The following is a 100,844-nucleotide window of genomic DNA, read 5'->3' as shown; positions in this document are numbered from 1 at the left end:
TGCTTGCCAGTATATCAGTGAACGTCTTGCTGATTGCGGGTGCAAAAGTAACACCTTTATTCGTTTTTACAATACCTTTTGCTATTTTTATTTCTGCCTTTTTTTTAACAACCTGAAAATATGTTTCTTACATTTTTATCTTTTTTGAAATTGTAGGAGTTTGGAACTACTCAAAGACACAAAACACATCCCCTTATTTATAAAAACACAAAGAACCTAAACAAAAATCCACCAAGAAGACAAGAAAACCCAACAAATCTTTCATCTAGACATTATAATTTCTCCTAACAATTCCACACATACAACTGTATATCCAAACTTTCACACAGCGACAAACCACCATCATCAACCCAAACCTTCTTGAAACCACCTATACCCTAGCCCTGATAGAAGCGGCATCCTTGTGGCGGCGAGCATTTAGGCCGACACAAGATAGAGCGAATAGCAGGAAACAGCTCCTGAAAAAACAATACACCTTATTATATATAGCTAAAACCAGAATACTTGCAAACAATCCTTATATATATATTGTATGTATTTTTGTAATCCTATATATTTGCATTCTCAAAAATAAAACAAACAATGATCAAGATTACTTTACCCGATGGGTCAGTTAGAGAGTACGCACCAAACATAACTCCCATGGATGTAGCTAAAAGTATTAGCGAAGGTTTTGCTAGAAATGTAATTTCAGCAGCATTCAACGGAACAACTATTGAAACCTCTACCCCATTGACTACTGATGGTAGCCTTGTCTTATATACCTGGAGTGATGAAAATGGAAAAAAAGCTTTTTGGCACTCGACTTCTCACGTCATGGCACAGGTACTTGAAGAAATGTATCCAGGAATCAAATTAACATTAGGACCTGCAATAGCAAATGGGTTCTATTACGATGTTGATTTCGAAGAGCATAAAATCACAGAAGCTGACTTTAAAAAAATTGAAGATCGCGTATTAGAAATAGCAAGAGGCAAACACGAATTCAAAATGCGTTCAGTTACCAAGGCCGAAGCCCTAGAAATGTATAAAAACAATGTTTACAAAACAGAATTAATTACAAATCTAGAAGATGGCACAATAACTTTTTGCGATCACGATACTTTTACTGATTTATGTCGTGGAGGACATATCCCAAACACTGGAATCATCAAAGCCATGAAAGTCATGAGTGTCGCAGGCGCATACTGGAGAGGTGATGAAAAAAACAAACAATTAACACGCGTTTATGGAACGTCATTTCCTAAACAAAAAGACCTGACTGAATATTTAGCTCTTCTAGAAGAAGCCAAACGAAGAGACCATAGAAAATTAGGTAAAGAATTAGAACTGTTTTCATTTTCACAAAAAGTAGGTCAAGGCCTACCCTTGTGGCTCCCAAAAGGAGCCGCTCTAAGAGAACGTTTAGAGCAGTTTTTAAAAAAAGCACAGAAAAAAGCGGGTTACGAACAAGTAGCCACTCCACATATTGGTCAAAAAGAACTTTATGTTACTTCTGGCCATTATGCTAAATATGGGGCAGACAGTTTTCAACCTATCAACACACCAGCAGAGGGTGAGGAATTTTTATTAAAACCTATGAACTGTCCACACCATTGTGAAATTTACAATGTTCGCCCTTGGTCTTATAAAGACCTACCAAAACGTTATGCTGAATTCGGAACAGTGTATCGATACGAACAAAGTGGGGAATTACATGGATTAACACGCGTTAGAGGATTTACTCAAGACGATGCTCATATATTTTGTACACCAGAACAATTAGACGAAGAATTTAAAAAGGTAATTGATTTAGTTCTCTATGTTTTTGGCTCATTAGGTTTTGAAGATTTTACAGCTCAAATATCTCTAAGAGACCCAGAAAACAAGGAAAAATACATTGGAACTGATGAAAATTGGAAAAAAGCAGAAAGCGCTATCATCAATGCCGCCGCAGACAAAGGTTTAAAAACGGTAGTCGAGTATGGTGAAGCTGCTTTTTACGGACCTAAATTGGATTTCATGGTAAAAGATGCACTTGGCAGACAATGGCAACTAGGAACCATCCAAGTAGATTACAACTTACCAGAGCGTTTTGATTTAACTTACAAAGGCTCTGATAACGAACTCCACCGACCTGTAATGATTCACCGAGCACCATTTGGCTCAATGGAACGATTCATCGCCATTTTACTAGAACATACCGCAGGAAATTTCCCGCTTTGGCTAATGCCCGAGCAAGCTATTATCTTGTCTTTGAGCGAGAAATATGAAATATATGCTAAAAAAGTTTTAGATTTGCTAGAAAATCACGAAATTCGCGCCCTGATTGATAACCGAAATGAAACTATTGGTAAAAAAATCAGAGATGCCGAAATGCAGAAAATCCCATTCATGTTAATCGTAGGTGAAGATGAAGAAAAAAATGGAACTATTTCTGTACGTCGTCACGGTCAAGAAGGAAAAGGAAATATTACGATAACAATAGACGATTTTGCTACTATTGTTAACGAAGAAATAAAAAAGACATTAAAAGTATTTACAGTTTAACTTAAATTTATAAAGCCATAGCAATAAGAAGCAATAGAGGTTATCAACCTCGCGTAGAAAAGAAAGATGCCCACAGAATAAACAATAATATTCGTGGTATACAAGAAGTAAGACTCGTGGGCGAAAATATTGAGCCAGGGGTTTTTAAACTTGCTGAAGCATTAAGACTAGCCGATCAATTTGAATTGGACTTAGTTGAAATTTCGCCTAATGCAGAACCTCCGGTTTGCAAGATTATGGATTACAAGAAATTTGTTTACGAACAAAAAAAACGTGACAAAATCTTAAAAGCTAAATCGACACAGGTAACTGTAAAAGAAATTCGTTTTGGCCCTCAAACTGATGAGCACGATTATGAATTTAAAAGAAAAAATGCTGAAAAATTCTTAAAAGAAGGAGCTAAATTAAAAGCTTTTGTATTCTTTAAAGGTAGATCAATCATCTATAAAGATCAAGGGCAAATTTTATTGTTACGTTTGGCTCAAGATTTAGAAGAATTTGGCAAAGTTGAAGCGATGCCTGTCTTAGAAGGGAAGCGAATGATTATGTTCATTGCACCTAAAAAGAAAAAATAAGAAATATTCAGTTTACAGTTTTTGGTAATCAGTTTTAAGACCTGAAACTATCAACTTGAAACAAAAAATAAGTAAGTAAGAATAAATTAAAACACTAGGAAAAAATGCCTAAAATGAAAACTAAGTCTAGCGCCAAGAAACGTTTTAAAGTTACTGGTTCTGGAAAAATTAAAAGAAAGCATGCTTTCAAAAGTCACATCTTGACTAAAAAATCTAAAAAACGTAAATTAGCCTTGACTCACTCAGCGCTAGTTCACAAAACAGATGAGAAAAGCATCAAACAACAATTAAGAATCATCTAAATTAGTAATCAGTTGTCAGTATTTAGTAATCAGTTAGTACTGAACACTAAAACCTGAAACCTGAACACTGTTTTAAATTCTTTAGGTTAAAACAATTTAATAACCTTGGAGTATGGCCAATAAGTGCTTTTGATTAAATTCAAGCCGCCTGCTACAAAAAAAAGTAAAAATTATGCCAAGATCGGTAAACTCAGTTGCTAAAAGAGCAAGAAGAAAAAAAATAATGAAGCAAGCCAAAGGTTTCTTTGGTAGACGTAAAAACGTTTGGACAGTTGCTAAAAATGCGGTAGAAAAAGCAATGTGCTATGCATACCGCGATAGAAAAGTGAATAAAAGAAATTTCCGTTCTTTATGGATTCAACGTATCAACGCTGGAGCTAGATTGGAAGGAATGTCTTATTCTCAATTCATGGGTAAAGTAAAAGCTAACGGAATCGAATTGAACAGAAAAGTTCTTGCAGATTTAGCGATGAACCACCCTGAAGCTTTCAAAGCTGTACTTAATAAAGTAAAATAAACGTTTTATCAACTCAATTTAGAATTACTTACTTATACAAAACCATCTCTCCTTTTATAGGTTAGATGGTTTTTCATTTTTAGGCATTGGTTTATCTATACAAAATTCACTTACACCATCAAAGTTCATCACTGGTAAATGTTACAAAGCTTTTCTTCTTATACGGGCGAATAATTAACCGGCTTTCTCGGTCAAAACGAATGTAGTTGTACACCCAACTCAAAAAAACAACTGCTTTATTCTTAAAACCAATAAGAGAAAAAAGATGAACAAACATCCAAACAAACCATGCAAAAACCCCGTGAAAATGGAATTTAGGCAAATCAACAACTGCTTTGTTTCTTCCGATGGTTGCCATTGAACCTTTATCATGATATTCAAAAGCTTCCATTGGTTTCTTATTGATTAGTCGTATTAAATTTTCTCCAAGTACTTCTCCTTGTTGTAAAGCAGGTTGTGCCATCATAGGATGCCCTTGAGGAAAATCCTTTGTTTCCATACACGCAACATCACCTATAGCAAATAGATTTTCATATCCTTTAATTTGATTAAATTCATTAACACGTATGCGTTCAGCTTTTTGAATTAAGCAATCGGCATCTAATCCAGGTACAGTTGCTCCTTGTACACCTGCCGACCAAATTACAGTTGCTGTTTCAAAACTTAAATCAGTATTTGTACTAACAGTACGCCCGTTATAATTTTTGACCCGTACATTTTTCCAAATTTTTACACCTAAACTTTCAAGAAATTTTTCAGCAGCTCTAGAGGAAGCTTCACTCATAGTATTTAGAATCCTATCACCACTCTGAATGAGGTTGATTTGCATCTTAGAGATATCCAAATCAGGATAGTCCTTTTGCAAAATCGCTTTTTTCATTTCAGCTAAAGCACCAGCCAATTCAACACCTGTAGGACCACCTCCTACAAGTACAAAATTGATTAAACTATCTCTTTCAGCAATATCTTGGGTCAAAACTGCCTGCTCAAAATTCTCCAAGATCAAACTCCGTATATTCAAAGCTTGTGGAATATTTTTCATTGCCATGCTGTTGCGTTCTATTTCTTTATTCCCAAAATAATTTACCTTGGCACCTGTTGCTATCACCAAAAAGTCATAGTTTAACTCGCCTATTTCTGTAATTATCTTTTGATTAACAGTATCAATTTCTTGAACATTTGTCAATCTAAAATAAAAATTTTCGTATTCCTGAATGACTTTACGTAAAGGATAAGCAATAGAGCCATCTTCCAAACCTCCTGTTGCTACTTGATACAATAGAGGCTGAAATGTATGATAATTGTTTTTATCCAAAAGTACCACTTGTATTGGTTGTTTTTTTAAAGTTTTTGCCAAAGCGATTCCGGCAAAACCACCACCTATAATTACAATTCTGGGTAAAGATGATTTTGGAATATTCATAGATAATATGGTTAGAAGGTGATTGGTTAGGACTTGTTGTTTGTTACTTAAGATTATGTTTTTTTGTAAATTATTTTATTTCAATTGTTATGGCCAATGCTCATTGCTTAGAAAAAATTCAATTATTTACAATCAACTAAACGATTAACCAGTTCAACTTTTAAACAATAAACAAACTACATCTAAACCTCCCACTCTCTCAATTTATTCAATCGCTCTTGTTCTTCGAGTTCTTCAATTGAAATGACATTTAAGAAAGAAGGATGTTGCTCAATGGCATATTCTACTTTTTCAACAATTTCATCAATAGTTTCATTTTCGTAATCAATTTGGAGCGGTTCTTTGATAATAAACGATTGTAGAATACCTTTCTTTTTTACTCTTAACCCTTTTCTATCAAATGAGCGTCTAAAGCCATCAATAACAATGGGAACTACAATAGGTTTATGTTCTTTAATAATGTGAGCAGTTCCTTTGCGCACTGGTTTAAAAGATTTAGTAGTTCCTTGTGGAAAAGTAATCACCCAACCATCTTGTAGTGCCAATTTAATATTTTCGGTATCATTAGGATTTACTTGCTTTTTCTCGGCCACATCAATCCCTTTGGAACGCCAAGTACGTTCCACAGTTATTGCGCCTGCGTATGCCATAATTCTAGGCAACAAACCAGCTTTCATAGTTTCTTTAGCTGCTACGTAATAAATATTTAATTTAGGTTGCCATAAGTACCCTACATTCTTGATACTGTCAGTTCGACCACTTAAACTTGCATTAAAGACATGAAACATCGCCACTACATCTGCAAAATAAGTTTGATGATTGGATATAAAAAGCACATTTGTTTCTGGTAAGTTTTTGATAATCTCAGAACCTTCAATTTGCAATTCATTAAATCCTCGATAGCGACGGTGAGTCAGTAACCCGAATAGCCGAATTAACCATTTTTTTATAAAAAGAATATGTCCAAAAGGATTTCGTTGAAACAATCCCATAATTAATTATTTTATTTTGAATTGCGAATGTAGTTATTTTTAATTATTTTCAAGGAACTGTCGATTTTGTCATTTTTTAAGTTTTTAATATTTTCAAAGTAAAAGCTACATAACGGATTTCAAAACTTCTTTCAGTTCACTTAATATCATGGCCGTTGCCCCCCAAACCATTTGTCCATCAATTTCAAAAGCAGGCACTTCTATTTCTTGGGCATAAGATGTAGTCATTCGGACTTTTACTATTATTTCATCACTTAAAAATACAGACAATGGCAATTCAATCACTCTATCAACTTCAGAAGGATCTGGAATGAATTGAATTTCATGATAACTAATTCCTAAAAAAGGATATACCATAAAATTACTAGGAGGAATATATATAGGAGAAAAATCCTTTTTAATTTCAACATGTTCAGGTGAAACACCTACTTCCTCATGAGTTTCTCTTAATGCCGTTTGAGCAAAATCAGTGTCTTCAAGTTCGAATTTACCACCAGGAAAAGCGATTTGACCTGAATGCACTCCATCATATAAATTTCGAACGATTAACACCAAATGAGTTACACTTTGCTTCGGATAAAGCAACATCATCACGGCAGCTGTTTTGATTTGTGGACTGTTTAAATCAATATTTTTTAATTGTTCCATGCGTTCAAAAGGAGCCATCTTGGCATGCGCAGTCAAAGCAGGTAACTCCGCTTTTATAATATGAGGAACAATTTCTAAAAAATGACGAAAATCCATAATCAAATCTTATTTTTGCAATCCGTTGCTATTATAAATATAGTCCAGAAATTAACGGTTCGCAAATTTTCGACAATTAAAACACATCAAAATGTACAGTAAAGAAGAGTCACAAAAAATAAAAAGAGAATTTTGGGTCAATTTTGCCGAAAAATACCCTCGTAAATGGGTTTTATATGACACTAAAATAAAGGACTTCTCTTTTAAATTTTTTGTGGACAATAAAAAAGCACAAGTTTTAATTGATATCGAACATCGGAATGCAGAAAAACGTATCGCTTATTTTGAAAAATTAGAAGCGTTAAAAAACATTTTAGAAGATGAATATATTAAAGACTTGGTTTTTGAAAAAGAATATGTACTTGAAAATGGAAAAACAATCAGCCGAATTTGGGTTGAAAAATTAGGCGTAGGGTTTAGCAATCGCAATCATTGGGATATCATTTTTGATTTCTTTTTCGACAAAATGAATGCTCTGGAGTTATTTTATTTAGAATATGATGAGTTTATTAAAGCTATTGAATAAGTTTTAGGCAGTAAAAATATTGTACAAAATTATTCGGTCACCAAAATTGATATACATTTGTTTTCGGTTGTCTTGTTTTTTTCTTGTAACAATTGAAATAGTACACTCTTCGCCGTCAATATTTTTACACACAAAAGAATATACAATATCCGTATCATTTTCTTCTACAGGAACATACGTTAAAATATCATAAACTTGAATAATTCGCGAGTAAACTACTATTCGGTGTTTATTAGTATCCAAATTCACCACCAGATTAACCAATTCTAAATTGGACCATTCACCCCATTTTCCCTTCTCTTTTTTCTCTAAAACACTTACCCCTGACGTGGTAAATTTATAGGATTGACTATACAATCCTTGCATACCAAAACCGAATAAGAGCACTACTAAACTTAATTTAAATTTGGGGAATATCATTATATGCGACTGTTATTTTGTATTTCTATTTTTGTTCTTTGAAATTCTTCCATCATGGAAATTACAATTTCAGCAGCAGGTTTAATCTCATGAATAATTCCAGAAACCTGACCAATCTCTAGCTCACCTTCTACCAAATCACCTTCAAACATCCCTTTTTTAGCTCTAGCTTTACCCAACAAAATCTTTAAATCTTCTGGCGAAGCACACTTCTTGTATAATTCCTGAACATCATTGTAAAATTTATTTTTTATCAGTCGTACAGGAGTAATTTCTTTTAAGGTCAGTTGTGTATCACCCTCCTTAGTAGCCACTATTAAATTTTTGAAATTATCATGTGCCGAAGATTCCTCAGAAGCAGCAAATCTACTACCTACTTGCACACCATCAGCCCCTAATGCCATGGCGGCCAACATTCCTTGACCAGTAGCGATACCACCTGCTGCTATTAATGGAATTGCTATTTTTTCTTTAACCATCGGAATCAAGGTAAAAGTAGTAGTTTCTTCCCTTCCATTATGTCCTCCTGCTTCAAAACCCTCAGCCACTATAGCATCCACACCCGCATCCTGTGCTTTTAGAGCAAAATAAGCACTGCTAACAACATGGACTACAGTAACACCATGTTCTTTTAAAAGAGGTGTCCAAGTTTTAGGATTTCCAGCAGATGTAAATACAATTTTAACCTGTTCCTCAATAACAATCTTAATAATCTCTTCAATATTGGGATATAATAAAGGAATATTCACTCCAAAAGGACGTGAAGTAGCGTTTTTACATTTCTGAATATGTTCTCGTAAAACATCGGGATACATAGAACCCGCTCCTATCAATCCTAAACCACCAGCGTTACTTACAGCACTAGCTAATTTATAACCGCTTACCCACACCATTCCTGCTTGAATAATAGGATATTGAATTTTAAATAATTGGGTAATTTTATTCATCAAAAAAATTATTTATAATTTAATAATTTTTCCGGTTTTGGTCGTACTGTTACATTCTAATTTATAAATGTAAGTTCCACTCGCTAATGATTCTAATGAAATGGGATTATCTGATATAACATTTTTATAATCTAAAACAATATTACCCGTAGCCGAATAAAATTTGACATTCACCCCTTTAATATACTGAGGAAATGTCACCTTAACGGATGTAGCTGTAGGATTGGGATTCAAATGAATCGCATTCATCACATCCTCTTCTTCTACGAGAGGCAACTGCAGCCCAAGAGCTAAACTAAAATTAGGAATTCCATAGCCATATTCAGGCGTGGGAGTGTTCAATTTATCAGCTGAATTTATTATCAATTCTTTGATATCTTTATTCGTTTTATTAGGAAATGCCTGCCATAAACACGCGACCATCCCAGCCATAATAGGCCCCGAAAAAGAAGTACCACTGGCTGCAATTATATTTCCTTTTTCATCTGCTAAAACTGTAGAATGCCCTTGGGCCATCACTTCGGGCTTGACTCTACCGTCATAACTAGGCCCTATTGAACTAAAATTAGCCTTGGTTTTGGTAGCTGTTACTGCTCCCACTGTTAATACTGAAAAAGCATCGGCTGGTGAGCCAATATGAGGTTCCAATTCTGTACCATCATTACCCGCAGAGGCAACCACTACCATACCACGTGAAAAAGCAATATTGGCCCCTCTAGAAATAAAGGTAGCATCACCCGTCATATCTTCATAGGTATGATTGTATCTAGGATTAGTATGATCACCCAAATACCCTAACGAAGTATTTATAATATCCACTCCTAAGCTATCTGCTTTTTCTGCGGCTTCCACCCAATAAGATTCTTCAACAGGGTTTTCCTCACTAGTATCTTCCGTTATAAACAAATAATAAGAAGCGTCCGGAGCCGTACCAACAAGAGCATTTTCTTGAAATCCGCCCATACTGGACAACACATAAGTTCCATGATTATTTCCTGAATAAAAATTGGCATTTCTATTCACAAAATCATATCCTCCTAAAATTTTACTATTATCTCTTAATCGCTTAAAAGGTTGTGCTGTATTTACGCCAGGAAACCCTGCGTCTAATACAGCTATAATCATCCCTTCGCCAGTATAATTTTGCTCATGTAAGACCTGTCCTTGAAGCATTTTAATTTGGTTCTCAGAATTACCGTAAGCAAAATTCACGCGGTTGTTAGTCATTTTTGACTCCACTTTAGACTTTGAGATAGCTACTACCTTAGCTGTTGTGTTCAATGATTTATCAGCAAAATCAACTTTACTCACAAAATCAAATGATTTGAGCGAATTCAGTACCGCTACAGAACCTCTCACGTGCAAAGCATTCAACCATTTAGATTTAGCCATAACTGAAATCCCTGAAACCGCTTTAACCTGATTAATATAAGAAGGATTAATTGGAATGTCTTTAAAATCTAAGGCTATATTTTGCTTGTTTCGTCGTTCTAACGCTCTTTGGGAAAGCATGGTTAAGGGTGACGAATAATATGCTTGCTCATTGGCTTTGGCATTGAAATAGACCCATGCATCTTCCTGTGACCAAGAGGTCACAAACGTCAAAATAAAGAATATAAGAGATAGTTTTTTCAATTTTACCAAAAAATAATAGTGCAGTGTCAAATATAATAAATAAACACTAAATCTTTATTTTTTTGTAACCTCGACTCGCTTCATTTTGACTTATTTTTATTTAAAAGAGTAAATCTTAAGAAATTACTCCTGATCCAAGCAATTCATCCTCGTGGTACCAAGCCACAAATTGACCTTCAGTGATTGCTGATTGAGCTTCCTCAAAATACACATACAACCCTTCTTTTTCTTGGTAAAGAATTGCTTTTTGCAAAGGCTGTCTGTAACGAATACGAGCCATAACTTCGAGAGATGCCCCGCACTGTAATTTCAAATCTTTGCGAATCCAATGTACCTCAGAACTTTCAACAAATAAGGCTTTTCTAAACAATCCTGGATGTTGTGCCCCCATACCAGTATAAATGGTATTGCTATCCACATCTGTGGCAATTACGAACAAAGCTTCTTTGGTTCCACCTACATTTAATCCTTTTCGTTGGCCAACAGTAAAATAATGAGCCCCTTGATGTTTCCCCACTACTTTACCCATGGTAGGTAAATAATTAATTTTTTTAGATTCTTGTTTTATTTCTTCAATTACAGTAGAATACGCTTGATTTTCTATCGAATATATGGAGTCAGCAGCGTCAATTTGCACTATCAAACCTTCTTTAGGCTGTAATTTTTGTTGTAAAAATTCGGGCAAACGAACTTTTCCAATAAAACAAAGTCCTTGAGAATCTTTTTTTTCTGCCGTAACCAATTCCATTTCAGCAGCAATCTCACGCACTTGTGGTTTCGTTAATTCGCCAATAGGAAACAACGCTTTGGCTAATTGTTCTTGAGATAATTGGCACAAAAAATACGATTGATCTTTATTACTGTCTTTACCTGCCTTTAATTGATAAATGGTTTCTCCTGCTACTTCAATAGTTGTTTTACGACAATAGTGTCCTGTAGCCACATAATCTGCCCCAAGACTTAATGCTATTTTCATAAAAACATCAAACTTAATTTCTCGATTACAAAGAACATCAGGATTAGGAGTACGTCCTTTTTCGTATTCATTGAACATGTAATCCACGATTTTCTCCTTATACTCTTCACTCAAGTCCACAGTTTGAAAAGGAATACCAAGTTTTTCAGCAACTAACAACGCATCGTTACTATCCTCTAACCAAGGACAATCATTGGAAATAGTTACTGAATCATCATGCCAATTTTTCATAAACAACCCAATCACCTCATTCCCTTCTTGTTGCAACAAATAAGCAGCGACACTTGAATCAACTCCTCCCGAAAGACCTACAACGACACGTTTCATTCTTTTTTCATTTTTTATAAGGGTGCAAAGGTACAAAGTTTGAATCGAATATCACTTTCAGCTATGCAAATTCAGTGAATCATAAGCAAAACAATTTTCTTATCGTCCAAAACTTCCTTATTCTTAAAAAAATAGCTTTATTTTTTAGTTCTTCTTTTTGCCTTGGGAGGCAAACTCATATTTTCTTCTTTGATTAGTTTCCCATTTTCAAAAAACTTCCAAATTCCCACTTTTTTTCCGTTTTGGTAATTTCCTTGAGATACGATTTGACCATCGGCTTCTTTATAAACTGCAGGGCCATCAAATTCATTTGCTTTATAATTAGCTTCTTCTAATACAATTCCGTTTTCTGAGTACTTTTTATAGACACCCTCTTTCATTCCATTGCGATAGTGGGTTTCTTCCGCTAATTTACCGCTGTTGTAGTACACTGAACGGATTCCTTCTAACTGACCATTTTTATAATTTTCTTTAGTCATGATAACAGGAGAAGCTTGGTGGTAATATTTCCATTCCCCTTCAAATTGCTTATTAACTACTTTGCCTTCACTAACCTTATTTTTAGATTGGTCATAAAAAATAGTATAAGCACTTCCGTCCTTAGCATTAAATTCTCTTGTAGCAATAACATCTCCAGCTTTGGTATCATCAAAAAACTTAAATACTCCTATTTCTTTTCCGTGGGCAAATGTTCCTTCGTATTTGAGTCGTTTGGAATCTTCATAAAAACCTTTCCACAATCCATCCTTCTTTCCTTGAGCATCGAATTGGTTAATAATACTTTGCGATACTATTATTTGGCTCGATAGAATTAAAAAAATAAAACAATAAAATCTCATATAAAACAACTTAAATATTTTCATCTGTTAAAGAACAAAATTACTTCTTTTATCTCACTACCTATTTTCTACATAATTTTTTTTGAAAAAAAACAGAACAAATTATTTAAAACAAAGTCACAAAAAGTGTTTAATCTTAAACAAAATAAAAAAATACCCTCAGACAACAACAAACAAAACAAATATCTGAAAAACAGTTAGTTACAAATGTAAAAATACATTAAACAAAATATAAATAAAACATAAACTTTAATTTTGTTTATTATTTTTTAAAAATAGTTAAACAAAAATTTATAATTTAGTAAAAACAAAAAAAAACAAAATCATGAAACATTTACTTAAAACCAGACTTATAGCTATGATTGCGATTCTAGCTATTACTATTATTTCGTGTTCTGATGACACTAATGACACATCTACAGCAGACAATACAATTACAGGTATTGCATCAAAAACTGCCGATTTCAGTATCCTAGTTCAAGCTTTAAATAAAGCAGAATTAACTGCAACTTTACAAGGCACTACTGAGTACACCGTTTTTGCACCTACTAATGCTGCATTTACCGCATTTTTAGCTACTACCACTTACAAATCAATTGACGAAGTTCCTAAAGACGTTCTAACACAAATCTTATTGAATCATGTTCTTACAGGAACAAAAAAATCAACCGATTTAACTACTGGTTATGTCAAAACATTAGCAAAAGGAAGTGCCTCAACTACAAACACTTTAAGTATGTTTGTCAATACAGCCGATAATAAAGTAAAACTTAATGGAGTTGCCACAGTTACAACCGCAAATGTAATTGCTACCAATGGTGTAATCCATGTAGTAGATAAAGTAATCGGATTACCTACCATCCTAACGCATGCTGAAGCCAATCCAAATTTTTCAACACTAGCCACAATTGTTAAAAGTACTCCACAAGCTGCAGTAGCTACTGCTCTAACTACGAATACCAGTCCTCTAACTGTATTTGCTCCTACAAATACCGCTTTTACAGCAGCTTTAGGAGTAGGTGGATTTGCTAATGGCGCGACAGATGCGCAAGTGACAAAAGTATTACAATACCACGTAACCGCAGCTGGAAATGTATTAGCAGCTACACTCACTAATGGACAAGTAGTACCAATGATTACCAATCCAGTGCAAAATATTACTATTGATTTAACATCTGGAGCCAAGATTACAGACAAATCTAGCACAAAAGCTAATATTGTTGTGACCGATGTACAATGTACAAACGGTGTGATTCATGCAATAGATAAAGTACTACAACCAACCTTATAATACCACAAACACTAATCCTAAGCAAAAAAGCTTCCCAAAAGGAAGCTTTTTTTATTTTAAGGTATTATTTATTTTTTTCTTTGTTGCGCTTTCATCGCCTCTTGCTGTTCCATTACTTCTTGTAATTTTTGTTGGAACTTACTTGGTTTTTTTGGCTCTTTTTTCTTGTTCTCTTGTATTTGAGCATGAATTTTATCCTCATCAACAATATAATTTTTGATGACTAATAATAATCCAATTGAAATAACATTTGAAATAAAATAATACAAACTCAATCCAGAAGCATAACTATTAAAGAAAAACAACATCATTAATGGCGAAACATAAATCATGATTTTCATCATTTTAGCCATATCAGGCATCCCTTCTTGCTGTGGTGCCGCCATTTGTTGGTCACCTGTTGTTAATTTCATATAAAAGAAAATAGCAATAGAAGCTAAAATAGGAAACAAACTTATATGACTTCCATAAGCTGGAATACGGAATGGCAATTCATAAACAGAGTCAAAAGAAGACAAATCGTCTGCCCAAAGGAATGGTTTTTGTCTTAACCCTATAGCGGAGGGGAAAAATTGAAACAGTGCGTAGAAAACAGGCATTTGCAACAAACCTGGAATACAACCCGCCATAGGATTCACCCCAGCTTTGTTGTATAATTTCATTGTTTCTTGTTGCTTTTTCATTGGGTCTTTTTTGAATTTTTCCCCAATTTCATTTATCTCAGGACGTAATACTTTCATTTTGGCTTGAGACAAAAATGATTTATATGTCACGGGAGACATCAGTAATTTGATTAAAATAGTAAACAAAATAATTGCCCAACCATGCTCAATAAAGGAACTCAACAAACCATACAATGGAATAAAAGCATGACGGTTAATCCATCCAAAAATCCCCCAACCTAATGGAACAATCGCTTCAAGATTCTTATCATACGATTGCAACAATGTATAATCAGTAGGTCCAAAATACCAATTCATTTTTTGGTCTATTTCACCATTCTTAAAAGCCAATGGAACCTGAGCTTTAAATTGTTTGGTAAATGTCGTATCAATTTCTTGGTCATTTACTAAATTATCTGAGTACAAATCTGCTTTTGCAAATGGCTCATTAGTTAATAAAATAGAAGAAAAGAAATGTTGCTTGTAAGCGATATAAGAAACTTTTTCAGGTGAGTCGGTTTTTTCTGAACCTTGTCCTAAATAATCTGTTTTATCATCTTCATATTCAAAATACATTTCAGCATAACGATTTTCGTAATTGATACTTTTTTCGTTAGCATAGGTTTTTAAATCCCATTGTAACTGTAATGGTTTTGTAGTAACCAAAGCATTATTTAATCCTTGAGTTTGAATTTCAAAATCAAGCATGTAATCATTTGCTTTCAACACATATTTGTATTCTAAATAGGCATTATCAGCTGCTTTTAAACGCATGGAAAGGATTTGGTCTTCACCACTTTTAGTTAGTGTAGGCTCAAAAAATAAATCTTTGGTATTTAAAGTATGATTATCTTTAGTAGCTAAAGTAATGTTTAAACTTGAATTATTGTCTTTGATTAATTTAACTAATTCACCTGAACCTTTTTTGAATCTTTCAAAATTTTTAAGTGTCGCTTCAGCAATATACCCCCCTTTATTTGCGATTTTCAAGACAATCAAATCATTTTCCAATGTAGTAAAACCATCTTTAGCAGAAGGCAAAGTTGCGGAATAAGCGAAGTTTCCTAATGATTTTTGTAATTGAGCTAATTGTAAGGAATCTCCAGGAGTAGTAGCTACGGCAGTAATCGTTTTAGCTACATCTGCTGCTTTCTTTGTTTCTTTAGCAACCAATTCTTTTTGCGCTTTTTCAGCTGCAATTTGCGCCTCATCAGGTTTATTTTGGTACATTATCCAAATTAATATTCCAAATATCAATAAAAAACCGATTAACGAATTGGGATCAAATTTTTTTTCTTCCATTATATTTTTTAAAAATTGTTTAAAACGTAAAAATTTCCGTTTCAAAATTTAGAAACGGAAATCTCAATAATTATTTCTTTTTAGATTGTACAGCTGCAGCAACAAAGTTTACAAAAAGAGGATGTGGGTTCACCACGGTACTCTTGTATTCTGGGTGGTATTGCACTCCAATAAAGAATGGGTGCTCTTCAATTTCTACAATTTCAACCAAGCCAGTATCAGGATTGACACCTGAAGCTTTTAATCCTGCATTTTGAAGTGCTTCTAAATAGTCGTTATTAAATTCATAACGGTGACGGTGGCGCTCTGAAATCATTGTGTCACCGTATATTTTATAAGCCAATGTATCTGGTTTAATTTCACATTTCCATGCACCCAAACGCATTGTACCTCCTTTATCAGTTACATTTTTTTGACTTTCCATCAAATTCACTACTGGATTAGGAGTATCGCTATTCATTTCAGTTGAATTGGCATCAGCTAATCCCAACACGTTTCTAGAATATTCAATAACCGACATTTGCATTCCTAAACAAATACCAAAAAACGGCATTTTGTTTTCACGTGCATAACGTACTGCGGCAATTTTTCCTTCGATTCCTCTTTCACCAAAACCTGGGGCAACTAAAATCCCATCAAGATTAGCAAACTTCTCAGCAATATTATCATCGTTAATGTATTCCGAGTGAATTGAGATTACATTTACTTTAGTTTCATTAGCAGCACCTGAATGTATAAAAGCCTCTAAAATAGACTTATAACAATCTTGCATTTCTACGTATTTACCAATCAAACCAATGTTTACTGTATGCTTAGGTGTTTTGATTCTTTTTAAGAAAGTATTCCATTGCTTCAAGTCTGGAGCTGCTTTTTTAGGCAAATCCAACTTCTTCAAAGCAACAATATCCAATCCTTCTTCAAGCATTAAATTTGGCACTTCATAGATAGTAGAAGCGTCAATAGATTGAATAACAGCTTCTCTTTTTACATTACAAAACAAAGCTAATTTAGAACGCAAATCATCTGATAATTCATGTTCTGTTCTACAAACTAAAATATCGGCTTTGATTCCGCTTTCCATCAACGTTTTTACAGAGTGTTGAGTTGGTTTGGTTTTCAATTCACCCGCAGCAGCCAAATAAGGCACCAAAGTCAAATGAATAACTATTCCGTTGTTTTCACCCAATTCCCAAACCAATTGACGAACGGATTCAATATAAGGTAAGGATTCAATATCCCCTACAGTACCACCTATTTCAGTAATTACAATATCATAATCACCTGATTTCCCCAATATCTGAATTCTATCTTTGATTTCGTTCGTAATATGAGGTACTACTTGAACTGTCTTACCAAGAAATTCTCCTCTTCTTTCTTTTTCTATCACAGAAAGGTAAACCCTTCCAGTGGTTACATTATTAGCCTGAGAAGTAGGAACATTCAAAAAACGCTCATAGTGACCTAAATCCAAATCGGTTTCAGCACCATCATCCGTTACATAACACTCTCCATGTTCATAAGGATTTAAAGTTCCTGGATCAACATTTATGTATGGATCAAATTTTTGAATAGTAGTTCTGTATCCTCTTGCTTGTAACAATTTTGCCAATGATGCTGCAATAATCCCTTTTCCTAATGAAGACGTCACACCACCAGTAACAAAAATATATTTTGTTTGATTCATTCTGCTTTTGATTTGTATTGAATTGTTTAAAAAACGATGCAAAAATACGATTATAAATTGGGATTATGCTAATTTAAAAAAGAGATAATTCGGAAATTTGACAATTCTACAACAGATTTTTTTTTACCTCAAAAACTCTCATTTCTTTTAAACAATTATCTAGTTTTAGGGTATCTTTTTTTAATATTTCGTATCAATTCCTCTAATCCATTTAATTTTAATTCATAGACCAATTGCAATTGTTGCCCTAATTCCCCTTTTGGGAATCCTTTATTATGATACCACACTACATAATACTCAGGCAAATCTATCAGATAACGCCCTTCGTATTTCCCGAAAGGCATCTTGGTATGCGCTAGTTTAATGAGTTGTTTTTGATTTTCTTCCATTTTTTAAAAGACTTTTTTTCAAATAAAAAGAGTCAAGAAAAAAGACAACAACCCTACTTATTCTTTTCTCTTGACTCTTTGTACTTTTCTCTTTGTACTTTATTTTACCTCCAATTGAAACTGATTTTTTTCTCAATATCAGGATGTAAACTCAAAAAAACAGGACAAGTAAGCGCTGCTCTTTCTAAAATTGTTTTGGTCTTATCATCAACAGCCACATTCATCTCAAATACAATTTCGATAGCACCAATTTTCCGGGGTTGAGCATTCATGATTTTGTTTACAGATGCCGTTGAATCAGTCAGATCCACTTCCAAATCACGAGCTTTAATTCCCATAATGGTAAACATACATGTCGCTAAAGCATTCGCCACTGTGTCTGTTGGAGAAAAAGCTTCACCTTTTCCGTTATTATCCAAGGGCGCATCAGAGATTATCTCAGTACCTGATTGCAAATGAATAGAAGAGGTTCTTAACTCTCCTAAATAAGTTACTTTTGAGGTCATTATTTCGCTTCTTTTATGGATAAATCCGAATCATAATAGAGAATAAAAACTCCTTTATTCGTATATCCTCCATCTGTTTTTCGGTAATATTCAAATTGATTATCAATTTGCTTGGTAGCCACTGAATTCACAGTTTCTTCAAACTTTACATCTTGCACCAAACGCATCATCGTATCAAAGGTAACATCAAATCCACGCGTAGCATATATTCCGGGAAATATATTATTAGTTTTTTTGTATTTTTTATCAAAAATCATGGCTTCTGGACTAACGTTTTCACGAGTTACTGAAGGATACATCAATTTTAATTTGACTAAATTATCAAACTTAATTTCTTCGAAATCTAAAGTATCGTTAGGTTCTAAAATTACCAATTGCACTTGATATTCATTCATCACTCCTAACATCATCGCAATAGTAGTTTTTATCATCCAAGTATTGGCTGTCTCCATCACCACATAATTCATCTTTCCTTTGACCAACAAACTTTTAAAACTTTCTACTGATACGGCTCCTTTATCGGTAAATGCTACAAAAGGAACACCTTTTTGATTTTCCTTAATGTAATTTATAATGGAAACTTTCTTTTTGTCTACAACCGCCATGATATTTCCTCCTTTGGCACGCATAAAATCAAACATGGTGTTCTTAACAGCATCCGTTGAAGGAATGGTTTGATATAAATTACGCATCGGGTTTCCCACATCTTTAGACAAGGGAGAAATAACAGGAGTATTAGTCTCAGCTAATAATTTTGCCGCTACCTCTGCATTGCTTTGATAAAACGGTCCAATAATCGCATTAGCTGTTTCTAATTTATTTTTTTGGATAAGAGCTGCCACATTTGAACCAAATTTGTTTTCTTGAGAATCATAAATTTCTATATCAATTGGCAAACCAAGTACTTTGGCAGAATCAATAGCCATTAATGCTCCTGAATAAAACTCTAATGTCATATTCAAAAACTTATCTTTTTTTAATCTTTCTGGAACTGAATTCAGGGTATCTCCCTGCACATGTGGAATATTAAACGGTAACAACATCACCAATCGTTTGCGTCTTCCTTCTGCTATAATTTTAGAAAGAGAACCATATTCTTTTTTGGGTTGAAATGAAGGGTTTTTATTTGCAGGCACTTTCAAAATCATCCCTGTCGAAAGTCCATTTTTAAGAGAAGGATTTAAGGCTATGAATTCCTCTTGAGTCAAATTAAAATTTTTAGCCAAGCTATACAATGTTTCTTGAGGCTTTACTTCGTAATCTACATAGGTAGCTACTTTTTTCAAATTAGCATCTAGTGTAGTCAATACTTCTTTTTTTTCTACAACTTGCTCAGTTAAATTGGTTGTTTTTGGTAAATTACCTTTAATTAGAAGTTTGTAACCAATTGGTAAATTAGGAACAATTTCAGGATTGCGTTTTTCCAATTCTTCAACAGAAATTCCATATTGTTTAGCAATGGAATATTTGGTCTCCTTAGGCAATACTTCATGACGGATCACCTTTTCACTTTTAACTGAATCAACTGACCTATGTAATCTATTATAGGGAATAACTAAAACTTGCCCTATTTGTAAACCCTCAGTTTCCAAAAAAGGATTCGCTTTTTTTAAAGCTTCTTCTGATACATCATATTTTTTTCCAATACCATATAAAGTTTCTTTTGGCATTACTTCGTGAGAACCCGTTGGTAAAACCATTTTTGGTGCTACAGCAGTGACTTTTCCAGCAGCTTTTCCAGGTATTAACAAAACCATGTTTGACTTTAATCCTCTTTGCGCATCAGGATTGAGCTGGTAAATATCATAAGGAGTCACTTGGTATTTTTGAGCAATTTGTACAATGGTTTCATCCGTTGCCACTTTGTGAGTAATCGTTTTCCCTTGAGAAAATCCAAACTGTACCACTAAAAAAAAGCTTAATAGACTTGCAAAAAAATACTTCATCATTTATTTTTAAAAAAATTATGGTTTCAAAGATAACAAAACGGTACCAAATTTTGTTCCAAAATCTGATACCGTTCTTTATTTATACGACTAAATCAAAGGTTTTATTCCCATTCAATAGTTGCAGGTGGTTTTGAACTAATGTCATACACCACTCTATTTACTCCTTTTACTTTATTGATAATATCATTTGATACTTTCATTAAAAACTCATAAGGCAAGTGTACCCAATCAGCAGTCATTCCATCTGTAGATTCTACTGCACGCAATGCAACCACTTTTTCATAAGTACGCTCATCACCCATTACTCCTACACTGTTTACAGGAAGTAAAATAGCACCTGCTTGCCATACCTTATCGTACAACCCCCATGATTTTAGTCCGTCGATAAATACCTTATCAACATCTTGTAAGATTTGCACTTTTTCAGCGGTAATATCACCTAAAATACGAATTGACAATCCTGGACCTGGAAAAGGGTGTCTTCCTAATAATTCTGGATCAATCCCTAAAGTAGCCCCTACTCTACGTACTTCATCTTTGAAAAGCATACGCAAAGGTTCTACTATTTTAAGCTTCATATAATCTGGCAAACCGCCCACGTTGTGGTGAGATTTTATCGTTGCTGAAGGCCCTTTTACAGAAACTGATTCGATTACATCAGGATAAATCGTTCCTTGAGCTAACCAAGTTACATCTTCAATTTTATGTGATTCATCATCAAACACTTCAATAAAAGCATTCCCTATGGCTTTTCTTTTTAGTTCTGGGTCTGTAACCCCAGCTAAAGCATCATAAAAACGTTGAGAAGCATCCACTCCTTTTACGTTCAATCCCATTCCTTCGTACTGGTCTAAAACGCTTTGGAACTCATTTTTACGAAGTAAACCGTTATTAACAAAAATACAGTATAAGTTTTTACCAATAGCTTTATTTAACAAAACTGCTGCTACTGTTGAATCCACACCTCCTGAAAGACCTAAAACAACTTTATCGTTTCCGATTTTCTCTTTCATTTCAGCGACAATTTCCTCAACGAAAGCATTAGGTGTAAAGTTTTGAGGAACTTCGGCAATTTTTACTAAGAAATTCTCCAACATTTTTGTACCTTCTGTTGAATGAAAAACCTCTGGATGATACTGAATCGCATAAGTCGTTTCGCCTTCAATTTTATAAGCAGCAAACTCCACATCGTGAGTACTAGCCAACTTCACCCCATTGGTTGGTAACGCCTTGATACTGTCACTATGACTCATCCAAACTTGACTGTTTGGAGAAATTCCTTCAAAGAATACTTCATCCTCCTTTATATAAGATAGATTTGCTCTACCATATTCTCTAGTATTAGAAGCAGCTACTTCACCTCCAGAAAAATGTGCCAAATATTGCGCGCCGTAACATACGGCTAGCATAGGCAATTTGCCTCGTATTTGAGACAAATCAGGATGTGGTGCATCTTCTCCACGAACTGAAAAAGGACTACCTCCTAAAATTACTGCTTTATAACTAGACAAATCATCAGGAAAATGATTGTAAGGAAAAATTTCGCAGAATATATTTAATTCGCGAACTCTACGCGCAATCAACTGAGTGTATTGCGAACCGAAATCTAAAATAAGTACGTTGTGTTGCATGGGCGCAAAATTACTTTTTAAATTTGGATTGTAAAAATGGAATTTTACTTTTTTTTCACCCCAAATAAAACGCTAATGTAGCACACGTAATCTTGCATTTGAAATCTATTTCCAATGTAGATCCCAACAAAAAACAACATTTTTTTTGAATATTAATTTTGTAAATCTGTTGAAAAAGTTACTCTTTTACAATGATAAATTTTCCTTTTACACCTGTATCCCAATTTTCCCAAAAATCAGAACGTACTAACCTCCCTTTATCGTCATAAATTTGAAATTCGGCCGTATTTCCTCCTAACGCTCCTCTATTTAAGGCTTCTAATTCAAAAATATTGATCCCTTCGTTGAAATAAATTCGAAATACTTGATAATCATTTTGCAACAACAATCGACTTTTTACGTCCTGATTATTAAGAGTTGCTTTGATTAAATCTCCATCAATTTGTCCAAAATCACGGCATTTAATTTCAAAAAACGCTGATTTTGTTCTAATATCACCAAAATTCACATCGATTTTCACAAGATACCTCGAATCTTCTTTTAATCCTTGATGCACTAGGGTTTTATCTAAATCCTTAGCCATCTTTTGTATCACAACGTCACCTGGGTTAGCAAAATCACTTTGTTTTTCTATCATCGAAATGGGCTCAGGTTTTTTACCATTAGAATAAGTAGGGTCTTCAGTAATAGGAGCAACATTTTCAGGGTTTACTTCTGGAACTACTGCAAAAGGATCTTTCTCATTTAATTTTTCAGGAGTTTCTTGTTTTTTTATAGGAGCAGCAGGCAGCACCTTGGGCGGTATCGCTTTAAATGATTTATTCGACTCAAATTGAGAATATCCCTGTGTGGTTATTCCCAACATTACAATAAAAAAAAGAAACTGCTTCATATATTTAGGTACAAAAGACTTATTCTGTTATTATTTAGCTCAAAAATAAAAACTCTTACGGGATAAACCGTAATCGGGCTTTACTTTAACTTTACTTTATTATCTCATTTAAGTAATTTTTGTTTATAAATGAAGGCATTATAAAAGTTTAAAACGCTATTATACTACTATCTTTAATAAGATTTCAAACAATTCAATACCTCATTATTCCAAAACCAAATACCCCCTTTTTTATTTGACATTTTTTTTTAAATTGCAAAAAATATACCAAACTATTTTTCAACACTTAACACTTTAATAATCAGTTTAAAACAAACAAAATGAAAAGAGAAAACATACTTACTGGTTCTCCTTGGGAAGACAAAATGGGATATTGTCGTGCAGTGCGCATAGGAAACATCATTGAAGTTTCAGGTACTGTAGCTATCGTTGATGGAGAAAAAGTAAAAGCGGATGATGCTCATGCGCAAACACTAAACATCTTAGAAAGAGTTGAAAAAGTATTAGAAGATTTGAATGCCAGCATGAAAGATGTTATTCGTACACGTATTTTTACTACTGATGTAAGTACTTTTGAAGCAGTTGCAACAGCGCACGCTACTTTTTTCAAAGACATCAAACCTACTACTGGTTTCTACGGAATCAACCAATTGGTAGCACCAGAATATTTAGTTGAAATCGAATTAACAGCTGTTCTGTCTGAATAAAACAAAAAACAGACTTATATCCTACTTTAAAAAAAATTAATGTTAGAAAAAGTCAACAATTTCATGCCTATCCTACTCAAATGGTTTTTCATTTGTGCTATGATAGGCTTTTTTTCTGGCTCGGCCTCCGCATTTTTTTTAGTAACTTTAGAGTGGGTAACTCAAATCCGTATTCAAAATTCTTGGATTATATGGTTATTACCCCTCGGTGGGTTACTCATTGGACTGAGCTATCATTATTACGGAGCAACCGTTGTTAAAGGAAATAATTTATTACTAGAAGAATACGACCAACCAAAGAGAGTCATTCCGCTAAAAATGGCGCCCTTTGTCCTTTTAGGAACTTTAATTACTCATTTATTGGGGGGTTCCGCAGGTCGAGAAGGAACGGCGGTGCAAATGGGTGGCGCTATTGCCGACCAATTTAAGGTCATTTTCAAACTCGAAAATCAAGAGCGTCGAAGTCTTATTGTAATGGGAATTAGCGCAGGTTTTGCATCCGTATTTGGAACCCCTTGGGCAGGAGCTATTTTTGCAATTGAAGTTTTGTATTGTAGCAAAATTAATCTCAAAAGTATCATTCTATCGTTTTTAGTTGCTTTTATAGCTCATTTTACTGTAGAATTTTGGGCAGTTAAGCATACACATTATTACATTCCTGAAATTCCTCAATGGAATCCTACTGTTTTTTTAGGAGTAGTTTTGGCTGGTATTCTTTTTGGTTTAGCTGCTATGATTTTTTCAAGAACAACCCATTTTTGGGCAAGAACATTTACCAAGACCATTTCTTATCCTCCACTTCGACCCTTTATTGGCGGTACAATCTTAGCGGTAGCAATTTGTTTTTTGGATGTCCAAAAATTTGTAGGCCTTGGAGTACCTGTTATAATTGAAGCTTTTACACATCCCAGCGGAAATTTTGATTTTCTATTAAAAATACTTTTCACCGGTTTCACGCTAGGTTGTGGTTTTAAAGGTGGTGAAGTAACTCCTTTATTTTTTGTAGGAGCAACGCTAGGAAGTGCGTTATCCATTGTTATTCCGCTTCCAATAGCACTTTTAGCGGGGATGGGATTTGTTGCTGTTTTTTCAGGTGCAACTCACACGCCAATTGCCTGTACCGTGATGGGTATGGAGCTTTTCGGAATGGAAACAGGCTGGTTTCTGTTACTTGCCTGTGGTATTGCTTATTTATCTTCGGGTTCTGTGGGGATTTACAGCGAGCAAAATGCTAAAGGAACCAAATATCATTTATACCAATTATTTAAAAGAAAAAACCTCAAGGACTTTTAATCTTTTGCGGCAAGTAAAATTTATCGATCGTTACAATTAGAAATAAAACTTGCGCAGCAAACAACAATTGGAATACTACTAATTTAAAGCCTATTTATAGCATTTTAAATAATTCCATTTGTTTGCATTTGTATTTCGAAAATCCATCTTTCAGCTAATTTTTAAAATCGTGTTAATTTTACCATCTATTCAACTTTTACATTAAAAAAATGTAAATTCGCACACTATGAAAATACAAGACATTCAAGCGATAAAGCTACTATTAGCGACACCAAAAAAGATTGCTATCATTCCACATCGTGGTCCTGATGGAGATGCTATGGGTTCTACCTTAGCCTTATATCATTTTTTACTAAAACTTCAACACGAGCCTGTTGTAATTGCCCCCAATGAATTCCCTGATTTCTTAGCCTGGCTACCTGGTTCCGAAACAGTAAAAATATTTGAAAAAGAAATTGAAAACTGCGCTCAAATTCTCCAAAAAGCAGATTTAATTTTCACATTGGATTTTAACGCTTTGCATCGTGTAGGAGATGAAATGGAAAAAGTTTTGGCTTCTTTAAATCAACCCTTTATCATGATTGACCATCATCAAAAACCCGATGATTACGCCACTCATGTTTATTCGGACACAGCTTTTGGTTCTACCTGCGAAATGATTTATAACTTTATTTCATTTTTAGACCTAAAAGAAGCTATCGATGTCACCATAGGTACCTGTATTTATACCGGAATACTGACCGATTCAGGCTCTTTTAAATTTCCAGGAACTACAGGCAACACTCATCGCATTGTAGCAGAATTAATAGATTTAGGTGTTCCTAACACACAAATTCCAAGTTTATTATTTGATAATAGTTCTTACAGTCGTTTGCAATTATTGGGTAGAGCACTTCAAAACATGAAGGTTTTAGAAGAGCATAAAACCTCTTACACCACTCTGACACAAGAAGAATTAGACAGCTTTCACTACGTTAAAGGCGATACTGAAGGCATTGTCAATTATGGTTTAAGCATCAAAGGAATTCATTTGACCGCTATTTTTATTGAAAATAAAGATGAAAAAATAATCAAGATTTCTTTCCGTTCTCAAGGTGATTTTGATGTCAATCAATTTGCCCGAGAGCATTTTAATGGCGGAGGACATCGCAATGCCGCAGGAGGAAAATCAACCGATTCAATGGAAAAAACTATCCAAAAATTTGAATCAATCGTAACACAGCTAACATATACCGAACATGAGTCATAAACTATTTCTTGGATTTCTTTTTTCATTATTCTTGATGAGTTGCAAACACAATCAAGAAGTACGGCGCCCTATAAGCCATTCTTCAGGGACTTTTATGAAAAAGTCTATTGATAGAAACAAAAAATTAATCGCAAGTGAGGAAGACCAAATTAAAGCGATTATAAAAAAAGATGCTAAAACGAAATATTTTACCTCTGAAAAAGGATATTGGTACACTTATAAAATCAAGAATGAGCAAGATACCCTTACCCCTAAAAAAGGTGATGTAGCTTTTTTTACCTATGAAATTAAAGACCTCAACGGCAAAGTCATTTACTCAGAATTAGAATTGCGACCACAAACCTATTATGTTGACAAACAAGATGTATTGATAGGATTGAGAGACGGAATCAAATTAATGCGAAGAGGTGAAAAAGTAAATTTTTTATTTCCATCTCACAAAGCCTACGGCTACCGTGGTGATACTAAAAAAATTGGTTCTAACACTCCCTTATTAATTACCGTAAGTCTTCGCGATTTTAAACCCGAAACAGTATATCAAAAAGAAGTAGAAGCCAAACGAGAAGCCAATCAATTAGCCATTCAAAATGCATTAAACGACAGTGCAAAATCTACTAACAAACCAGCAAAAAAAACGATTAACACTCCAAAAGATAGCATATAAAACAACCAAAAAAAATGAAAAAGAACATCTTATTTTTATTACTAATCTGTGTTGCATTTATTTCTTGTAAAGAGGAATACAAAAACCTACCCGATGGTTTATACGCAAACATTGAAACTAATAAGGGCGAAATCATCGTAGAACTAAATTACACTAAAGCCCCTATTACTGTTGCCAATTTCATTACATTGGCCGAAGGCAAAAACAAATTTGTTACGAATGAACACATCAAAAACCGACCCTTTTATGATGGATTAAAATTTCACCGCGTTATCAGTGACTTTATGATTCAAACCGGCGACCCATTAGGAACTGGTTCAGGCGACGCTGGATATAAATTTAAAGACGAAATAACAGATTTGCGTTTCGAAGATGCCGGAGTACTGGGAATGGCTAATAACGGACCTGCTACTAATAGTAGTCAATTTTTCATTACACACCTTCCTACTCCGTGGTTAGACGGAAAACACACCGTTTTTGGGCACGTAGTGGACAAAGGGATGGAGGTCGTTAATAAAATCGAACAAAATGATTACATCAAAAAAGTAACCATCATTCGCAAAGGCGAAGCTGCTAAAAAATTTAATGCAGAAAAAACTTTTTACGATTATTTTTCCATAGAAGCCACTAATCAAAAGAAAAAACAAGCCGAATTATCGGCTTATGATGCTAAGTTCAAAGAAGTAAGACAAGACAAAACTAACTATTTTAACGCGTTAAAAGCCAAAGCTACCAAAACATCAACGGGTTTAAAATATGTTATTACAAAAAAAGCAGCTGGTAAAAAACCTAAAAACGGAACAAATGTTTACATCCATTATGCAGGCTTCTTAGAAGACGGGCATTTATTTGATACTAGTATCGAAAATGTAGCTCAAACATTCGGCAAATTTGACCCAGCCAGAGCCGAAGCCAAGCAGTACCTTCCTATACCTTTTCAAGCAGGTAGAAAAGATGGCATGATTCCTGGTTTTATAGAAGGGCTAGAAAAACTATCGTTTGGTGACAAAGCCGTTTTATTTATCCCATCTCATTTGGCTTACGGAGCAGGTGGTGCCGGAGATGTAATTCCACCCAATGCCAATATTATTTTTGAAATTGAATTATTAGAAAACCAACCTTAACAAAATACTAAAAAAAGTTACCATGAAATTAAAATTTTTATGCCTCTTGTTTTTGGGGATTACCACACTCCAAGGACAAACAACTAAAAAAACCGTTGCAACAAAAAAAACAACCACTACAACCAAGACTGTCGCTAAAAAAACACCTCTTACAGATGGGGTTTATGCCACTATAAACACATCCAAAGGAAACATTGTTCTTGCATTAGAATACCAAAAAACGCCTATAACCGTAGCCAATTTCATTTCATTAGCTGAAGGCAGCAACACCTTTATAAGTAATGAAAAATTAAAAGGAAAACCTTTTTATAATGGTTTAAAATTTCATCGTGTTATCAATGACTTTATGATACAAGGTGGCGACCCAGAAGGAACAGGAGCTGGAAACCCTGGATACGCTTTTAAAGATGAATTTTTACCCGAATTAAAATTTGACAAAGGAGGTATTTTAGCCATGGCAAATGCTGGACCAAAGACAAACGGAAGTCAATTTTTCATCACTCATAAAGAAACTCCTTGGTTAGACGGTAAACATACTGTTTTTGGTCACGTAACTCAAGGAATGGAAGTAGTAAACACCATTACTCAAGGTGACGAAATCATCAAAATTACCATTACTAAAGTAGGCAAAGAAGCAAAGAAATTTGATGCTGCAAAAGTTTTTGCTAACTACTACAATAACAAAGCAGAAGATGACAAAAAACAAGAATTGTTAGAAGAAGAAAATAGAAAAAAAGAAATTGCTTTGTTAGAAGAACAAAAGAAAGCCTATTTTGAAAAATATGCCCCAGTTATTGCTGCCAAAAAGGCCTACATTAACGACATGAAATCAAAAGCAACTACTACCGCTTCTGGCTTGGCCTACTCCCTTATCAACAAAGGGACAGGAGTAAAACCTACTCCAGGCTCAACTATATATTTCCATTATGCTGGCTATTTTGAAGACGGTACTTTATTTGATACAAGTTACGAAGAATTAAGCAAAGCATATGGACAACACAACCCTAATAGAGCAGCACAAAATGGCTACCAACCTTTCCCGTATGAAGTAGGAAAAAAAGACAGCATGATTCCTGGATTTACTGAAGCAATGGAACTACTTACCATAGGAGATAAAGTAATGGCTATAATACCACCTAAATTAGCTTATGGAGAGCAAGGCGCTGGAGGTGTCATCCCTCCAAATGCAACGCTTATTTTTGAAATAGAAGCGTTCCAAAACAAACCTGAAATAAAATAATTTCTTTGTTAAAATAAGAAACTCCCAAGACTAGGTATTTTAGTTCTGGGAGTTTTTTTATACTCAATTGTATCCTATTCGAATTTTTCAAAATACCTGAGAAAAACGACACTGTATTCCACAAAAAAAGCCTTGAATTTCTTCAAGGCTTTTGCATTTTGGGTGGATGATGGGGTTCGAACCCACGACCCTCGGCACCACAAACCGATGCTCTAACCAGCTGAGCTACAACCACCATTTGCTTTGCGGTTGCAAATATACAACTAAACTTCTATTGTACAAGCATTTTTTAGAAAAAAAATTAAATTTTTTACTTTAAATCCCCTAAACTATTGACAGCCAAATACCTTTCAACTGTAAAACCTTCACCATATTCTACACCTGTAAGTCTTCCTAAGTCTCTAGAGCGATAATTAATGCTTTCCAAAAAGGTTTTTGAACTAATTGGGGACTCAGGCTCTTTTGAATTGGGGTCGTAAAATTGAGATTTATAAGCTAAAATAGAAGCTTCTTTCTTTTTTTCGAATCCTGTAATATCTACAACAAAATCAGGCACAATATTTTTCCACTGAATGTAATGATATACCACCTTGGGTCGCCAAGCTTGTTGCTGATTCCCCTCTACAGTGGTCTCAATCATACGCAAACCCGATAGAAAACATGCATCCGACACTAATTTACTTCCTTTTGCATGATCAATATGCCTATCGTCAATTGCATTACATAACACAATTTCCGGTTGGTATTTGCGAATCATTTTTATAACTTCTAATTGGTGTTTTTCGTCATTAACAAAAAATCCATCGCGCATGTCTAAATTCTCCCGTACAGCTACTCCTAAAATAGCCGCAGCATTAGTAGCTTCTTGATTCCTAATTTCAACCGTACCACGCGTTCCTAACTCCCCTCTTGTCAAATCTACTATTCCTACTTTTTTCCCTAGAGAAATCTCTTTTAAAATCGTTCCAGAACACCCCAATTCAACATCATCAGGATGCGCTCCAAAAGCCAATATGTCTAATTTCATTATATTTTGTTTATTCATTTTTGCAATTTTACTTTAATTGCTCTTTGTAATATTCCATTTTGAGGTTTTTGCCAAATGAAAATTATAAAACCTTTTTCATTGTTTGTGCTTTATTGACACTCTCTTTCCACTCTTTTTCAGGATTACTATCTTTGGTAATACCACATCCTATATATAAATGCGCTTCTTGATCCTTTACTTGCATGCAACGTAAATTAACATACAAATCCGACTTTGTCCTGTGTTTATCAAATTCCTTAATATTTAATTCTCCTAAAAAACCTGTATAATAACTTCTATCATACCCTTCGTTACGTAAAATAAAATCCTTAGCTACATTTTTAGGCAAACCACATACAGCAGGTGTAGGATGCAAGACCTCAACCACCTGATTTAAGTTGGAATGATTGTTAATAACCCCTTCAATATCAGTGATAATATGCAACAAACTCCCTGCTTTTAATGTATAAGGACTGGAAATAGCTACCTCTGATGCAATATTTTTTAAGTTTTCTAATATAAAATCGGTTACAATTTGCTGTTCTTCCATTTCTTTTGGATTCCACTCCACATTTTCTGGGTCATCACCAATTTTTGTTCCTGCCAATGCCATGGTATAAAATCGATTTTTATTGGCTTTCAACAACCTTTCGGGAGTAGCGCCCATCCATAAACCAATTTTTGGATGAAACCAACAATAACAAAAAGCACTCGGGTAATTTTCAATTAATTTTTTAAAAACCTTAACCAAATCAAAGTTGGGAAGAGCGACAATTTCTTCTCGTGACAATACTACTTTATTGAAAACACCTTGATGTATGGCATCTATCCCTTTTTGAACCAAAGCTTCAAAATGAGCTTTTTGGGCAAGATCTTCCTCATTTATTTTATCTATCCCTGAATTAAATGAGGCCTCATACAAAGGCATTCTAGTTTCCCATTTAACAGATTCTGCTTTGGGAATCAATATCATCTGACTTCCTTCAAAAGGAGCAAAAACAAATCCTTTTTCTTTAAAATTTTCGGCAAAATACAAATGATCATTTTTTTGAAAAAAACCAACTAACTTTTTCTTATTCGGCTTTTTAAAAATTACAAATGGCAAATGTTGTGCTTCTTGCTGTTTTACTTTTATAAAAAAATCAATCATAAAATAAGCTATTAAATGAAAATTAATAAAGTCTATTACTTACCGTTTGCCTTTTTATCTAAAACGATATTTGATAATTTACATAAGGAAATCAAATTCCCCTGTTCGTCAGTGATTTTTATCTCCCAAAGGTGGATTGTTCTCCCTTTATGAATCAATTTTGCGGTGCCGTACACATAGCCTTCTCGAATACTTTTAAGATGATTTGCTGCTATTTCAATACCTCTGACTTCCTGTTTCTCTCTGTCAACAAACAAATAAGAAGCAGTACTCCCTACACTTTCGGCTAGCGCTACGGATGCTCCTCCATGCAATAATCCCATTGGCTGATGTACTCCTGAATCGACTTTCATTCGAGCTACCAAATACTCTTCGGCTACATCTACATATTCAATTCCTAACGTCTCCATCAAAGTATTTTTGGTTAACGCATTACACTTAGCCAATACTTTTTCTTTATCCAACATCTTAGTTCTATTTTTTAAAATTTGTAAAAATAAACAAAAGTAAACTAGCAAAATACTAAATACATTTGGATTTCGAACCTAATTATTAAAAAACTTACCCTTATAGATTTAGTTTTTTTCTATTTTTACAAAAAAACTAAATCAATGCGTCATTTTTCTTCCCTTGTTGTACTTGGCTTTCTTATTACCCTTTGCTGTTGTCGTTCTGATTTTGAAACTACTGCCAGTAATGGAGATTTGACCTTTTCCAAAGACACTATTTATCTTGATACTGTTTTTTCAGGCATTAGCTCAAGCACTTACACGCTAAAAGTATATAATCGCTCTAAAAAAGATGTTACCATTCCAACAATAAAACTAGGCAAAAGATTAAATTCTAAATACCGAATGACTGTAGATGGAATGGCGGGGAACCAAGGTAAAGAATTTGAAAACATTACACTTTTGGCCAAAGACAGCTTGTATATTTTTATCGAAACTACTGCCAACATTACAGACGCTAGTCCTTCTGATTTTTTATATACAGATGACATCGAATTTGACAGTGGCTCTCGCCAACAAAAGGTAGCTTTGGTAACTCTGATTAAAGATGCTGTTTTTTTATACCCAGAAAAACTCTCCAATGGTAAAAGCGAATCAATCTCCATTGATGGCGAAGACACCTATGGTTTTTTCTTGAATGAAAATGACCCCATAAATGGTAACGAACTCCATTTTACCAATCAAAAACCTTATGTTATCTATGGCTATGCCGCTGTTCCCGAAGGAAAAACTGTAATATTTGATGCAGGAGCTAGGGTCCATTTTCATGCTAATTCAGGTTTGATTGTTTCCAAAGAGGCTAGCTTAAAAATTAACGGAACACTTTCTAATACTGAATTACTAGAAGGAGAGGTAATCTTTGAAGGAGATCGCTTAGAACCATTATACGCTTCGATTCCTGGACAATGGGGTACTGTTTGGCTGCAAAATGAAACCAAAAATAACATCATCAACCATTTAACATTAAAAAACGCAACTATTGGCCTGCTTATCGAAAACAATTTAGGCAACACGATGTCTATTAAAAATACCCAAATTTATGATTGTACGAATTATGGTATTTTAGCCAAAAATGCTAAAATAGAAGGCGAAAACATCGTAATTAATAGAGCGGGACGCGCAAGTCTTGCTTGCAATTACGGAGGCAATTATACATTCACTCATTGTACCTTTAACAACAACTGGAACGGAAATAGCCCTACCTCAGTCTCCTTAAACAATTATGAATTAGGAGCCACTCCAGAGGTAAATGCGCTTACTCAAGCTACTTTTAACAATTGTATCATTTACGGTTCTTATTCCAATCATCTGAGTTTAGACAAAAAAGATGGAGCTAGTTTTGATTATCTTTTCAATAATTGCTTAATCAAATTCTTTGGTGCAACTACAAATCCTTTGTATCAATTCACCACAGATTCTTCACATTACAATGCCATTATTCTTAACAAAGACCCTAAATTTTATAAAGCTGCCGACAATAATTTTGCTATCGATGAGAGTTCAAGTGCTTTTGCAAAAGGAAACCCAGTGTACCTAATCCCTTTGGATATAACGGGAACAACCAGAAGCCTACCTCCAGATTTGGGCGCTTACCAAAGTAAAACATTTCCTAAAAAAGACTGATTTTGTTAAACTCTAATTTAGGTTTTAAAACTTTAAATAGTTCGTAGCTACACATTCATGACAACAAGACTCTGTTTGAGATATGCAAATCTCATAGTCTAATTATCGATGTAATCCTAATAAATTAAAAAAGTACTTGTCATTATTTCCCTTTTTCGCTATCGCTCCTCTAGCAATATTTTTTCTCTTTTAAATTTTAATTTTAAAAGAGAGAATTTGCATTAATGCCACTAAAAGTCGTTTATTTATAATCAAATCCAGCAAGGAAATTAGCGAATTTGCAGTTCTAAAACTTACGAATTTGTTTTAAACTAATAACTGACGGCATATACCATTCTTTAGCTATTGACTACTAATTTCTAGTTCCTAAAAAGTATTTCTTAAAGTCTATTTATCAAACAAAAAAAACACTATTAATTGCATTTGCTGTTACTACTTTTTTAAACTAAATTTGCACCGTAATTCATCAAATACAAGACAATGATTCATTTCTTTGAAAACCAAAGCAAAACCGTTTATGCCGTTCAAACCAATCCCGATACTTCGGGAGAAATTTCGGCTCAAGACATATCAAAACTTAACTGGCTTTTTGCCAACGCAAATAAAATAGAAAAATCCGTATTGACGGATTTTTTTGTTGGTCCTCGTGCAACCATGATTACACCTTGGAGTACCAATGCCGTTGAAATCACACAAAATATGGGAATCTCTGGTATTATCAGAATTGAAGAATTTCATCCCGTTACTGTTGATTTCACAGATTTTGACCCTATGTTATCTCAAAAATATTTTGAGCTAAATCAAGATATTTTTACCATCAACATCGAGCCTGAACCGATTTTAGAAATTGATGATATTGCTGCTTACAACAAGCAAGAAGGATTAGCCTTGAGCGCTGAGGAAGAAGATTATTTGAATAATTTAGCAAAAAAATTAGGACGCAAATTAACCGATTCTGAAATTTTTGCTTTTTCACAAGCTAACTCTGAGCATTGCCGTCATAAAATTTTCAACGGAACATTTGTCATTGATGGAGAAGAAAAAGAAACATCTCTTTTTAAATTAATCAAAAAGACTTCACAAGAAAATCCAAACGATATTGTTTCAGCTTATAAAGACAACGTAGCCTTTGTAAAAGGACCAAAAGTGCAACAATTTGCACCAAAAACTGCTGACAAAGCTGATTTTTATGAAACTAAAGAATTTGATTCTGTTATCTCTTTAAAAGCGGAAACACACAATTTCCCTACTACTGTAGAACCCTTCAATGGTGCTGCTACTGGAGCAGGAGGTGAAATTCGTGACCGTTTAGCAGGAGGACAAGGTTCGTTGCCACTAGCAGGAACTGCAGTTTACATGACTTCGTATTCAAGATTAGAAGAAAATCGTCCATGGGAAAATGCGGTTGAAGAAAGAAAATGGTTGTACCAAACACCTATGGATATCCTAATCAAGGCTTCGAATGGAGCTTCTGACTTTGGAAACAAATTCGGCCAACCTTTGATTACGGGTTCTGTTTTGACTTTCGAACATGAAGAAGACGCTCGCAAACTTGGTTTCGACAAAGTGATTATGCAAGCGGGTGGAATTGGATACGGAAAATTAGATCAAGCAATCAAACACAAACCACAAGAAGGTGACAAAATCGTTATCCTTGGAGGAGAAAATTATAGAATTGGAATGGGAGGAGCAGCAGTTTCATCAGCTGACACAGGTGCTTTTAGTACTGGTATTGAGTTGAATGCGATACAACGTTCCAATCCAGAAATGCAAAAACGTGCCGGAAACGCTATTCGAGGTTTAGTAGAAAGCGACATCAACCCTATTGTATCCATTCACGATCACGGTGCAGGTGGACACTTGAACTGTTTGTCTGAATTAGTCGAAGATACTGGTGGATTGATTGATTTAGATAAATTGCCTGTGGGTGACCCTACCCTTTCTGCAAAAGAAATTATTGGTAACGAATCTCAGGAAAGAATGGGATTGGTTATCGCACAAAAAGACATTGATACCTTACAACGCATTGCTGACCGTGAGCGTTCCCCAATGTACCAAGTAGGTGATGTAACAGGTGACCACCGTTTTACTTTTGAATCAAAAACCACGGGAGCAAAACCAATGGATTATGCCTTGGAAGATTTCTTTGGTAGTTCTCCAAAAACGATTATCACAGACAAAACCATCAACCGAAAATATGACGATGTAAGTTATGATAAAAACAATATTGCTACTTACTTAGAACAAGTATTACAACTTGAAGCGGTAGCATGTAAAGACTGGCTTACGAACAAAGTGGACCGTTGTGTAAGCGGAAGAGTAGCCAAACAACAGTGTGCAGGACCGTTGCAATTGCCGTTAAACAACTGTGGCGTAATGGCTTTAGATTACTTAGGAAAAGACGGTATAGCCACCTCAATTGGACATGCACCTATCGCTGCCTTGATTGACCCTGTCGCTGGTAGTAGAAATGCTATTGCCGAATCATTATCAAATATTGTTTGGGCTCCAATTAAAGAAGGATTGAAAGGAATTTCACTTTCGGCTAACTGGATGTGGGCTTGTAAAAACGAAGGTGAGGATGCACGTTTATACGAAGCCGTAAAAGGGTGTTCAGACTTTGCTATCGAATTAGGAATCAACATTCCTACAGGAAAAGATTCCCTTTCAATGAAACAAAAATATCCAAATGACGAAGTAATCGCACCAGGAACGGTCATTATTTCGGCTGCGGGTCATTGTACGGACATTAAAAAAGTAGTTGAACCCGTTTTACAAAAAGATGGTGGCTCAATATACTATATCAATCTATCGCAAGATGAGTTTAAACTAGGAGGTTCTTCATTTGCTCAAACTTTGAACAAAATTGGAACGGATGCTCCTACAATTAAAGACGCTGCTTTCTTCAAAAAAGCATTCAATAGCTTACAAGATTTAATTGGCGACAACCAAATCTTAGCGGGTCATGATATTGGCAGTGGTGGTTTGATTACGACTTTATTGGAAATGTGTTTTGCAGATGTGAATTTGGGAGCCAAAATTGATTTCTCTGTTTTCGTTGAAAAAGACATTATCAAATACCTTTTTGCTGAAAATATTGCGGTTGTATTTCAAGCTAAAGACGATGCAACTGTTGAAGCACAATTGAATCAAAACGGAGTGGAATTCTTCAAATTAGGTTCAGCAACTAACGAAGCTACTTTGGATTTTGGACCATGTAAACTTGACATCAATAAGTACAGAGATATTTGGTACCAAACCTCTTTCCTTTTAGACCAAAAACAGTCTAAAAACGGAACAGCGCAAGCTCGTTTTGACAATTATAAAAACCAACCTTTACAATTCCAATTTCCTGCTCATTTTACAGGAAAAAAACCAGTAATCGACGCTTCAAAACCACGTCCTATTGCCGCCGTGATTCGTGAAAAAGGAAGTAATTCAGAACGTGAGTTTGCAAATGCCATGTACTTAGCTGGATTTGACGTTAAGGACATCCACATGACAGATTTAATTACAGGACGCGAGAACCTTGAGGATGTTCAATTCATTGGTGCTGTAGGAGGTTTTTCTAATTCTGATGTTTTAGGTTCAGCCAAAGGTTGGGCTGGAGCCTTCTTATACAACGAAAAAGCCAATACTGCCTTGAAAAACTTTTTTAAGAGAGAAGACACGCTATCTATTGGAATCTGCAACGGCTGTCAGCTTTTTATGGAATTAGAGTTAATCAACCCAGAACACGAAGTACACGGAAAAATGCTTCACAATAACAGCCACAAACACGAAAGTATTTTTACATCTGTGACTGTTCAAGAAAACAAATCAGTGATGTTGTCAACTTTAGCAGGAACTACATTAGGAGTATGGGTATCACATGGAGAAGGTAAATTCAACTTACCATTAACCGAAGAAAACTACAATATCGTAGGAAAATACGGTTACGACAGCTATCCTGCTAATCCTAATGGTTCTGATTACAATACTGCCATGCTATGTGATGCTACTGGTCGCCACTTAGTAATGATGCCACATATTGAACGTTCTACTTTCCAATGGAACTGGGCTAATTATCCAGCCGGTAGAAACGACGAAGTTTCACCTTGGCACGAAGCATTTGTTAATGCAAGAAAATGGATTGAAAAACATTAATTTTTTTATTATAACTACAAAGAGGCTGTCCGAAAAAGGACAGCCTCTTTTATTTTTCAACATGCACACTTTTTAGGACAGTGCCTTTATTGAACTACAATTATTCTTTATAATCATCGGGATTATATTTAGCGGTATCTTCATCGTCTATTGACTCAATAGCATCGCTCTCCTCTTCGGTTTCTTGAAAATAATCGTCAACGAAAGAATCAGACGGATTATCAAATTCATCATTTTCATTTTTTATGTTTCCATTACTATCAAGCGGTTCTTCTAAATCCCTATCAGTATGAAAATCATCGTTTAAATCAAATTCATCATTCGTAATTTGCTCTTCATAAGGATTAGGGGTATTGGGGTTATGACCATCTCTTACCGTATATCCTTGCTCTGCAATTTCTGATTGCGTCTGTTTGTCTGATCGACTCGCGGGAAAATAATCCACTTTATTAGCGTTTTTAATGAACTTTTCATCCATTTGTTGCGAAGGATTATTTTTATCTTCTAAATTTTCTTTATTATCAATAGGTTTCATAATTATATTTTTTGAAATTAATACTATTCCAAATTTAAACACTACTGATTAGAACAATTTATATGATTCCAGCATCTCATTACATAATCTTCAGTACATTGTTTTAAAGAGTGAAACACTTTTTGAGAAATGCTTGCAAAGTATTTTATTCTTTTTCGTAATAAATTATAAAATAGATCATTATGGAATTTAAAAACAGTGAAATAGCATTGGTTATGATAATGGGTAAATCGCTCTTTAAAATTCCGTAAACCACCCACAAGGCAATACCAAAAGTCAAAATACTAAAAGTCAACAACGAAATATCTTTGACTTTCTTTGTTTTCCAAACTTTAACAATTTGAGGAACAACAGATATTGTAACACAAACACCTGCAATAAAACCCAATATATCTATAATATTCATGGCTGTAAATATGTTTATTTAATTTTAAAATGTATTAATTAAAATTACTGTACTCTCATCAATCTAATTAACTTAAAAAAATAAAAAACTAACACTTAAAGGACTCCTTTTAGATTAAGTAACTAAAACAAGTTTAATTCGTAAATCCGACCTTATTCTTTTCACATTTTACGTCTATTAAAATCATGCAACTTTTAAAAAAAATTCTGTAATTAAAAAAAAGAGATTATAAGTAGTTTTATATTATAACTTAAACTTAAAAACAAGTAAAGATGAATTCACAAAATAAAAACCCACAAAAACCAAATCATAGAGGTTCAGACAATAGAAGTGATATGAGAAAGCACGAATACAAAGACTTTGAAGAGGTCTTGAAAAACGACGAAAATTATGATGTTGATACCCAAAAATTTAAAGGCGAAACTCCTGACTGGGATGACAAATTAAACAACGAAGAAAAAAACAGTAAATAATGCAAAACGTCTTACTAATCTTAGTAAGGCGTTTTTTTAAATTAAATTGCTTTAGGTTAGCAAGATTGCTAATTTCAAAATTTGATTTTTAAAATATTAAAAAATCTTTAGTTACCGAAACCAACTCTTTCGTGTCTTGAGGTAATTCTGAGCCTGAAAAAGGGTGTGAACCCCCAAAAACGTGATTAGCTTCTTGGATAATATGAGTTTTAGCTTTGGTGAAATGTTTCTTTAACAAGTTAAATTCCTCCATCTTAACCGCTACATCGTTTGTGCCCTGAATAATCAAATACGGAATTTTGAGTTTTTCAGCTGCATTGACTAAACTATAATGTTCTTTATTCACTGCTATATCATGTAAAACAGAAATATCTAACGGCATCATTTGGTTAGTTCTGGCATTTTTAATAAACTGAATCCCGTCCTTTTTCCATTTTTCAATAAATGCCGTACTCCAATTGCGATGGAAATCAAAAGGACTGGCCCAAGTAACCACTTTTTTAATTTGAGAATGACAAGTCGTTAAGTACAACAAAGCCGACACGCCACCTTTACTATGCCCAATGATAAAAACATTTTGAGTATTCATTTCAGGTACTAATATGGGCATTTCATCCATCACAAAACGCTCTACACACCGAATATCTTCTACTTCTTTGCTCAAAGTATTGATGGCAAATTTTTCTAAATTAGTGAACTCCTCCAAATTCTCTAATCCTGTTCCATTGTGTGAAAAATTAAATTTCAGAAAAGCAAATCCCTGACTGACAAAATAATTTGCTATCATCGACCAACACCCCCAATCTTTAAATCCCTTAAAACCATGACAAAAAAGAATGATGCCTTTAGGATTTCCTTTTTTTGAATAACTTAAATCAGCAGCAAACGATTGCTCTGAAGCTCCTTTTAGAATGAATTCTTTATGATGTATCATTTAATATTTTTTTTGGATGTATTGCTAAATGAAACTTTAAAATTACAGTATTAAACTCATATAAAAGAAGGAATAGAAACTAGATGATAAAAACACTAAGCTTATTATTATTTAGTCCCATCATTTCATTAGATTTGTTAGACTAGTCAACTGCTAATATTATGAAACAATTGTACCTTTTCCTATTATTGTTTGAGATATCATCTATCTATTCTCAACCTAACTTCACTAAAATAACTACACCTAATCAAGTATTGTACCTCACCACAACTATAGACATTCCTGTCAACGGAACTTATTTGTACGAAGGGCAAACTGAACCAATTGTCGTATTAAATCCAAATGGAACTGGAGTTTTTCAATTAAAAGATTTATCTAAAAAAAACATTCATTGGGGTATTGAAACTTCGGAAGACGGAAGACTTAAATTTGAAGAAGGTTTTAACAGTGCCGCTTATATTTTATGATATAAAGACGAATTCGATGAAAAAGAAAATTGGAATTCGGTTCAACTTTCCGTACATTATGACAAAAAGAAACTGTTTATTGCAGGGGAAAGAAGCAAAGATTACCACTCTGAAAACAAGTAATTTTTATTTTAATATAATGACCCAAAATCAAACAAAAATGACTTTTTTTTTCTATTTTGCAGTATAATTCATTCCTACTATGACAACCATAACCAGACTTTTCGATTTTCCATACTACCAACAAGATAAATTCAAAAACATTCCTGACGCGCTTGTTATCAAGCAAAATGGCAGCTGGATCAAAACCTCGACCCAAGAATACATTACTCAAGCTAATGCGATTTCACGGGCTTTGTTGCGATTGGGAATTCAAAAAGACGATAAAATTGCTGTCATTTCTTCAAATAATAGAACAGAATGGAATGTTGTAGATATTGGAATTCTCCAAACTGGCGCTCAAAATGTACCTATCTACCCTACTATATCCGAAGACGATTACCAATACATCCTGAACCATTCAGGAGCTATCTATTGTTTTGTTTCGGATTCCGAAGTTTTACGCAAAATCAATTTGATTAAAGACAAAGTACCTCAACTCAAAGACGTTTATTCATTCGATAGCATTTCCGATTGTAAAAACTGGAAAGAACTACTAGAAGCAGGCACTGATGTAAGTAATCAAGAAGAAGTTGATGCTAGAAAAGAAAGCATTCATCCGCATGATCTTGCTACTATTATCTATACTTCTGGTACCACTGGAAAACCTAAGGGTGTGATGCTATCCCATCACAATATTGTATCAAATGTTTTAGACAGTGCTCCAAGAATTCCTTTTGCAGAAGGTAAAAGTCGTGCTTTGAGCTTTCTACCGGTTTGCCACATTTTTGAACGAATGATCTTGTATTTATACCAATATTACGGAGTTTCTATTTACTTTGGAGAATCCATAGAAAAAATTAGTGACAATATCAAAGAGGTACAACCTACCGTTATCACCGCCGTACCACGTCTTTTAGAAAAGGTATATGACAAAATTTATGCTAAAGGGAACGACCTAACAGGCCTAAAACGCAAATTATTTTTTTGGGCTAATGACTTAGGACTTCGCTACGAACCCTATGGAGCCAACGGTTGGTGGTATGAGTTCCAACTTAAAATTGCCCGAAAAATTATTTTTAGCAAATGGAAAGAAGGTTTAGGAGGCCGATTAGAATTAATGGTCTCAGGGAGTGCTGCTTTGCAACCTCGTTTGTCACGAATATTTGCAGCTGCTCAAATTCCCGTTATGGAAGGTTATGGTCTTTCAGAAACTTCGCCTGTCATTGCGGTGAACGACCTGAGAAATAAAGGATTCAAAATAGGGACAGTAGGAAAACCTATCCGCAATGTAGAAGTTAAAATTGCCGAAGATGGCGAAATCCTCTGCAAAGGACCTAATGTGATGATGGGTTATTACAAAGACGAAGCTAAAACAGCCGAAGTCATTGAAAACGGGTATTTCCACACAGGAGATATTGGCGAAATAGATACCGAAGGTTTCCTTAAAATTACCGACCGGAAAAAAGAAATGTTTAAAACTTCAGGAGGAAAATACATTGCCCCACAAATCATCGAAAATGCCATGAAGCAATCCCGTTTCATCGAACAAATTATGGTTATAGGTGATGGACAAAAAATGCCTGCAGCCTTCATTCAACCTAATTTTGAATTTGTTAGGGAGTGGGCAAAAATTCACAAAATCGATATTGGTTCAACTAATGAAAATTTAGTGAGTAATGCTAAAGTTATTGACCGAATCCAAGAAGAAATTAACGAAATCAATAGCAAATTTGGTCATTGGGAACAAATTAAAAAATTTGAACTCACTCCTGATATTTGGACACCTGACAACGGACATCTGACCCCTACAATGAAACTAAAACGAAAAATTGTTTTAGAAAAATACCAAGATTTGTTTACAAAAATCTATTGCTAGCCTTCCTGTGATAATCTTGAATGCAAAAAGCGTTGAATCCCCTCACTTCAAGTGGGGGCTTTTTATTACACCCTGAAAAAACGTTCACCTACATACCTATAATACCATTTTTTATTTTTTTGCCATAGCAAACCAAAAGTTACTACTGTACTAGAATTTTCTATTTTTTTGATGTTTTAACAAAAAAATAATACTAATCTATTATGCGTGCATAGTATTTTTTTCATATATTTGAAAGACATACTACTTTTTATGAAAGAGAAAACAATAGATTATATCCTAAGAGCTACCTGGCAAGCCATTTCCAGAATGTACAACGAAGAAGCTCTAAAATATGGAGGTACCATGGCCACAGGCTTTGCGCTATTGAGTATGGACAAAGAAAAAGGAACTCCTTCTACTGCTTTAGGCCCAAAAATGGGAATGGAAGCTACGAGTTTAACTCGTACTTTAAAATCCATGGAAGAAAAAGGTTTAATCGAGAGAAAAAAAAATCCGGAAGATGGTCGTGGAGTACTTATCTATTTGACTGAGGAAGGCAAAAAAAACCGAGCTATATCTAGAGAAAATGTGCTGAAATTTAATGAAACTGTGAAACAACATGTTTCTGCTGAAAAATTACAGCATTTTATGGAAGTAGCCGAAACAATAAATGAACTCATTCAAAATAAAACTATTTTTAATCAAACCGAAACAACTGAAAATGAAACGCATAATTAAAAAAGTTGCCGTAATAGGTTCGGGAATTATGGGCTCTGGCATCGCTTGCCATTTTGCCAATATCGGTGTTCAAGTATTGCTACTTGACATTGTCCCTAAAGAACTTACCGAAAGTGAAACCAAAAAAGGGCTTACCTTAGAATCTCCTGCGGTACGCAACCGAATCGTAAACGAGCATTTGGCGAATGCCTTAAAATCAAAACCCTCTCCTATTTATAGCACCAAATTTGCTAGCCGTATCACTACTGGAAATACCACCGATGATATGGCTAAAATAGCTGATGTCGATTGGATTATTGAAGTGGTTGTCGAAAGGTTGGACATCAAAAAAATAGTCTTTGACCAAATTGAACAGCACCGAAAACCTGGAACTTTGGTTACTTCAAATACTTCTGGAATTCCTATTCATTTTATGAGTGAAGGCAGAAGTGACGATTTTCAAAAGCATTTTTGTGGCACCCACTTTTTTAACCCTGCGCGATACTTAAAATTATTCGAAATCATTCCTGGTCCACAAACGTCCACTGAAGTTTTGGATTTTCTAACCCTGTATGGCGAAAAATTCCTTGGAAAAACTTCGGTTGTAGCCAAAGACACTCCCGCTTTTATAGGAAACCGCATCGGAATTTTTGGTATTCAGAGTTTGTTCCATTTGGTTAAAGCAATGGATTTAACCGTCGAAGAAATAGACAAATTAACGGGGCCTGTTATTGGGAGACCTAAATCGGCTACTTTTCGCACCGTTGATGTGGTGGGATTAGATACCTTAGTACATGTGGCCAACGGAATCTATGAAAACTGTCCCGACGATGAACAACACGCTTTGTTTCAGCTACCTGATTTCATCAACAAAATGATGGAGAACAAATGGTACGGAAGTAAAACAGGACAAGGATTTTACAAAAAAGTAGATAAAGAAATTTTAACACTTGATCTAAACACCCTAGAATATCGAGCTTCTAAAAAAGCCTCTTTTGCCACATTGGAACTCACTAAAACTATAGACAAACCTATCAACCGTTTTAAAGTCCTTGTAAAAGGAACGGACAAAGCGGGAGAGTTCTATAGAAAAAGTTTTTCAGCCCTTTTTGCCTATGTTTCGAATCGTGTACCTGAAATTTCGAATGAACTATACAAAATCGATGATGCCATGAAGGCAGGATTTGGTTGGGAGAATGGACCATTCGAAATTTGGGATGCGATTGGAGTACAAAAAGGAATCGAAATCATGAAAGCTGAAGGTCTTGAACCCGCAAACTGGGTGACGGAAATGGTGGAAGCAGGAAACACAAGCTTTTATACTATTAAAGAGGGAGCTACTTATTTTTATGACCTCCCAAGAAAATCACAAGAAAAAGTACCTGGACAAGATGCTTTTATTATACTAAATAACATTCGCGAAAGCAAAAAAGTATGGAGCAATAGTGGTGCAATTATTCAGGATTTAGGAGACGGTATTTTAAACCTAGAATTTCAATCAAAGATGAATACCATTGGTGGTGATGTTTTACAAGCAATCAATAAAGGAATTGACCTAGCCGAAAAAGAATACGAAGGATTAGTCATTGGAAATCAAGCCGCTAATTTTTCAGTTGGAGCCAATATCGGAATGATTTTCATGATGGCTGTAGAGCAGGAATATGACGAGTTAAATATGGCTATTAAACTATTCCAAGATACTATGATGCGCGTACGTTATTCCGCTACACCCGTTATCGTTGCGCCTCACGGAATGACTTTTGGTGGAGGATGTGAAATGAGTTTGCACGCTGACAAAGTCGTAGCCGCAGCAGAAACTTATATGGGATTAGTTGAATTTGGCGTGGGCGTTTTACCTGGTGGTGGTGGTTCTAAAGAAATGACTTTGAGAGCCTCCGATTTGTTCCATAAAAACGATGTTGAATTGAATGTATTACAAGAATATTTCTTAACCATTGCGATGGCTAAAGTATCTACATCGGGTTACGAAGCTTTTGATACAGGTTTACTACAAAAAGGTAAAGATATTATTGTAGTTAACAAAGACCGCCAAATCGCAGAAGCCAAAAAACAGGCTTTATCATTAGCCGAAGCCGGTTACACACAACCCATACGCCGAAATGATGTAAAAGTTTTAGGAAAACAAGCTTTAGGAATGTTCTTAGTAGGTACAGACCAAATGGTAGCTGGGAAATACATCTCAGAACACGATAAAAAAATTGCCAACAAACTGGCTTATGTCATGGCTGGCGGTGATTTATCAGAAGCAACTTTGGTTTCAGAACAGTATTTATTGGATTTAGAACGTGAAGCTTTCTTATCCCTTTGTACTGAAAGAAAAACACTAGAACGAATTCAGCATATGTTAAAAACAGGGAAACCTTTGAGGAATTAGAATTAAGTAACAAAGAATTAAGTATTAAGATATGCATCATTCGAAAAATTAAAAATTCTATGGCTCGGTAAATTTTAACTGTATGAATAAAAATAAACATTCAGTGGTCTCAAAGACCTCAAGCGCATGTTGAAAAAACAAAACATTCCATGACCTCTTAGAGGTCAGCTGTTTATAGAAAATTGTTCGTTGAAAAAATAAAACATTCGATGGCCTCGTAGAGGTCAGCTGTTTGTAGAAAATGGTTCGTAGAAAAATAAAACATTCGATGACCTCGTAGAGGTCGACTGTTTGTAGAAAATTAATATGATTTTGGTTTAAGCTCCGTAGGAGCGACCTGTATATAACACTAATGTATGGCAAACACCTATTCACAAATTTATATCCAAGTTGTCTTTGCTGTAAAAGGGAGAGAAAATTTGATAAAAAAAGAAAACCGAGAAGAATTACATAAATTTATTACGGGTATCGTTTCGAATAGAGAACAAAAATTATTAGCCATTTTCGCAATGCCTGACCACGTTCATATTTTAGTAGGAATGAAACCTAATATCTCAATATCGGATTTGGTAAGAGATATTAAAGCTGGTTCTTCAAAATTCATCAATGATAGCAAATGGATTAATGGTAAATTTAATTGGCAAGAAGGTTATGGTGCATTCTCCTATTCGAAAAGCAACCTAGACAATGTAATTAAATACATTTTGAATCAAGAAGAAAAGCATAAAACACAAACATTTAAAAAAGAATATTATTCCTTTTTAGAAAAATTTGAAATTGAATACGATGATAACTATTTATTTGATTGGATTGAATAATTAACAGGTCGCTCCTACGGAGCTTAAAACCTCGAACCAAATGATATGGCTACAAACAGTAAACCTCTACGAGGCAATTCAGAAATAAAAATTGAGAATTTAAATAGCTTTTATATTAAACCAAAAATCAACTCAAACATTGGAAAATGGTAATACTTAATTCTATGTACTTAATACATTATTTAATTCTCCAATCTTAATACAATAAATTATGAAACAAGCCTATATAGTAGCCGCCTACCGAACCGCAGTTGGGAAAGCCCCAAAGGGAGTTTTCCGATTCAAACGCCCAGATGAATTAGCGGCTGAAACTATCGAACACATGATGAAAGACCTACCTAATTTTGACAAAACTCGTATTGATGATGTCATGGTGGGAAACGCGATGCCTGAGGCGGAACAAGGTTTAAATGTCGCTCGTTTGATTTCTTTAATGGGATTAAAAATTGAAGAAGTACCTGGTGTGACTGTAAATCGCTACTGTGCTTCTGGTATCGAAACCATCGGAATGGCAACAGCAAAAATACAAACTGGAATGGCTGATTGTATCATTGCAGGTGGTGCCGAGAGTATGAGTTACATTCCAATGGGAGGTTACAAACCTACTCCTGATTATGCTGTTGCAAAAGAAGGAAACGAGGACTATTACTGGGGAATGGGATTAACGGCTGAAGCTGTAGCCAATCAATTTAAAGTTTCCAGAGAAGACCAAGATGAGTTTGCTTACAACTCTCACATGAAAGCTTTGAAAGCGCAAGCCGAAGGAAAATTTGACAACCAAATCGTCCCGATTACTGTGGAGCAAACTTTTATTAATGGAAAAGGTAAAAAAGAAACCTCATCCTATATTGTCAATAAAGACGAAGGACCTAGAGCCGATACCTCAAGAGAAGTATTAGCAAAATTGCGTCCCGTTTTTGCTGCAGACGGAAGCGTTACCGCTGGAAATTCCTCCCAAATGAGTGATGGAGCTGCTTTTGTTTTGATTATGAGTGAAGAAATGGTCAAAGAATTAAACCTTGAGCCTATAGCGCGTTTGGTGAGTTATGCCTCTGCAGGTGTTGAACCTCGTATTATGGGAATAGGACCTGTAAAAGCAATTCCAAAAGCACTAAAACAAGCAGGATTGCAACAAAAAGACATTGACCTAATCGAATTGAACGAAGCTTTTGCCTCACAATCGTTAGCGGTCATAAGGGAATTAGGACTTAATCCAGATATTGTCAATGTCAATGGTGGTGCTATTGCCTTGGGCCATCCTTTAGGATGTACGGGCGCCAAACTATCGGTTCAATTGTTTGACGAAATGAAACGCCGTGGTAACAAATACGGTATGGTCACCATGTGTGTGGGTACTGGTCAAGGTGCTGCAGGAATTTATGAACTGTTATAACTTTACAAAGCATCAAAAAACCAAACTATTAACAAATCACAATCCTTCTTTTGGGAAAGATTAAAGAAAACTATTTATCATTTAAAACCACTTAAAATGAGTAACAAAACAAGAGGAGGTCAATTCCTAGTCAAAGAAACAAAATGTGAAGATATCTTCACTCCTGAGGATTTTAACGAAGAACAAATCATGATGCGCGACTCTGTAAAAGAGTTTGTTGATAAAGAACTTTGGGCGCATAAAATCCGATTTGAACAAAAGGATTATAAATACACCGAAGAATGCATGAAAAAAGCAGGTGACCTAGGATTCCTGAGTATTTCTGTACCCGAGGCTTATGGCGGAATGGGAATGGGATTTGTAGATACTGTGCTTGTTTGTGATTATATATCGGGAGCCACGGGTTCGTTTTCCACGGCTTTTGGAGCACATACAGGAATTGGAACCATGCCTATTACTTTGTATGGAACCGAAGAACAAAAACAAAAATACGTTCCTAAACTAGCTACTGGTGAATGGTTTGGTGCTTATTGCTTGACAGAACCAGGTGCGGGTTCGGATGCTAATTCAGGGAAAACGAAAGCCGTTTTATCCGAAGACGGGACACATTACAAAATTACAGGTCAAAAAATGTGGATTTCCAATGCTGGTTTTTGTCAGTTGTTTATTGTTTTTGCCCGAATTGGAGATGATAAAAACATCACGGGTTTCATTGTAGAAAACGATCCAAATAACGGCATTACCATGAACGAAGAGGAACACAAACTTGGTATTCGTGCATCCTCTACCCGTCAGGTGTTTTTCAATGAAACGGTTGTTCCTATTGAAAACATGTTATCCGAAAGAGGAAACGGTTTCAAAATTGCGATGAATGCCTTAAATGTAGGCCGAATCAAACTAGCCGCTGCCTGCTTAGACGCACAACGAAGAGTTATTTCAGGCTCTGTTAAATATGCTAACGAAAGAGTCCAATTTAATACCCCCATTTCACAATTTGGAGCCATCCGATACAAATTAGCCGAAATGGCAACGAGTTGTTATGCGGGCGAAAGTGCTACTTACAGAGCTGCCAAAGACATTGAAGACCGAATAGCTATTCGGGAAGCTGAAGGCGGTTCACACCAAGAATCAGAATTAAAAGGTGTCGAGGAATTTGCTATCGAATGTTCGATATTAAAAGTAGCGGTGTCCGAGGACATTCAAAACTGCTCTGACGAAGGAATCCAAATTTTTGGAGGAATGGGATTCTCCGAAGACACTCCAATGGAAAGTGCCTGGCGTGATGCTCGTATAGCCCGAATTTACGAAGGGACTAACGAAATCAACCGCATGTTATCGGTAGGAATGTTGATTAAGAAAGCCATGAAAGGGCATGTGGATTTATTAGGTCCAGCTACCAAAGTAAGTGAAGAATTATTAGGCATTCCATCATTTGACGCTCCTGATTATTCAGAACTATTTGCTGAGGAAAAAGAAATGATAGCCAAATTAAAGAAAGTGTTCTTAATGGTGGCAGGTAGTGCCGTGCAAAAATACGGTCCCGATTTGGATTCGCACCAACAACTCTTGTTAGCTGCCGCAGATATTTTAATCGAAATATACATGGCGGAAAGTACGATTCTTAGAGCTGAAAAAACAGCTAAAAAACGAGGTCAAGACCAAGTAAAAGAACAAATTGCCATGGCGCAATTGTATTTATATAAAGCCGTGGACATCATTAGCCAAAAAGGGAAAGAAAGCATCATTTCCTTTGCCGAAGGCGATGAGCAACGCATGCTATTAATGGGTTTAAAACGTTTTACAAAATACACTAACATGCCTAATATTGTAGCTTTGCGACACACCATAGCCACTAAGCTTATTAAAGAAAATCAGTATTGTTTTTAATAGTGATTGTATAATTTTTGGTTAAATTATAAATGTTAAAACCGTTCTAAAATTCATACTAGAACGGTTTTTTTATTGGTCTAGCCCAAATATTTGGCTAACTTTATCAAAAATTATAAAAAAAATTAAGATGAAAAAAATACTCTTTTCTATAGCAACACTTACGATTCTTATTATTGGATGTAAATCTTTAAACTCTAACGAGGACAAAAAATTAAATTTAACCTTCGAAGCCAAGAGCAATAGCAACGTAGCGGGTACTGCAACTTTTGTCGAAAATGACGGAAAAGTGACGCTGGAAGCCAAATTCTCAGGATTAACACCAGGCGTACACGCCATTCACATTCACGAAAAATCAGATTGTTCTGCTCCTGATGGTACCTCAACTGGTGGTCACTGGAATCCCACTTTCAAAAACCACGGAAAATGGGGCGTTGGACAATATCATAAAGGTGATATCGGGAATTTTACCGCTGACAAAAACGGAAACGGTTCGATTAAATTCACTACTGACGAATGGAACATAGGTTCTGGAGACCCTACCAAAGACATTATAGGTCATGCTATTATTGTGCACCAAGGCGCTGATGACTTTACAACCCAACCAACAGGAAATGCAGGTGGTAGAGTGGCTTGTACGGCTATCATCAAATAATAGCAATTGATAAAACATATAGTAATCAATTTGAACCATTAAGAAAATAAGCTAATTAAGTCTTCCTTAATAAACTTATTTTCTTAATGGTTTTATTTTTAAAGGCTTCCAGAAAAAATTATGCTGAACAAAGAAACCGAACTTTACTTTAAAAACACCACCGAATGGCGTGCTTGGCTCGAAATTAACCACGCTAATTGCACAGGTATTGATCTCATTTTCTACAAAGTGGGTAGCGTTCAGGAGAGTATGCGCTGGGAAGAGGCCGTTCAGGTAGCCCTTTGTTTTGGTTGGATTGACTCAACGGTGCGAAAAATTGATGATGAAAAACGCAAACAACGTTTTGGCCCTCGAAAACCCAAAAGCGTTTGGAGTAAACTCAACAAAACCTATATCGAAAAACTCGATAAAGAGGGATTACTACATGAAAGTGGTTATACCGCCATACAAATTGCCAAAGAGAACGGCTCTTGGGAATCTTTGGATGCAGTTGAAGCTTATGCAATTCCACCCGATTTAGAAAAAGCTTTTACTGAAAACCCAACCGCCTATATTAATTACAAAGCGTTTGCTCCGTCATACCGAAAGAGTTACCTCTATTGGCTTAACCAAGCGAAACGTGAAGCAACTAGAACCGCTAGAATTATAGAAATTATCGCTTTGTGTGAACTAAATAAGAAGGCAAGGTGATTTTTTTGACGGGCTGATTTTAAGGGTTCGCTTCATCAATTCAATTTCAAAAAATAATACTATACTCTAACAACCTAAGGTAATGCCCAATTTTTTTTTTCACCTGCGCAAACATTCTATAAAATGTCGTTAAAATGGATTATTAAACCCGCTTGTATGCCCGCTAAATAGGAACAAATAAATATCTTTGCACTACTTAAAATGTAAAGATGGACATCAATCAAGAAATACACAACGCTTTTGAGGTAATTAAAGAAGGAGGTATCATTTTGTATCCTACAGATACGGTTTGGGGAATTGGTTGTGACGCGACCAACCCTGAGGCGATTGCAAAGATTTACAAATTGAAACAAAGAGCTGAAACCCAAAGTATGATTTGCCTGATGAATGGCGAAAAAATGCTTTACAATGTGTTTAAAGACATTCCCGAAGTGGCTTGGCAAATAATGGATTTATCCGAAAACCCAACGACTTTGATTTTGGACAATCCACGAAATGTGGCTCCTAATATTATCGCAACGGATAACACACTGGGAATTAGACTAGTTAAAGAACCTTTTTGTTTTAAATTGATGGAGCGAATGAAAAAACCATTGGTTTCTACCTCTGCAAATATTTCGGGCCAACCTACTCCTAAAAGTTTTAAGGAAATTAGCCCTGAGATTATTAAGGGTGTGGACTATGTTGTAAATTTGCACCACGATAAAATTTCAGGCAAACCCTCGACCATTATCAAATTGACCAATGATGCACAGGTGAAGGTGATACGTAAATAGAGGTTTACCGCTAATAAATTTTAATAGCCACGAATTCACGAATTATTTGTCGAAAGTAAGTTTAATTTATTAAAAGTAATTCGTGAATTCGTGGTTAAAAAATGAAAAAACTATGAGTGAAGTACTTTATTAAAGAAGAAAGTTTTCAGATAAGGGGTATTTTATTTGATGTACATCGAAATTTAGGAGGTGGCTTTTCTGAAATTGTATATGAAGATAATATAGATTTAACCTACTATTCAAAACTATTAGAAAATCAACCCTGAAACTGTTAAGGGTGTGGACTATGTTGTAAATTTGCACCACGATAAAATTTCAGGCAAACCCTCGACCATTATCAAGTTGACGAATGATGCACAGATGAAGGTTATTAGAAAGTAGTTTTTAACCGCTAATAAATTTTAATAGCCCCGAATTCACGAATTATTAGTCGGAAGTAAGTTCAATTTATTAAAAATAATTCGTGAATTCGTGGCTAAAAAAAGAAAAAACTATGAGTGAAGTACTTTATAAAGAAGAAAGTTTTCAGATAATGGGTATTTTATTTGATGTGCATCGAAATTTAGGTGGTGGTTTTTCTGAAATTGTATATAAAGATGCTATAGAATACGAATTGCAACAGAATAAAATTCCATATGAAAGAGAAAAAGAATACTTTGTAAATTATAAAACTGTAGTTTTAAATCATAAGTTTTATGCTGACTTTGTATTATTTGATAAGATTATTTTAGAAATAAAATCAAGTGAAAATCTTCACCCAAAACACTATTCACAATGTTTGAATTATCTCAAAGTATCTAATAATAGATTAGCTATACTAGCAAATTTTAATTCTATTTCACTTGAGTATAAACGTATTGTAAAGTAAACAACTTAATCAGCATAAGCCTCAAAAATTTATAAAGCAATTAGCGGTAACCTCCTTAGCGGTAAAACAGAATGAATTATATAAAAGCATTAGAAAACCCCATTTTTAAAATCATTGCACAAGCAAGTCAAGAACTTGGTGTGGAAAGCTACGTTATTGGTGGTTTTGTTCGGGATTATTTATTAACCCGTCCATCCAAAAAAGACATTGATATTGTAGCCGTGGGTAGCGGTATCGATTTGGCATTAAAAGTATCCGAATTGTTGCCTCACAAACCTAAGGTCCAAGTTTTTAAAAACTACGGTACAGCGATGTTGCGCTACCAAGACACGGATATCGAATTTGTGGGGGCGCGTAAGGAAAGCTACCAAACTGAAAGTCGGAATCCAAAAGTAGAAATAGGCACCCTAAAAGACGATCAAGAACGTCGCGATTTCACAATTAATGCGTTGGCTTTTTCGTTGAACGAAAGTAATTATGGCGATTTGGTTGATCCGTTTGAAGGAGTGGCGGCTTTGGAGTCCAAAACCATCAAAACCCCTTTAAATCCTGATATTACTTACTCTGATGATCCGTTGCGCATGATGCGTGCGATTCGTTTTGCTACTCAATTGGGATTTGAAATTGAAGCAGAATCTTTGGAAGCGATTTCAAAAAACAAAGACCGAATTAAAATCATCTCTGGTGAACGCATAGTAGACGAATTGAATAAAATCCTTTCGACCGACAAACCATCCGTAGGCTTTTTATTATTGTATAAAACGGGATTACTCGATATTATTTTACCCGAATTAACGGCTTTGAATAATGTGGAAGAAATTGAAGGGCAAACCCATAAAAACAACTTTTACCACACGCTGGAAGTAGTCGATAATATTTGTCCAAATACCGAGGATGTATGGTTGCGTTGGGCCGCTTTGTTACACGATATTGGTAAAGCACCCACTAAAAAATTCAACAAAAAGCAAGGTTGGACCTTTCACGGACACGAGTTTTTGGGAGGAAAGATGGTCAAGAAAATCTTTGAACGCCTACACATGCCATTGAACCAAAAAATGAAATTTGTTCAAAAAATGGTTATGATGAGTTCACGTCCTATCGTTCTTTCTCAGGATATAGTTACTGATTCAGCGGTGAGGCGTTTGGTATTTGATGCAGGCGAAGATGTGGAAGACTTGATGACTCTTTGTGAGGCCGATATCACCACTAAAAACCCGAACAAATTCAAGAAATATCACAACAATTTTGTGATTGTGCGTCAAAAAATTGTTGAAGTTGAAGAGAAAGACTCAATTCGAAACTTCCAACCGCCTATCACTGGTGAACAAATCATGGAAATTTTTGACTTGAAACCTTCGAGAGAAATTGGCGTACTAAAAGAAGCAGTAAAAGAAGCTATATTGGAAGGTGAAATTCCAAATGAGTACGAAGCGGCTTATGCCTTTGTTTTGAAAAGAGCAGAGAAATTAGGATTAAAGAAAGCAGCTAAGTAGCTAAGGCACTGAGAAATCAAGCTAATAAAATGAACTAATAAAAATACAAACTTTAGGTTCTTAGTCTCTTTAAAAACTCAGAATCTTAGAAACTATAAAAAATGACACAAAACAAATCCGTTATCTACTGGTTGCTTACAGGATGCTTCCTATTATTTTTGATGGTAACTGTGGGTGGAATCACCCGATTGACAAACTCTGGTTTATCCATGACCGATTGGCATTTGGTTACCGATACTTTTCCGCCTTTGACAGAGGAAAAATGGCAAGCAGCCTTTGAGGAGTATAAAAAATTCCCAGAATACCAAAAAATCAACATTCACAACGATTTCCAACTTTCAGATTACAAATTCATTTATTTCTGGGAATGGTTCCACCGTTTTATTGGGCGTATCATCGGACTGGTATTTATCATTCCTTTTGTCTATTTTTTAATCAAAAAGAAATTAGACCGTGCCACCATCAAGAAATGTTTGATACTGCTCTTTATGGGTGGATTTCAAGGGTTTTTGGGGTGGTTCATGGTAAAAAGTGGCTTGATTGACCATCCTGATGTAAGTCATTTTAGACTGGCTTTACACCTTACTTTTGCCTTTATCACTTTTGCTTATACCCTTTGGGTAGCATTGGATTTGATTTATCCGCATCGCAAAACAGCTCAAGTGGACTTACAAAAAATTGCTCGTTATGCTTTTGTCTTTTTAATTGTTCAAATTATCTACGGAGGTTTTGTCGCTGGATTGAATGCAGGTTTGATTCACAACCACTGGCCCTTGATGAGTGACGGACAATTTATTCACGATAGTGTTTTTATTGAACAAAAAACCCTTTTACTTAATTTAACAGAAGGCAAAAGTGGCGTTCAATTTGTTCATCGTACCTTGGCTTATGTTGTAGTAGCCCTAATTGCGTGGTTGTTTTATAAAAGTAAATCAACGGGTCTTTTAATAGAACAAAAAAGAGGTATCAATGGCCTACTCTTCTTAGTACTTGTTCAGTTTGCTTTAGGTGTTTTTACATTATTGTACTCCGTACCGTTGTGGCTTGGTTTGGCACATCAAATCAATGCGTTTTTCTTATTGGCAACCATGACTTATACCTTGCACAGGCTTTCTAAATAACTAATGTTCCGTAAAAACAATTGCTAATTCGCTAATTTTAAAATTAATTTTGATTATAAATACACCCCTTTAAACAGAATTTAAGCAAATTTAGTAGTCACTATTCCTAATAATTAGTGATCCAAGTGATAGTAATCCGGTGAAACTATTAGTGGTAACTATACTCATGCATTTGACTGTGGGGTGATTACTTTGTTTTTTCGTATCTTTATTACTGACTATATTGTCACATTTCATTGTTTACCAACAAAAATGTCAAAACTCGCTTCACAAGACCAATTTATCGACTTATCCGATTATGGGAGACCCTTTGGGAGATGGCTGGCCAATTCTTTAAAAAAAACCCGTTTCACACCTATTGATGTGACCTTATTGTTTGGATTTTCAGGATTGGTCGCTGTGTATTGCATTCTTGAAAAATATTGGTATTGGGCAGGCTTTTTTATCATACTAAAATCACTCATTGATGCTGCCGATGGAGAGCTTGCTCGCCTTAAAAACACGCCATCTTATACTGGTCGCTATCTCGATAGTGTGTTTGATATTTTTTTGAACTTTATGATTTTATTTGCCATTTGTTACATCTCCCAATCTTCGTTTTGGACTAGTATAATGGCTTTCATAAGCATTCAATTACAAGGCACCCTCTACAACTACTATTATGTCATTTTACGACATAAATCGGCTGGTGGAGATGCTACAAGTAAAATATTTGAACATAAAGCCCCAAAAGCGCTCCCAGGCGAAAAACAAGCAACTGTCAACATTATGTTCCGAATATACACGGTGGTATATGGAAAATTTGATCGTATTATACATTCTTTAGACCCGCTTGCTTACAAAGTCAAAACCTTTCCTAACTGGTTCATGACTCTCGTTTCCCTATATGGTTTGGGTTTTCAATTGTTATTAATTGCCATCATGCTCCCACTAGGACTAGAAAATTGGATTTTACCTTTTTTTATTGGATATTCAATACTCATTGGTATTCTAATCCCTATCAGGCGATATTTTATCGCTTAAAAGCTACCAGACCAATCAAAAAAAGAGCAGAAACAAATAAGGCTTCTACTCTTTTCAATTCTTTGCATTCCGAAGGAATCCAAATAATGCATCAAATTACTATCTTTTTACTTTGATTCCGCACCCAATAGCTTTGGTGGTTTCAGGAGAAGGTGTTTTTCCACTTTCTAAAGCAGCAATAGCATTTTCAAGATACTTTTCTTTCACATTGCTTGCACTATCCACATTATCATCAATCGCTCCAATGTATTTTACCACTCGGTTCTTGTCTAACAAAAACACATGTGGGGTTTTAGTAGCACCATATTGTGGAAATATTTTTTGATCTTCATCAAACAGATAAGGAAAAACAAACCCTTTTTCCTTAGCTCTCACTTTCATTAAGTCAAAACTATCCTCTGGTTGCACCTCTGGATCATTAGGATTGATTGCTAATAAAATATAGCCTTTAGATTTGTAGTTTTTGGCCAAATCATTAATACGGTCTTCATATTTTTTAGCAAAAGGGCAATGATTACAAGTAAAAACAATTATAAAGCCTTTAGCACTTTTATAATCGGCCATGCTATACATTTTGCCATCAACAGATTTTAACTTAAAATCAGTCGCAACATCACCTATTTTGTAAGCTGTAGGTGGAACTGGATTAGCCAATCCAACGAAAAAAGTAAACATTAAAACGAGAGAAGAAATGATTTTCATATACAAAATGTGTTAGTTAGTATTCGAGTTTACATAGTTATTAAGTTCTTCAAAGGTGGCAAAATCACGCTCGGCAAACACCCTTTTTTCACCATTTATAATCAAGGTAGCAGGGATAGAACCAGACCAATTTTGATCCACTTTAGAAAGCCAATTATTATAATTTTTATCCGTCAACAAAACCACTTGCGACTGGATGGATTTTCTTTTCAAAAAAGGAATTAATTTGGTTTGAAATTGGTCTTTAAAATCCAAACTTACCAGCACCACTTTCACCTTTTTATTCTCGTTATTCAATCTTTCAAAATAAGGTAATTCTTTCACACAAGGCGCACACCAAGTAGCCCAAAAGTTGACCACATAAACGGTGTTTTTGTCATTCAAAACTGCTTTTTCAAGCGCATCATAAGTATCAAAAACAGCAGGGTTTTGAGCTGAAACTTGGACCGAAAAAAAGGCAAAAAAAACAAGTGCAAAGACATGCTTCATAGTTCGTATTTTAAATTTAACTTTTACGAATTTACAACCTAAAAAGGAGTAAGTCATTTTAGTTAACAAAAAATTATCATTCGAAAAAAAAGAGTGCAACATCTTCCAAAAGAGATTTTAAAAAAGAAAGTCCGCTTACTTCAATTTTAAAAAAAACAATTCAAGAAAATGGTTCTTTTTCGTTTTCTTTCACCACCCAAAAATCAACTTTCCAATAGCCTAACAACAACCTCAAAGAGACAAAAAAACTACCTAACAGAAGAGAAATGTCTTTCTAGAAGAAGGACCCATTCTTACTTTTTACTTTTGTTAAAAAAACAATAAAAACTTACAAATATTTCAAATAGACAAAATCTATATCTAAACATTAAAATAAATATTACCAGTTATTTAAACATTATTAATTAAATAAAAAAATGAATTAAATAACCAAAACACCTTTAACCTCACTTTAAGGCTTTACATGACCTAAAAAACACCTTGTACAGCAAAAAAAAAACCACATCCTAAACCACCCTTACAAAACGTGTCTTCAACAAAAAAAGCTTCTTCACCTCAAGACTTTTTACCCTCCCTTCCCTTGTTTTTTATTTCCATAAAAAACAACAACAAGACCACTTTCAAAACAGAAAAACCCCTCTTTTAATTCTGTAAAAAAAATTTCAACGCACACGCTATTTAGAAAAAAAAGCTCCCTGCCTTATACACAATTTTGAATCGAGACCAAAAAATAATAAGAAACCTAACGTTTAAAAAAGCTCTTTTTTTCGTCTTACAACCACTCCAAAAAGTCGTAAAAAATTAACTCCAAAATGACCTCAAAAAAGGTTACTTTTAACTTCAAAAAAAATCCCTTTCTAGGATATGAAAACAGAGAAAGAAAAAATGATGGAAGGCACCCTTTTTAACGCAGGTGATCCCATCCTAATTAAAGACCGAAGACGAGCCAAAAATTTATTGCACCGATTAAATATTACTGAGTATCGAGTGACCAAAAAAGCGCGAGAAATCATCACCGAATTAATCCCAAATTCTGGTAAAAATTTATACATCGAACCACCATTTTTTTGTGACTATGGATACAATATTTTCTGTGGTGATAATGTCTATTTCAATGTCAATTGTGTAGTCCTTGATGGAGCAAAAGTAAACATCGGCTCAGATGTTCTTTTTGGTCCTGGAGTTCAATTGTACACTGCCGCTCATCCCCTCGATGCACAAACCCGAAAAACAGTTGAATTCTCAAAACCCATAACCATAGGAAACGATTGTTGGATTGGAGGCAACGCAATTATTTGTCCCGGTGTTCGCATTGGAAATGGATGCGTCATTGGAGCGGGTGCAGTAGTTACCAAAGACATTCCTGACAACTCGTTGGCCGTAGGCAATCCTGCCAAAGTCATCAAGAAATTGAATCAAGAGACTACAGAAAACCAAATAGTATAACTACTATAAGACTTTTTTTTATTTATTTGAAATACAAACAAATACGCATTCCTAATCAAAACTCACAGTCCACAATGAAAAAACTACTTGTACCATTTGCTGTAATTATCATTTCGTGCACTTCAAAGAAAACCGCAACAGCCGAAAACAAAGGCACTGGGGACACTCGAACTAAAGCTGTGGAATTATTAGACCACAATACGTATTGGCTCACAGAAGAAAGCAACGACAAAACCTATGGCTACAGCCAGTCTAACCCAATCAAAGTAGGTGGAGTAAAAACCCAAGAAGGGCCATTGAACGAAAGACGATTCCTCAACGCGCTGTTTGGACCCAACGATAAAAAAATGACCTATTTTAGAGCAGGCAGTTGCTGTCCGTTTAAAACACCCAATGGCTTTTTCAACAATTCAGGCATGCTAGACCGCTACCGATTAACAGAAATTGGCACCAAAGACACTATTGACATTTACATCAATATGTACGATACTGGTGATTTGAAAATCCCCGTAGGCTTAAAAGCAAAAGAAAAGAAATAACTTGTGGAATGGCCTCACTTTGATACCCTCTCATTTTCTAAAAACCAAAACTCGTAACTAAACAAGATGCTCCAAATCAACAACGTCCACCATATTGCCATCATCTGCTCCAATTATGAGGTTTCAAAACATTTTTATACACAAATACTAGGATTCAAAATCATTCAAGAAGTCTATCGCAGCGAAAGACAATCTTACAAACTAGATTTAAGTTTGAATGGCATTTATTGTATTGAGCTGTTTTCGTTTCCCAATCCACCCCAGCGAAATTCGAGACCCGAAAGTTGCGGTTTACGCCATTTAGCCTTTGAGGTTGATGATATACCCAAAAGCTGGAAATACCTACAACAGCACCACGTGGTACTAGAACCCATTCGAACAGACCAGCACACCCAAAAACGCTTTTTTTTCATCAATGACCCTGACGGATTACCTATAGAATTCTACGAAAAATCATAAAAAAAGTTAAATTTAAAACATTTTGTTTTTTGATTTTATACTTTTGTAGCCCTTAAAAAAAATAGCATCCTGATGACTAAAGCGGCTAAAATCAAAAAAAATCATCAACTCATTGTCCTTAAAAAACTACTACTCGTTTCCGTTTTAATTGGGTTTCTATCTTCTTTTTTAGGCATCGTCCTGAAGAGAATGACCGAATATTATGAAGAAATTTTTTTCGAAAGAGCCAACAGCAATATTTTATTTTACCTGATATTCCCCTTTATAGGTTTGTCACTCATTTATTTATTGCGTCAGTATTTATTCAAAAAAAAGGAGAATAAGGGAATCAAAGAAGTTTTTGAAAGTACCGAATCAAAAAGAAAAAACCTCCCCAATTACAAAATCCCTTCTCATTTCATCAATGGCTTTTTGACAGTGGTCTTTGGGGGTTCTACAGGAATTGAAATTTCCACCGTGGTCGCTTCAGCCACCATCGGTTCTGTAGCACAACAAAAGAAAAACATTTTTAGGCAATACAAAACCGAACTGATTTGCGCAGGAGTTGCAGCAGGAGTCACAGCCTTATTTGGCAGTCCACTGGCGGGATTATTATTTGCCTACGAGGTCGTATCAAAAAAAATAACACAAACGTTCTTACTAACCACTACCGTAGCCGTTATGATTGCCTTTGGCTTGCTTCACCTCATCGATGAAGCGCCATTATTTGCCATCCCTATCAAGACCTGGCACCTCAAAGCCATTCCATATTTTATCCTACTAGGAATCATCGCAGGATTGCACTCAGTATATCTCACAAAAACCGTTTTGTTTGTCAAAAATCATTTTTCCAAAATAAACACCCCATTCTACCGCATAGTAATCGGTTCCTCATTACTGAGTTTGGCGTTGCTCTTGTTTCCACAATTGTATGGCGAAGGCTATCATGCCATAAAAACCATCATCCACAGCACCAATCAAAGCTTACTTACCATTTCATTAGGGCTAAGTTTAATCGCAATTTTGCTCTTAAAACCTATTGTGACCTCGATAACTTTGGCTTCTGGGGGTGACGGAGGCGTATTTGCTCCTAGCCTATTTATAGGTGCTTTTTTAGGACTTTTTACCGCTTTGAGTTTCAATCATTTTTTTGACAGCGATGTAATTATTTTAAATTTTATGGTACTGGGTATGGCAGCCGTATTGAGTGCGAGTATTCAAGCACCACTTACAGCGCTCTTTTTGACCCTGAGCTTAACCAATAACTATATTTTGTTCCTACCCATCTTGATGGTGTGTTACATCGCTCAAACTACCGCCAAAATCATTTTTCCATACACTGTTTACAGTTTTATCCCTAATACGACTAAATAAAATGCCAACAGAACAAATCAAACGCAGCTATCGCAAAACCAAATACATTATCTACAAAGAAACCTTAATTGACTTCCGAGAACAATTTTGGTCGTTTGTTGGTTCCTTTATCGGGATAGGTTGCATCGCTTACTTTCATGCCAGTCATTTTCCAGGTTCAGACGGCATTTACCTCATTGGTTCCTTTGGAGCTTCAAGCGTTTTGATTTATGGCATTATACAAAGTCCGTTTTCGCAACCCCGCAATCTTATTGGCGGTCATGTTATTTCAGCCTTGATAGGCGTTACCATCCAAACCCTATTGCCCGAACCCATTTGGCTCTCGGCGCCCTTAGCGGTATCCTTAGCCATCATCTCGATGCAAATCACCAAAACCCTACATCCACCCGGAGGTGCCACCGCCTTGATTGCCATCATTGGTACCGAAAAAATTAAAACATTAGGCTATTGGTATGTGTTATCACCCGTACTAGCAGGCTCCTTAATCCTCCTTACCGTGGCTTTGATTGTCAACAACATCACCGAAAAACGAAGCTACCCTAGCAACAACCGTTTCCACCGCAATTACCATATTTATAGAAAACGCTTGCTTAAAAAATCGTAGGAGCAGTCCGTTTTTGTTTCCATAACAAGCTCTCCTCCCGCTTTCGCCTTTATCTCCTTTCGCTCCGCTACAGGAGGATATCGGCTCTATCGGGGCTAAAAATTTGCGTTGTGTATTTATAATATCGTTTCTAAAATTGATAATTTATTAAGAAAATTATTTACCTTTAGCTACCAAATTATCAAAAAAATGAATGGGTCAGCAAAACCCATTAAACATAAAGGCAAGAACAGAATTGCCGTTTATTTTGAAAAAAATACCGACTTAATTGCACGTATCAAAAAAATTGACGGAGCGCTATGGAGCGCGACCTTGGTCGCTTGGCATTTACCTGACACCGCCGAAAATAGAGAACGATTTAAAATTCCACCAATGACCCATTCCTTACCATCGCCAGAAGGAATCGCCCAAATCGAAAAATTCAAACAACATTTGCGTTCCAAACGTTATAGCCAAAGTACCATTGCGACTTATAGCGAAGCTTTAAAATCATTTTTGGTGTTTTTTAGAGAGAAACCAATTGCTGATATCACTAATGAGGATGTTATTGTTTATAATAATGACTATATCTTGAAGAACAATCTTTCGGCATCTTATCAAAATCAGATTGTTAATGCCATTAAACTCTTTTTTCAAACCATTCGTGAAACCAAAATTGAAATCGATAAAATTCACCGTCCAAAACGATCTAAACTATTGCCAAATGTTTTGAGTAAAGAGGAAGTCAAATTGATTTTGAATGCGCATAGCAACATCAAACACAGAACAATGCTTTCTTTGATCTATAGTTGTGGTTTGCGTCGAAGTGAGCTTATAAATTTAAAACCAAACGATATTGATTCAAAAAGAGGCATTGTAATCATCAGACAAAGCAAAGGTAAAAAAGATAGAATTACTCCCTTATCTCCAAAAATTCTAGAAATGTTACGAGAATATTATAAAGGATACAAACCTAGAACTTGGCTTTTTGAGGGGCAAAATGAGAATACAAGATATGATGAGCGCAGTTTATCAAATGTACTCAAACAAGCCTTAACAAAATCAAATATAAGTAAACCTGTAAGTTTGCATTGGTTAAGACATAGCTTTGCTACACACCTATTAGAGAGTGGAACTGATTTACGCTACATACAAGAGTTATTAGGCCATAATAGCAGTAAAACCACTGAAATTTACACGCATGTAAGTACTAAAAGTTTACAACAAATAAAAAGTCCATTTGATGATTTGTAAATAATTATTTATATATTAGCCTAGTAAATAAAAGCCATGGTTATGACACAAAGCTACCTAAATATGGGTAGATTAGAGCCATTTTATGGCTCCTATAAACGAGTTATGGGCAATTTTACAGAAACAATGAAATAAAGAATTGCGAGTAATTTCTATCCTGAAAAATGCTCTAAAAAAGAAGAATTCTAAATAAAAGATGAGAAAATATATATTCTATTCATTTGTTACAGTAACTATAATATTTATTCTGATACCATTCGTTTTCCTTGAAACATACGAACTGGGCTTTTCTATGAAAAAAGTGTTTGATAACATAATAGTGTTTGGAATCTTATCATTTATTTTTTCATTATTTTTTCACGAAAGTATTTTTCGCCCTACAAAAGCACAAAACAAAATATTCTATATTTTTATAAAAGGGTTTAAAATATTATTTGGGACATTTTTCTCATTTATATTTATCTGTGGAATAATTTCTGGTTTGTTGTTAAGCATTAACTCATACATCGGAAAGCAAGAAATGATAAATTTAAAAAGTAAAGTTATAAGTACAAATGAAACAACCTCAAAAAGCGGGTTAAAGCATTATTACATTACTGTCGAAATCCCAAACGAAAAACGTGAAGTAGAGCTTAAAGTTAAAAGACAATATATGAAAGGAGAAACATTTGAAGGACAATTATATAAAGGAAGTCTAAATATGTACTATAAATAAAAACTGCCCATAACAGCCGTTTGGCGAGATTGCGAAATTTGTGGTAAATTCACGTTTACGTTTCGCAAGAAATTTTATCTTAACCGAAAGTACTCGGTTACGAAGTTCGCAACCTCGCCAAGCGTCAGAACGTTAGCGGTAAGCTTATGAAAAATCGTAAATAATCAAAAATTATATGACATTAGAAGAATTCTTTAGAAATTTAAGATCAGATATTTTAAATTACAATAATGGTAGAACAGATACATCAGCATTCATAATATGGTTTTTAGAGAATTTTTTTAGAATAGATCGTCAAGATGCAATTGATTGCGTATGTGATCAACAAAATGATAAAGGAATTGATGCAATCTTTGTTGACGATGAAGAAGAAATAATTTATTTAATACAATCTAAATTTTCACCAACTGACCACCAAAATCAAGGAGATAACGATTTAAGAAATTTTATTGGTGCTAAACAATGGTTTACAAATAGTGAAAATTTAAATAATTTATTAGAGAGCACTGCTAGTAACGAACTTAAATCACTTATTAAAAGTTCAAAACTTAATGAAAAAACACATTATGCTTTAAGGTTAGTTTTTATTACGAACAAAAATTTTAATGTTCATGCAAATGAATTCATTGCAATAAATGAAGATTTAGAAGCTTGGGATTGTAATGACTTACATAATAAATACACATATTTTGCAGATAACGATGTTAAGTTTCCTGTCAAGGATCTTTATTTATCTAATACTTCAAAAATAGAATATAACTTACCTGATGGCACAATCGCAAGAGCTTATACGATTAGTGCAAAAGAGTTAGTTAAATTAGAAGGTATTCAAGACAGAACTTTATTTTATAAAAATGTACGATATAGTGTAGGTAAAACTAGAGTTAACAAGTCAATAAAAGACAATATATTAGATCAATCTCAACATAACAATTTTTTCCTATATCATAATGGTATTACAATTGTATGTGAAGAATTGAATGAAGACTTATCAAATAGTAAAATATCAATTGGTAATTATGCAGTTATAAACGGTTGTCAATCAATGCTTACTTTATATGAAAACAAAGATAAATTAACAAGAAACTTGTTTATTTTAGTTAAAATCATCAAACTAAGTTTAAATTCAAGTTTAGTAAAAGACATTACATATTATGCAAACAATCAAAATGCAATTGGTCTTAAAGATTTAAGATCAAATGATAGTGTACAAAAATCTTTGCAAAATGAATTTAAAGAATTATTCGATGATAAAGTATTTTATAGTAGAAAAAAAGGAGAAGATTTAAATGGCTATGACGATATAATTGACAAAGATTTTGCTGCTCAAATAATTAAAGCTGTTTACTTGAAAAAACCTCAAGACACACATTTAAAACAAAAACTATTTGGTGATGATTATAATGCAATATTTTCTAGAAAAATAAATGCTGAAAAGATATATTTTGGTTACCTAGTTTATAATATAATTTATGCAAATTCGAACTTATTAGAAAATGAAAAAATAAGGAATTATGGGCTTTCAATATTCTTTTTCTCAAGTGTAATAGCAACTATTTTAGAAGAAGATAACATTGGTAAATTAATTTTAGAAAATCCCAAAGAATTTGTAACAACAAATAAAGAAATTTTAGAAAATTCATTAAAGAAAATGTGGAATTTAATTACACCAGATATAAATTTTGATATTGTTGAATATACAAGTGATAATAATAATTTTTTTGATTATAAAAATGTATTTAAAAATGGTGAATGGGTTAGATCAATGACTAATAAAATCAAAACAGATTATGTTAGACTAACTAGAAGAAATGAGAATGACACATTTGAAAATATCTACAACACATTCTTAAATGAACAATAAAGCCTACCGCTAACAGCAGTTACAAGAAATTGCTAGGCATGGGATTTATCAGAAATGGTAATTGTTGAATCAAAGTTTTATCTACATTTGTAATTGGCAGTGAATGAAGTACGCAACTTCTTGTAGCTGCAAAACGTTAGTGGCTAGCGTACCACAGAATTGGAAAATTCGATAATTTAAGACACACAAAATGACATTAGAAAGTTTTGAAAATTCATTCGAAAACCAAAAAAGGTCTAAAAAACTTTTTTATAAAATTCTCTGTATAGTTGCAATCATTATTTCTCTATTATTAACATACGCTGTATTTCTAAAGCATAAATCAAAAGGACTTTTATTTTTAGCAATATGGTTGCTGATTCTAGGAATGTATGGATTATTTGAATTGAGAAAACATTATAAACTAACATACTTAGAAAATAATTTTTCAGAAGAAGAAAACATACAAAATGTAATTTCTGTAATTCAGAATATTGCTAAAGGGAATTATAAACAGGATGAAAATTCATTTGAATTTATTTATCAAAAAAGTTGGTGGAGAATGGACTACAAAATAACTATTCTTGCAGTGAAAAACATAATTGCTCTAAACGCTGAAGGCCGAGGCTCTTCTGACAGTGGTTTCATAGATTTTGGAGCATCCAAAAGAATAGAAAAAAACATTATTAATTTACTGGGTAAAAACGCCAGCCACTAATCGAGTAGACGGCTCCGCTAGAAACTAACGGAGTGCGCCTCTCACACCACCGAGCGTACGGGTCACGTACTCGGCGGTTCGCAAAATGATGGGTTCAATTCGATATAATCATCGGTTAGAGACTGATAGCCTTTTTGTCTTAGGCGCTTCAAAGTAATGGTTGAACCTAAAATAGGACTCTGCGCAATTGCCCAACCGCCTTTGCGAGAAGGACTAAATGCATAGGCGTGGTCTTGGTCAACACCCAATCGTATGAGATTCTTTCGTGTGGTACATTCTCTTTAAACAGACATAAATTTCAAAACCCAATCTTTGTGGAGTTACTTTCGAAGTTCCTTCCTTCGTCAGGAAAACAAGATTGTGGTTACTAAGTGTAATAAAAATCAAAAACAGAATTAACGAGTTCTAGATTCTCTACTTTGTTTGGTGCTTTTATTATAACCAATAAAACATGCGCTTTGCGCCAACACTCGTTCGCGAATCCATTCGCGTTTAACTCGCGACCTTACTTCCCAAAGTCAAAGAGAATTGGACAGCACGCATTTTCCTTTAAATTTATGATGTTTGTAATTCCATTAAAACCAAAAAGTATACAACATTCGAAAATCCGTATAAGAAGTGAAGACTACTTCTACCCGACCTTTGTAGTATTCTTATAAAACATTAAAAAAAGTAAAAATGCATACAAATCAATTTGGTAAAAAAGGATGGACTCCTGATAGAATTGGAAATTTAAACGGTAAAACTTTTGTCATAACAGGGACTACCAGTGGAACAGGTTTTGAAGCAACAAAAATACTATTGTCAAAAGGTGCCAAAGTAGTCATGTTAAACCGAAATCCTAAAAAAGCAGCCAAAACTGTTGTTATTTTGAAACAAGAACTTGGTAACAATATTGAGGTACAGTCAATTCAAATGGATTTAGCCGTACAAAGTTCAGTAAAAAAAGCGGCAGAAGCAATTAGTAATACAATCCCAAAAATTGATGCATTAGTCTGTAATGCGGCAATTGCTCAAGTGCCCAAGCGAACACTTACTGTTGACGGTTGGGAAAGCCAAATGGGAACAAATTATTATGGTAACTTTACACTTCAGGCGCTATTGTTCCCACTTATTGAAAAATCAAAAGGTCGAATTGTTACGGTAGGAAGCATGGGGTACGATATGGGAATTAAAACCATAAAATTTGACGATTTGAATTGGGACAAAGATTACACCCCTAATAATGCGTATAGCCAAAGTAAACTGGCTCAAATTACGAGTATCTATGAATTACAAGATAGATTGACAAAAGCAGGCAAAACAGAAGTGAAAGCCTATGCTTGTCATCCTGGCTCTTCGAGAACCAACCTTATTAGCACCAGTGGTAGTTTTATGATGAAGCTTATTTTTGGGATGATGAAATTATCACCATTGACGCAATCTGCTGAAAAGGGTGCTTACCCGCAATTGATGTGTGCTACTGAGCCAAACCTTGACCAAAATGGTTTTTATGGCCCTACAGGCAGAAGTAATTGGGTGGGTCCTGTAGGTGAACATAGATTAGAGCCACATGCTAAAGATAAAGCTGTATCCAAAAAACTATGGGACCTTTCGGAAAAAGAAACAGGAATAAAATGGAATTTATAAACCTAATATGATTTTAATAAAAAAAATAATGATTGGACTTCTTTTTATCATTACAACCATTGGAGTTGGAACATTCCTTTTTTTAAATACTGAAAGATTTGGAAAACAGCCATCAGGAGAACGATTATTAAAAATTGAGCAATCGCCCCATTATAAAAATGGAAGTTTTCAAAATTTAAGCAATACCCCTATGCTAACAGAAGGAGTTGGTTATGGTAAAGTTCTGTATGAATTCCTGTTTTCCTCAAAACCAAAAGAACCTTCCATAAATATTCCTTCGATTAAAACTGATTTAAAAGCAATTAAACCTAATCAAAATGTACTAATATGGATGGGACATTCATCCTATTTTATGCAACTGGATGGTAAAAAAATATTAGTTGACCCCGTTTTTAGTGGTAATGCATCTCCACTTTCATTCACAACAAAAGCATATAATGGAACGGATATTTATACAACGGACGATATTCCTGAAATAGATTACTTATTTTTGACACATGACCATTGGGACCATATGGATTATAAAACGCTTAAAAAATTACGTCCTAAAATTAAAAATGTAATTACGGGTCTTGGCAATGGTGCACATTTAGAATATTGGGGTTTTAGCCCAGAAGTCATTTTAGAAGGCGATTGGTATGATCATTTTACCTTTAAAAATGGTTTTGAAATACATATTACCCCCGCAAGGCATTTTTCAGGCCGAGGATTTACTCGAGCCAAAACACTCTGGGCTTCGTTTGTAATAAAAGCACCAACCTCAACAATATATATTGGAGGCGATAGTGGTTACGATACCCATTTTAAAGATATTGGAGCAAAATTTGGAGCGTTTGACTTAGTGATTCTTGAAAATGGCCAGTATGATGAAAAATGGAAATACATTCACATGCTACCCGGAGAGCAATTACAAGCCGCAACCGATTTAAATGCGAAAGCTATCTTACCTGTGCATTCAGGCAAGTTTACTTTAGGCAATCATGATTGGGACGAACCTTTAACAAACATAACAGAGGAAAAAAACGAAAACAATATAAGGATCTTAACTCCTATGATTGGAGAAAATGTTAATTTAAAGGACAGTTTACAGCAATTTAAACCTTGGTGGAAACCTCTAAAAAATTAAAAAACATGAAACATTATAAAACATTGGCCTCATTTCTTGATTATATGCAACTCCCACGTCCCGAGCACCCCATGTTAAGTGTTATGGTGGCAAAAGGTGATGATTACCTTCCCTGTCCAAGAGAAAGTTCTCCTCCTATTTCAACGGATTGTTATTCCATTAGCTTAAAAAAAATAATGCACGGGGAATTAAATTATGGTCGAACCAAATATGATTTTACCAATGGCGCTTTGATTTTTATCGCTCCAAAACAGGTGATACAATGGGATAGTAGCTTTATTTTTGAACAAAAGGGGTTCTCTATTAATTTTCACGAAGATTTTTTAAAAGGAACTGATTTAGCCCAACAAATAAAAAAATACGGCTTCTTTTCATATGCTGCCAATGAAGCATTACACCTTTCGCCTAAAGAAGAAAAGCAAATAGAATCCATTGTTGAAAATATTGAAATTGAATACCAAAACAACCAAGACGCCTTTAGTAAAGACATTATTATTTCACAATTAGATACATTGTTAAAATATGCTAATCGCTTCTATGAAAGGCAGTTTTTAAATAGAAAAGAATTATCTCATAGCTTGCTAGAACAATTTAACCAAGAACTGGACAAATATTTTGAATCAGGACAACTACAAGAAAAAGGCATTCCAAGTATTGAACAATTAGCCGAAAAAATGTCAGTTTCCCAACGTTATCTGAGCGATACACTTAAAAAAGAAACTGGTAAAACCACCACCGAGCATTTACAATTACGCATGATTGATGAAGCTAAAAATTTTTTATTACAACCGAATAAAAGCATCTCTGAAGTAGCCTATGAATTAGGTTTTGAATATCCTCAATATTTTTCGAGATTATTTAAAAAGAAAGAAGGGATAAGCCCCTCAGAATATCAACAAAAATACGGTTTGAACTAATAACTATGGAATCAATGGAACTATTAAAATTAGCCACAGATTGGGCAAAAGCCGAAGTTTTTTCAACTCGGTTCTTCATTATTTTTGCGACACTATTTTTAATCGCAAGCATCGGGTTTTGGCAATTGGGAAAAACAGATTTAGCTAAGACGTATATCATTCCAACCTTGGTAGCAGGACTCTTACTTATGACAATTGGACTGGGATTGTTTTACACTAACAAATCAAGGATTACCCAATTTGAAACGGCGTTCAGTGCCGATGCAACTGCATTTTATCTTTCCGAAATTGAACGATCAGAGAGCACTTTAAAGGAATACACAATTGTGTTTAAAGTCATTCCTATTCTAATAATAGTTGCTGCCTTACTAATTCTTTTAGTTAACACACCAACCTGGAGAGCCATTAGTATTACAACAATTGCTATGCTGATAATTATTTTACTAGTCGACGGAACTGCACATGCAAGAATTGAATCTTACAATAAAGAATTGCAATTGATGGATATCGAAAATCATTAATTTTTGCAAAATAAAGAAATATTAAAAACTACCAACCTGATTATTTCTGATTTAAACTCAACAGCTTTTAATACAATCAAAATAAATTAGTCAAAAGTCGGAAGTTCCCACTTCGACTAACTCAATAGGCCAAAAACTAAAAATTGGCAATCCATAGTCTATCAGTAGGTTCAAAATCTTATCAACAATTCAACGCTAGGAATCTAAAATCAAAAATTTAATTTTACCTTTGACCTTTCATTAAAATAAAGATTATGGTTTACAAATTCAGAGCTATTCTAGATGCCGAAGAAGATATTTTTAGAGATATTGCAATATTAGAAGACGATACATTAGAGGATTTACACAATGCTATTTTTAATGCCTTTGGGTTTGACGGGATGGAAGTAGCGTCTTTTTATACTTGTGATGAAACTTGGAACCAAGAAGATGAAATTCCGCTTTTTGATACCGGAGATATTCCTGGTGAACAAAAAACCATGAGTGATTACAAATTATCAGACATTTTAGATGAAGAAAATACCAAAATCATTTATGTGTATGATTTCATCAACATGTGGACCTTCTTAGTTGAACTTGCAGCCATCGAAGAACAACAAGTAGGTGCTACCTATCCTGAAACCTTATTTTCACATGGAGAAATGCCTGATGAAGCCATCGAGAAAAATTTTGAAGCAGAGAACGCGGATGATTTTTACGATGATTTTGAAGACGGTCTCGATGACGATGACCTAGACATGTTTGAAGGAGACGGCAATTTTGAAGACTTTGGGTTTGAGGAGAATTGGAATTAAGAAAAATTAGTTCATATGGTTTAAAGTTTAAATGGTTTAATATTGTTTAAGGATGGCTACAGTAAAAAGATTTGAAGATTTAGATATTTGGTTAGAAGCAAGAAGACTTTCTAAAGAAATTATCGCAATAGCACAAAACACTGATTTAAACAGAGACTTTAAATTAAAAGAACAAATTAAAGCTTCCTCAGGTTCTGTAATGGACAACATTGCAGAAGGATTTGAAAGAAATGGAAATATTGAATTTCGTCAATTCCTATCTGTAGCAAAAGGTTCCGCTGGAGAATCTCGTTCCCAATTATACCGCATTTTTGATAATGGATACATCAGCGAAGATCAATTGAACGCATTAGTTTCTCAGTACCAACAACTAAGTATCAAAATTCACAATTTTATTACATATCTAAATAAAAAAGATTTTAAAGGCACAAAATTTATCGATTCCTAATCTGTAACAATTTTAAACTTTTAAACTTTTAAACAACATCAAACCTATAATGATCAACCTATTCAACACACACATCGACACACTTTCTATCCACCGTGTAGGAAACAAAAGCCGAAATGAGGCTATTTTTTTATCAGAGCAACCGTTCAACCTTTCGGACGAAATTGTACCGCTTATCAAAGAGTTTTTCCTAAAACCTTTTAGAGAAAAAGAGGAGAATTACTATCAGTTTGCGCATGAAGTGGATTTGGATTATAATGATATGTATAAATTTGCTTGCGAAATTTTTAACGACCCAAGCACCATTCATGAATGCTCTAAAAAAATCACTAAGCATTTATTTGAACAATCCAATCATCCGCACATCAAAAACGGTGAGGTGTACGTTGCTTATTTGACGAATGTCAATATTGATAATACGCCTGTTGATGCTATTGGAATTTTTAAAAGCGAGTTACAATCTGACTTTTTGCAGTTTGAAGAAAAAGGAACCCAACTGGATATGATTTTGCAACAAGGTATCAACCTCAACAAATTGGATAAAGGTTGCATCATCTTTAACCACAAAAAAGAGGAAGGTTTCAAAATCCTAACCGTAGATAGCAACCGCTACGATGCTCGCTACTGGTTAGAGCATTTCTTATCTGTAGATGCTTTTGAAGATGAGAACTTTATTACCAAAAAGTATTTGAAGTTTTGCCAAGGTTTTGCTAAGGACGTAGTCTTCCCTGCTGAGGATAAAAAAGAGGAGGTAATGTTCATGAACCGCTCTGTAAATTATTTTGCTAAAAACGACCAATTTGAAGAAAGCAATTTCCTAAACGAAGTAATTGACAATCCGGACTTGATTCCTGAGTTTAAAAACTACAAAGTGGACAAAGGAGAGAAATACAGCATTGAAGATGTAACTTCCTTCCCTATAGCGAATGCTGCCGTAAGTGATGCTCGTAAATCAATAAAAAATGTCATCAACCTAGATACAAATATCCAAATCAAAATGGATTTCATCAATCCTGAAAGTGCCGAAAAATTTGTCGAAAAAGGTTGGGACGAAGAAAAACAAATGTATTATTACTTGGTTTACTTCAATAAAGAACAAAAATCATAATCTTAAATTGAGTAGAAGAACATCCTTAACATCCTTAGTTGGTAAGGATGTTTTTTTTGCTAGTAACCAAAAACCTACTTACAACACAAAAATAAGTTGTTGGTCGAGTTTATAAAAGTTACATGTTTAAATAGGTTACATTTGTAGTCCCATTTCTACGATACTTGGTTACGTTTTTAATCCATATTGAAACAAGAGCACCCTATCGTATAAATTACTTGTTCAAAAACAAAAATACCATCCTAAAAACCTATCTCCTCTTACCTCATGTAATTGGAGATTTTTTTTTACTTTTATACCACCTCTAATCCTCATCAGAATTGTACTTTTTTGATTAAGAAAAATAACAAATGAATCATCCTGTTTTTACTGAAAGTCCGTTCAAGACCCAAATATCATTTCATAAACTAATCGCATCTTTAGAAGAAATTGCCTTAACTGATGTTGATTATCGCTCTAATTATGCCAAAGCGTTACTGAAAGAAATCGAAAAAGTCCCAGAACTAAGAACCGGAATCGAAAGTTACAAAACCATTGAAGACAACCAGCAATTAATAAAAAATCTATTAGCCGACTTATTCCCAACTGCTCTCACTAAAAACGAGATTAAAGCGATAACCGTTCCGTTTCAAAACTTAACCTTTAATTATACCGAACGTTTTACATCGATTTTAGCTAATGCAGGAACTACCTTTGACATTACCATTCGTGATTATAGTGAAGACCAACTCTACATTATGAGTTGCATTCTTATTCTCAATAATTATTATGGTCAAAAACTGGATTACAACAAGCCTTTATTTTATGACATTCCAGATGCAAATGGCATTTTGAAGCACTATCGCATCTTATACAATGCTGATTTCATGGAAATACTACCCACAGAAAGCAGTATTGATTTGAATCAAGAAACGATTGATTTATTAACGGACAATTATGATGATATTGGTTTATGGAAAAAATATTTTCCAGCTAATAGCTGGATTCTAAAAGGATTCGGAATTGTATCGCTATTTGATGCCTCAGTAGAAAGTGCTATCTCGCATTTAAAAACCAGTTTATTAAAATCAGATACACAAAAAAACAAGAATGATAATGAGATTCAAACCATCTTTAGAACCATTTTCAAAATACCAGACTTGAAGTTGGGTTTTGTACTTTTCAATGAAGAAGAGAATAAATTCACCGTACCTCCATTTAGTAACAATTCTGAAAAAAACAGTTTTATTCTTTTGGAAAAAGAAGAAGAAGAATTATGTAAAAATGCTTTGTTTGGTTGTACACTCCAATCTTTAATCGAAGAAAAGAAACCTTTCATCATTTCAGATGTAACTCGTTTTTCAACTAATAATCCCAAATTTGCAGCGCATTTATCCAGACAAAACATTAAAAGTTGTATTCTAGCCCCTGTAATTAAAAATGATAAATTGTTAGGTGTAATAGAATTATTCTCATCCCAACCTAAATCACTCAACAGCATCAATGTAAATAATCTCGACCTACTTCTCCCCTATCTTGTGGACACTTTAGACCGTTATAATATTGACATCCAAAATCAAATTGAGGCAATTATTCAAAGAGAATACACAGCAATCCACCCGAGTGTTTATTGGAAATTTAGACAAGAAGCGCTTAAATTTTTCAAAAGCCAGACCCCAAATAAAGACTATATTTTTAAATCAATCACATTCAAGGAGGTGTATCCACTTTATGGACAAATTGATATAAAAAGTTCATCGAATCATCGAAATGAAACAGTCAAAGAGGATCTAAAAAACCAAATAAGTCAATTAATCACCATTTTGGACCATTTGACACAAAATAAAAAATTAGGTTTATTGGAACAAAGAAAATATGAATTACACTCTTTTTCAAATGATTTAATAACGGAACTCAAAGCCGATACTGAACAACAAATCCAACAATATATCCAAAGGGAAATCCATCCTATTTTGATAAATGCCAAAGATAGTTTTTCATTACCTGAGATTATTGATGATTATTTTAGTCTTCTTGATGAAAAAACGGGATTGTTTTATCACGCTCGTAAAAAATTTGACGAGGCTATGGCTATTATTAATAAAAAAATGGCTTCGGTCTTAGACAAGGAACAACTTGAAGCCCAACATAATTATCCTCATTATTTTGAACGTTTTAAAACTGATGGTGTAGAACACAATTTATATATAGGACAAAGCATCACGCCTAACATTCCGTTTGAAACACTGTACCTCAACAACTTGCGCTTGTGGCAATTGCAAACCTTATGCAAAATGGAATTGGAACACCACCGCCTAAAACCAATATTGCCTTACGAACTAGATGTTACCTCATTGATTCTTGTCTTTAGTTCCCCGCTATCAATTCGTTTTAGAATGGATGAAAAACGTTTTGATGTTGATGGAACTTACAATGCTCGATATGAAGTGGTAAAGAAAAGAATTGACAAAGCGCACATAAAAGGAACTATGGAGCGTATTACCCAAAAAGAAAAGATTACTATCGTGTATTCTCATCAAAGTGAAGAAACAGAATACCTCAAATACATTGCGTTTTTACAGTTTAAAAAAATTATTGAACCGGAAATTGAGCAATTTGACATTGAGGAATTACAAGGCGTTTCAGGACTAAAAGCATTAAGAATAAAAGTAATTAATACTGAAGTAACCCAACCGCATTATTATACTTACCAAGAATTGCTGGATGAATTAAACTAATACCGAATTAAAAGCAAGCACAAAAGCAATTACTGAAACAATAATTCCAATCATAAAAATATTATAAGTAATACGCAGCAGTTTGTATTTTTTTTCAAGGACTAGCCCTAAATAATACAAATCTTTAATCATAGCATTGTATAAATAATCTCTGTCTTTCATCATCTCGTTAACTGCCCATTGGTATTCTTCGAGTGGCATTTTATAAAAATTTCCAAAAAAGAGCAAATTAACTTTTTGCTCTTCAATATCTTCACGAGTGAATGTACCCGTAGTTACCTTAGGACGAGTCGATAAAATGGCAAAGATGATTGAAATTACACTAAATAAAATCAATATAAAGGTAGGTAAGACCAAATGAGCATTCCCTGGACTGTCCAGTTTTGGGATGATTGAAGATAATGCTACTGAAATAATAATAGCATTAACTGACAATAAAATATTAGCTTTACTATCAGCAATACCACTTAATCGGGTGTGATTGCTCAAGGTTATCCGAAACAAAGTATCAATCCCTCGGTCAGGTTTCTCCTTCTTAGGCTTTCTTTTTTTTTCTTTTTTAAGGCTATCATGAACCAATGGAGTGCCTTTTTCAATCATATCTTTAATTAATTTAATATTTTGTTCTTTGACAGGTTGCCAATTTTGAAGCGCATACTCTGTATGATACTGATGCCATTGTTCCATTATATAGACATTCTCTTTGGCCCAAGAAATATCATCATAAAATTTATGCATCGTCAATTCCCACTCTTTTCGTAACAATTCACAAACTTTAAAATAATTTGGACTTCCAAAATGAGAATAATCAGCATCTCTAATTATTTTTTCCAAATGATTTTGAGGCACATAATTATAAGCAGTTGCTTGGATAAGGGTTGCTACCTTAGCAATCAACTCTTGTGGTTGTTGTTGTTCCTCTAAAAAACTGGTAGCTAGCTCAATACTTGACAATTCATGGTTTTGACAACCTTTACTATACCCTGTATCATGGAACCAAGCCGCAACCAAAAGCGCTTCTTTTTCAAAAGAATCTAAATTTTCGGTTGCAACAATCGTCTGAGCTGCTTTTACGACCTCTTTTGTATGTTCTAAATTATGATAGGTAAATGATTTAGAAAGAGTATCTTTGAGTAGCGCTGAGACAAAGGTTTCTGCTGATTGGAGAAGGTTCATACAAAAAAATTATAGTACTAAAATATGAAATTGTTTTCGGATATACGATTGATTTTTGCTTTTATATCAATATCTCTACTGATGGCTTGTGCCACCCATAAAGAACAACTAGGTAGCCAAGCTAAAAACTGGACTTTATTAAACGAAAAAGATAGCGTTAAAATTGCACATACTTTTTATTTAATTGGTGATGCCGGAAATACGGATGACAATCAAATGAACTCCACACTAGCTGCATTAGAAAAAAAAATCAAAATAGCTGATCATAACGGAACCTTGCTTTTCTTAGGAGACAATGTTTACCCAAAAGGAATTCCTGTTTCAAGTTCTGACCCGAATTATCAATCTGCTGTAAAGAAACTTCATCCTCAATTACAACTAGCCCGTCATTTTAAAGGGCAAACTATTTTCATTCCCGGAAACCACGATTGGTACAATGGCATCAAAGGGTTAAAAAAACAAGAAGACCTTATTCAAGATGCTCTAGACAATAAAAAAGCTTTCTCTCCTAGAAAAGGCTGTGCCATAGATGCTATTAAAATTAATGCTCAGGTACTTTTAATCACCATCGATAGCCAGTGGTTTTTGGAAGACTGGAATAAATCTCCTACCATTAATGAAGAGTGTTCTATCAAGACTCGTGAGGCTTTTTTTGAAGAATTAGAAAACCTTTTGAATAAAAACAAAGACAAAACCACTGTAATTGCAATGCATCATCCATTGATGACTAATGGCAGTCATGGAGGGCAATTTTCATGGAAAAAACAATGGTTTCCTTTTGAACAAAAAATCCCATTACCTCTAATTGGCTCATTTCTTAATTTATTACGCAAAACATCCGGAATAAGTCCGCAAGACCTTCAGAACAAACAATATGCTCAAATGGTCAATCGAATCAAAACCTTAATTCAAGGTTTAGATAATGTAATTGTAGTGTCTGGTCACGACCACAATTTACAATACATCGAGCACCATAACATCAAACAAATCATTAGTGGTTCTGGCTCTAAAGAAGAAGCCGCCAAAGCGGTTTTTCCAAACGATTTTTCATACGGGAAAAAAGGGTATGCTATCCTAAATGTATATCAAAATGGCCAATCTGTGGTTTCTTTTTACAACGAAAATCAATTGCTTTTTCAACAGAACATCCTACAAGCCAAACCTACCTTATTTCCAGAACAACCTACTGTTACAACTAAAAACACCTCTGCAACTATTTATACGGAAGAGCGTACCAAAAAATCTGCTTTTTACAATTTCCTTTTTGGGAAACATTATAGACACTACTACAGTCTTCCTGTTACAGTACCTACGATAAACCTTGAACACCTTTATGGAGGACTTACTCCCAAAAGAGCTGGTGGTGGACATCAATCTAAATCTTTACGTCTTGAAGACAATAATGACAAAGAATACACTATGCGAGCCTTAAAAAAAAGCGCCTCCCGTTTTTTACAATCTGTTGCTTTTAAAGAACAATATGTCGAAAATGCTTTTGAAAACACCTATACCGAAGATTTTTTACTAGATTTCTATACGAGTTCACACCCTTTCACTCCTTTGATTATAGCGCATCTGGCAGAACCAATTGGCGTAAGTCATTCGAATCCAAAATTATTTTATGTTCCCAAACAAAAGGGATTAAAAGAATTCAATTCGGATTTTGGAGATGAGTTATACTTTATTGAAGAACAAGCTTCTTCTAGCCAAAAAGACCTAATCAGTTTTCAAAAACCCAATGACATCCTTAGCACCGAAGAGGTCTTAGAAAAAATTCATCAAGACGAAAAATACAGTATTGACGAAAACGCTTATATCAGAGCCCGTTTATTTGACATGCTTGTAGGCGACTGGGACAGACACCATGACCAATGGAAATGGGGAGAACATCTGGTGGAGGAAAAAATTATTTACAAACCCATTCCTCGCGATAGAGACCAAGCTTTTTCCAAATACGATGGCGTTTTATTGTCCTTATTAATGAACATTCCCGATTTGCGACACATGCAAAGTTTTGAAAATAAAATAAAAAATGTAAAATGGTTTAATAGAGAGCCTTACCCGCTGGATTTAGCTGTATTAAAAACAGCTACGACTCAAGAATGGGTTGCTCAAGCAAAATTTATCCAAGAAAACCTATCCGAGGCTACAATTAAAAATGCTTTCAACCATTTGCCTAAAGAAGTTCAGGATGAAACAATGGTTTCTATCATTGAAAAACTCAAAATTCGCAAAGAACAACTTACACACTATGCCGAGCAATATGCCAAAACACTAGATAAAAAAACAATCATAGTAGGAACTCATAAAAGAGATTTATTTACCATTGAGAAACATTCGAGCAATGAGATAACCGTAACCGTAAGTCGCATCAAGAAAAGCGGAACCGAATGGTCTTATACCAAAGTTTTAGACAGCCAAAAAACCAAGCATTTATGGATTTATGGCTTAAACGATGATGATGTTTTTGAGGTAAAAGGAAATACCCGCTCTAAGATTAAAGTCATTTTGATAGGCGGACAAAACCATGATACTTATACTGTGGAAAATGGCCATAACATCAGTATTATTGATTTCGAATCACAAAAAAATACTTTTGAGTTGGACGCAAAAGCAGCCAAAAAAACAACAGATGACTATACTTTAAATCAATATAAATACACACTGCCTAAATACAATGCTTTCTCAGGATTACCCACAATGGGTTTTAATCCTGATGATGGCTTAAAACTTGGAATACAAGCAAATTACACCGTTAACAATTTCAAACAAAATCCTTATACAAATAAACATACTTTAAAAGCCAATTATTTTTTTGCCACCAGTGGTTACGAACTTTTATACATCTTTAAAGCACCAAAAGTGTCAACTAAATGGGATTTTAATCTGGAAACCCGTTTTACGAGTCCTAATTTTGCTATAAACTTTTTTGGATACGGAAATCAAAGTTTTAATCCTGATGAAGTGTTAGGAATGAATTACAACCGAGTAAAAATTAGTATTATCCAAATTGCACCTCAATTTGAAAAAGCAGGAAGATTTGGAAGTCGATTTACAATTCAACCTAAGTTTGAAAACATTGAAGTCGAAGAAACAGCTGGACGTTTCATTAATACACCAATTATTAACCCAAAAGTTTTCGAAAATCAACAATTTGCGAGTCTTTCTATTGGGTATCATTTTGAAAATTACGACAATGCTTCGTTACCCACCATGGGTATGGGGTTTTCCATTATGGGAAATTGGACAGCGAATCTTAACGATGACAAAAAGAACTTTCCAGCATTCGAATCTAAACTTAATTTCACTCATAAAATTGACGCTCAAGGCAAATGGGTACTGGCCACCTTAATAAAGGCCAAAGCCATTTTAAATAACAATTACGAATTTTATCAAGGAGCTGTAATTGGGGGTGACAACAGCATACGAGGACTTAGGAACGAACGCTTTTTAGGCAAAAATTCTTTTTTTCAAAGTAGTGATTTACGAATTAGTCTGGGCAAAATAAGAGAAAGTTTTGTTCCCATGACTTATGGTTTTTTAGGCGGATACGATTATGGCCGAATTTGGCTTGATGGAGAAAACAGTACCCGATGGCATCAAGCTGTAGGAGGCGGTTTGTGGCTAAATGGCATCAATACCATTACTGCAAGATTAACCTATTTTAAAAGCCGAAATGAAGAAGCCCGTATTAGTTTTGGTTTGGGATTTGGATTTTAAAAACATAGAGTTTACCACCTGAACTTTTAACTTTTTCATCAGCAATATAAAGTGTCTCATTGTCTTTGAAGCAAATGGCTTCTTTTTGTGAAAAATGCTTTAAATCAATTTCCGTCCTTTTTCCTGTCAGGAAATTATCTCCTCTAAAATTTTGGAAAAGAATGATTTTGGAATGAGTTAAAATAGCGATTTTAGTTTGATCAGGACTTAGGGCGACACTAGTTATTGCGTAGTGATCATAGTCGGAACCCGTCGTAAATTCACCTACTTTTTTGGCTTGATGATTTCCTGATACGTTAGGCACTTTGTAAATATAGGCTGTGCCATCAAAATTTGTAGAGCGGTTTTTAGTAAACAAGTAAAAGTGATTTTGGAACACAACAAATCCCTCTACATCAAAGTATCGATTCTTCTTTTTTGGCGGAAAATCTTTTTGTTCGGGATATGAAAAGTGAATAGCAGCAGGGGTGACTTGGGTGTTCAAAAGTTCCTTTTTGTCTAACTTATAAATAACCAAATCCCTGCGAATGTTATCATTATTCCCAAAATCCCCTACATATAGATTCCCTTGAACATCCTGAGTGAGGTCTTCCCAGTCCTTATTTTTAATTCCCTTCAATTCCATCGACCGTTGAATAGTACCATTGGGCGCTAGTAAATAAATTTTATTTTTATTCCCGCTATCTTCCACACATCCAATCAAATCAGGAGCATCATTCAGCACAACAATTCCTGATACTTCTTTTAGTTTATTAGGAAAAGAAAATAATTCTTGTAAATCCGTTTCACTCTTTTGACAAGCCAAAGCCAAAAAAATGACGATAAATCTTAGATACTTTATCATTTTGTACTGGTGTAAATCAAAAATCGGTTTTAAAGACATTGGCATTCTTATAATTTCTGGTCACAAATGCAAAGGCTGCTTCGAGTACTTTTCCCATTGAAGTTGCGTTTTTAAAATTCAAATCATTCGTATAGCGGTATAATTCAAGTTTTAACTTTGTGATATGATCGTCAGGTGCTATCACGTCATTAGCCATTATTTGTAACAATCTATTGATTCTTTTACTTGCTGAATGCAATCGTTTAGCTAATGCAGCTCGCTCTTCATTTTTATATTGTTCAATAGAGGAATCTTGTAATTTGCTTTTGACCAATTGCACCATAGGATTATTTTCCTTAAAAAACTGCGCCCGGTAAATTCTAAAATTTCCCTCATAACATTGTTGGTCAAAATCGATAGGCCTAATTTTATACACTACTTGGTCAAAATCGTGAATGGGCAATACCACATAGTTATAGGCTCTCATATCGCCCAAAAGTCGAATCATACAGCGCTCGTTGAATTTCACAAATTCTTTGGCAATTTGAGATTTTTCAGTTTCGGTACAACTTTTCAAAAGCGTTTCCATAAAAACATCGCCTGGTATCCCGATAATATGTTCTTCAATCAAAGTATCATGATAGACTAAAAAATTGATTTTATCAGGCGAGAGTATATCTTCTAATTCCAGTCCATAGATTCGGGAGGCATCTGCTTTTTTAATATAAAAATGAACATAGTTGTCATTGAGAATGTTTCTAACTTTTATACGGAAAGGTTTGGAATTCCCAAACGTACAGTAGTCAATCGCATCAATATTCAAAAACTTGATAATCTCGACATTTCCATCAGAATGTAATAGCGTATAGATTTTTTTTAAATTTAAATCAATCTCTTTTCTTTCATATTCTGGATAATATACGCGAACCCACAAGGTATCTTGATCATTTTTATCATACACATTTATAGACCCAGAAAATCGCAGTAAATCATCATAACAGACAGAAACGCTGGATATACGATCAAAACGTTCCAGATAACCTAACAAAGCGTTATTAATGGGGTAAGTTGGTTTTTTATATAAAACAGAAGAATCACTCATACATATTAGTTATAAGACACAAATTTACGTTAATTAAAATCCTTTTCCTTGTATCAGTTATAGAAATCAAAAAAACCTATTTTTAGGCTTTAACAAAAAAAAGACTATTTATACTTGTTCTCTTTTACATCCATAACTAATTACACAATAAATTACATTTTTTTTTATGATATAGAAATAAAAATATCATTATTTTTATCAAATGAAAAAACAATTCCTAGTATTACTGTTACTATTATCAATACACGCTTTTGCACAATTTAGCAAAACACACTACATCCCACCTATAACCTGTAATAATAACCTTGCTTTTGACCATTATTTTTATATTTCAACTCCTAGCACTACTAATGTAAATATCAAAATTATCGAAATTGGTGGAAATACTATAACAGGAGTTGTCTCCAATACTAATCCTTATGTTCATTCTATTGGCACAGGAAGCGCTACTCGATTAATGACTCCAAAAAATACGATCGAAAAACTAAGCAACAAAGGGTATATCATTGAAGCAGATGAACAAATATACGTGAGCATGAGAATCAATTCGGCTCTCAATAACAACAGTACTTCGTACAATCACGCTGGAGGAATTGTTTCTAAAGGAAATAGTGCATTGGGAACAACTTTTAGATTAGGAGCGATGCTCAATCCCGTAAATACAGACTCTTCCCTATTAAACTTTGCCTCAGTTTTAGCTACCGAAAATAACACAAAACTTACTATTTCCAACATTCCAACAGGAACAGCTCTTACGAATGGCACAATAATCAATGGCCCTATTGTAGTTAATTTGAATAAAAATGAAAGTTATGTACTAGCGATTGAAAACAGCAATACCACTACAAGTAATAGTTCTAAAATGATTGGTGCATTAATCGAAACAGATAAACCTGTGGCAGTAAACTCGGGCTCATTTGCTGGTAGTAATTCTGTATTAAACGGAAGAGATGTCGGTTTTGACCAAATTGTTTCCTTTGAAAAAACAGGTAAAGAATACATTTTTGTCAAAGGGCTTGGAACCGATGATTTAGAACGTGTGCAACTAGTAGCACATGTAAACAACACAGCGGTTTACATCAACGGAAGCACCACCCCTTATATCACACTGAATGCTGGCCAATACACTAACTTTGATGGTTCCAATTTTATAAATGGCAATTTATACGTAACGACTAGCGAACCCGTATTTGCTTATCAAAGTATAGGAGGCACAAACAGTTCTGCAAATCAAAACCTATTTTTTGTACCACCGTTAAACTGCACCACACCTAGAACAGTTGATAATATTCCTATGGTAGAAGCCATTGGGAACACCAGTTATACGGGTATTTTAAATATTGTAACCGAAACAGGAGCAACAGTATCTGTTAACAATACTGTCATCAGTACTAATCCCGTGGCCATAACAGGTAATCCTGGCTTTATAAGACATACTCTTAGCGGTCTTACAGGTAATCTCGCCATAAAATCAACGAAACAAGTATATGTTTCTTATTTTGGAACCAATAATGCCGCAACCTATGGCGGATATTATTCAGGATTTGACACCAAACCCGAAATCAATTTTAATAAAATTACCACCTCCAGCAATTCCTGTATTCCTAATGTGGCATTAAAAGTCAATACCATTTCATCTTATGATTCATTTCAGTGGTTTTTTAACGACACTCCTATACCTGGTGCTGTAAACAATACCTACACCCCTACTATCCCAGGTTATTACAATGTAAAAGGAAGTATATCGGGCTGCCCAAGTACCGCTCCCCTACTTTCTGACAAAATCCCAGTAAGTGAATGCCCTACTGATAGTGATGGGGACACTATTAACGACAATATAGACTTAGACAATGACAACGATGGACTTACCAATTGTATGGAATCTTATGGTAATTACAACATCAATATCGCCAACACCAGCGGAACAGTTACAACAGGAACATATACTAATCCCTACTCAACCACTACAACAACGTCAACAAATGCAAATACCACTCCTATAACAGGAAGTTCAGACGGAAGCTTCATTACCGATATTCCAGCTGGACTAGACAGCTATGTCACTCAAAAAATAACGTTTACCCAACCCATATCCATCGTTATGGAATACGTGACTTTTGGAAATAACGGCGACTATCTTAATGCGAATGCAGAGTACATTGTCAACTCAGATGTCAACAAAACAATTACAGTTACTAACCCAACCAATCAATTGCTAATAGACACCAATTATGATGGAATCTATGAAAGTGGCGTTACCGAATACTCATCATTCGAAATCCGATTTAGACTAAACAGCACGGTTCCATTAACTCCTGGAAGTGGTGATTTTAGATTTTCATCGAATTTGACCAATACCTTTTCCATCACTCACAAAAATCTATCCGAAACCAACAGCAACAAATCCACATTTAAGCTTTTTGCCAGTTGTGTAGCTACAGACACGGATGGTGACGGAATCCCTGATCAAATGGACGATGACAGCGACAATGACGGTATCGATGATCGTATTGAAGCCCAAGGCAACACACCTGTTCCCCTTACCAATACCGACTCCAATAAAGACGGTATCGATAATGCCTTTGGAACTGGATTAACACCTATTGACACTGATAATGATGGGATTCCAGATTATATTGACTGGGACAGTGACAATGATGGTATAAACGATATTGACGAATCGGGCACTAACGCCAGTACCCCTGATAGTGATAATGATGGAATCAAAAACTATCGCGAACTCGATAGCGATAACGACTCGTGTCTTGATGTTATTGAAGCTGGATATCAAGACCCAAACAATGATGGAATATTAGGAAATACTCCCATCACCATAAACACTAAAGGACAAGTGACCAGTGCTACTGGATATTTAATCCCTAATACAAATTATTTAATTTCTGCTCCTATAATTATTACCAACCAACCGCTAGCTCAACCTACTTGTGATCTTCAACCAACTCAAATAGGAATTACAGCTAACGGCGATAATTATCAATGGCAACTATCAATCAACGGAACTACTTGGACTTCCATTACAGACAACAGCCTTTACAGTGGAGCAACTACTAATAGTCTGTCAATTTCTTCTGTATCAACAAGCATGAACGGGTACAAATACCGTGTTTTTATAAACAAAACAGGAAACAGTTGTGGCTTACTTTCTGCTGAAACCACTCTAATTAGCTACACCCTACCTACCACAAATGACATTACCCTTGTTCAATGTGATGACAATTTAGATGGAATTACAGCATTTAATCTTACAGTAAAAAATGATGCTATTTCTACTAATGCAGCCAATGAAACGTTTAGCTATTACACCACATTATCTGGCGCCAATACTGCTAACCCCGCTGATTTAATTCAGAACCCATTGAGTTTTACTAACACCATCCCAAGTACCATGTCCATTTGGGCAAGAGTTACTAATGCAAACAATTGTTTCTCGGTAGCAAAAATTACACTTAAAGTAATTGCAACACAAATCCCTCTTACGTTTAGTAAATCATACTTTGTTTGCGATGATTTATTAGACACTAATGGAAATAACAACACTAATAACAACAATCGAGACGGTATTGCTACATTTGATTTTAGCAATGCCGAAGCCGACATTAAATCCCTTTTACCAGCAGGCAATTATACCATCCGTTTTTACAAAAACCAAAACGATGCATTAGCCGAAATTAACCCAATAACCAATCCGACTAATTATAGAAATATTGGATATCCCGATACCCAAGAAATTTGGACCCGTGTAGATAGCGAGACTGACAATGCTTGTTATGGCCTAGGACCTTATGTTACTTTGACTGTAGAAAAACTCCCTGTTGCTAATACGGTCATTATTCCTAGACAATGTGACGACAACCAAGACGGCATATTTACATTTAACACCTCTTCTTTAGAGACCACTTTATTGAATGGACAAACCAACAAAACTGTCACCTATTATGATAGTACAAACAACCCGTTAAAAGATGCCAACGGAAACCTAATTAACAGCCCGTTCCCTTCTTCGTTCACAACCACCTCACAAATAATCAAAGCCGTTGTGACCAATAATACTGCTCAACAATGTTTCGAAGCAACATCAATAGCATTTATTGTGGATAAGTTACCGCAAGCTTTTGCAATCCCTAGTTCGCTAACGACGGTTTGTGATGACGAAACCGACCCTTTGGTTCAAGATGGAAAATTTGCGTTCAACACTTCTACTTTCGAATCAACATTATTAGGAACACAAACGGGCATGAAAGTCAGTTATTTTGACCAAAATAACAATGCATTACCTAGCCCATTACCAAATCCTTTTATCACTAACACGCAAACAATAACAGCAAAAATTGAAAATCCCTTAAACACTAGTTGTCCTGCCACTATGACAATCCCTTTTATTGTTCACCCGCTTCCTAAAATCAACATTAATATTGACGGAAACGAAGATGAATTAATCTGTTCTAATTTACCTACTTTTTTTGTACAATTAAATGCGGGCATCAATGACGGTTCACCTACCTCCAATTATTCCTATCAATGGTACAAAGACAATGTAATTTTACCTAATCAGTCTCCTACCTTAGATGTAAATGCCGAAGGAATTTATCAAGTGGAAGTCACCTCTAAAACAACTGGATGTAGTAGAACACGAAGCATTATGGTAACACCTTCAGATATTGCCACAATAAGCTCTATTGAAATTAAAGACTTAACAGACAACAATACAGTTACCGTTAATGCAGTAGGTTTGGGTGATTACGAATACAGTATTGATGACCCCACTAATTCGTTTCAGACATCTAATTTTTTCAATAATGTCCCCTCTGGAATTCATACCGTTTATATAAAAGACATCAATGGATGTGGTACCGTTAGCCAAGTTATTTCTGTTATTGGAGTGCCTAAATTTTTTACCCCTAACGGAGATGGCTACAACGACTACTGGAATGTTATGGGAGTTGACGTCAATTTTAATGCTAAAACAACCGTGTACATTTTTGACCGTTACGGAAAATTGTTAAAACAACTCAATCCCTTAGGACAAGGATGGGACGGCATCTATAACAACACCCAACTTCCTACAGATGATTATTGGTACACTATTAAACTCGAAGATGGCAGAGAAGTAAAAGGGCACTTCACTCTAAAAAGATAAACATATTCCAAAAAAAGAGCCATTCTAAAATAGTTCAGAATGGCTCTTTTAAAAAAGTATAATGCGATTAAAACTTATATCTCTTTCTGTCTGTTTCAGTCAAATAGATTTTTCTTAAACGAATTGACTTTGGAGTAACTTCTACATACTCATCTTTTTGGATGTATTCCAATGCTTCCTCTAATGAGAATTTAATTGCAGGAATAATTTTTGCTTTATCATCAGCTCCAGAAGAACGTACGTTAGACAACTTTTTCGTTTTAGTAACGTTAACCGTCATATCATCACTACGTGTATTTTCACCAATTACTTGACCTTCATAAATATCTTCGTTTGGATCCACAAAGAATTTACCACGATCTTGTAATTTATCAATAGAATAAGGAATTGCTTTTCCGTTTTCCATAGAGATTAATGATCCGTTATTTCTTCCTGGAATTTCTCCTTTGTAAGGCTCATATCCAATAAAACGGTGTGACATAATAGCTTCACCAGCAGTAGCTGTCAACAATTGATTACGTAATCCAATGATTCCACGAGATGGAATGTTAAACTTAACCACCATACGCTCACCTTTACCTTCCATAGAAAGCATTTCTCCTTTACGTACCGAAACAAATTCTACTGCACGTCCTGAAAGGTTTTCAGGTAAATCAATAGTCAATTCTTCGATTGGCTCACATTTTACACCATCAATTTCTTTAATAATTACTTGTGGCTGTCCAATTTGTAATTCGTACCCTTCTCTTCTCATTGTTTCAATAAGAACAGATAAGTGCAATACACCACGACCAAAAACCATAAACTTATCAGCCGAATCAGTCTCACCCAATTTCATGGCTAAGTTTTTCTCTAATTCTTTAGTCAATCTTTCTCTAATATGCCTAGAAGTTACAAATTTACCTTCTTTACCAAAAAATGGTGAATCGTTTATGGTAAACAACATACTCATTGTAGGTTCATCAATAGCAATGGTTTGTAAAGCTTCTGGATTTTCGTAATCGGCAACAGTGTCCCCAATTTCAAAACCTTCAATTCCAACAATAGCACAGATATCACCAGCTACTACTTCTTCTACTTTTTTACGACCTAAACCTTCAAAAGTATGTAATTCTTTAATTCTAGACTTAATGATTTTTCCATCTCTTTTTACCAAAGAAATAGGCATTCCTTCTTTTAAAACCCCTCTTTCTAAACGACCAATAGCGATACGTCCAGTAAATGAAGAGAAATCTAAGGAAGTAATTAACATTTGAGGTGTTCCCTCAGATACTTTAGGAGCAGGTACATTTGCGATAACCATATCCAAAAGTGGCTCTATGTTTTCAGTTTGATTTTTCCAATCATCTGACATCCAGTTATTTTTTGCCGAACCATAAACGGTTGGAAAATCCAACTGCCATTCTTGTGCCCCTAATTCAAACATCAAATCGAAAACTTTTTCATGTACTTCCTCTGGAGTACAGTTTTCTTTATCCACTTTATTGATAACTACACATGGTTTCAATCCTAAGTCAATTGCTTTTTGAAGTACAAAACGAGTTTGTGGCATTGGCCCTTCAAAGGCATCTACTAACAAACATACACCGTCAGCCATATTCAATACACGCTCTACTTCTCCACCAAAATCGGCGTGACCAGGAGTATCAATAATGTTGATTTTTGTTCCTTTGTATTGAACAGAAACGTTCTTTGAAGTAATGGTAATACCTCTTTCACGCTCTAAATCATTGTTGTCCAGAATTAAATCCCCTGTATTTTCGTTTTCACGAAATAACTGACAATGATACATAATTTTATCAACCAAAGTTGTTTTACCGTGATCGACGTGAGCAATAATTGCAATATTTCTAATTGATTCCATCTGTAATTTTTAATGGGTGCAAAGGTACACTTTATTTCGAGATATAAAACATTTCACAAATACTTTACCTTCTATTAACTCTAAATACTAATAAAAAATCTTTTAAACAAACTTTTAAAATAATTTAAGGGAAATTTTATAATTAACAATAATTAATTACATTTGGGTATGAAAAACAAAATAAACCAAATAACCATAGTATATGTGCTAATAGCCATGTTTGCGGTTATTGTTTTTCATAAACTTTCTCTGCGTTTTCTACATAATGAAAGCTATCCTGTTTTCAATTTTTCAAAAGACCTCATATTAGTAACATTTACGGCCTTAATTTTCAGATACATATTAACTCAAAATGAAAAAAAGAGTAAAACTGTGCTTGAAAAATTAAAACAAACCAATAATGAGATAAGAGAATCCAATGAAAAATATGATATTGTTGCCAAAGCTACCAGTGACACCATTTGGGACTGGAATATAGCCGAAGACAAATTGTATTGGAACAAAGGAATCAAAGGTATTTTTGGTTATGACCAAGAGGAAGTGGGAGAAAGTTCAAGCTGGTGGTTTCAAAACATACACCCTGAGGACAGTATCAAAATGTCTATTAAACTCTATTCATTTATAGAACAAAAAACAGAAAACTGGCAAGATGAATACCGCTTCAAATGCGCAGATAACACTTATAAATATGTATTAGACCGAGGCTTCCTACTGAAAGACGAAAACGGCAAAGCCATCCGAATGATTGGAGCCCTACAAGATATCACAAAAAGAAAAGAAGAAGAACTTCGACTGAAATTGCTTGAAACAGTAATCCTCCAAACAAAAGATTCGATTGTAATTACCGAAGCACATTTCCACAAAAACAAACTCCCTAAAATAGTCTATGTAAACCCTGCCTTTACCACTATGACAGGCTATGAATCAGATGAGATTATCCACAAATCTCCTGATTTTTTAAGTGGACCAAACACGGACCCTGCTATCATTAAGAAAATCATTTCAGCTATTAAAAACTATGAAGAATGTGTAATTGAAATGATTAGTTATAAAAAAAATGGAGAAGAATTTTGGTTACACTTTTCAATGATCCCTATTTACAACACCGACAAAGAACTCTCTCATTGGATATCTATACAGCGGGACATTACAGCCGAAAAAAGACAAGAAAAAGAAAGAGAGCAACTCATTCTAGAACTTACTCGCAACAACAAGGATTTAAAACAATTTTCATACATTACCTCACACAATTTAAGAGCTCCGATATCAAATCTAATGGGATTACTCGCTCTAATAGAAGACATCACTATTGACGATATCGAATTGAAAGAAATCCTACATGGTTTCAACAAATCCACACATTTACTAAATGAAACCATTAATGACCTAACCAAAGTAATGATCATCAAAGACAACTCTTCAACTTTAAAAGAGACTGTCTCTCTCAAAGACATATTTGAAAATGTTTTCAACCAACTTTCCTTTCAATTTGACTTACACCGACCTATCTTAAAAATTGATTTTGACAAAGTCCCAACTATTATAGCCAACAAATCCTATATCGAAAGTATTTTACTCAATTTGCTCTCCAATGCCTTAAAGTACAAATCCGACAAGCGAAACTTAAAAATCTCAATTACAGCGGATCAAACCGACAACCTTGTTACACTTAAATTTAAAGACAACGGAATTGGAATTGATTTAAATCGAAATAAAGATAAAATTTTTGGCCTTTATCAAAGATTTCATGATTATCCAGACAGCAAAGGACTAGGGCTTTATCTTGTAAAATCTCAGATTGATGCTATGGACGGAACTATCGAGGTAGATAGTGAGGTTGACAAAGGAACAACTTTCACCTTAACTTTCAAAAATAAATAATAATGTTAGACAAAATATTGTGTGTTGACGACGATCCAATAACACTAATGTTGTGTAAAAAAGTAATTATCAAAGCTGCTTTTTCAAAAGAAACAGATACCGCCCAAAACGGCGAAGAAGCTCTAAAATACTTTGACAAAATCAAAGAAAATAACATTGAATCACAAACTATCCCTCAACTTATCTTTTTAGACTTAAACATGCCTGTAATGGGTGGTTGGGAATTTTTAGATTGCTTCAGCACAGATACCTATATTGAATTCAATCAAAAAACTAAAATTATAGTACTCTCTTCCACCATTGACCCTGAAGACCTAGAAAAATCAAAAAAATACCCCATGGTAATTGATTTTCTACCTAAACCTATTTCCATCTCAATGCTAGAAGGACTTTCATCCAAATTGTAAATCAAAATTTATTACTATAAAAAAACAATCGACCGCTTGCCATATAACACAAGCGGTCGATTGTTTTATCACAACACCAAACATCTTTTACCACAACAAAAAAGCCTCTTAAAAAAGAGGCTTTAATTATAAGATATAAAAAGGCAACTATTACAATTTAGCAACAAATTTAGTCAACTTAGATTTTAAGTTTGAAGCTTTGTTGTCATGAATGATATTTTTCTTAGCTAATTTATCAATCATTGAAATAACATTTGACAATTTAGAAGTAGCATCAGCTTTATCAGTAGCTATTCTTAACGCCTTGATAGCATTACGAGTAGTTTTGTGTTGATATCTGTTTAACACTCTTTTCTTTTCGTTACTTCTAATTCTTTTTAATGCTGACTTATGATTTGCCATTTTATTATATTTTTTTTATCTTTTACTATTTTATCATCGTAGTCCGTAAGGGAATCGAACCCCTGTTACCAAGACGAAATCTTGGCGTCCTAACCCCTAGACGAACGGACCATTATCACCTAGTTAGTTATCAATCTAAAAATTAACATAAAGATTAATTGTAGTCCGTGGGGGAATCGAACCCCCCTTACCAGGATGAAAACCTGGCGTCCTAACCGATAGACGAACGGACCATAATTTCCTAGAAGAAGGAAATCTATTTCATTAAACAGTATTTCGTAGTCCGTGGGGGAATCGAACCCCCCTTACCAGGATGAAAACCTGGCGTCCTAACCGATAGACGAACGGACCGTGCTTCTGTATTGCGGTTGCAAAGATACATCTATTTTTTAAACGTACAATAGTACAAGTAAAAAAAATTAAATTTTTTAATACGCTTTTGCAAAAAGCACTCTTTTACGAGAAGGTTTCCCAGTAAACACACAGGCTCCCAGCTCCTCTTTAGCATCCAAAGGAATACATCTAATCGTTGCTTTTGTCAAATCTTTAATCTTCTCTTCGGTCTCAGCTGTTCCATCCCAATGAGCCGAAACAAACCCCCCTTTACCTTCTAAAACTGATTTAAATTCTTCAAAATCATTCACTTCGGTCACATGAGTATTTCGATACTCTAAAGCTCGATTAAATAAATCCTCTTGGATTTGCTCTAAAAGCGTACAAATATAATTTTCGATACCTTCACTAGATTTCACTTCTTTAGTAAGTGTATCGCGTCTTGCAACCTCAAAAGTTCCATTTTCTAAATCTTTTGGACCAATGGCAATTCTGACAGGAACCCCTTTTAATTCCCATTCGGCAAATTTAAACCCTGGCTTTTGAGTAGTTCTATCGTCAAACTTAACCGATACACCTAATTTTCTCAACTTAACCATCAATTCACTTGCAGCTCCACCAATAGCCATTAATTGTTCTTCTGATTTATATATAGGAACAATCACTACTTGTATAGGTGCTAAGTTAGGAGGTAACACCAAACCTTGATCATCAGAATGCGTCATTACCAAAGCCCCCATCAAACGGGTTGAAACCCCCCAAGAAGTTCCCCATACATATTCTTGCTTCCCTTCGGCATTCGCAAACTTCACATCAAATGCCTCAGCGAAGTTTTGCCCTAAAAAGTGCGAAGTTCCAGCCTGTAATGCTTTCCCATCTTGCATTAAAGCTTCAATACAATAGGTTTCTACCGCCCCAGCAAAACGCTCAGATTCTGTTTTCAATCCTTTCACAACAGGTATTGCCATGAAATTCTGAACAAAATCAGCATATACATTCATCATTTTTTCTGACTCTTCTATCGCCTCTTGACGTGTTGCATGAGCTGTATGTCCTTCCTGCCATAAAAACTCCGCTGTTCTTAAGAACAAACGGGTACGCATTTCCCAACGAACCACATTGGCCCATTGGTTAATCAACAACGGCAAATCTCTATAGGATTGCACCCACCCTTTATATGTTGACCAAATAATCGCTTCGGATGTAGGACGCACTATCAGCTCCTCCTCTAATTTTGCATTCGGATCAACTATTAATTTCCCTGCTTTATCAGGGTCGTTTTTCAACCTGTAATGCGTTACCACTGCACATTCTTTTGCAAACCCTTCGGCATTTTTTTCTTCGGCCTCAAACATGCTTTTAGGTACAAATAAGGGAAAATAGGCATTTTGATGACCTGTTTCTTTAAACATTCTATCTAATTCTCCTTGCATTTTTTCCCAAATTGCATAACCGTAAGGTTTTATAACCATACAGCCTCTAACGCCCGAATTTTCAGCTAAATCAGCTTTTACAACCAGCTCGTTATACCATTTTGAATAATCTTCGGATCGTGTGGTAAGGTTCTTACTCATATTGAATAGTTTGGCACAAATATTGTTTAATTTTTATTTAACTAAATAGTTTGGCAAAACTAACTATTTTTGTATTGTGCAACAATAAAAAACCATATAGATATGAAAACTTCTATTTTTTCACTCAAAAAAGCTTCGCTATATATTGTATTTAGCATAAGCAGTCTTTTATTATCATCTTGTGGTTCCTATCAAAATAGCTCCTATTATGATAATGATGGTATCTATGGCGATTCTAATGTACAACGAACAGAAGTTGCTCCAAGAACAAACCCAAACAATCCTTATAAAGACTATTTCAATTCACTACAAAACGAATATCCATCAGATCAAATTTTTACAGATGTAGAAAATTACAACAATTACGATAATAACAACGCCAACAACAACGAACAATACGCTGGATGGGGAAACAATGCTGCAAAAACAGATATCAATATTTATTCTAACAACAACTGGGGCTTAGGTTTTGGTTGGGGTTTTGGCAACCCATATTACGGTTGGGGGTATTCTAACTTTGGTTGGGGATATCCCTATGGTTTTGGCTGGGATTATCCTTATTATGGTTGGGGTTTTGGTTGGAATTCCTTTGGCTGGAATTCACCATATTATGGTTGGGGATATTACAACTCACCTTATTTTTATGGAAATCGCGGTTACTACAACAACAATTACTCCTATAATTCAGGAAGAAGAGGCGAAACTTTGAATAATTCAAATTACAACAACTCAAATAGTGGTAGAACCTATCAAAATAACACCACCATTAACCGACGATTTTCCTCAGAATCTAGTAGCAGACGAAATGAAACGAGCACGAGCAATTCTAACACCTTTTCTAGACGAGTAGAATCTCAAAATCAAAATAATTCCGAATACTCTAATTCTAGAAACACAACCAGTCCACGATACGAAAGCAATACACCTAGTAGAAGCTATAGCCCTAGCAACAACAGTTATTCTTCACCTTCTAGATCAAGTTCATCAGGTGGAAGTTACGGTGGTTCCTCAGGTTCAAGCAGAAGAGGTGGCGGAAGATAATCTGACTTCTTTAGCCTAATATTCAACTTTTTAACTTGAAGAAAATGAAAAAATACCTCATCCTATTAATAACAGGACTAACAATCCACGTAGCTCAATCACAAGAATCGGTTGATGCGATACGATATTCTATGGACAACCTTAATGGTACTGCACGTTATCGTGCAATGAGTGGTGCTTTTGGAGCTTTAGGGGGAGATCTATCCTCCTTAAATTCCAATCCTGCTGGGTCAGCCGTTTTTGCTAACAACCAAATGGGTTTTAGTCTTAGCAGTTACAATAACAAAAACGAATCCAATTATTTTGGAACCCAATTCACTGAGAAAAACGATAAAATTAAACTGAACCAAGGAGGTATTGTATTTGTATTCCAAAACCCAAAAAACGACTGGAAAAAGTTCTCATTAGCTATCAATTACGAAAACACCAACAATTTCGACAATGCTGTGGTTTCCATTGGTACCAACCCCAATCGTTCAATAAGCGAATATTTTTTACATTATGCTAATGGAATTCCATTAAGCACCTTAGAAGATTTCAGCTACCCAAACTTGCTACACGATGAACAGCAAGCATTTCTAGGCTATCAAGCTTATATCATCAATCCTGTTTCTACAGCAGGTAATAACACCCAATACACATCAAATGTAGCACCGGGTGGAAATTACTATCAAGAGAACGCAATATACACTAGCGGTTATAATGGAAAACTTTCTTTTAATGCTGCTACATCTTATAAAAACAAATTGTATCTTGGAATTAATCTTAATACTCATTTTATTGATTACACACAATCCTCCTTATTTTATGAAGACAATAACAATAATTTAAATTCGGATTACCAAGTTACTCAAGTGGAATTTAATAACGAACTTTACTCTTACGGCTCCGGATTTTCATTTCAACTGGGAGCTATTGCTAAAATCACCAATGAGATTCGCTTTGGTTTGGCTTATGAATCACCCACTTGGTATAATATATACGATGAATTCTCGCAAAGAATAACAGCCGTAAGCAGCAATTCCAGCGGTAGTCTGCCGGCAGACGTAGTAAATCCTAATTCAACAAATATTTACGACCCATACAAACTACAAACCCCTGCAAAATATACAGGAAGTTTTGCCTATGTTTTTGGCAAAAAAGGATTACTTAGTATTGATTATGCTTTAAAGGATTATAGCAACACTAAGTTTAAACCTGAAAACGACCCTTATTTTAGAGGACTGAATAACGTTATGAGTAATACCTTTGTCAATACTCAAGAAATAAGAATTGGTGGAGAATACAAAATACAAGCATTAAGCCTTAGAGCTGGCTATCGTTTTGAGGAAAGCCCATATAAAAACAACACCACTATTGGTGATTTGAGAGGGTATTCCACAGGTATTGGATATAATTTTGGAAACACAAAACTTGACTTGTCTTATGCCACATCAGAACGAAATAAACAACAAGGCTTTTTCACACAAGGTTTAACAAGCGCAGCCAAAGTAAACTCCAAACTTGACACCGTAACCCTGACCCTATTATTTGAATTATAAAAAACTTATCTCTTTTAATCCGTTTCATGAATTTGGAACGGATTTTTTTTAACCCAGATGGCAGTTACACCCTTGTGGCTACGGTCATATATCCAAAGTAAGGCCTTTCTGCCGACAGCCAGGTAGAGCAAACAGTTGGAAATAGCACCAAAAAACATTCTAAAACCCACTTAAATTAATTGGGATTGGATAAAAAAGCGTAATTTTGCACTCCAATTTACAAATCTATGAGAACCAAGTCTTTAAAAAAGAATAAAATCAACGTCATCACCCTTGGGTGTTCTAAAAACATATATGATAGCGAGGTGCTAATGGGACAACTTCGTGCCAATGGTAAAGAAGTAGAACACGAAGCTCCAGCCGAAAAAGAAGGCAATATAATCGTTATTAACACTTGTGGTTTTATTGACAACGCAAAAGCCGAATCCGTTAATATGATTTTGGAATATGCTGACAAGAAAGAAAAAGGACTAGTTGACAAGGTTTTCGTAACAGGATGTTTATCTGAGCGTTATCGCCCTGATTTAGAAAAAGAAATTCCCAATGTAGATCAATTTTTTGGAACTACGGAATTACCACAACTTTTAAAAGCTTTAGGCGCTGATTACAAACATGAATTACTAGGAGAACGTTTGACAACAACACCTAAAAATTATGCTTATTTAAAAATTGCCGAAGGTTGTGACAGACCATGTAGTTTCTGTGCTATCCCGATTATGAGAGGAAAACACGTTTCACAACCCATAGAAAAATTGGTTAAAGAAGCTGAAGGTTTGGCTCGTGATGGTGTAAAAGAATTGATTTTGATTGCCCAAGATTTGACTTATTACGGTCTTGATATTTATAAAAAACGAAATCTAGCAGAACTTCTAGAAGCTTTAGCAGCTGTTGAAGGCATTGAGTGGATTCGTCTACATTATGCGTTCCCAACTGGTTTCCCAATGGATGTTTTGGAACTAATGAAACGCGAACCTAAGATTTGTAATTACATTGATATTCCGTTACAGCATATTTCAGATTCTATTTTGAAATCCATGCGTCGTGGAACAACTCAAGCTAAAACCACTCAACTACTTAAAGATTTTAGAGCTGCCGTACCTGGAATGGCAATTCGTACCACCTTAATTGTAGGTTATCCAGGCGAAACACAAGAGGATTTTGAAATTTTGAAAGACTTTGTGCAAGAAATGAAATTTGACCGTATGGGATGTTTTGCGTATTCACACGAAGAAAACACCCATGCTTATTTACTCAAGGACGATGTTCCAGACGAAATAAAACAAGCACGTGCCAATGAAATCATGGAATTACAATCTCAAATTTCGTGGGATTTAAACCAAGAAAAAGTAGGTCAGGTTTTCAAATGCATTATCGACAGAAAAGAAGGACAACACTTTATAGGTCGCACCGAATTTGATAGTCCAGATGTTGATAATGAAGTTCTTATTGATGCCTCTCAACATTATTTAAAAACGGGTGAATTTGCCATGATTAAAATTACAGACGCTACTGAATTTGATCTTTACGGAGAACCCGCATAGTTCTTTTATATTGTTTCAATACTTACCCTTTTACGCTTATGAAAAATTTAAAACTTATTTTCAGCGCTTTCATTTTAGTGCTTTCAATCACAAGTGTTTCAGCCCAATACGGCTATGGAAATGGTTACGGCTATGGAAATGGCTATGGAAGACAACGTTTAGATTCTGAAATCACAACCAATACCCCACCACAACCCGAAGAAATCCCTGTTGAAGTAACGGTAGGTGAAATCATGAAAAGAATGAAACCGGAATTAAAACTGGATGCTTTACAAGAAATCGCTATCGGAAATGTTTTAAAGGAAAGTATCCGTGAGCAAGGGATTATTATGAAAGATGAAAAAGTTGGACAAGAACAAAAAGGAAAAGAAATTCAAGCCTTAGCCGAAACCACCAATAGAAAAATTAATGAATTTCTAAATCCTGAACAAAAAGAGCTCTATAAAAAATGGTCGGAAGAGAAGCCAAACTCAAAAAAGAAATCAAAACGCAATAAATAACCAGCCCCCTCGTTCTATCTAAGAATCCATCCAATATGAAAAATTATTTTTATTTATTTATTGCCGCTCTATTCATAACTTCTTGCGGACCAAAACCTCAAAAAACTTCTGAAAAAATATACGAAGAAAAATTAAATACGTTTAAGGAAGAAATCTCGGTTAAAGAATCAAAACCTTTACCTATTGTTACTGAAACCGTTTTAATAATTGACTCTACCTATACCCATAAAATTTACAAATTTAGCGACGAAATCATTAGTGTTAAATCCAAATCACTTGATAATGGTATTCAAACAGAATGGATTGGGACGGTAAATTTCAACCTCCGAAAACCTAATTTTATCATCTTACATCATACAGCTCAAGATTCTATTGAACAAACTATAAAAACCTTTACCTTAACAAGAACACAAGTAAGTGCTCATTATGTAATAGGAAGAGACGGAAGAGTGGTACAAATGCTTAATGATTATTTACGTGCTTGGCATGCTGGCAATGGTTCTTGGGGAAAAAACAAAGACCTTAATTCATGCTCCATTGGAATTGAGCTGGACAATAACGGTTATGAACCTTTTCCAGAAGAACAAATTAAGAGTTTAATGTCATTATTGAGTAAACTGAAAAAGGATTATGACATTCCAAAAGAAAATATCATTGGTCATGCTGATATTGCACCTACACGAAAGAAAGATCCTAGCCCATTGTTCCCTTGGAAAACCCTAGCCGAAAATGGTTTTGGATTATGGCATGATACCATTTTAGAATCGGCACCCGCGAATTTTGATGTTGAACAAGCTTTACGCATCATCGGATACGATACCAAAAATCTTAATGCTGCCATCACCGCTTTTAAATTACATTATATCCAGACCGAAGTGGACGCAGTTTTAGACGAAAAAACCATTAATGCCATCTACAGTATTTACAAAAAAAGTTAGTTTAATATTTACTTCTAAGATGTTTTTTTGTGTATCGTTATTTCAGGACGGGACACAATAGATGAAAAAAGTGCTATGCGAGTTACATAGCACTTTTTTTATGCTTTACATTCACTATAACCCACCTCATTTTAACCCAAATCATCGATAAGATGCTGTTGTTACACTATTAGGTATAAACATTTTTGGTTGATTGAAAAACTTCAAATCAACCCCAATCTAGGTGATAAAAAACGAACAAAATCCTATGGATCAGGAACAAAACTTGGGGAGGATTTAATAAAAATATAGATATTTGCTAAAAACAAATTAGCGTGGAATCCTATCTGGAATTATTAAAACTCATATTACCTGAATTTTTAGTTGAGCATTTCGATTTGAACTCTTTTAAAAATTCAGAGGAAAACCTACACTTGTATTTCGAAGAAAAATCAAAGCCTCCAAAAGAGTTTGATTCAAAGGAATTAGTCTCTAAAGGTTTTTCGGAGGAAATCACAATTCAAGATTTCCCCCTTAGAGGCAAGTTTGTCTATTTACACATTAAACGTCGTCGTTGGACCAATAAAACTAATGGAGAAATTGTTAAAAGAGATTGGGCTTTAGTGGCTAAAGGAACACGTATGACGCAAGAATTTGCGGCTTTTTTAAAAGAAATTAATAGATAACACAGCTATTAATTGTCATACTATTGGAGGTTTCTTTGGGGTTAACGGTAAAAAACTTCAAAGACAGTATAAAAAACATCTCAGCTCATTTAGCACTTGGGAACCCAAAGAACACGCTCACCAATGGATTATATACCCCAATAACATGGGAACTCATTTATCTATCGATGAAGTAGCCTTGTCTCAAGGGGAGCTTTACACTATTGTCACCAATAAAAAAGCTAAAGGTAAAAAAGGCTCACTAGTTGCTATTGTTGCTGGAACCAAGACAGAGCAAGTCATTGAAAAAGTAAGCAAAATAGATTTTAAAAAAAGACAAGCAGTTACTGAAATTACCTTAGACATGGCTAGTTCCATGAAGTTAATAGCCAAAAAATGTTTTCCAAAAGCCGTACAAGTAACAGATCGTTTCCATG

Annotated in this window: 86 protein-coding genes, 4 tRNA genes and 2 pseudogenes; 58 read left to right on the top strand and 34 right to left on the bottom strand. The window is 34.7% G+C overall.

Features of this window, described 5'->3' with window-relative positions:
* The first annotated feature begins 582 nt into the window (after positions 1–582).
* The 4 genes from thrS to rplT all read left to right on the top strand — a co-directional run bounded on the left by thrS (position 583) and on the right by rplT (position 3,923).
* Complete coding sequence (gene thrS / locus K5R64_RS13565; protein ID WP_220764189.1) at positions 583–2,529, top strand: threonine--tRNA ligase; 1,947 nt, start codon at positions 583–585, stop codon at positions 2,527–2,529.
* Between the two features lie 17 nt (positions 2,530–2,546).
* Entirely contained in the window at positions 2,547–3,104 is a 558-nt protein-coding gene (gene infC / locus K5R64_RS13560; RefSeq protein ID WP_374758134.1) for a translation initiation factor IF-3, read from the top strand.
* A gap of 104 nt (positions 3,105–3,208) precedes the next feature.
* Positions 3,209–3,406, top strand: coding sequence for a 50S ribosomal protein L35 (rpmI, locus tag K5R64_RS13555; RefSeq protein ID WP_011921545.1), 198 nt, complete (start codon positions 3,209–3,211; stop codon positions 3,404–3,406).
* A 172-nt stretch (positions 3,407–3,578) separates the two neighbouring features.
* Positions 3,579–3,923: a 50S ribosomal protein L20 gene (gene rplT, locus K5R64_RS13550; RefSeq protein ID WP_086453231.1), complete on the top strand. Its 345-nt coding sequence runs from the start codon at positions 3,579–3,581 to the stop codon at positions 3,921–3,923.
* Between the two features lie 118 nt (positions 3,924–4,041).
* Here the strand turns inward: rplT and K5R64_RS13545 are convergent, their stop codons facing one another.
* The 3 genes from K5R64_RS13545 to K5R64_RS13535 form a co-directional block, all read right to left on the bottom strand.
* Positions 4,042–5,346: an NAD(P)/FAD-dependent oxidoreductase gene (locus tag K5R64_RS13545; protein ID WP_220764187.1), complete on the bottom strand. Its 1,305-nt coding sequence runs from the start codon at positions 5,344–5,346 to the stop codon at positions 4,042–4,044.
* 182 nt (positions 5,347–5,528) lie between these two features.
* On the bottom strand, positions 5,529–6,338 hold the full coding sequence (locus K5R64_RS13540; protein WP_220764185.1) for a 1-acyl-sn-glycerol-3-phosphate acyltransferase: 810 nt from the start codon (positions 6,336–6,338) through the stop codon (positions 5,529–5,531).
* A gap of 105 nt (positions 6,339–6,443) precedes the next feature.
* Positions 6,444–7,082, bottom strand: a complete 639-nt coding sequence (locus K5R64_RS13535) for a CoA pyrophosphatase (RefSeq protein WP_220764183.1) — start codon at positions 7,080–7,082, stop codon at positions 6,444–6,446.
* A 91-nt stretch (positions 7,083–7,173) separates the two neighbouring features.
* Between K5R64_RS13535 and K5R64_RS13530 the strand changes: the two genes are divergently transcribed.
* Entirely contained in the window at positions 7,174–7,608 is a 435-nt protein-coding gene (locus K5R64_RS13530; protein WP_220764181.1) for a DUF4268 domain-containing protein, read from the top strand.
* A 3-nt stretch (positions 7,609–7,611) separates the two neighbouring features.
* Here the strand turns inward: K5R64_RS13530 and K5R64_RS13525 are convergent, their stop codons facing one another.
* The 5 genes from K5R64_RS13525 to K5R64_RS13505 form a co-directional block, all read right to left on the bottom strand.
* Positions 7,612–8,028, bottom strand: a complete 417-nt coding sequence (locus K5R64_RS13525; protein WP_220764179.1) for a hypothetical protein — start codon at positions 8,026–8,028, stop codon at positions 7,612–7,614.
* Positions 8,028–8,975 carry a nitronate monooxygenase family protein gene (locus tag K5R64_RS13520; protein WP_220764177.1) on the bottom strand — a complete coding sequence of 316 codons (948 nt, stop codon included), beginning with the start codon at positions 8,973–8,975 and terminating at the stop codon, positions 8,028–8,030. Before K5R64_RS13520 ends, K5R64_RS13525 begins: the two co-directional genes overlap by 1 nt.
* A 12-nt stretch (positions 8,976–8,987) precedes the next feature.
* Positions 8,988–10,610: a S8 family serine peptidase gene (locus K5R64_RS13515; RefSeq protein WP_220764175.1), complete on the bottom strand. Its 1,623-nt coding sequence runs from the start codon at positions 10,608–10,610 to the stop codon at positions 8,988–8,990.
* 115 nt (positions 10,611–10,725) lie between these two features.
* Entirely contained in the window at positions 10,726–11,913 is a 1,188-nt protein-coding gene (mnmA, locus tag K5R64_RS13510; RefSeq protein WP_220764173.1) for a tRNA 2-thiouridine(34) synthase MnmA, read from the bottom strand.
* 137 nt (positions 11,914–12,050) lie between these two features.
* Positions 12,051–12,752: a toxin-antitoxin system YwqK family antitoxin gene (locus K5R64_RS13505; RefSeq protein ID WP_255580384.1), complete on the bottom strand. Its 702-nt coding sequence runs from the start codon at positions 12,750–12,752 to the stop codon at positions 12,051–12,053.
* A gap of 325 nt (positions 12,753–13,077) precedes the next feature.
* Between K5R64_RS13505 and K5R64_RS13500 the strand changes: the two genes are divergently transcribed.
* The gene (locus K5R64_RS13500) at positions 13,078–14,043 is read left to right on the top strand and encodes a fasciclin domain-containing protein (protein WP_220764169.1); all 966 of its coding nucleotides are present in this window, start codon (positions 13,078–13,080) and stop codon (positions 14,041–14,043) included.
* A gap of 68 nt (positions 14,044–14,111) precedes the next feature.
* Here K5R64_RS13500 and yidC read toward each other — a convergent pair whose 3' ends face one another.
* The 7 genes from yidC to K5R64_RS13465 all read right to left on the bottom strand — a co-directional run bounded on the left by yidC (position 14,112) and on the right by K5R64_RS13465 (position 23,058).
* Entirely contained in the window at positions 14,112–16,007 is a 1,896-nt protein-coding gene (gene yidC / locus K5R64_RS13495; RefSeq protein WP_220764167.1) for a membrane protein insertase YidC, read from the bottom strand.
* A gap of 70 nt (positions 16,008–16,077) precedes the next feature.
* Positions 16,078–17,691, bottom strand: a complete 1,614-nt coding sequence (locus tag K5R64_RS13490; protein ID WP_220764166.1) for a CTP synthase — start codon at positions 17,689–17,691, stop codon at positions 16,078–16,080.
* 155 nt (positions 17,692–17,846) lie between these two features.
* Entirely contained in the window at positions 17,847–18,080 is a 234-nt protein-coding gene (locus tag K5R64_RS13485) for a DUF3820 family protein (RefSeq protein ID WP_220764165.1), read from the bottom strand.
* Between the two features lie 104 nt (positions 18,081–18,184).
* The gene (locus tag K5R64_RS13480) at positions 18,185–18,586 is read right to left on the bottom strand and encodes an OsmC family protein (RefSeq protein ID WP_220764164.1); all 402 of its coding nucleotides are present in this window, start codon (positions 18,584–18,586) and stop codon (positions 18,185–18,187) included.
* Complete coding sequence (locus K5R64_RS13475) at positions 18,586–20,535, bottom strand: LysM peptidoglycan-binding domain-containing protein (RefSeq protein WP_220764163.1); 1,950 nt, start codon at positions 20,533–20,535, stop codon at positions 18,586–18,588. Before K5R64_RS13475 ends, K5R64_RS13480 begins: the two co-directional genes overlap by 1 nt.
* Positions 20,536–20,636: 101 nt before the next feature.
* Positions 20,637–22,166 carry a glutamine-hydrolyzing GMP synthase gene (guaA, locus tag K5R64_RS13470; RefSeq protein ID WP_220764162.1) on the bottom strand — a complete coding sequence of 510 codons (1,530 nt, stop codon included), beginning with the start codon at positions 22,164–22,166 and terminating at the stop codon, positions 20,637–20,639.
* A gap of 178 nt (positions 22,167–22,344) precedes the next feature.
* Positions 22,345–23,058 (bottom strand): hypothetical protein, encoded by a 714-nt coding sequence (locus K5R64_RS13465; protein WP_220764161.1) that lies wholly within the window; start codon positions 23,056–23,058, stop codon positions 22,345–22,347.
* A 320-nt stretch (positions 23,059–23,378) separates the two neighbouring features.
* Between K5R64_RS13465 and K5R64_RS13460 the strand changes: the two genes are divergently transcribed.
* The 6 genes from K5R64_RS13460 (at position 23,379) to K5R64_RS13435 (ending at position 29,335) form a co-directional block, all read left to right on the top strand.
* Positions 23,379–23,765 (top strand): RidA family protein, encoded by a 387-nt coding sequence (locus tag K5R64_RS13460; protein ID WP_220764160.1) that lies wholly within the window; start codon positions 23,379–23,381, stop codon positions 23,763–23,765.
* 39 nt (positions 23,766–23,804) lie between these two features.
* The gene (locus tag K5R64_RS13455) at positions 23,805–25,058 is read left to right on the top strand and encodes a chloride channel protein (RefSeq protein WP_220764158.1); all 1,254 of its coding nucleotides are present in this window, start codon (positions 23,805–23,807) and stop codon (positions 25,056–25,058) included.
* 226 nt (positions 25,059–25,284) lie between these two features.
* Complete coding sequence (locus K5R64_RS13450) at positions 25,285–26,307, top strand: bifunctional oligoribonuclease/PAP phosphatase NrnA (protein WP_220764156.1); 1,023 nt, start codon at positions 25,285–25,287, stop codon at positions 26,305–26,307.
* Positions 26,297–26,971: a gliding motility-associated peptidyl-prolyl isomerase GldI gene (gene gldI / locus K5R64_RS13445; protein ID WP_220764154.1), complete on the top strand. Its 675-nt coding sequence runs from the start codon at positions 26,297–26,299 to the stop codon at positions 26,969–26,971. Before K5R64_RS13450 ends, gldI begins: the two co-directional genes overlap by 11 nt.
* A gap of 14 nt (positions 26,972–26,985) precedes the next feature.
* A complete protein-coding gene (locus K5R64_RS13440; protein WP_220764151.1) occupies positions 26,986–28,095 on the top strand; it encodes a peptidylprolyl isomerase in 1,110 nt (369 codons plus the stop codon).
* Positions 28,096–28,117: 22 nt separating this feature from the next.
* A complete protein-coding gene (locus K5R64_RS13435; RefSeq protein WP_220764149.1) occupies positions 28,118–29,335 on the top strand; it encodes a peptidylprolyl isomerase in 1,218 nt (405 codons plus the stop codon).
* Positions 29,336–29,496: 161 nt separating this feature from the next.
* Here K5R64_RS13435 and K5R64_RS13430 read toward each other — a convergent pair.
* The 4 genes from K5R64_RS13430 to K5R64_RS13415 all read right to left on the bottom strand — a co-directional run bounded on the left by K5R64_RS13430 (position 29,497) and on the right by K5R64_RS13415 (position 31,979).
* A tRNA-His gene (locus tag K5R64_RS13430) sits at positions 29,497–29,570 on the bottom strand.
* Positions 29,571–29,645: 75 nt separating this feature from the next.
* Positions 29,646–30,362: a bacillithiol biosynthesis deacetylase BshB1 gene (bshB1, locus tag K5R64_RS13425; RefSeq protein WP_220764147.1), complete on the bottom strand. Its 717-nt coding sequence runs from the start codon at positions 30,360–30,362 to the stop codon at positions 29,646–29,648.
* Positions 30,363–30,444: 82 nt separating this feature from the next.
* Complete coding sequence (locus tag K5R64_RS13420; protein WP_220764146.1) at positions 30,445–31,512, bottom strand: isochorismate synthase; 1,068 nt, start codon at positions 31,510–31,512, stop codon at positions 30,445–30,447.
* 35 nt (positions 31,513–31,547) lie between these two features.
* The gene (locus K5R64_RS13415) at positions 31,548–31,979 is read right to left on the bottom strand and encodes a hotdog fold thioesterase (protein WP_220764145.1); all 432 of its coding nucleotides are present in this window, start codon (positions 31,977–31,979) and stop codon (positions 31,548–31,550) included.
* Between the two features lie 144 nt (positions 31,980–32,123).
* Here K5R64_RS13415 and K5R64_RS13410 point away from each other — a divergent pair, with 144 nt between their 5' ends.
* Positions 32,124–33,644, top strand: a complete 1,521-nt coding sequence (locus K5R64_RS13410) for a hypothetical protein (protein WP_220764144.1) — start codon at positions 32,124–32,126, stop codon at positions 33,642–33,644.
* A gap of 480 nt (positions 33,645–34,124) precedes the next feature.
* Entirely contained in the window at positions 34,125–37,790 is a 3,666-nt protein-coding gene (gene purL / locus K5R64_RS13405) for a phosphoribosylformylglycinamidine synthase (RefSeq protein ID WP_220764143.1), read from the top strand.
* A 100-nt stretch (positions 37,791–37,890) separates the two neighbouring features.
* Here the strand turns inward: purL and K5R64_RS13400 are convergent, their stop codons facing one another.
* Both K5R64_RS13400 and K5R64_RS13395 read right to left on the bottom strand, forming a co-directional pair.
* On the bottom strand, positions 37,891–38,325 hold the full coding sequence (locus tag K5R64_RS13400; protein WP_220764142.1) for a hypothetical protein: 435 nt from the start codon (positions 38,323–38,325) through the stop codon (positions 37,891–37,893).
* Positions 38,326–38,470: 145 nt separating this feature from the next.
* Positions 38,471–38,731, bottom strand: a complete 261-nt coding sequence (locus K5R64_RS13395; RefSeq protein WP_220764141.1) for a SemiSWEET family sugar transporter — start codon at positions 38,729–38,731, stop codon at positions 38,471–38,473.
* Positions 38,732–39,003: 272 nt separating this feature from the next.
* On the opposite strand from K5R64_RS13395, the gene K5R64_RS13390 reads away from it, so the two are divergent.
* On the top strand, positions 39,004–39,204 hold the full coding sequence (locus K5R64_RS13390) for a hypothetical protein (protein ID WP_220764139.1): 201 nt from the start codon (positions 39,004–39,006) through the stop codon (positions 39,202–39,204).
* 88 nt (positions 39,205–39,292) lie between these two features.
* On the opposite strand, the gene K5R64_RS13385 is transcribed toward K5R64_RS13390, so the two are convergent.
* The gene (locus K5R64_RS13385) at positions 39,293–40,138 is read right to left on the bottom strand and encodes a S9 family peptidase (protein WP_220764138.1); all 846 of its coding nucleotides are present in this window, start codon (positions 40,136–40,138) and stop codon (positions 39,293–39,295) included.
* A 161-nt stretch (positions 40,139–40,299) separates the two neighbouring features.
* On the opposite strand from K5R64_RS13385, the gene K5R64_RS13380 reads away from it, so the two are divergent.
* From K5R64_RS13380 to K5R64_RS13315, 15 genes and pseudogenes are all read left to right on the top strand, one after another.
* The gene (locus K5R64_RS13380) at positions 40,300–40,605 is read left to right on the top strand and encodes a hypothetical protein (protein WP_220764137.1); all 306 of its coding nucleotides are present in this window, start codon (positions 40,300–40,302) and stop codon (positions 40,603–40,605) included.
* 202 nt (positions 40,606–40,807) lie between these two features.
* Complete coding sequence (locus K5R64_RS13375; protein WP_220764136.1) at positions 40,808–42,583, top strand: long-chain fatty acid--CoA ligase; 1,776 nt, start codon at positions 40,808–40,810, stop codon at positions 42,581–42,583.
* 252 nt (positions 42,584–42,835) lie between these two features.
* The gene (locus K5R64_RS13370) at positions 42,836–43,303 is read left to right on the top strand and encodes a MarR family winged helix-turn-helix transcriptional regulator (protein ID WP_220764135.1); all 468 of its coding nucleotides are present in this window, start codon (positions 42,836–42,838) and stop codon (positions 43,301–43,303) included.
* The gene (locus K5R64_RS13365; RefSeq protein ID WP_220764134.1) at positions 43,287–45,677 is read left to right on the top strand and encodes a 3-hydroxyacyl-CoA dehydrogenase/enoyl-CoA hydratase family protein; all 2,391 of its coding nucleotides are present in this window, start codon (positions 43,287–43,289) and stop codon (positions 45,675–45,677) included. The genes K5R64_RS13370 and K5R64_RS13365 overlap by 17 nt, the downstream gene beginning before the upstream one ends.
* A gap of 356 nt (positions 45,678–46,033) precedes the next feature.
* Positions 46,034–46,495 (top strand): IS200/IS605 family transposase, encoded by a 462-nt coding sequence (tnpA, locus tag K5R64_RS13360; RefSeq protein WP_220764133.1) that lies wholly within the window; start codon positions 46,034–46,036, stop codon positions 46,493–46,495.
* Positions 46,496–46,706: 211 nt separating this feature from the next.
* Positions 46,707–47,888: an acetyl-CoA C-acyltransferase gene (locus K5R64_RS13355; RefSeq protein WP_220764131.1), complete on the top strand. Its 1,182-nt coding sequence runs from the start codon at positions 46,707–46,709 to the stop codon at positions 47,886–47,888.
* Between the two features lie 96 nt (positions 47,889–47,984).
* On the top strand, positions 47,985–49,775 hold the full coding sequence (locus K5R64_RS13350) for an acyl-CoA dehydrogenase family protein (RefSeq protein WP_220764129.1): 1,791 nt from the start codon (positions 47,985–47,987) through the stop codon (positions 49,773–49,775).
* A gap of 130 nt (positions 49,776–49,905) precedes the next feature.
* Positions 49,906–50,430 carry a superoxide dismutase family protein gene (locus K5R64_RS13345; RefSeq protein ID WP_220764127.1) on the top strand — a complete coding sequence of 175 codons (525 nt, stop codon included), beginning with the start codon at positions 49,906–49,908 and terminating at the stop codon, positions 50,428–50,430.
* Between the two features lie 120 nt (positions 50,431–50,550).
* On the top strand, positions 50,551–51,120 hold the full coding sequence (locus tag K5R64_RS13340; RefSeq protein ID WP_220764125.1) for a YdeI family protein: 570 nt from the start codon (positions 50,551–50,553) through the stop codon (positions 51,118–51,120).
* A gap of 209 nt (positions 51,121–51,329) precedes the next feature.
* A complete protein-coding gene (locus tag K5R64_RS13335) occupies positions 51,330–51,896 on the top strand; it encodes an L-threonylcarbamoyladenylate synthase (RefSeq protein WP_220764124.1) in 567 nt (188 codons plus the stop codon).
* Between the two features lie 255 nt (positions 51,897–52,151).
* Positions 52,152–52,277 (top strand): annotated as a pseudogene (locus tag K5R64_RS17245) (translation factor Sua5); the annotation flags it as partial.
* 112 nt (positions 52,278–52,389) lie between these two features.
* Entirely contained in the window at positions 52,390–52,764 is a 375-nt protein-coding gene (locus K5R64_RS13330) for a GxxExxY protein (RefSeq protein WP_220764123.1), read from the top strand.
* Between the two features lie 71 nt (positions 52,765–52,835).
* Positions 52,836–54,257: a CCA tRNA nucleotidyltransferase gene (locus K5R64_RS13325; RefSeq protein WP_220764122.1), complete on the top strand. Its 1,422-nt coding sequence runs from the start codon at positions 52,836–52,838 to the stop codon at positions 54,255–54,257.
* 101 nt (positions 54,258–54,358) lie between these two features.
* Complete coding sequence (locus tag K5R64_RS13320) at positions 54,359–55,378, top strand: COX15/CtaA family protein (protein ID WP_220764121.1); 1,020 nt, start codon at positions 54,359–54,361, stop codon at positions 55,376–55,378.
* Positions 55,379–55,630: 252 nt separating this feature from the next.
* A complete protein-coding gene (locus K5R64_RS13315) occupies positions 55,631–56,401 on the top strand; it encodes a CDP-alcohol phosphatidyltransferase family protein (protein WP_220764120.1) in 771 nt (256 codons plus the stop codon).
* 99 nt (positions 56,402–56,500) lie between these two features.
* Here K5R64_RS13315 and K5R64_RS13310 read toward each other — a convergent pair whose 3' ends face one another.
* Positions 56,501–57,103, bottom strand: coding sequence for a thioredoxin family protein (locus K5R64_RS13310; protein ID WP_220764119.1), 603 nt, complete (start codon positions 57,101–57,103; stop codon positions 56,501–56,503).
* A gap of 12 nt (positions 57,104–57,115) precedes the next feature.
* Positions 57,116–57,592 carry a TlpA disulfide reductase family protein gene (locus tag K5R64_RS13305; RefSeq protein ID WP_220764117.1) on the bottom strand — a complete coding sequence of 159 codons (477 nt, stop codon included), beginning with the start codon at positions 57,590–57,592 and terminating at the stop codon, positions 57,116–57,118.
* Between the two features lie 864 nt (positions 57,593–58,456).
* Here K5R64_RS13305 and K5R64_RS13300 point away from each other — a divergent pair.
* The 9 genes from K5R64_RS13300 to K5R64_RS13260 all read left to right on the top strand — a co-directional run bounded on the left by K5R64_RS13300 (position 58,457) and on the right by K5R64_RS13260 (position 66,502).
* The gene (locus K5R64_RS13300; protein ID WP_220764115.1) at positions 58,457–59,038 is read left to right on the top strand and encodes a sugar O-acetyltransferase; all 582 of its coding nucleotides are present in this window, start codon (positions 58,457–58,459) and stop codon (positions 59,036–59,038) included.
* 74 nt (positions 59,039–59,112) lie between these two features.
* The gene (locus K5R64_RS13295; protein ID WP_255580383.1) at positions 59,113–59,577 is read left to right on the top strand and encodes a 2-dehydro-3-deoxyphosphooctonate aldolase; all 465 of its coding nucleotides are present in this window, start codon (positions 59,113–59,115) and stop codon (positions 59,575–59,577) included.
* A 66-nt stretch (positions 59,578–59,643) separates the two neighbouring features.
* Positions 59,644–60,036, top strand: coding sequence for a VOC family protein (locus K5R64_RS13290; RefSeq protein WP_220764113.1), 393 nt, complete (start codon positions 59,644–59,646; stop codon positions 60,034–60,036).
* A 72-nt stretch (positions 60,037–60,108) separates the two neighbouring features.
* The gene (locus K5R64_RS13285) at positions 60,109–61,389 is read left to right on the top strand and encodes a chloride channel protein (RefSeq protein WP_220764112.1); all 1,281 of its coding nucleotides are present in this window, start codon (positions 60,109–60,111) and stop codon (positions 61,387–61,389) included.
* Position 61,390: 1 nt separating this feature from the next.
* Positions 61,391–61,993, top strand: a complete 603-nt coding sequence (locus K5R64_RS13280; protein WP_220764111.1) for an HPP family protein — start codon at positions 61,391–61,393, stop codon at positions 61,991–61,993.
* Positions 61,994–62,182: 189 nt separating this feature from the next.
* Positions 62,183–63,226, top strand: coding sequence for a site-specific tyrosine recombinase/integron integrase (xerA, locus tag K5R64_RS13275; protein WP_220764110.1), 1,044 nt, complete (start codon positions 62,183–62,185; stop codon positions 63,224–63,226).
* A gap of 196 nt (positions 63,227–63,422) precedes the next feature.
* A complete protein-coding gene (locus K5R64_RS13270) occupies positions 63,423–63,941 on the top strand; it encodes a hypothetical protein (protein ID WP_220764109.1) in 519 nt (172 codons plus the stop codon).
* A 175-nt stretch (positions 63,942–64,116) separates the two neighbouring features.
* The gene (locus K5R64_RS13265; RefSeq protein ID WP_220764108.1) at positions 64,117–65,805 is read left to right on the top strand and encodes an AIPR family protein; all 1,689 of its coding nucleotides are present in this window, start codon (positions 64,117–64,119) and stop codon (positions 65,803–65,805) included.
* 190 nt (positions 65,806–65,995) lie between these two features.
* Complete coding sequence (locus K5R64_RS13260) at positions 65,996–66,502, top strand: hypothetical protein (protein ID WP_220764107.1); 507 nt, start codon at positions 65,996–65,998, stop codon at positions 66,500–66,502.
* 62 nt (positions 66,503–66,564) lie between these two features.
* Here the strand turns inward: K5R64_RS13260 and K5R64_RS13255 are convergent.
* Positions 66,565–66,768 (bottom strand): annotated as a pseudogene (locus K5R64_RS13255) (group II intron reverse transcriptase/maturase); the annotation flags it as partial.
* 412 nt (positions 66,769–67,180) lie between these two features.
* On the opposite strand from K5R64_RS13255, the gene K5R64_RS13250 reads away from it, so the two are divergent.
* The 8 genes from K5R64_RS13250 (at position 67,181) to K5R64_RS13215 (ending at position 75,762) form a co-directional block, all read left to right on the top strand.
* Positions 67,181–68,131: an SDR family oxidoreductase gene (locus tag K5R64_RS13250; protein ID WP_220764106.1), complete on the top strand. Its 951-nt coding sequence runs from the start codon at positions 67,181–67,183 to the stop codon at positions 68,129–68,131.
* A 28-nt stretch (positions 68,132–68,159) separates the two neighbouring features.
* Complete coding sequence (locus tag K5R64_RS13245) at positions 68,160–69,257, top strand: MBL fold metallo-hydrolase (RefSeq protein WP_220764105.1); 1,098 nt, start codon at positions 68,160–68,162, stop codon at positions 69,255–69,257.
* A 5-nt stretch (positions 69,258–69,262) separates the two neighbouring features.
* Positions 69,263–70,174: an AraC family transcriptional regulator gene (locus tag K5R64_RS13240; RefSeq protein ID WP_220764103.1), complete on the top strand. Its 912-nt coding sequence runs from the start codon at positions 69,263–69,265 to the stop codon at positions 70,172–70,174.
* A 14-nt stretch (positions 70,175–70,188) separates the two neighbouring features.
* Positions 70,189–70,695 (top strand): hypothetical protein, encoded by a 507-nt coding sequence (locus K5R64_RS13235; RefSeq protein WP_220764101.1) that lies wholly within the window; start codon positions 70,189–70,191, stop codon positions 70,693–70,695.
* A gap of 254 nt (positions 70,696–70,949) precedes the next feature.
* On the top strand, positions 70,950–71,489 hold the full coding sequence (locus K5R64_RS13230; RefSeq protein WP_220764099.1) for a plasmid pRiA4b ORF-3 family protein: 540 nt from the start codon (positions 70,950–70,952) through the stop codon (positions 71,487–71,489).
* Positions 71,490–71,541: 52 nt separating this feature from the next.
* Positions 71,542–71,937: a four helix bundle protein gene (locus K5R64_RS13225; protein ID WP_220764097.1), complete on the top strand. Its 396-nt coding sequence runs from the start codon at positions 71,542–71,544 to the stop codon at positions 71,935–71,937.
* 49 nt (positions 71,938–71,986) lie between these two features.
* On the top strand, positions 71,987–73,045 hold the full coding sequence (locus K5R64_RS13220; protein ID WP_220764095.1) for a nucleoid-associated protein: 1,059 nt from the start codon (positions 71,987–71,989) through the stop codon (positions 73,043–73,045).
* Between the two features lie 350 nt (positions 73,046–73,395).
* A complete protein-coding gene (locus K5R64_RS13215; protein WP_220764093.1) occupies positions 73,396–75,762 on the top strand; it encodes a GAF domain-containing protein in 2,367 nt (788 codons plus the stop codon).
* On the opposite strand, the gene K5R64_RS13210 is transcribed toward K5R64_RS13215, so the two are convergent.
* Positions 75,754–76,938 (bottom strand): Pycsar system effector family protein, encoded by a 1,185-nt coding sequence (locus K5R64_RS13210; protein WP_220764091.1) that lies wholly within the window; start codon positions 76,936–76,938, stop codon positions 75,754–75,756. The genes K5R64_RS13215 and K5R64_RS13210 overlap by 9 nt on opposite strands.
* 24 nt (positions 76,939–76,962) lie before the next feature.
* Here K5R64_RS13210 and K5R64_RS13205 point away from each other — a divergent pair, with 24 nt between their 5' ends.
* Complete coding sequence (locus tag K5R64_RS13205) at positions 76,963–80,658, top strand: metallophosphoesterase (protein ID WP_220764089.1); 3,696 nt, start codon at positions 76,963–76,965, stop codon at positions 80,656–80,658.
* On the opposite strand, the gene K5R64_RS13200 is transcribed toward K5R64_RS13205, so the two are convergent.
* Positions 80,630–81,502, bottom strand: a complete 873-nt coding sequence (locus tag K5R64_RS13200) for a hypothetical protein (RefSeq protein ID WP_220764087.1) — start codon at positions 81,500–81,502, stop codon at positions 80,630–80,632. The genes K5R64_RS13205 and K5R64_RS13200 overlap by 29 nt on opposite strands.
* A gap of 16 nt (positions 81,503–81,518) precedes the next feature.
* Positions 81,519–82,583: a hypothetical protein gene (locus K5R64_RS13195; protein ID WP_220764085.1), complete on the bottom strand. Its 1,065-nt coding sequence runs from the start codon at positions 82,581–82,583 to the stop codon at positions 81,519–81,521.
* Between the two features lie 202 nt (positions 82,584–82,785).
* Between K5R64_RS13195 and K5R64_RS13190 the strand changes: the two genes are divergently transcribed.
* The gene (locus tag K5R64_RS13190; protein WP_220764084.1) at positions 82,786–87,741 is read left to right on the top strand and encodes a T9SS type B sorting domain-containing protein; all 4,956 of its coding nucleotides are present in this window, start codon (positions 82,786–82,788) and stop codon (positions 87,739–87,741) included.
* Between the two features lie 67 nt (positions 87,742–87,808).
* Here the strand turns inward: K5R64_RS13190 and typA are convergent, their stop codons facing one another.
* Positions 87,809–89,605: a translational GTPase TypA gene (gene typA / locus K5R64_RS13185; RefSeq protein ID WP_220764083.1), complete on the bottom strand. Its 1,797-nt coding sequence runs from the start codon at positions 89,603–89,605 to the stop codon at positions 87,809–87,811.
* A 168-nt stretch (positions 89,606–89,773) separates the two neighbouring features.
* Between typA and K5R64_RS13180 the strand changes: the two genes are divergently transcribed.
* Both K5R64_RS13180 and K5R64_RS13175 read left to right on the top strand, forming a co-directional pair.
* Positions 89,774–91,486 (top strand): PAS domain-containing protein, encoded by a 1,713-nt coding sequence (locus tag K5R64_RS13180; protein WP_220764082.1) that lies wholly within the window; start codon positions 89,774–89,776, stop codon positions 91,484–91,486.
* Positions 91,487–91,488: 2 nt separating this feature from the next.
* Positions 91,489–91,893 (top strand): response regulator, encoded by a 405-nt coding sequence (locus K5R64_RS13175; RefSeq protein WP_220764081.1) that lies wholly within the window; start codon positions 91,489–91,491, stop codon positions 91,891–91,893.
* Between the two features lie 150 nt (positions 91,894–92,043).
* On the opposite strand, the gene rpsT is transcribed toward K5R64_RS13175, so the two are convergent.
* From rpsT to proS, 5 genes are all read right to left on the bottom strand, one after another.
* The gene (rpsT, locus tag K5R64_RS13170; protein WP_220764080.1) at positions 92,044–92,295 is read right to left on the bottom strand and encodes a 30S ribosomal protein S20; all 252 of its coding nucleotides are present in this window, start codon (positions 92,293–92,295) and stop codon (positions 92,044–92,046) included.
* 39 nt (positions 92,296–92,334) lie between these two features.
* Positions 92,335–92,406 (bottom strand) — tRNA-Glu (locus K5R64_RS13165).
* Between the two features lie 50 nt (positions 92,407–92,456).
* Positions 92,457–92,528, bottom strand: a tRNA-Glu gene (locus K5R64_RS13160).
* 46 nt (positions 92,529–92,574) lie between these two features.
* Positions 92,575–92,646, bottom strand: a tRNA-Glu gene (locus tag K5R64_RS13155).
* Between the two features lie 77 nt (positions 92,647–92,723).
* The gene (gene proS, locus K5R64_RS13150; RefSeq protein WP_220764079.1) at positions 92,724–94,202 is read right to left on the bottom strand and encodes a proline--tRNA ligase; all 1,479 of its coding nucleotides are present in this window, start codon (positions 94,200–94,202) and stop codon (positions 92,724–92,726) included.
* 102 nt (positions 94,203–94,304) lie between these two features.
* Between proS and K5R64_RS13145 the strand changes: the two genes are divergently transcribed.
* The 7 genes from K5R64_RS13145 to K5R64_RS17240 all read left to right on the top strand — a co-directional run.
* Positions 94,305–95,243, top strand: coding sequence for a hypothetical protein (locus tag K5R64_RS13145; RefSeq protein ID WP_220764078.1), 939 nt, complete (start codon positions 94,305–94,307; stop codon positions 95,241–95,243).
* 44 nt (positions 95,244–95,287) lie between these two features.
* Entirely contained in the window at positions 95,288–96,784 is a 1,497-nt protein-coding gene (locus K5R64_RS13140; RefSeq protein WP_220764076.1) for an OmpP1/FadL family transporter, read from the top strand.
* Between the two features lie 227 nt (positions 96,785–97,011).
* Positions 97,012–98,325: a 30S ribosomal protein S12 methylthiotransferase RimO gene (rimO, locus tag K5R64_RS13135; protein ID WP_220764074.1), complete on the top strand. Its 1,314-nt coding sequence runs from the start codon at positions 97,012–97,014 to the stop codon at positions 98,323–98,325.
* Positions 98,326–98,363: 38 nt separating this feature from the next.
* Entirely contained in the window at positions 98,364–98,825 is a 462-nt protein-coding gene (locus K5R64_RS13130; RefSeq protein WP_220764072.1) for a hypothetical protein, read from the top strand.
* Between the two features lie 35 nt (positions 98,826–98,860).
* Complete coding sequence (locus tag K5R64_RS13125; protein WP_220764070.1) at positions 98,861–99,763, top strand: N-acetylmuramoyl-L-alanine amidase; 903 nt, start codon at positions 98,861–98,863, stop codon at positions 99,761–99,763.
* Between the two features lie 314 nt (positions 99,764–100,077).
* Positions 100,078–100,428 carry a transposase gene (locus tag K5R64_RS13120; RefSeq protein ID WP_220764068.1) on the top strand — a complete coding sequence of 117 codons (351 nt, stop codon included), beginning with the start codon at positions 100,078–100,080 and terminating at the stop codon, positions 100,426–100,428.
* Between the two features lie 145 nt (positions 100,429–100,573).
* A partial coding sequence (locus K5R64_RS17240) for a transposase (RefSeq protein WP_255580382.1) occupies positions 100,574–100,844 on the top strand: 271 nt, incomplete at its 3' end.

The sequence above is a fragment of the Flavobacterium sp. UMI-01 genome, from assembly GCF_019656315.1.
Taxonomy (GTDB): Bacteria; Bacteroidota; Bacteroidia; order Flavobacteriales; family Flavobacteriaceae; genus Flavobacterium.
Note: the sequence above shows the minus strand (reverse complement) of the source record. Positions and strands in the feature narration are given on the sequence as shown.

Bases quoted from the DNA above. Each gene is read 5' to 3' on its own strand.
- K5R64_RS13175 (WP_220764081.1), top strand. From the start codon at position 91,489: ATGTTAGACAAAATATTGTGTGTTGACGACGATCCAATAACACTAATG.
- K5R64_RS13375 (WP_220764136.1), top strand. From the start codon at position 40,808: ATGACAACCATAACCAGACTTTTCGATTTTCCATACTACCAACAAGAT.
- K5R64_RS13325 (WP_220764122.1), top strand. From the start codon at position 52,836: ATGAATTATATAAAAGCATTAGAAAACCCCATTTTTAAAATCATTGCA.
- K5R64_RS13475 (WP_220764163.1), bottom strand. From the start codon at position 20,535: ATGATGAAGTATTTTTTTGCAAGTCTATTAAGCTTTTTTTTAGTGGTA.
- K5R64_RS13370 (WP_220764135.1), top strand. From the start codon at position 42,836: ATGAAAGAGAAAACAATAGATTATATCCTAAGAGCTACCTGGCAAGCC.
- K5R64_RS13125 (WP_220764070.1), top strand. From the start codon at position 98,861: ATGAAAAATTATTTTTATTTATTTATTGCCGCTCTATTCATAACTTCT.
- K5R64_RS13205 (WP_220764089.1), top strand. From the start codon at position 76,963: ATGAAATTGTTTTCGGATATACGATTGATTTTTGCTTTTATATCAATA.
- K5R64_RS13390 (WP_220764139.1), top strand. From the start codon at position 39,004: ATGAATTCACAAAATAAAAACCCACAAAAACCAAATCATAGAGGTTCA.
- K5R64_RS13440 (WP_220764151.1), top strand. From the start codon at position 26,986: ATGAAAAAGAACATCTTATTTTTATTACTAATCTGTGTTGCATTTATT.
- bshB1 (WP_220764147.1), bottom strand. From the start codon at position 30,362: ATGAAATTAGACATATTGGCTTTTGGAGCGCATCCTGATGATGTTGAA.
- K5R64_RS13240 (WP_220764103.1), top strand. From the start codon at position 69,263: ATGAAACATTATAAAACATTGGCCTCATTTCTTGATTATATGCAACTC.
- K5R64_RS13420 (WP_220764146.1), bottom strand. From the start codon at position 31,512: ATGATTGATTTTTTTATAAAAGTAAAACAGCAAGAAGCACAACATTTG.
- thrS (WP_220764189.1), top strand. From the start codon at position 583: ATGATCAAGATTACTTTACCCGATGGGTCAGTTAGAGAGTACGCACCA.
- rpmI (WP_011921545.1), top strand. From the start codon at position 3,209: ATGCCTAAAATGAAAACTAAGTCTAGCGCCAAGAAACGTTTTAAAGTT.
- K5R64_RS13505 (WP_255580384.1), bottom strand. From the start codon at position 12,752: ATGAGATTTTATTGTTTTATTTTTTTAATTCTATCGAGCCAAATAATA.
- K5R64_RS13280 (WP_220764111.1), top strand. From the start codon at position 61,391: ATGCCAACAGAACAAATCAAACGCAGCTATCGCAAAACCAAATACATT.
- K5R64_RS13145 (WP_220764078.1), top strand. From the start codon at position 94,305: ATGAAAACTTCTATTTTTTCACTCAAAAAAGCTTCGCTATATATTGTA.
- K5R64_RS13210 (WP_220764091.1), bottom strand. From the start codon at position 76,938: ATGAACCTTCTCCAATCAGCAGAAACCTTTGTCTCAGCGCTACTCAAA.
- K5R64_RS13500 (WP_220764169.1), top strand. From the start codon at position 13,078: ATGAAACATTTACTTAAAACCAGACTTATAGCTATGATTGCGATTCTA.
- rimO (WP_220764074.1), top strand. From the start codon at position 97,012: ATGAGAACCAAGTCTTTAAAAAAGAATAAAATCAACGTCATCACCCTT.
- K5R64_RS13460 (WP_220764160.1), top strand. From the start codon at position 23,379: ATGAAAAGAGAAAACATACTTACTGGTTCTCCTTGGGAAGACAAAATG.
- K5R64_RS13490 (WP_220764166.1), bottom strand. From the start codon at position 17,691: ATGAATCAAACAAAATATATTTTTGTTACTGGTGGTGTGACGTCTTCA.
- K5R64_RS13200 (WP_220764087.1), bottom strand. From the start codon at position 81,502: ATGATAAAGTATCTAAGATTTATCGTCATTTTTTTGGCTTTGGCTTGT.
- K5R64_RS13320 (WP_220764121.1), top strand. From the start codon at position 54,359: ATGACACAAAACAAATCCGTTATCTACTGGTTGCTTACAGGATGCTTC.
- K5R64_RS13310 (WP_220764119.1), bottom strand. From the start codon at position 57,103: ATGAAAATCATTTCTTCTCTCGTTTTAATGTTTACTTTTTTCGTTGGA.
- purL (WP_220764143.1), top strand. From the start codon at position 34,125: ATGATTCATTTCTTTGAAAACCAAAGCAAAACCGTTTATGCCGTTCAA.
- rplT (WP_086453231.1), top strand. From the start codon at position 3,579: ATGCCAAGATCGGTAAACTCAGTTGCTAAAAGAGCAAGAAGAAAAAAA.
- K5R64_RS13535 (WP_220764183.1), bottom strand. From the start codon at position 7,082: ATGGATTTTCGTCATTTTTTAGAAATTGTTCCTCATATTATAAAAGCG.
- mnmA (WP_220764173.1), bottom strand. From the start codon at position 11,913: ATGAAACGTGTCGTTGTAGGTCTTTCGGGAGGAGTTGATTCAAGTGTC.
- K5R64_RS13225 (WP_220764097.1), top strand. From the start codon at position 71,542: ATGGCTACAGTAAAAAGATTTGAAGATTTAGATATTTGGTTAGAAGCA.
- yidC (WP_220764167.1), bottom strand. From the start codon at position 16,007: ATGGAAGAAAAAAAATTTGATCCCAATTCGTTAATCGGTTTTTTATTG.
- K5R64_RS13395 (WP_220764141.1), bottom strand. From the start codon at position 38,731: ATGAATATTATAGATATATTGGGTTTTATTGCAGGTGTTTGTGTTACA.
- proS (WP_220764079.1), bottom strand. From the start codon at position 94,202: ATGAGTAAGAACCTTACCACACGATCCGAAGATTATTCAAAATGGTAT.
- K5R64_RS13285 (WP_220764112.1), top strand. From the start codon at position 60,109: ATGACTAAAGCGGCTAAAATCAAAAAAAATCATCAACTCATTGTCCTT.
- K5R64_RS13345 (WP_220764127.1), top strand. From the start codon at position 49,906: ATGAAAAAAATACTCTTTTCTATAGCAACACTTACGATTCTTATTATT.
- K5R64_RS13305 (WP_220764117.1), bottom strand. From the start codon at position 57,592: ATGAAGCATGTCTTTGCACTTGTTTTTTTTGCCTTTTTTTCGGTCCAA.
- K5R64_RS13140 (WP_220764076.1), top strand. From the start codon at position 95,288: ATGAAAAAATACCTCATCCTATTAATAACAGGACTAACAATCCACGTA.
- K5R64_RS13260 (WP_220764107.1), top strand. From the start codon at position 65,996: ATGACATTAGAAAGTTTTGAAAATTCATTCGAAAACCAAAAAAGGTCT.
- K5R64_RS13230 (WP_220764099.1), top strand. From the start codon at position 70,950: ATGGTTTACAAATTCAGAGCTATTCTAGATGCCGAAGAAGATATTTTT.
- K5R64_RS13465 (WP_220764161.1), bottom strand. From the start codon at position 23,058: ATGAAGCAGTTTCTTTTTTTTATTGTAATGTTGGGAATAACCACACAG.
- K5R64_RS13235 (WP_220764101.1), top strand. From the start codon at position 70,189: ATGGAACTATTAAAATTAGCCACAGATTGGGCAAAAGCCGAAGTTTTT.
- K5R64_RS13315 (WP_220764120.1), top strand. From the start codon at position 55,631: ATGTCAAAACTCGCTTCACAAGACCAATTTATCGACTTATCCGATTAT.
- K5R64_RS13130 (WP_220764072.1), top strand. From the start codon at position 98,364: ATGAAAAATTTAAAACTTATTTTCAGCGCTTTCATTTTAGTGCTTTCA.
- K5R64_RS13220 (WP_220764095.1), top strand. From the start codon at position 71,987: ATGATCAACCTATTCAACACACACATCGACACACTTTCTATCCACCGT.
- K5R64_RS13530 (WP_220764181.1), top strand. From the start codon at position 7,174: ATGTACAGTAAAGAAGAGTCACAAAAAATAAAAAGAGAATTTTGGGTC.
- K5R64_RS13195 (WP_220764085.1), bottom strand. From the start codon at position 82,583: ATGAGTGATTCTTCTGTTTTATATAAAAAACCAACTTACCCCATTAAT.
- tnpA (WP_220764133.1), top strand. From the start codon at position 46,034: ATGGCAAACACCTATTCACAAATTTATATCCAAGTTGTCTTTGCTGTA.
- K5R64_RS13350 (WP_220764129.1), top strand. From the start codon at position 47,985: ATGAGTAACAAAACAAGAGGAGGTCAATTCCTAGTCAAAGAAACAAAA.
- K5R64_RS13250 (WP_220764106.1), top strand. From the start codon at position 67,181: ATGCATACAAATCAATTTGGTAAAAAAGGATGGACTCCTGATAGAATT.
- K5R64_RS13435 (WP_220764149.1), top strand. From the start codon at position 28,118: ATGAAATTAAAATTTTTATGCCTCTTGTTTTTGGGGATTACCACACTC.
- xerA (WP_220764110.1), top strand. From the start codon at position 62,183: ATGAATGGGTCAGCAAAACCCATTAAACATAAAGGCAAGAACAGAATT.
- K5R64_RS13480 (WP_220764164.1), bottom strand. From the start codon at position 18,586: ATGACCTCAAAAGTAACTTATTTAGGAGAGTTAAGAACCTCTTCTATT.
- K5R64_RS13385 (WP_220764138.1), bottom strand. From the start codon at position 40,138: ATGATACATCATAAAGAATTCATTCTAAAAGGAGCTTCAGAGCAATCG.
- K5R64_RS13330 (WP_220764123.1), top strand. From the start codon at position 52,390: ATGAGTGAAGTACTTTATAAAGAAGAAAGTTTTCAGATAATGGGTATT.
- K5R64_RS13355 (WP_220764131.1), top strand. From the start codon at position 46,707: ATGAAACAAGCCTATATAGTAGCCGCCTACCGAACCGCAGTTGGGAAA.
- K5R64_RS13400 (WP_220764142.1), bottom strand. From the start codon at position 38,325: ATGAAACCTATTGATAATAAAGAAAATTTAGAAGATAAAAATAATCCT.
- K5R64_RS13180 (WP_220764082.1), top strand. From the start codon at position 89,774: ATGAAAAACAAAATAAACCAAATAACCATAGTATATGTGCTAATAGCC.
- K5R64_RS13300 (WP_220764115.1), top strand. From the start codon at position 58,457: ATGAAAACAGAGAAAGAAAAAATGATGGAAGGCACCCTTTTTAACGCA.
- typA (WP_220764083.1), bottom strand. From the start codon at position 89,605: ATGGAATCAATTAGAAATATTGCAATTATTGCTCACGTCGATCACGGT.
- K5R64_RS13365 (WP_220764134.1), top strand. From the start codon at position 43,287: ATGAAACGCATAATTAAAAAAGTTGCCGTAATAGGTTCGGGAATTATG.
- gldI (WP_220764154.1), top strand. From the start codon at position 26,297: ATGAGTCATAAACTATTTCTTGGATTTCTTTTTTCATTATTCTTGATG.
- K5R64_RS13450 (WP_220764156.1), top strand. From the start codon at position 25,285: ATGAAAATACAAGACATTCAAGCGATAAAGCTACTATTAGCGACACCA.
- K5R64_RS13485 (WP_220764165.1), bottom strand. From the start codon at position 18,080: ATGGAAGAAAATCAAAAACAACTCATTAAACTAGCGCATACCAAGATG.
- K5R64_RS13520 (WP_220764177.1), bottom strand. From the start codon at position 8,975: ATGAATAAAATTACCCAATTATTTAAAATTCAATATCCTATTATTCAA.
- K5R64_RS13245 (WP_220764105.1), top strand. From the start codon at position 68,160: ATGATTGGACTTCTTTTTATCATTACAACCATTGGAGTTGGAACATTC.
- K5R64_RS13545 (WP_220764187.1), bottom strand. From the start codon at position 5,346: ATGAATATTCCAAAATCATCTTTACCCAGAATTGTAATTATAGGTGGT.
- K5R64_RS13415 (WP_220764145.1), bottom strand. From the start codon at position 31,979: ATGTTGGATAAAGAAAAAGTATTGGCTAAGTGTAATGCGTTAACCAAA.
- K5R64_RS13410 (WP_220764144.1), top strand. From the start codon at position 32,124: ATGCGTCATTTTTCTTCCCTTGTTGTACTTGGCTTTCTTATTACCCTT.
- K5R64_RS13295 (WP_255580383.1), top strand. From the start codon at position 59,113: ATGAAAAAACTACTTGTACCATTTGCTGTAATTATCATTTCGTGCACT.
- K5R64_RS13340 (WP_220764125.1), top strand. From the start codon at position 50,551: ATGCTGAACAAAGAAACCGAACTTTACTTTAAAAACACCACCGAATGG.
- K5R64_RS13380 (WP_220764137.1), top strand. From the start codon at position 40,300: ATGAAACAATTGTACCTTTTCCTATTATTGTTTGAGATATCATCTATC.
- K5R64_RS13455 (WP_220764158.1), top strand. From the start codon at position 23,805: ATGTTAGAAAAAGTCAACAATTTCATGCCTATCCTACTCAAATGGTTT.
- K5R64_RS13215 (WP_220764093.1), top strand. From the start codon at position 73,396: ATGAATCATCCTGTTTTTACTGAAAGTCCGTTCAAGACCCAAATATCA.
- K5R64_RS13525 (WP_220764179.1), bottom strand. From the start codon at position 8,028: ATGATATTCCCCAAATTTAAATTAAGTTTAGTAGTGCTCTTATTCGGT.
- K5R64_RS13335 (WP_220764124.1), top strand. From the start codon at position 51,330: ATGGACATCAATCAAGAAATACACAACGCTTTTGAGGTAATTAAAGAA.
- K5R64_RS13265 (WP_220764108.1), top strand. From the start codon at position 64,117: ATGACATTAGAAGAATTCTTTAGAAATTTAAGATCAGATATTTTAAAT.
- K5R64_RS13270 (WP_220764109.1), top strand. From the start codon at position 63,423: ATGAGAAAATATATATTCTATTCATTTGTTACAGTAACTATAATATTT.
- guaA (WP_220764162.1), bottom strand. From the start codon at position 22,166: ATGCAACACAACGTACTTATTTTAGATTTCGGTTCGCAATACACTCAG.
- K5R64_RS13540 (WP_220764185.1), bottom strand. From the start codon at position 6,338: ATGGGATTGTTTCAACGAAATCCTTTTGGACATATTCTTTTTATAAAA.
- rpsT (WP_220764080.1), bottom strand. From the start codon at position 92,295: ATGGCAAATCATAAGTCAGCATTAAAAAGAATTAGAAGTAACGAAAAG.
- K5R64_RS13190 (WP_220764084.1), top strand. From the start codon at position 82,786: ATGAAAAAACAATTCCTAGTATTACTGTTACTATTATCAATACACGCT.
- K5R64_RS13290 (WP_220764113.1), top strand. From the start codon at position 59,644: ATGCTCCAAATCAACAACGTCCACCATATTGCCATCATCTGCTCCAAT.